The sequence below is a fragment of the Stenotrophomonas sp. 93052_Sma genome, from assembly GCF_056481145.1.
The window spans coordinates 1,089,669-1,201,652 of sequence record NZ_CM151134.1 but is presented as its reverse complement, the minus strand read 5'-3'; the positions used below and the strand labels follow the sequence as shown (position 1 = coordinate 1,201,652).

At 66.2% G+C, this 111,984-nt stretch carries 92 protein-coding genes, 1 tRNA gene and 19 pseudogenes (2 of these 112 running past the window's edge); 62 read left to right on the top strand and 50 right to left on the bottom strand.

The window, feature by feature from the left end; translation table 11 throughout:
* Nucleotides 1-381, bottom strand: the 5' portion of a protein-coding gene (locus tag ACZK2V_RS05630; RefSeq protein ID WP_012479369.1) for an SET domain-containing protein. 87 nt of this gene lie to the left of the window's left edge; 381 of the gene's 468 nt are visible here — the first part of the coding sequence; it begins with the start codon at nucleotides 379-381; the stop codon falls past the left edge of the window.
* 209 nt (nucleotides 382-590) lie between these two features.
* Between ACZK2V_RS05630 and ACZK2V_RS05625 the strand changes: the two are divergent.
* The 5 genes and pseudogenes from ACZK2V_RS05625 (at nucleotide 591) to ACZK2V_RS05605 (ending at nucleotide 5,887) form a co-directional block, all read left to right on the top strand.
* A pseudogene (locus tag ACZK2V_RS05625) lies at nucleotides 591-1,044 on the top strand (SUF system Fe-S cluster assembly regulator).
* 17 nt (nucleotides 1,045-1,061) lie between these two features.
* Nucleotides 1,062-2,535: pseudogene (sufB, locus tag ACZK2V_RS05620) on the top strand (Fe-S cluster assembly protein SufB).
* A gap of 74 nt (nucleotides 2,536-2,609) precedes the next feature.
* Nucleotides 2,610-3,372 (top strand): annotated as a pseudogene (sufC, locus tag ACZK2V_RS05615) (Fe-S cluster assembly ATPase SufC).
* Complete coding sequence (sufD, locus tag ACZK2V_RS05610) at nucleotides 3,372-4,634, top strand: Fe-S cluster assembly protein SufD (protein ID WP_071228085.1); 1,263 nt, start codon at nucleotides 3,372-3,374, stop codon at nucleotides 4,632-4,634. The pseudogene sufC and the gene sufD overlap by 1 nt, the downstream one beginning before the upstream one ends.
* Complete coding sequence (locus tag ACZK2V_RS05605) at nucleotides 4,631-5,887, top strand: cysteine desulfurase (RefSeq protein ID WP_486322981.1); 1,257 nt, start codon at nucleotides 4,631-4,633, stop codon at nucleotides 5,885-5,887. The genes sufD and ACZK2V_RS05605 overlap by 4 nt, the downstream gene beginning before the upstream one ends.
* A gap of 549 nt (nucleotides 5,888-6,436) precedes the next feature.
* On the opposite strand, the gene ACZK2V_RS05600 is transcribed toward ACZK2V_RS05605, so the two are convergent.
* The 8 genes from ACZK2V_RS05600 to ACZK2V_RS05565 all read right to left on the bottom strand — a co-directional run bounded on the left by ACZK2V_RS05600 (nucleotide 6,437) and on the right by ACZK2V_RS05565 (nucleotide 18,065).
* Complete coding sequence (locus ACZK2V_RS05600) at nucleotides 6,437-6,874, bottom strand: hypothetical protein (RefSeq protein WP_081352288.1); 438 nt, start codon at nucleotides 6,872-6,874, stop codon at nucleotides 6,437-6,439.
* Nucleotides 6,875-6,987: 113 nt separating this feature from the next.
* A complete protein-coding gene (locus tag ACZK2V_RS05595; protein ID WP_049462176.1) occupies nucleotides 6,988-7,251 on the bottom strand; it encodes a hypothetical protein in 264 nt (87 codons plus the stop codon).
* 246 nt (nucleotides 7,252-7,497) lie between these two features.
* Entirely contained in the window at nucleotides 7,498-8,004 is a 507-nt protein-coding gene (locus ACZK2V_RS05590; RefSeq protein ID WP_486322980.1) for a hypothetical protein, read from the bottom strand.
* A gap of 1,405 nt (nucleotides 8,005-9,409) precedes the next feature.
* The gene (locus ACZK2V_RS05585; protein ID WP_143048183.1) at nucleotides 9,410-9,733 is read right to left on the bottom strand and encodes a hypothetical protein; all 324 of its coding nucleotides are present in this window, start codon (nucleotides 9,731-9,733) and stop codon (nucleotides 9,410-9,412) included.
* A gap of 146 nt (nucleotides 9,734-9,879) precedes the next feature.
* Nucleotides 9,880-10,689, bottom strand: coding sequence for an RHS repeat domain-containing protein (locus ACZK2V_RS05580; protein WP_081352287.1), 810 nt, complete (start codon nucleotides 10,687-10,689; stop codon nucleotides 9,880-9,882).
* Between the two features lie 648 nt (nucleotides 10,690-11,337).
* Nucleotides 11,338-11,799, bottom strand: a complete 462-nt coding sequence (locus ACZK2V_RS05575; RefSeq protein WP_143048182.1) for a hypothetical protein — start codon at nucleotides 11,797-11,799, stop codon at nucleotides 11,338-11,340.
* Between the two features lie 5 nt (nucleotides 11,800-11,804).
* Complete coding sequence (locus ACZK2V_RS05570) at nucleotides 11,805-12,743, bottom strand: RHS repeat-associated core domain-containing protein (protein WP_080355180.1); 939 nt, start codon at nucleotides 12,741-12,743, stop codon at nucleotides 11,805-11,807.
* Nucleotides 12,744-12,746: 3 nt separating this feature from the next.
* Nucleotides 12,747-18,065, bottom strand: a complete 5,319-nt coding sequence (locus tag ACZK2V_RS05565; RefSeq protein ID WP_486322979.1) for a wall-associated protein — start codon at nucleotides 18,063-18,065, stop codon at nucleotides 12,747-12,749.
* Between the two features lie 241 nt (nucleotides 18,066-18,306).
* Between ACZK2V_RS05565 and ACZK2V_RS05560 the strand changes: the two genes are divergently transcribed.
* The 11 genes from ACZK2V_RS05560 to ACZK2V_RS05510 all read left to right on the top strand — a co-directional run bounded on the left by ACZK2V_RS05560 (nucleotide 18,307) and on the right by ACZK2V_RS05510 (nucleotide 30,939).
* Nucleotides 18,307-18,846, top strand: coding sequence for a GNAT family N-acetyltransferase (locus ACZK2V_RS05560; protein ID WP_049398806.1), 540 nt, complete (start codon nucleotides 18,307-18,309; stop codon nucleotides 18,844-18,846).
* Entirely contained in the window at nucleotides 18,843-19,175 is a 333-nt protein-coding gene (locus ACZK2V_RS05555; protein ID WP_100437470.1) for a non-heme iron oxygenase ferredoxin subunit, read from the top strand. The genes ACZK2V_RS05560 and ACZK2V_RS05555 overlap by 4 nt, the downstream gene beginning before the upstream one ends.
* Nucleotides 19,176-19,882: 707 nt before the next feature.
* Nucleotides 19,883-22,207, top strand: coding sequence for a catecholate siderophore receptor Fiu (locus tag ACZK2V_RS05550; RefSeq protein WP_486322978.1), 2,325 nt, complete (start codon nucleotides 19,883-19,885; stop codon nucleotides 22,205-22,207).
* Between the two features lie 47 nt (nucleotides 22,208-22,254).
* Nucleotides 22,255-22,932, top strand: coding sequence for a Fe2+-dependent dioxygenase (locus ACZK2V_RS05545; RefSeq protein WP_049463140.1), 678 nt, complete (start codon nucleotides 22,255-22,257; stop codon nucleotides 22,930-22,932).
* Nucleotides 22,933-23,096: 164 nt separating this feature from the next.
* A complete protein-coding gene (locus ACZK2V_RS05540; RefSeq protein ID WP_049398800.1) occupies nucleotides 23,097-23,498 on the top strand; it encodes a hypothetical protein in 402 nt (133 codons plus the stop codon).
* 146 nt (nucleotides 23,499-23,644) lie between these two features.
* Nucleotides 23,645-26,071: a TonB-dependent receptor domain-containing protein gene (locus ACZK2V_RS05535; protein WP_486322977.1), complete on the top strand. Its 2,427-nt coding sequence runs from the start codon at nucleotides 23,645-23,647 to the stop codon at nucleotides 26,069-26,071.
* Nucleotides 26,072-26,247: 176 nt separating this feature from the next.
* Nucleotides 26,248-26,886, top strand: a complete 639-nt coding sequence (locus ACZK2V_RS05530) for a PepSY-associated TM helix domain-containing protein (protein WP_049463137.1) — start codon at nucleotides 26,248-26,250, stop codon at nucleotides 26,884-26,886.
* A 26-nt stretch (nucleotides 26,887-26,912) separates the two neighbouring features.
* On the top strand, nucleotides 26,913-27,431 hold the full coding sequence (locus tag ACZK2V_RS05525; protein WP_005408420.1) for a DUF2271 domain-containing protein: 519 nt from the start codon (nucleotides 26,913-26,915) through the stop codon (nucleotides 27,429-27,431).
* A gap of 76 nt (nucleotides 27,432-27,507) precedes the next feature.
* The gene (locus ACZK2V_RS05520; RefSeq protein ID WP_486322976.1) at nucleotides 27,508-28,311 is read left to right on the top strand and encodes a DUF4198 domain-containing protein; all 804 of its coding nucleotides are present in this window, start codon (nucleotides 27,508-27,510) and stop codon (nucleotides 28,309-28,311) included.
* A gap of 55 nt (nucleotides 28,312-28,366) precedes the next feature.
* Nucleotides 28,367-29,338, top strand: coding sequence for an FAD:protein FMN transferase (locus ACZK2V_RS05515; protein WP_107433685.1), 972 nt, complete (start codon nucleotides 28,367-28,369; stop codon nucleotides 29,336-29,338).
* Nucleotides 29,335-30,939: a sulfite reductase subunit alpha gene (locus ACZK2V_RS05510; RefSeq protein ID WP_486322975.1), complete on the top strand. Its 1,605-nt coding sequence runs from the start codon at nucleotides 29,335-29,337 to the stop codon at nucleotides 30,937-30,939. Before ACZK2V_RS05515 ends, ACZK2V_RS05510 begins: the two co-directional genes overlap by 4 nt.
* A 314-nt stretch (nucleotides 30,940-31,253) precedes the next feature.
* Here the strand turns inward: ACZK2V_RS05510 and ACZK2V_RS05505 are convergent, their stop codons facing one another.
* The 4 genes and pseudogenes from ACZK2V_RS05505 to ACZK2V_RS05490 all read right to left on the bottom strand — a co-directional run bounded on the left by ACZK2V_RS05505 (nucleotide 31,254) and on the right by ACZK2V_RS05490 (nucleotide 34,400).
* Entirely contained in the window at nucleotides 31,254-31,862 is a 609-nt protein-coding gene (locus ACZK2V_RS05505) for a HutD/Ves family protein (RefSeq protein WP_049398795.1), read from the bottom strand.
* A gap of 34 nt (nucleotides 31,863-31,896) precedes the next feature.
* A pseudogene (locus ACZK2V_RS05500) lies at nucleotides 31,897-32,620 on the bottom strand (murein L,D-transpeptidase catalytic domain family protein).
* Between the two features lie 17 nt (nucleotides 32,621-32,637).
* Nucleotides 32,638-33,721, bottom strand: a pseudogene (locus ACZK2V_RS05495) (L,D-transpeptidase).
* Nucleotides 33,722-34,073: 352 nt separating this feature from the next.
* Nucleotides 34,074-34,400, bottom strand: a complete 327-nt coding sequence (locus ACZK2V_RS05490; RefSeq protein ID WP_012510302.1) for a ComEA family DNA-binding protein — start codon at nucleotides 34,398-34,400, stop codon at nucleotides 34,074-34,076.
* A 199-nt stretch (nucleotides 34,401-34,599) separates the two neighbouring features.
* Between ACZK2V_RS05490 and ACZK2V_RS05485 the strand changes: the two genes are divergently transcribed.
* The 4 genes and pseudogenes from ACZK2V_RS05485 to murU all read left to right on the top strand — a co-directional run bounded on the left by ACZK2V_RS05485 (nucleotide 34,600) and on the right by murU (nucleotide 38,229).
* Nucleotides 34,600-36,093, top strand: coding sequence for a M20 family metallopeptidase (locus ACZK2V_RS05485; protein ID WP_010483606.1), 1,494 nt, complete (start codon nucleotides 34,600-34,602; stop codon nucleotides 36,091-36,093).
* Between the two features lie 70 nt (nucleotides 36,094-36,163).
* Nucleotides 36,164-36,433: a GlsB/YeaQ/YmgE family stress response membrane protein gene (locus ACZK2V_RS05480; RefSeq protein WP_049398791.1), complete on the top strand. Its 270-nt coding sequence runs from the start codon at nucleotides 36,164-36,166 to the stop codon at nucleotides 36,431-36,433.
* 64 nt (nucleotides 36,434-36,497) lie between these two features.
* A pseudogene (locus ACZK2V_RS05475) lies at nucleotides 36,498-37,522 on the top strand (aminoglycoside phosphotransferase family protein).
* A complete protein-coding gene (gene murU, locus ACZK2V_RS05470) occupies nucleotides 37,519-38,229 on the top strand; it encodes an N-acetylmuramate alpha-1-phosphate uridylyltransferase MurU (protein ID WP_107433679.1) in 711 nt (236 codons plus the stop codon). The pseudogene ACZK2V_RS05475 and the gene murU overlap by 4 nt, the downstream one beginning before the upstream one ends.
* 529 nt (nucleotides 38,230-38,758) lie before the next feature.
* On the opposite strand, the pseudogene hda reads toward murU, so the two are convergent.
* From hda to ACZK2V_RS05455, 3 genes and pseudogenes are all read right to left on the bottom strand, one after another.
* Nucleotides 38,759-39,462: pseudogene (gene hda, locus ACZK2V_RS05465) on the bottom strand (DnaA regulatory inactivator Hda).
* A complete protein-coding gene (locus ACZK2V_RS05460; protein ID WP_458075459.1) occupies nucleotides 39,462-40,631 on the bottom strand; it encodes an AI-2E family transporter in 1,170 nt (389 codons plus the stop codon). Before ACZK2V_RS05460 ends, hda begins: the two are co-directional and overlap by 1 nt.
* Nucleotides 40,628-41,767: a DUF2066 domain-containing protein gene (locus ACZK2V_RS05455; RefSeq protein ID WP_032130361.1), complete on the bottom strand. Its 1,140-nt coding sequence runs from the start codon at nucleotides 41,765-41,767 to the stop codon at nucleotides 40,628-40,630. Before ACZK2V_RS05455 ends, ACZK2V_RS05460 begins: the two co-directional genes overlap by 4 nt.
* Nucleotides 41,768-41,866: 99 nt before the next feature.
* Between ACZK2V_RS05455 and purM the strand changes: the two genes are divergently transcribed.
* The 7 genes from purM (at nucleotide 41,867) to ACZK2V_RS05420 (ending at nucleotide 46,808) form a co-directional block, all read left to right on the top strand.
* Nucleotides 41,867-42,925 (top strand): phosphoribosylformylglycinamidine cyclo-ligase, encoded by a 1,059-nt coding sequence (gene purM / locus ACZK2V_RS05450; protein WP_458075460.1) that lies wholly within the window; start codon nucleotides 41,867-41,869, stop codon nucleotides 42,923-42,925.
* Between the two features lie 22 nt (nucleotides 42,926-42,947).
* Nucleotides 42,948-43,451: a hypothetical protein gene (locus ACZK2V_RS05445; protein WP_458075461.1), complete on the top strand. Its 504-nt coding sequence runs from the start codon at nucleotides 42,948-42,950 to the stop codon at nucleotides 43,449-43,451.
* Nucleotides 43,448-43,870, top strand: coding sequence for a hypothetical protein (locus tag ACZK2V_RS05440; RefSeq protein ID WP_458075462.1), 423 nt, complete (start codon nucleotides 43,448-43,450; stop codon nucleotides 43,868-43,870). The genes ACZK2V_RS05445 and ACZK2V_RS05440 overlap by 4 nt, the downstream gene beginning before the upstream one ends.
* Nucleotides 43,871-43,911: 41 nt before the next feature.
* Nucleotides 43,912-44,574 carry a DUF2238 domain-containing protein gene (locus ACZK2V_RS05435; protein ID WP_049398166.1) on the top strand — a complete coding sequence of 221 codons (663 nt, stop codon included), beginning with the start codon at nucleotides 43,912-43,914 and terminating at the stop codon, nucleotides 44,572-44,574.
* A complete protein-coding gene (gene purN / locus ACZK2V_RS05430; RefSeq protein WP_458075463.1) occupies nucleotides 44,571-45,230 on the top strand; it encodes a phosphoribosylglycinamide formyltransferase in 660 nt (219 codons plus the stop codon). Before ACZK2V_RS05435 ends, purN begins: the two co-directional genes overlap by 4 nt.
* Before the next feature lie 67 nt (nucleotides 45,231-45,297).
* A complete protein-coding gene (locus ACZK2V_RS05425) occupies nucleotides 45,298-46,122 on the top strand; it encodes a DUF3108 domain-containing protein (protein ID WP_486322974.1) in 825 nt (274 codons plus the stop codon).
* Nucleotides 46,123-46,124: 2 nt separating this feature from the next.
* Nucleotides 46,125-46,808 (top strand): DUF3108 domain-containing protein, encoded by a 684-nt coding sequence (locus ACZK2V_RS05420; RefSeq protein ID WP_010483632.1) that lies wholly within the window; start codon nucleotides 46,125-46,127, stop codon nucleotides 46,806-46,808.
* Nucleotides 46,809-46,930: 122 nt separating this feature from the next.
* Here ACZK2V_RS05420 and ACZK2V_RS05415 read toward each other — a convergent pair whose 3' ends face one another.
* The 3 genes from ACZK2V_RS05415 to ACZK2V_RS05405 are packed head-to-tail and all read right to left on the bottom strand — an operon-like array spanning nucleotide 46,931 to nucleotide 48,780.
* A complete protein-coding gene (locus ACZK2V_RS05415) occupies nucleotides 46,931-47,260 on the bottom strand; it encodes a hypothetical protein (RefSeq protein WP_032130368.1) in 330 nt (109 codons plus the stop codon).
* Complete coding sequence (gene murA, locus ACZK2V_RS05410) at nucleotides 47,257-48,528, bottom strand: UDP-N-acetylglucosamine 1-carboxyvinyltransferase (RefSeq protein ID WP_071228066.1); 1,272 nt, start codon at nucleotides 48,526-48,528, stop codon at nucleotides 47,257-47,259. The genes ACZK2V_RS05415 and murA overlap by 4 nt, the downstream gene beginning before the upstream one ends.
* Nucleotides 48,529-48,549: 21 nt before the next feature.
* A complete protein-coding gene (locus ACZK2V_RS05405) occupies nucleotides 48,550-48,780 on the bottom strand; it encodes a BolA family protein (RefSeq protein WP_005408396.1) in 231 nt (76 codons plus the stop codon).
* 54 nt (nucleotides 48,781-48,834) lie between these two features.
* Here ACZK2V_RS05405 and ACZK2V_RS05400 point away from each other — a divergent pair, with 54 nt between their 5' ends.
* The 17 genes and pseudogenes from ACZK2V_RS05400 (at nucleotide 48,835) to ACZK2V_RS05320 (ending at nucleotide 62,890) form a co-directional block, all read left to right on the top strand.
* A complete protein-coding gene (locus ACZK2V_RS05400) occupies nucleotides 48,835-49,836 on the top strand; it encodes a KpsF/GutQ family sugar-phosphate isomerase (RefSeq protein ID WP_100437453.1) in 1,002 nt (333 codons plus the stop codon).
* Between the two features lie 66 nt (nucleotides 49,837-49,902).
* Entirely contained in the window at nucleotides 49,903-50,451 is a 549-nt protein-coding gene (locus ACZK2V_RS05395; RefSeq protein ID WP_459002653.1) for a KdsC family phosphatase, read from the top strand.
* Nucleotides 50,448-51,023, top strand: a complete 576-nt coding sequence (gene lptC, locus ACZK2V_RS05390; protein WP_071228064.1) for an LPS export ABC transporter periplasmic protein LptC — start codon at nucleotides 50,448-50,450, stop codon at nucleotides 51,021-51,023. The genes ACZK2V_RS05395 and lptC overlap by 4 nt, the downstream gene beginning before the upstream one ends.
* Nucleotides 51,024-51,127: 104 nt before the next feature.
* A pseudogene (lptA, locus tag ACZK2V_RS05385) lies at nucleotides 51,128-51,677 on the top strand (lipopolysaccharide transport periplasmic protein LptA).
* Nucleotides 51,677-52,396 carry an LPS export ABC transporter ATP-binding protein gene (gene lptB / locus ACZK2V_RS05380; protein WP_049400688.1) on the top strand — a complete coding sequence of 240 codons (720 nt, stop codon included), beginning with the start codon at nucleotides 51,677-51,679 and terminating at the stop codon, nucleotides 52,394-52,396. The pseudogene lptA and the gene lptB overlap by 1 nt, the downstream one beginning before the upstream one ends.
* Nucleotides 52,397-52,436: 40 nt before the next feature.
* Nucleotides 52,437-53,864: an RNA polymerase factor sigma-54 gene (locus ACZK2V_RS05375; RefSeq protein ID WP_486322973.1), complete on the top strand. Its 1,428-nt coding sequence runs from the start codon at nucleotides 52,437-52,439 to the stop codon at nucleotides 53,862-53,864.
* Nucleotides 53,865-53,922: 58 nt separating this feature from the next.
* Complete coding sequence (gene hpf, locus ACZK2V_RS05370) at nucleotides 53,923-54,240, top strand: ribosome hibernation-promoting factor, HPF/YfiA family (protein ID WP_004147311.1); 318 nt, start codon at nucleotides 53,923-53,925, stop codon at nucleotides 54,238-54,240.
* A 21-nt stretch (nucleotides 54,241-54,261) separates the two neighbouring features.
* On the top strand, nucleotides 54,262-54,714 hold the full coding sequence (locus ACZK2V_RS05365; protein ID WP_032130191.1) for a PTS sugar transporter subunit IIA: 453 nt from the start codon (nucleotides 54,262-54,264) through the stop codon (nucleotides 54,712-54,714).
* Nucleotides 54,711-55,661 carry an HPr(Ser) kinase/phosphatase gene (gene hprK / locus ACZK2V_RS05360; protein ID WP_005408388.1) on the top strand — a complete coding sequence of 317 codons (951 nt, stop codon included), beginning with the start codon at nucleotides 54,711-54,713 and terminating at the stop codon, nucleotides 55,659-55,661. The genes ACZK2V_RS05365 and hprK overlap by 4 nt, the downstream gene beginning before the upstream one ends.
* Nucleotides 55,662-55,688: 27 nt before the next feature.
* Complete coding sequence (gene rapZ / locus ACZK2V_RS05355; RefSeq protein WP_032130190.1) at nucleotides 55,689-56,573, top strand: RNase adapter RapZ; 885 nt, start codon at nucleotides 55,689-55,691, stop codon at nucleotides 56,571-56,573.
* 391 nt (nucleotides 56,574-56,964) lie between these two features.
* On the top strand, nucleotides 56,965-57,357 hold the full coding sequence (locus ACZK2V_RS05350) for a PTS sugar transporter subunit IIA (protein ID WP_049462131.1): 393 nt from the start codon (nucleotides 56,965-56,967) through the stop codon (nucleotides 57,355-57,357).
* Nucleotides 57,350-57,619 (top strand): HPr family phosphocarrier protein, encoded by a 270-nt coding sequence (locus ACZK2V_RS05345; RefSeq protein ID WP_486322972.1) that lies wholly within the window; start codon nucleotides 57,350-57,352, stop codon nucleotides 57,617-57,619. The genes ACZK2V_RS05350 and ACZK2V_RS05345 overlap by 8 nt, the downstream gene beginning before the upstream one ends.
* Before the next feature lie 87 nt (nucleotides 57,620-57,706).
* Nucleotides 57,707-59,385 (top strand): annotated as a pseudogene (ptsP, locus tag ACZK2V_RS05340) (phosphoenolpyruvate--protein phosphotransferase).
* Nucleotides 59,386-59,579: 194 nt separating this feature from the next.
* Nucleotides 59,580-60,941 carry a magnesium transporter gene (gene mgtE / locus ACZK2V_RS05335; RefSeq protein ID WP_010483662.1) on the top strand — a complete coding sequence of 454 codons (1,362 nt, stop codon included), beginning with the start codon at nucleotides 59,580-59,582 and terminating at the stop codon, nucleotides 60,939-60,941.
* A 59-nt stretch (nucleotides 60,942-61,000) separates the two neighbouring features.
* A complete protein-coding gene (locus ACZK2V_RS05330) occupies nucleotides 61,001-61,267 on the top strand; it encodes a hypothetical protein (RefSeq protein WP_010483664.1) in 267 nt (88 codons plus the stop codon).
* Nucleotides 61,268-61,337: 70 nt separating this feature from the next.
* A complete protein-coding gene (locus ACZK2V_RS05325) occupies nucleotides 61,338-62,156 on the top strand; it encodes a carboxylesterase family protein (protein WP_107431674.1) in 819 nt (272 codons plus the stop codon).
* Between the two features lie 242 nt (nucleotides 62,157-62,398).
* Nucleotides 62,399-62,890: an REP-associated tyrosine transposase gene (locus ACZK2V_RS05320; RefSeq protein ID WP_486322971.1), complete on the top strand. Its 492-nt coding sequence runs from the start codon at nucleotides 62,399-62,401 to the stop codon at nucleotides 62,888-62,890.
* A 125-nt stretch (nucleotides 62,891-63,015) separates the two neighbouring features.
* Here ACZK2V_RS05320 and ACZK2V_RS05315 read toward each other — a convergent pair whose 3' ends face one another.
* From ACZK2V_RS05315 to ACZK2V_RS05305, 3 genes and pseudogenes are all read right to left on the bottom strand, one after another.
* Nucleotides 63,016-63,966: an aspartate carbamoyltransferase catalytic subunit gene (locus tag ACZK2V_RS05315; protein ID WP_459002665.1), complete on the bottom strand. Its 951-nt coding sequence runs from the start codon at nucleotides 63,964-63,966 to the stop codon at nucleotides 63,016-63,018.
* A 105-nt stretch (nucleotides 63,967-64,071) separates the two neighbouring features.
* Nucleotides 64,072-64,474, bottom strand: a pseudogene (gene ruvX / locus ACZK2V_RS05310) (Holliday junction resolvase RuvX); the annotation flags it as partial.
* On the bottom strand, nucleotides 64,467-65,033 hold the full coding sequence (locus tag ACZK2V_RS05305) for a YqgE/AlgH family protein (protein ID WP_005408377.1): 567 nt from the start codon (nucleotides 65,031-65,033) through the stop codon (nucleotides 64,467-64,469). The pseudogene ruvX and the gene ACZK2V_RS05305, both read right to left, overlap by 8 nt.
* Before the next feature lie 91 nt (nucleotides 65,034-65,124).
* Between ACZK2V_RS05305 and ACZK2V_RS05300 the strand changes: the two are divergent.
* Together ACZK2V_RS05300 and ACZK2V_RS05295 are read left to right on the top strand one after the other, a co-directional pair.
* Nucleotides 65,125-66,910: pseudogene (locus ACZK2V_RS05300) on the top strand (DUF4153 domain-containing protein).
* Nucleotides 66,907-67,449: a DNA-3-methyladenine glycosylase I gene (locus ACZK2V_RS05295; protein ID WP_486322970.1), complete on the top strand. Its 543-nt coding sequence runs from the start codon at nucleotides 66,907-66,909 to the stop codon at nucleotides 67,447-67,449. The pseudogene ACZK2V_RS05300 and the gene ACZK2V_RS05295 overlap by 4 nt, the downstream one beginning before the upstream one ends.
* A 73-nt stretch (nucleotides 67,450-67,522) precedes the next feature.
* Here the strand turns inward: ACZK2V_RS05295 and ACZK2V_RS05290 are convergent, their stop codons facing one another.
* The 3 genes from ACZK2V_RS05290 to ACZK2V_RS05280 all read right to left on the bottom strand — a co-directional run bounded on the left by ACZK2V_RS05290 (nucleotide 67,523) and on the right by ACZK2V_RS05280 (nucleotide 69,080).
* The gene (locus tag ACZK2V_RS05290) at nucleotides 67,523-68,230 is read right to left on the bottom strand and encodes a YitT family protein (protein ID WP_012510275.1); all 708 of its coding nucleotides are present in this window, start codon (nucleotides 68,228-68,230) and stop codon (nucleotides 67,523-67,525) included.
* Nucleotides 68,231-68,369: 139 nt separating this feature from the next.
* A complete protein-coding gene (locus tag ACZK2V_RS05285; protein WP_486322969.1) occupies nucleotides 68,370-68,771 on the bottom strand; it encodes a GNAT family N-acetyltransferase in 402 nt (133 codons plus the stop codon).
* A 96-nt stretch (nucleotides 68,772-68,867) separates the two neighbouring features.
* Complete coding sequence (locus ACZK2V_RS05280; RefSeq protein WP_049462135.1) at nucleotides 68,868-69,080, bottom strand: DUF4287 domain-containing protein; 213 nt, start codon at nucleotides 69,078-69,080, stop codon at nucleotides 68,868-68,870.
* 301 nt (nucleotides 69,081-69,381) lie between these two features.
* On the opposite strand from ACZK2V_RS05280, the gene ACZK2V_RS05275 reads away from it, so the two are divergent.
* Nucleotides 69,382-70,281 (top strand): LysR family transcriptional regulator, encoded by a 900-nt coding sequence (locus tag ACZK2V_RS05275; RefSeq protein WP_486322968.1) that lies wholly within the window; start codon nucleotides 69,382-69,384, stop codon nucleotides 70,279-70,281.
* Nucleotides 70,282-70,353: 72 nt separating this feature from the next.
* On the opposite strand, the gene ACZK2V_RS05270 is transcribed toward ACZK2V_RS05275, so the two are convergent.
* The 3 genes from ACZK2V_RS05270 to ACZK2V_RS05260 form a co-directional block, all read right to left on the bottom strand.
* Entirely contained in the window at nucleotides 70,354-71,337 is a 984-nt protein-coding gene (locus ACZK2V_RS05270) for an aldo/keto reductase (protein ID WP_197616496.1), read from the bottom strand.
* 180 nt (nucleotides 71,338-71,517) lie between these two features.
* Complete coding sequence (locus ACZK2V_RS05265; RefSeq protein ID WP_486322967.1) at nucleotides 71,518-72,681, bottom strand: PilT/PilU family type 4a pilus ATPase; 1,164 nt, start codon at nucleotides 72,679-72,681, stop codon at nucleotides 71,518-71,520.
* Nucleotides 72,682-72,760: 79 nt separating this feature from the next.
* Nucleotides 72,761-73,798, bottom strand: coding sequence for a type IV pilus twitching motility protein PilT (locus ACZK2V_RS05260; protein ID WP_006422551.1), 1,038 nt, complete (start codon nucleotides 73,796-73,798; stop codon nucleotides 72,761-72,763).
* Between the two features lie 87 nt (nucleotides 73,799-73,885).
* On the opposite strand from ACZK2V_RS05260, the gene ACZK2V_RS05255 reads away from it, so the two are divergent.
* A complete protein-coding gene (locus ACZK2V_RS05255) occupies nucleotides 73,886-74,563 on the top strand; it encodes a YggS family pyridoxal phosphate-dependent enzyme (RefSeq protein ID WP_486322966.1) in 678 nt (225 codons plus the stop codon).
* A gap of 18 nt (nucleotides 74,564-74,581) precedes the next feature.
* Nucleotides 74,582-75,403 (top strand): pyrroline-5-carboxylate reductase, encoded by an 822-nt coding sequence (proC, locus tag ACZK2V_RS05250; RefSeq protein ID WP_279913663.1) that lies wholly within the window; start codon nucleotides 74,582-74,584, stop codon nucleotides 75,401-75,403.
* A gap of 59 nt (nucleotides 75,404-75,462) precedes the next feature.
* On the opposite strand, the gene ACZK2V_RS05245 is transcribed toward proC, so the two are convergent.
* Nucleotides 75,463-76,338, bottom strand: a complete 876-nt coding sequence (locus ACZK2V_RS05245) for a LysR family transcriptional regulator (protein ID WP_486322965.1) — start codon at nucleotides 76,336-76,338, stop codon at nucleotides 75,463-75,465.
* A 100-nt stretch (nucleotides 76,339-76,438) separates the two neighbouring features.
* Between ACZK2V_RS05245 and ACZK2V_RS05240 the strand changes: the two genes are divergently transcribed.
* Complete coding sequence (locus ACZK2V_RS05240) at nucleotides 76,439-77,041, top strand: short chain dehydrogenase (RefSeq protein ID WP_486322964.1); 603 nt, start codon at nucleotides 76,439-76,441, stop codon at nucleotides 77,039-77,041.
* Nucleotides 77,042-77,113: 72 nt separating this feature from the next.
* Here ACZK2V_RS05240 and soxR read toward each other — a convergent pair.
* A pseudogene (soxR, locus tag ACZK2V_RS05235) lies at nucleotides 77,114-77,546 on the bottom strand (redox-sensitive transcriptional activator SoxR).
* Nucleotides 77,547-77,575: 29 nt separating this feature from the next.
* Between soxR and ACZK2V_RS05230 the strand changes: the two are divergent.
* Complete coding sequence (locus ACZK2V_RS05230) at nucleotides 77,576-78,997, top strand: MFS transporter (RefSeq protein WP_486322963.1); 1,422 nt, start codon at nucleotides 77,576-77,578, stop codon at nucleotides 78,995-78,997.
* Between the two features lie 38 nt (nucleotides 78,998-79,035).
* Here the strand turns inward: ACZK2V_RS05230 and ACZK2V_RS05225 are convergent, their stop codons facing one another.
* On the bottom strand, nucleotides 79,036-81,057 hold the full coding sequence (locus tag ACZK2V_RS05225) for an esterase/lipase family protein (RefSeq protein ID WP_486322962.1): 2,022 nt from the start codon (nucleotides 81,055-81,057) through the stop codon (nucleotides 79,036-79,038).
* Nucleotides 81,057-82,031 (bottom strand): Lnb N-terminal periplasmic domain-containing protein, encoded by a 975-nt coding sequence (locus ACZK2V_RS05220; RefSeq protein ID WP_049463619.1) that lies wholly within the window; start codon nucleotides 82,029-82,031, stop codon nucleotides 81,057-81,059. The genes ACZK2V_RS05225 and ACZK2V_RS05220 overlap by 1 nt, the downstream gene beginning before the upstream one ends.
* Nucleotides 82,032-82,202: 171 nt before the next feature.
* On the opposite strand from ACZK2V_RS05220, the gene ACZK2V_RS05215 reads away from it, so the two are divergent.
* Nucleotides 82,203-82,607 (top strand): GFA family protein, encoded by a 405-nt coding sequence (locus ACZK2V_RS05215; protein ID WP_049421554.1) that lies wholly within the window; start codon nucleotides 82,203-82,205, stop codon nucleotides 82,605-82,607.
* Between the two features lie 270 nt (nucleotides 82,608-82,877).
* On the opposite strand, the gene ACZK2V_RS05210 is transcribed toward ACZK2V_RS05215, so the two are convergent.
* The 3 genes from ACZK2V_RS05210 to ACZK2V_RS05200 are packed head-to-tail and all read right to left on the bottom strand — an operon-like array spanning nucleotide 82,878 to nucleotide 87,160.
* The gene (locus tag ACZK2V_RS05210; protein ID WP_486322961.1) at nucleotides 82,878-85,979 is read right to left on the bottom strand and encodes an efflux RND transporter permease subunit; all 3,102 of its coding nucleotides are present in this window, start codon (nucleotides 85,977-85,979) and stop codon (nucleotides 82,878-82,880) included.
* A 4-nt stretch (nucleotides 85,980-85,983) separates the two neighbouring features.
* Nucleotides 85,984-86,751, bottom strand: coding sequence for an efflux RND transporter periplasmic adaptor subunit (locus ACZK2V_RS05205; protein ID WP_486322960.1), 768 nt, complete (start codon nucleotides 86,749-86,751; stop codon nucleotides 85,984-85,986).
* Entirely contained in the window at nucleotides 86,642-87,160 is a 519-nt protein-coding gene (locus ACZK2V_RS05200) for a hypothetical protein (RefSeq protein ID WP_486322959.1), read from the bottom strand. The genes ACZK2V_RS05205 and ACZK2V_RS05200 overlap by 110 nt, the downstream gene beginning before the upstream one ends.
* A gap of 152 nt (nucleotides 87,161-87,312) precedes the next feature.
* On the opposite strand from ACZK2V_RS05200, the gene ACZK2V_RS05195 reads away from it, so the two are divergent.
* The 3 genes and pseudogenes from ACZK2V_RS05195 to ACZK2V_RS05185 all read left to right on the top strand — a co-directional run bounded on the left by ACZK2V_RS05195 (nucleotide 87,313) and on the right by ACZK2V_RS05185 (nucleotide 91,547).
* The gene (locus tag ACZK2V_RS05195) at nucleotides 87,313-87,996 is read left to right on the top strand and encodes a response regulator transcription factor (protein WP_100437437.1); all 684 of its coding nucleotides are present in this window, start codon (nucleotides 87,313-87,315) and stop codon (nucleotides 87,994-87,996) included.
* Nucleotides 87,974-89,359 carry a sensor histidine kinase gene (locus ACZK2V_RS05190; RefSeq protein WP_486322958.1) on the top strand — a complete coding sequence of 462 codons (1,386 nt, stop codon included), beginning with the start codon at nucleotides 87,974-87,976 and terminating at the stop codon, nucleotides 89,357-89,359. The genes ACZK2V_RS05195 and ACZK2V_RS05190 overlap by 23 nt, the downstream gene beginning before the upstream one ends.
* Before the next feature lie 99 nt (nucleotides 89,360-89,458).
* A pseudogene (locus tag ACZK2V_RS05185) lies at nucleotides 89,459-91,547 on the top strand (TonB-dependent siderophore receptor).
* On the opposite strand, the pseudogene ACZK2V_RS05180 reads toward ACZK2V_RS05185, so the two are convergent.
* Nucleotides 91,531-93,042 (bottom strand): annotated as a pseudogene (locus ACZK2V_RS05180) (MFS transporter). The pseudogenes ACZK2V_RS05185 and ACZK2V_RS05180 overlap by 17 nt on opposite strands.
* Before the next feature lie 107 nt (nucleotides 93,043-93,149).
* On the opposite strand from ACZK2V_RS05180, the pseudogene ACZK2V_RS05175 reads away from it, so the two are divergent.
* Nucleotides 93,150-94,047: pseudogene (locus ACZK2V_RS05175) on the top strand (LysR family transcriptional regulator).
* A gap of 13 nt (nucleotides 94,048-94,060) precedes the next feature.
* Here the strand turns inward: ACZK2V_RS05175 and ACZK2V_RS05170 are convergent.
* The 3 genes and pseudogenes from ACZK2V_RS05170 to ACZK2V_RS05160 all read right to left on the bottom strand — a co-directional run bounded on the left by ACZK2V_RS05170 (nucleotide 94,061) and on the right by ACZK2V_RS05160 (nucleotide 96,879).
* A pseudogene (locus tag ACZK2V_RS05170) lies at nucleotides 94,061-94,938 on the bottom strand (LysR family transcriptional regulator).
* 38 nt (nucleotides 94,939-94,976) lie between these two features.
* Nucleotides 94,977-95,876, bottom strand: coding sequence for an SDR family NAD(P)-dependent oxidoreductase (locus tag ACZK2V_RS05165; protein ID WP_486322957.1), 900 nt, complete (start codon nucleotides 95,874-95,876; stop codon nucleotides 94,977-94,979).
* Between the two features lie 115 nt (nucleotides 95,877-95,991).
* A complete protein-coding gene (locus tag ACZK2V_RS05160) occupies nucleotides 95,992-96,879 on the bottom strand; it encodes a DMT family transporter (RefSeq protein WP_486322956.1) in 888 nt (295 codons plus the stop codon).
* Nucleotides 96,880-97,012: 133 nt separating this feature from the next.
* Here ACZK2V_RS05160 and ACZK2V_RS05155 point away from each other — a divergent pair, with 133 nt between their 5' ends.
* Entirely contained in the window at nucleotides 97,013-98,398 is a 1,386-nt protein-coding gene (locus ACZK2V_RS05155; RefSeq protein WP_486322955.1) for an aminotransferase-like domain-containing protein, read from the top strand.
* On the opposite strand, the gene ACZK2V_RS05150 is transcribed toward ACZK2V_RS05155, so the two are convergent.
* A complete protein-coding gene (locus ACZK2V_RS05150; protein ID WP_486322954.1) occupies nucleotides 98,320-99,288 on the bottom strand; it encodes a LysR substrate-binding domain-containing protein in 969 nt (322 codons plus the stop codon). The two genes, ACZK2V_RS05155 and ACZK2V_RS05150, sit on opposite strands and share 79 nt — an antisense overlap.
* 100 nt (nucleotides 99,289-99,388) lie before the next feature.
* Between ACZK2V_RS05150 and ACZK2V_RS05145 the strand changes: the two genes are divergently transcribed.
* The gene (locus ACZK2V_RS05145) at nucleotides 99,389-100,087 is read left to right on the top strand and encodes a glutathione S-transferase family protein (RefSeq protein WP_459002696.1); all 699 of its coding nucleotides are present in this window, start codon (nucleotides 99,389-99,391) and stop codon (nucleotides 100,085-100,087) included.
* Nucleotides 100,088-100,174: 87 nt separating this feature from the next.
* Nucleotides 100,175-100,807, top strand: coding sequence for a class I SAM-dependent methyltransferase (locus ACZK2V_RS05140; RefSeq protein WP_486322953.1), 633 nt, complete (start codon nucleotides 100,175-100,177; stop codon nucleotides 100,805-100,807).
* A gap of 45 nt (nucleotides 100,808-100,852) precedes the next feature.
* Here ACZK2V_RS05140 and smqnr read toward each other — a convergent pair whose 3' ends face one another.
* Nucleotides 100,853-101,500, bottom strand: coding sequence for a SmQnr family pentapeptide repeat protein (gene smqnr / locus ACZK2V_RS05135; RefSeq protein WP_486322952.1), 648 nt, complete (start codon nucleotides 101,498-101,500; stop codon nucleotides 100,853-100,855).
* A gap of 159 nt (nucleotides 101,501-101,659) precedes the next feature.
* On the opposite strand from smqnr, the gene ACZK2V_RS05130 reads away from it, so the two are divergent.
* Together ACZK2V_RS05130 and ACZK2V_RS05125 are read left to right on the top strand one after the other, a co-directional pair.
* Nucleotides 101,660-102,436 (top strand): DeoR/GlpR family DNA-binding transcription regulator, encoded by a 777-nt coding sequence (locus ACZK2V_RS05130; protein WP_486322951.1) that lies wholly within the window; start codon nucleotides 101,660-101,662, stop codon nucleotides 102,434-102,436.
* A gap of 11 nt (nucleotides 102,437-102,447) precedes the next feature.
* On the top strand, nucleotides 102,448-103,581 hold the full coding sequence (locus ACZK2V_RS05125; protein WP_107431415.1) for an MFS transporter: 1,134 nt from the start codon (nucleotides 102,448-102,450) through the stop codon (nucleotides 103,579-103,581).
* A 9-nt stretch (nucleotides 103,582-103,590) separates the two neighbouring features.
* Here the strand turns inward: ACZK2V_RS05125 and ACZK2V_RS05120 are convergent.
* The 4 genes and pseudogenes from ACZK2V_RS05120 to ACZK2V_RS05105 form a co-directional block, all read right to left on the bottom strand.
* Nucleotides 103,591-105,095, bottom strand: a pseudogene (locus ACZK2V_RS05120) (PepSY domain-containing protein).
* Nucleotides 105,096-105,106: 11 nt separating this feature from the next.
* A pseudogene (locus ACZK2V_RS05115) lies at nucleotides 105,107-107,243 on the bottom strand (TonB-dependent receptor).
* A gap of 130 nt (nucleotides 107,244-107,373) precedes the next feature.
* A pseudogene (locus tag ACZK2V_RS05110) lies at nucleotides 107,374-107,768 on the bottom strand (DUF2946 family protein).
* A gap of 216 nt (nucleotides 107,769-107,984) precedes the next feature.
* The gene (locus ACZK2V_RS05105; RefSeq protein ID WP_049400651.1) at nucleotides 107,985-108,365 is read right to left on the bottom strand and encodes a tautomerase family protein; all 381 of its coding nucleotides are present in this window, start codon (nucleotides 108,363-108,365) and stop codon (nucleotides 107,985-107,987) included.
* A 288-nt stretch (nucleotides 108,366-108,653) separates the two neighbouring features.
* Here ACZK2V_RS05105 and ACZK2V_RS05100 point away from each other — a divergent pair, with 288 nt between their 5' ends.
* On the top strand, nucleotides 108,654-109,217 hold the full coding sequence (locus tag ACZK2V_RS05100; protein WP_049463479.1) for a hypothetical protein: 564 nt from the start codon (nucleotides 108,654-108,656) through the stop codon (nucleotides 109,215-109,217).
* Between the two features lie 84 nt (nucleotides 109,218-109,301).
* On the opposite strand, the gene ACZK2V_RS05095 is transcribed toward ACZK2V_RS05100, so the two are convergent.
* The 5 genes from ACZK2V_RS05095 to mltG form a co-directional block, all read right to left on the bottom strand.
* Nucleotides 109,302-109,376: transfer RNA gene (locus ACZK2V_RS05095), tRNA-Val, on the bottom strand.
* A 132-nt stretch (nucleotides 109,377-109,508) separates the two neighbouring features.
* A complete protein-coding gene (locus ACZK2V_RS05090) occupies nucleotides 109,509-109,862 on the bottom strand; it encodes a PilZ domain-containing protein (protein WP_005412452.1) in 354 nt (117 codons plus the stop codon).
* Entirely contained in the window at nucleotides 109,859-110,815 is a 957-nt protein-coding gene (locus ACZK2V_RS05085) for a DNA polymerase III subunit delta' (RefSeq protein ID WP_107431412.1), read from the bottom strand. The genes ACZK2V_RS05090 and ACZK2V_RS05085 overlap by 4 nt, the downstream gene beginning before the upstream one ends.
* Entirely contained in the window at nucleotides 110,812-111,477 is a 666-nt protein-coding gene (tmk, locus tag ACZK2V_RS05080; RefSeq protein ID WP_099605028.1) for a dTMP kinase, read from the bottom strand. Before tmk ends, ACZK2V_RS05085 begins: the two co-directional genes overlap by 4 nt.
* Nucleotides 111,474-111,984 carry the final stretch of an endolytic transglycosylase MltG gene (mltG, locus tag ACZK2V_RS05075; RefSeq protein WP_107431411.1) on the bottom strand. The gene runs 551 nt beyond the window's last position, so 511 of the gene's 1,062 nt are visible here — the last part of the coding sequence; its start codon lies beyond the right edge, outside the window; it ends in the stop codon at nucleotides 111,474-111,476. The genes tmk and mltG overlap by 4 nt, the downstream gene beginning before the upstream one ends.

Genomic DNA, 111,984 nt, shown 5'->3' with positions numbered 1-111,984 from the left:
CTCAGCCAGGGTGATGCCGTAGTTGTAGGTCAACTCTTCGCCGGCCTTGATGTCACGCAGCGCCTCGATGAACACCTTGTCGCCGCGGCTGTCGCCGTCCTCGTCTTCCTCGATCACCGCCTCGCAGTTCGGGTCGCAGCTGTGGTTGATCCAGCGCGCGTCATTGCCCTTGTAGTTGGCATCGATCACCCAGTCGTCGTTGAGGGTGAACAGGAAGGTATGACCACTTTCGACGTCGCCGCTGTCATCGGCATCAACGTCGCCGTGGCTGCGCAGCAGGCCCTTGTACTGGATCACGCGCTCGCCCTGCTTGATCGGGGCCACGGCGAACACGCCGTTGCCATGGATGGCGGACTTGCGGGCTTGGATCTTCTTCGGCATCGGCACGGGCTGTTTGCAGCGAATGGAACAGGGATTCTCGCGCATTCCGGGTGATTGCGAAAATCACCCCGTTGGCGCAGCATTGCGCCCTGGCAACGGCCCCGGTGTGTCCTCCCGACCCGGCCCCAGCGCCGGCTGAATGCCCGGGTTGGATGGCGGCGAATAAAAGCGTACAATTTCAGTCCGCTTTAAGAACCACTCGCATCCCCATGTTGCGCGTCACCAAACTCACCGATTACGCCACCGTCGTGCTGACCGTGCTCGCCGCCCGTCCGGGCGAGGTGCTCAGTGCCACCGAGCTGGCCGAATTCACCGGTCTGGAGCCGCCCACCGTCAGCAAGGTGCTCAAGCCGCTGGCCCAGGCCGGCCTGGTTGAAGGCCTGCGCGGCGTGCGTGGCGGCTACCGCCTGACCCGCCCGGCCATCGAGATCTCGCTGTTCGAAGTGGTCGAAGCGATGGAAGGGCCACTGGCCCTGACCGAATGCAGCCACGACCACCACCAGTGCGGCATGGCGCCCAAGTGCGGCGCGCAGCAGCTGGCGGCTGATCAACGACGTGGTTTCCGAGGCCCTGCGCGATGTCACCCTTGCGCAGATCCTGCCCCCTCTCCCCCTTGCCGATGACGAACAGCGCCGCACCATCGCTGTCGACGTCGTCTCCTGATCCGTAGGCAGCCCCCCATGGCCACCGAAACCATCGAAAACGTCGCCCACGACGACACCCCCAACCGCGAGATCCACGAGCAGCTCGGCCGCAAGTATTCGGCCGGCTTCATCACCGAGATCGAATCGGACTCCCTGCCGCCGGGCCTGGACGAGGACACCATCCGCGCCCTGTCGGCCAAGAAGGAAGAGCCGGAGTGGATGACGCAGTGGCGCCTGGACGCCTACCGCCACTTCCTGACCATGCCGATGCCGGACTGGGCCAAGCTGGAGATCGCGCCGATCGACCTGCAGGCGCTCAGCTACTACTCCGCGCCGAAGGGCCCGAAGTACGCCTCGCTGGATGACGTGCCGAAGGAACTTCTGGACACCTACGACAAGCTGGGCGTGCCGCTGCACGAGCGTGCCAAGCTGGCCGGCGTGGCGGTGGACGCGGTGTTCGACTCGGTGTCCGTCGGCACCACGTTCCGCAAGGAACTGGCCGAGAAGGGCATCATCTTCTGCTCGATGTCCGAGGCCATCAAGGAACACCCGGAACTGGTCCGCCAGTACCTGGGCACCGTGGTGCCGGTGGGCGACAACTACTTCGCCGCGCTCAACTCGGCGGTGTTCTCCGATGGCAGCTTCGTGTTCATTCCCAAAGGCGTTCGCTGCCCGATGGAACTGAGCACCTACTTCCGCATCAATGCCGGCCACACCGGCCAGTTCGAGCGCACCCTGATCGTGTGCGAGGACAAGGCCTACGTGTCCTACCTGGAAGGCTGCACCGCGCCGATGCGCGACGAGAACCAGCTGCACGCTGCGGTGGTCGAGCTGGTCGCGCTGGAAGACGCGGAGATCAAGTACTCCACCGTGCAGAACTGGTACCCGGGCGACGAGAACGGCGTCGGCGGCATCTACAACTTCGTCACCAAGCGTGCCGAATGCCGTGGTGCGCGCAGCAAGGTCACCTGGACCCAGGTCGAGACCGGCTCGGCGATCACCTGGAAGTACCCGTCCTGCGTGCTGCTGGGCGACGACTCGGTCGGTGAGTTCCACTCCGTGGCGCTGACCCATCACCGCCAGCAGGCCGACACCGGCACCAAGATGATCCACGTCGGCAAGCGCACCAAGAGCAAGATCGTCAGCAAGGGCATCAGCGCCGGCCGCGGCCAGAACACCTACCGCGGCCTGGTGCGTGTGGACCGCAATGCCGATGGCGCGCAACTACACCCAGTGTGATTCGCTGCTGATCGGCAAGCAGTGCGGCGCGCACACCTTCCCCTACATCGAGGTGAAGAACCCGGGCGCCACCGTCGAGCACGAGGCCACCACCTCGAAGATTTCCGACGACCAGCTGTTCTACTGCCGCGCCCGTGGCATCAGCCAGGAAGACGCGGTGTCGATGATCGTCGACGGCTTCTGCAAGCAGGTGTTCCGCGAACTGCCGATGGAGTTCGCGGTGGAAGCCAAGAAGCTGCTGGAAGTCTCGCTGGAAGGTTCGGTGGGCTGACCGCCCGCCCCTGCCCCTCGCAAACGCATTCTCTTTACCGGCGGGCCGCGGCCCGCCCCACGGAAACCCCCACCATGCTGAAGATCGAAAACCTCCACGCCCGCATCGGCGACAAGGAAATCCTCAAGGGCCTGTCGCTGGACGTCCAGCCCGGCCAGGTGCACGCCATCATGGGCCCGAACGGCGCCGGCAAGTCCACCCTGGGCAATGTCCTGGCCGGCCGCGACGGCTACGAAGTGACCGAAGGCAGCGTGCAGTTCGACGGCGTCGACCTGCTGGAGCAGGACCCGGAAGCGCGCCGCTGCCGGCCTGTTCCTGGCGTTCCAGTACCCGGTGGAAATCCCGGGCGTGAACAACACCTACTTCCTGCGCGCGGCACTGAACGCCCAGCGCAAGGCGCGCGGTGAGGAAGAACTCGATTCCATGCAGTTCCTCAAGCTGGTGCGCCAGAAGCTGGCCGTGCTGCACCTGAAGGACGAACTGCTGCACCGTGGCGTCAACGAAGGCTTCTCCGGTGGCGAGAAGAAGCGCAACGAGATCTTCCAGCTGGCCGTGCTGGAACCGAAGCTGGCGATCCTGGACGAGACCGACTCGGGCCTGGACATCGACGCGCTGAAGAGCGTGGCCGATGGTGTCAACGCACTGCGCGCCGCCGACCGTTCGTTCCTGGTCATCACCCACTACCAGCGCCTGCTGGACTACATCAAGCCGGACGTGGTGCACGTGCTGGCCGATGGCCGCATCGTCAAGAGTGGCGGCCCGGAGCTGGCACTGGAACTGGAAGCGCACGGCTATGATTTCCTGAAGGACCGGGTCGTGCCCGAGGCGGCGGTCTGATGAGCGCCCTGCTTGATTCGATGGCCCAGGCCTTCTGCGGCAGCGATGCGCGCCGCGAAGTGCTGGATGCGGCCCTGCGCGACGGCCTGCCGGCCGCCCGCAACGAAGCCTGGAAGTACACCTCGCTGCGCCAGCTGGAACGCCGTGCGTTCGCTGCGGCACCGCTGCAGGGCCCGGCGCTGGACGCCACGCTGCTGGACGACATCCCGGCGCCGCGCCTGGTGTTCGTCAATGGTCGCCTGGATGCCGCGCTGAGCGACGTGCAGGCCCTGCCGTCCGGCGTGCAGCTGCAGCCGCTGTCGGCCGCACTGGCCTCCGGCGAAGACGCCGTGCGTTTCCTTGGCCGCCGCTACGAACGCAGCGAGGAGATCTTCGCCCGCCTGAATGCCGCGCTGGCCGATGAAGGCGTGGTGTTGCGCGTGGATGAAGGCGTGCAGGTCGAAACGCCGCTGCAGCTGGTATTCGCCAGCGTCGCCGGCGACACCGACCTGGCCTGGCACCACCGTCACCTGATCGAACTGCGTGCCGGCGCCAGCCTGGGCGTGGTCGAGCATCGCTTCAGCGTGGGTGACTCCGCCCACCTGGACAACACCGTGCTGCATGCCCACGTCGCCCGTGATGCCGTGCTCAAGCACGCCCGCGTGCAGGCCGGCAGCGGGCGCCAGACCAGCTTCCTGCGCACCGACGCGGTGCTGGCCCGCGACGCGCAGTACCACCGCGTCGACCTGGAACTGGGCGCCGCGCTCAGCCGCCATGAACTGAACGTGCGCCTGGAAGGCGACAATGCCCAGCTGACCGCCAACGGCGTGCTGCTTGGCAATGGCCGCCGCCACGTCGAAACCCGCCTGGGCATCGACCACATCGCACGCGATACCGCCTGCGAACTGCTGTGGCGCGGCGTCGCCGCCAACCGCAGCCGCGTGGTGTTCCATGGTGGCATCCAGATCCGCGAAGGCGCCGATGGCACCGACGCGAACCTGTCCAACAAGAACCTGCTGCTGTCGGCCGATGCCGAGATCGACACCCAGCCGACACTGGTGATCGACGCCGATGAAGTGAAGGCCGCGCACGGCGCGACCGTCGGCCAGCTCGATGCCAATGCGCTGTTCTACCTGCGCTCGCGCGGCCTGCCGCAGGCACAGGCGCAGGCACTGCTGAGCGCCGCGTTCTGCCACGAGCCGCTGAAGATCCTGCCCGACGCACTGCGTGCGCAGCTGGCACGTCGCCTGGACAAGGCCCTCGCCGAGGCGGGTGTGGCATGAACCTGTCCACGCCGCGCCCGATCGAAGAACGCACCGGCGCCCCCGACTGGGACCGCGTCCGCCTCGACTTCCCGCTGCTGATGCGTGAAGTGCACGGCAAGCCGCTGGTCTATTTCGACAACGCCAACACCGGCCAGAAGCCAGTGCAGGTGATCGGCGCGGTGGACGAGTTCTACCGCCGCTACAACGCCAACGTCAGCCGCGCGGTGCATGCACTGGGCAGCGAAGCCACCGATGCCTACGAAGGCGCACGCAACAAGCTGGCGCGCTTCCTCAACGTGCGCCCCAGCGACCTGGTGCTGTGCAGTGGCACCACCTTCGCCATCAACCTGGTGGCCTACTCGTGGGCGCTGCCACGGCTGAAGGCCGGTGACGTGATCCTGATCACGCGCATGGAGCACCACGCCAACATCGTGCCGTGGCAGCTGGTCGCGCAGCGTACCGGCGCCAGCATCCGCGTGGCCGAGATCACGCCTGACGGCGCACTCGATCTGGATGCGCTGCGCGCGGCAATGACCCCGGAGGTCAAGCTGCTGGCGGTCACCCACGTCTCGAACGTGCTGGGCACGGTCAACCCGGTGCGCGAGATCTGCCGCGAAGCGCGCAAGCGCGGCATCATCACCGTGGTCGATGGCTCGCAGGCGGTACCGCACCGCAAGGTCGATGTCGCCGCGATCGGCTGCGATTTCTACGCCATTACCGGCCACAAGATGTGCGGCCCGACCGGCACCGGTGCGCTGTGGGCCCGTCGCGAGCACTTGGACGCGATGCCGCCGTTCCTCGGCGGCGGCGAGATGATCAAGGAAGTCAGCTTCGACGGCACCGTGTTCAACGATGCCCCGCACAAGTTCGAAGCCGGCACCCCGAACATCGCCGGTTTCATCGGCCTGGGCGTGGCTGCCGACTACTTGCAGCAGCTTGGCCAGGAGAACGTGGAAGCACGCGAAGCCGAACTGCTGGCGCACTTCACCGAAGAGCTGCGCCGCGTTGACGGCCTGCGCATCATCGGCGAAGCGCCGGAGAAGGCCGTGGTGGTCTCGTTCCTGATCGACGGCGCGCATGCCCACGATCTGGCCACCCTTCTGGATCTGGAAGGCGTGGCCGTGCGCTCTGGCCAGCACTGCGCGCATCCGCTGCTGCAGTACTTCGGCGTCGCCGCCACCTGCCGTGCCTCGCTGGCGTTCTACAACACGCACGCCGAGATCGAGCGCTTCATGACCGCGCTGACCAAGGTGCGCAAGCTGCTGGGCTGAGGATTCGCAAGAATCGGGGAAGTATGAGAACGCCGCAGGAAACTGCGGCGTTTTTTTATTGCGCGCTGGACGCAAGCAAGCAGAGGCGTGACCGGGAAACACCGAGTGATGCCAGGAACGGGCAATCTCACCGTAATGCCGATCCATCCACCATCAACGGCCTTGAGGCGCCGCCCCCTACATGCCGACAAGCATGGATACCCCGGAGGCAATCAGGAAGACGTACATCACCACGACGCCCCTCAACACCCACCGTTCCCCCTGATGGAGCGTCTGCCCTTTGGAAGTAAGGGCAAGCACTGCAATACCGCGCAAGCACCTAAGCCACCAATCAACCTTGATGATTCCGACTGCAGCGAGTACTTCCGGCCGTTCACGCTCGATTTTAAGCAACATCCTGTGAGCCGCAAATGCGTTTATCCACATGGCACCTAGAATGATGGAAGCCCAAATGGGGAAGCTTTCAACAAACCCTGGCACTCAGCTCCTCCTTTTGAGGCTACTCCAGCACATAGCACCTGCACACCCAATCTTCTACGCAGCAATCAGCTATGGAGTCGATGCGCTCAATGGCGCAAGAAGACCCTTGACGTACCCACCGAGGCCAACTACGTCCTCAGCTGTGCCAAGCAGGTCCCGTCGCATCATCTTCTGGACATGCTCTACACCACCAAGTCGCGCGACAACATTCGCAAGGAAAGTGACATCTCCCGCAAACAACGTCACGTCCTGATCCAGCTTTACAACCCAGCGACCATCATGCGAATACAAATAATGATCACGCATGAAGTTCCCATCTTCGAGCCAGTAGGAGCGCAGGCCATCCAGACCTCGCTCAATTTCCACGGGGCTTCCCCCGTCGAAGCACTCTGAACATCGAACCGCGCACATCGCGATATCTGCAAAGTTCTCCGAAAGTACTTTCAGCCACGCCACCCAAACATCATTCGGAGCAAAATCCTCATACAGGTTGCGATCAAACGCCATCCCCGCCCAGTCTTCCCGGAGAAGAGGGAGATCCGGAGGGGTAGCATCCGAGAGGGATGCCGCAATGAAGTCTGGCAAGCAACATTTATTGCTCATGGCTTCTCTGACTGCACTCAAGCCCACTCATCAATACTCTGCCTAACGGCCAACACCTGTGCTTCGGCATAGCGGGGATCGCGAATACGGATATCGGCGTCATCAAGATAGTGCCATATCACGTGAGGAACCCCGATTTCATACGAAATTGACCGAAGCACGTCCTTGATAAATTCCGCCCTCTGGTACCAGCCAGACGCCTGTTCCACGGAAGCAGGCTCGGATTCCAACAGTCTCCGCAGACAGGCTAAAACGAGATTCTTTTCATCGATAGCGCTCAATGCGAAACCTCATATTCATCAACCAAGAGGAAATTCCCCCAAAGTCTATCGACGTGATCGATCAGTTCGCAATGGAAGCCGTGGCGTTGTCCTTCCCGTGGTTGCGCATGCTGCCCCACTGCACGTCGACCTTAAACATCATCTGCAGAGGTATGTAGTGACCTGTCGGCACCCGCCTCGGACACCAGCAGAAGAATCCCTGTTATCACGAACCGCTTCATGGGAGCCGCGATTGATACTTGAAACTCACTTCAGATCTTCGAGATCAACGGACACGTCTCCGAAAGTCGCTCTTGGAATCGGACCTGGGACCCTCAACGACTGAACGTCAAGCGGGGCATGCATTTCGCCGAGAAGAAGATCATCCGTCGACCCGTCCGTCTTCCTAAGCCTGAACTCTCCAGTCACTGATACCCACGAATAGGCATACCGATTAAACACGTCACGCTGGAGATCTATTGGGCCCTTGATGCGAACTTGGGTCTCCTCAGTCACTCCAGCTTCGAACAGCTCCTTGCTGGAGTTCAATACAAAGAGCCCCCGACTAACTCCGAGATAGCCCTCCACGCGTATCGATTTCCCATCGAATAGACCGGGGGTCGAAGCCAGCGCCCGGAAGCTGACTCGGCAAGCGGAGCTGCCCTCGACCCCACAGGTCTTTCCAGACGGTGCGCCCCCACCTTCTTGATACCTGCAACCAGCCCCATAGAAAATAAAAACAATAACCATGAAAAACCGGAACTTAAATTTCATGCCCATACCTCCGCGTCGCCATCCAGCGCCATGGATACCCGCTCACTTTCTTCGCTCCACACCCACAAACCCAAGCCCCCCCCCCCCTGTCAGCCGAAAAATTCACTGAATCACTGATAGCCAAGCTCATCAACAAAAGCCCTGCACTTGGAATCCCAATCGACATGAAATGACTTCAGCTCATCGGACTGCAGTTTCCCATTGTCCGAACGATTCATTACTGCATATCCGCGCCGCCCTCTCACTGCCCCTCAGTAGCGGTGCCGTATACATCCCATCCGACCGCCGCGACGCCTTATACGGGCCACGCGCACCAATACCGCGAGTGCCGTCCGAATCAGTGGGGAGCCAGCCCTTTTTCCAGCCGACAGCTCACCCTCGACCTCTCGGCAATAGTCATCACGCACTCATTCACAGGAAGCCCACAGGTGTCCGCCGACCTGACGACACCTTGATGATCGGCCAAGACGAAATATACCCTCTCCCTTTCGCTTCCAGCCTGATCAAATGATTTCCTGACATCAATTAAATGTACCCTACATATTTGCGCTTCTGGCACGCTCCCGGAAGAACTAAAAACTGACTCGAGCGCAAGTGCGTAGTTATTAGCCGCTGCGTTTCCCGGCTCATGATTTATGACCACACCCAAACCTTCATCTCTTCCGCCACAGGCTGTAAGCCCTAACAAGCAAAGCGCCGCTACAATAATATCGACCAGCCGCCCAAAGCGATCAAGCACTTGGGGATTTTTCACTGAAATACCTCCCAAAACTTAGCGCATCCGCAATCTACATCCTTTCACAGAACCCGATCATTCGCTTCAAAATGACCGAGGCACACTGGTCTTCGTCAATACCGCAAGTCCCCGCAGTCAAGAACTTCCCGCCGCCATCAGTCAATACATAGAAGATCCTTCTATTTCTCTGACCCTCCCGAGAGAGTTCGAGCTGCGATACCACCAACTCTGCATTCACTTCCCGCGCCCCATCCACAGGGCGCGAATGTATTACCTCATCCATATCAGCATGAATCTTCTGAGATGAGGAGCTGTCGTGGTCTTGGTTGGCCACCCGAAGAAGACAACCGCGGTTCTGCACACAGGAGGCAAGAAGCGGCATCGATAAGGCAGCAGATAGAAAAACTATGATCCTCATCGAAACCTGCCCATCCAATGACCTCGAGTTCAAACCAGAATACGCTCCACACCACCCGTTCCTATCATTGAATCCGAACGAATTATTATGGACATTCGCGCAATTGCAACCTCTAATTGGAAATCCCCACCCCGCAAGGTGGAATCCCGACCCGTTCATGCCGCAACCTCTGAAGATCCATCTCCATCAATTCGCGCGTAGTCTCCGGCGGATCAAGACGCAAGCCTTCCTCGAGGATTTGCATTGCGCGCCTACAGCCCCCCCGCCTTGCTCAAGGGAGAGGAACAGTGCCAATCGCTGCATTGAACTAACGTCAATTCGTGCGACTCCTCAAGCCAGTAGCGATACCGCTCCATGTCGCCACGCGTCGAGTAGTGCCATTCGAGCTTTAGACGGGCCTCTGCACTCCCGTTTTCAGCCATCGAAGTCTGACGTTCCAACTCCTCCTCGGAAAGGGCCAGACTTGGCGCCTCATCATATTTCTCATTTCGGGAAAGCCGCTCTTCCTGGGGCTCCCCGTTACCGCAGCCAACAAGCAGCAAAGACAAAGCAACAGAATTCGAAAGAATTTTCATTGCTTCACCTTCACCATTTCTACTCTACGAATTCTGGACCCCAATTCAGGCTCAGCAAACTGATAGGATATTGAACCATCAGCTTTGATCGTAATCGAACGAATGGCGGGACCTGCCGGCCCCGTCCCGCCAGGCGAGAACCTCTGTCATACACCTGCACCTCCGGTTCCGTTCTCACCCATACTGACACGGAGCGTCATATCATCTCCAGGCTTGTAGTTTTTTGGATAGCGAGCGAATCCGTTGGGAGCATATACGGACGACTTATTCAGGTTCGCCCATCCCTGAGAAAAAGCCTTTGCCTGACCGATTTCCGTCCCCAAGTGGCAACCTGCCATGAATATTTCCTGGCCCTGTTTTAGCCCAAACTGGGTCCGAGCCATATCCCAGGAGCTGACTGTGGAGTAGTTTTCCATGCGCCCCCCTCGCTGGTCCTGAATGACCATGTTATTGGCGTGCCCTGCGACCGTGAACTTGCCCGGAATGTTGAGCGCATCTCCTCCTGCTCTCAGCCCGTTCGGATCAGCTTCACCGAACACGTTCATGTCTGCCCTGCCGTCCGGATCCTTGAACTTATACAGATTGGCAGAAGCATAGCGATAGCGATTGAATGAAGCCCCTTCCGAACTAGCTGCAACTGGATCAGCCCCCAGAAATGCGACAGTTTGGAAGTCATAATATCGCTGCTGCATGTAACTCAGCCCGGCCCCCGATTCCGTCACATGCCCCGTATATCCCGGCCCATCCTTCAACGGCCGATTCACCACCGCCCCATACGGCTCATGGATTGTACGCTCGATGACGTTTCCGCTGGCATCGGTGATCGCCACCGGTGAACCCAATGCATCAGTGTGGATGTACTCGACCACTTCCTGGGCGGTCGCTGGCGCCATACAGGCCACCAGCACCACTATCGCAAGCACCACTCGAATCAACAACAAAGAGAGTCCATTCATGGCTTAGTCCCAGCTCGGTACACTCTGGGTGACAGGATGGTTGCTCCACCACGGCAAGCAATCTTCTGCATTGCAGGCACGCGCGCGATACTCATGCGCGCAATAGGTCCCGCCACTCGACTGCACGTAGGTCTTGCCGCGAAAAAATGCCGATGACGCAGTCTCCCGTTGCGACTGGCGCTTCAGCAGCCTGCAAGATAGCTACGCTTAAGAAGAGGCCCCATTCGGTGGACGTATCGCGTCTGCACAAGGCTGCTACGAACTCTTCCCGCGTAGCAAGCCAACGAAAAGAGGTATGTAGCCCACCGTGAACGCCGCCAGAAGTATGAGCGCCCATTCAATGAATGAAATCCATGTATGCCCGTACACCAGACGCAACAATCCATAGCTTACGATCGTGAAAACAGCAGTTTTCGCGTAATACACGGCGACGCCCTTCAAGATCAATTTGATCTTCATATTGGACCGACCAGGATTTCGTAGGCAACTCAGAGCCATAATCAATGGTAACGAGAGGGGTGTCTATGGTGAGCAAGCAGTACAGTCTCCTCAACCTGAGCTGTCATTGCCTCTCAGGTTGCCGGCCAGCGGCCCGCACTGCCCGGGAGTTCTTCAGAGCATCCCTAAACAACGACGTTAGTCACACCTTCAAGAGAACGGATTGGAGATGGCCGCATAAATCGCCTCAGGCGGCCCATCAAATCCGAACGCCTCTCTATGCATCATCTCCTCAATATAACGATGCTTTTCTATGTCCCCGGGATATGGGCTTGCCACCCCAAGAAAGTCACGACCACCAACAGCTATAACAAAGCGCTCATGAACATCCCAATAACACAATGAGCCCGACGAATCATGGCGCAGCACAACTTCAAAACCCGCGGCACGACTATCAATCTCATAGATATCGTAGGCATCAGCAATGAGAACATCCTCAATCTGCCTGCCATTATCAGATATCCTCGACAGCAGCGGCCGATCACTCCCAGAGACCTTGGAAAATGCGAGCCACATAAAATAGCAATCTACAATTGACAACGACCACGGGTATACAGCATTACCCCGCCCCTTCACATACCTCATGAATAGCGTGGAATCATCACCAAACATGCCACCTACTCCTCTTTAAATCTAACTTTAATAACCTCTTTAATCTTGGTTCCGGTTCGTTCAGCGCTGAGCCGAACTGAAGTCTCGCCCGAACCATCCCTTGTAATTCTTGCACTCATCTGAACCACTGAGCCGTCGCCCAGTTTCCCTAACTGCCCCCCATCCCGCGCCTCAGACTGACCGCGAGTCAATATATTGAACATTTTTTTTGCGCCAGCGGCGCCACCATGCCCCTCGTACTGGTTGGTTCTTCTGCCAGCACGCCCCCCGGTGGGACCCAACTGATCTGCAACCGAGTCAATGTACTTCCGTGCTTGGGAAAAATCCTTCCCGGCCATTATGGCGCCACGCATTGCCGCAGCCAACGCTGAAACGAATCCTCCACCCTCTATCGCTGCACCACCGGTTGTGCCCGCGACCGCCGATCCTCCAACAATTCTCAGCATCAGACGGCCATCTCGCCCGACTTGCTGTTGTGCCTGATCAAGGGTCAGGCAGCTGGAAGTGTCGTGGCAAGAACGTGGATCCGACACTTGACGCCCATCTGGGTCAGTAAAGCGGTAGGGATTGCCATCTCCGTACCTGTAGCGACTGAACTGTCCAATCGGGCTCTGATATGCAGCGACCGGATCGACAGACAGAAAGCCTGCCAACGCAGGATCATAGTACCGCTGCTGCATGTAACTCAGCCCGGTCCCCGAGTCCGTCACATGCCCCGTATATCCCGGCCCATCCTTCAACGGCCGATTCACCACCGCCCCATACGGCTCATACACCGTACGCTCGATGACGTTTCCGCTGGCATCGGTGATCGCCACCGGTGAACCCAGTGCATCAGTGTGGATGTACTCGACCACTTCCTGGGCGACTGCCGGAGCCACGCAGGCCGCCAGCACCACCACCGCGAGTACCGCCCGAATCAACAGCGAAGAGAGTCCATTCATGGCTTAGTCCCAGCTCAGTACACCTTGGGTGACCGGCCGTTCGGCCGACCATGGGGAGCAACCGCCTGCATTACAGGCACGCACGCGATACTCATGCGCGCAGTAGGTCCCGCCATTCGACTGCACGTAGGTCTTGGGGCCCGTGTAAAGACGCTTGCCACCGCCACCGCTTTCAAGCTGATACTCGGTTGCGTCTGCCACCAGACTCCATCCTGCAGAGCACTGGACCTGATAGGGCGGCCTGCGGGTCGTCAACCACTCTGCTAGATAGAGACTCGTCGCCCCCGGCGGCAGCACCACCGCGACAGTCACGACTCCCGAGTACGGACTGCACCCCGCGAAATTGCACGCCCTCACGCGATAGGCGTAGCTGCCTTTACCACGGCTGGCACCAAAGCTGTTCCCGTCGCCGTTATGCACCACCGTCCAGCCACCACCGTTGGCGCTCTCCTCCAGCACGAAGCTCTCGCTGTTGGCCGGCACCGACCAGCTCAGGCTGTACTGCGGCACGTTCACCAGGCCCGGCGCACTGATCACCGGCTCGATCGTCGGCGGCCCGATCACCGCTACCGTCGACGTGGCCGACCACGGCCCGCAGCCTGCGCCATTGCAGGCGGCAACCCGATAACCATAGCTGCCCACACCACGCACAGCGGTGGCATAGGAACCCGCGTTGCCGTCGAACAGCGTGACCCATCCGCCACCATTGCTACTCTCCTGCAAGGTGTAACGCGTGGCACCAGCCACCCCGTTCCAGCCAATACCAATACTGCCCGGCGCAGCGCGTGCCGGCGCAGAGAGTCCGGGCGCAGTGGCAGGCGGATATACGACCGTCACCGCAGCCGTGGCGCTGTATCCCGTGCACCCTACCGGGTTACATGCGCGAACCCGGTAGTTGTAGCTTCCCGCTGCCTTGCCACTGAAGGCCTTGGACTGACCGATGGCGTTGTGCACCTGGGCCCAAGCGCCACCATTGGCGCTTTCCTCCAGCTCATAGCGCTCGGCACCGGAAGCCGCAGACCAAGCTACGTTGTAGCTGCCGTTGAAGGCTGTGGCAGGCACGTTCAGGGTCGGCACGGTGGATGGCGCCAATGCCACGGCCACTGACGCGACATTGCTCCATCCGCCACACACCGCACGACAGCCGCGCACGCGGAACTGATAGGTCCCCGTGACCAGGCCTGTGCTGGTGAACGATTGCGCCGCGCCATCGAAGACCGTGCTCCAGGTGCCCGCAAGGGCACGCTGCAACTCATAGCGGTTGGCACCGCCGGCCGGGCTCCAGGTCAGGTTCACGCTGCCCTGGGTGATGTAGCCCGGCGCACTCAGCGCGGGAACGCTGGGTGCCGCTTCGCCATGCACCTGGGAAACCAAACTGCCTGACAGGTAGAGATAGTCGGTCTGCTTGCCGGTACGTTCGTTGCGCTGGAATCGCAGCACGCCGCCGTTGTCGTAGAACGAGTAGATTGCCCCCTTGCCACTGGCGCTGGCCTTCACCCGGCGACCGTGGGCGTCGTACTCGTAGCTCTCTGCTGTTCCGGCCGCGCGCAGCCGGTTGCCGTAGTCAAACGCGAAAGCCTGACCATTGCGCACCGAAAGATTGCCCTGCACGTCATAGCCAAGACCGGTCACGGTTGCGCCGGTTCCGGTTTCAATCACGTTGACCAGTCGATTGGTCGGATCGAAGTAGTGCGTACGATCGCGGCTGCCGACCTTGGCACGGCGCAGGTTGTCCAACGCGTCATACTCATACAAGGCGTTGCCGAAGCCCGGCGCAGTGACCGTCCGCAACCGGTCCAGGCCGTCATAGGTCATGTCCCGGTTGCCGGGCGCCCCGGGCAGACCATCGGAAATGGCCATCACGTTGCCACCAGCATCGTAGTCATAGCTGTCATCCAGCACTGCGGCCGCTGCAGTGGCATCGCGGCTGCGGTCGGGCAGCCCGCGGGCATTCTGGGTCAACGTGTGCACGATTCCGTTGCCATATACGAAGCGGGCCAACGCGCCGTTGGCAAAGTAACTGGCCTCCTTCGCATAGCCGCCGACCGCCGTCGCCCGACCCAGTGCGTCCGGCGTATAGCTGACGACACGCCCACCCGGATAGGTATTGCTGGCCAGTGTGCCGTTGGCATCGTAGCCATAGGCCAGGCTCAGGCTTCCCAGATCCGGATGCTGCAGGGTTTCGCCGCTGAGCAGGCGGCGGCGGTTGTACTGGTAGCGGTTGACGACCATCGGCCGGGCCGGATCGTTCTGCGTGCTGATCTCGGCCGGCAGACCATCAGGCGCGTAGGACCAGTTCTGATTTCCGCGCCCATCCGGGAAGATCAGGGACGACAAGCGGTTGGCGGCGTCGTAACTACGCTTCACCGCACGTCCGCTGGCCAGGGCTTCACTTCGGTTGCAGTCGGTGGTGCTGGTCAAACCCGTGCCGGCCGCCGACCACAGCACGTTGCCTGCCGCGTCGTAGTCCTGCACGGTCGCACCGGTTTCCGGCTCGATGGTCTTGCACAGCTGCTGGTAGCCGTCATAGACGTAGCGGCGGGTGAGCGACTGGCTGCCGTCTGCATTGCGGCGGGTGATCGCCAGCGGCTTGCCCAGCGTGTCGCGCTGGATCTCGGTCACCACGCCTTCCGGGTGCTGCAGCGTCAGCGGCATCTCGTAGCTGGGCTGGTCGTAGGCAAGGTGACGGGTCGTCGTGGCCTGGCCGCGGGGGTTGGTCACCTTCACCGACAGGTTGCCCACGTACTCGGTGCGGGTAACCAGTGCCCCCAACTCGGACGATTGACTGACCACGGTGGGGCGGCCCAACGCGTCGTACTGCGTCGTGGTGCCAGTCAGGGTGGCATTGATATCGGAGAGCTGCCGCGTGGGATACGAGGCAAACACGGTCTTGCCGCTGGTGTCGTAGCGGGTCACCACGGCACTGTCCAGCACATTGTTGGCGTTTTCGGTCACCAGCACCGGGCGGAACATCGCATCCAGGTAGGTATCCGTGCGCCGTCCGCCCTGCGTGCGGGAGTGCTTCCACGCACCGGCGGGCACCCCCAGCTGCGCGCCACCCAGCCGCTGCAGGTCCATGGTTACGCCATTCCAGTTAACGCTGTCGCCGCCAGGGAACTGCTGGCTGCGCAGCCTGCCCATGCTGTCGTAGCTGAAGCTGGTGATTGCGCCGGTTTCGTCGGTCAGCGAGGTGATCCAACCGTTGTCGTCCACAGCAACCGTGCGCACCGCACCATTGGGCGCTTCGGGCGTGGCCGGCAGGCGGAGCTGCTGCGGAACACCACGCTTCCATCCCGACAGATGGCTTGTATTTCCGCGGCCATCGGCCACCGATGCAACCGTGCCGTCGGCTGCGTAGGTCACCTGCTGGGCCAAGCGGCCAAATGCGTAGGCGCGCAGAGGCAATGCTTTGGCCGTATCGAATTCGGTGCGGGACTGTTCGATGCCATTGAGCACACTGCGCGCCGCCTGGCCGTTCACCCATAGCGTGGGATTGTCGTAGTAGCTGGTGCTGCTGGTGCGACTCTGGCCAGCGGAATTCGCTTCGACGACGGTGACTTCGCGCGCAAATGCATCAAAGGCCTGCACGGTGCGGGTGAACTGCACGCCATCCTGTTCCACAACAGTGGATTGAACGGGGCGGTTGTAATGGGCCTTGAGATCGCTCGCACCGTACTTGAAGTCCTTGCCAGCCTCTTTCGGGAAGGGCGCCGCATCCAGCTGGGCATCCGGATAGTAATTGTTGCGGTCAACGCGCACGACCGAGCCACCCGCACGCGTTGTCGTGGACAGCAACAGGCCGTCGTTGTAGGCAACTTCCTTGCCGAACTCGTAGACGCGAACGACACCATCGGGCAACGTCTCGGTAGTGATCTTCGGCTCCGCCTGGCCTACCGGGATTACTGGACCGCCCAGGTCCTGAGCGTAGGCACCATTGAGATTGGTGTATTGATAGGTCCACTGTGCAGTAGGCATCCCCGGACCGCTGATGGTCTTGGCCACCAGCGACATTGCGTCACGGTAGACCGGCGTGTAGTTCCAGCCATCGGCAAACAGGTGATTGTCACCAGAGGTCTGGCAATCCAGCTTCACATTCTTGCGCCCATGGCGGAACGGACGGAACAGGAACGTTCCCAACGCACCCGACGGATGCTGGATACTCAGGGTGATCTCGCTGGCCACGATCTTGTTGACGCGCGAGCATGTGGCCGGGTAGTCCATGTACTCCCAGATGCCCTGCCCGATGTAGTCGGCGTACTTGTGGGTGACTGACAGCGGCGGCAGGTTGTAGACCCATTGGGTTCCGTCCGGCAGCGTCACTGTCCGCAGGATATCGGCCTCCGTGTACCCGTAAATCCAGGTGCGCCCTGCAGCGGTTGCGGATGCGATCAGTCCTTTCGCGTTGTAGGCCAGGCTGATCTCGCGGCCATCGTTGGCAACCATGCGCAACAGCCGGTCGCCGCTCCACTCGTAGCGCACCCAGTTGCCGAAGCGATCCACAACCTGCGATGGGTACAGGAACACAAGCTTTCGATTCAGCAGTGCATTGCTTTCAGGTCCGTAGGGTTGCAGCGTTGCACCGTTGTGGGGCTTGGCGACCATCCAGTCGAAGTAGTACTTGGTGCCGTCGGGAGCATGGCCAAGGAAGCCTTGTCCCGGCTGTCCACTCTTCAGGGCGGTCAGGCAACTGAACGTCCAGCCGCCCTTGGTATTCCAAGGCGCCGGTTCGCCAAACTGTGGCTGCGGCTGACGCGCATCACCGCTGCCTCCCAGGACCGGCTCACCGCCACCACCTGGCAGGGAGAGGCGCACGCCATCCCAGAAAGTATTGGGATAGAAATTTACGGTTTGGGTGCGGCGACGGTTCCAGACCTCCAGTGACGGAGGCGCCGCCACCGTACTGCAGCGCGCAGCGGGCGCCCAATAGCCGACAGCAGCGGTCTCCGGCAGATCGCCATAGACGCCGGACATGGACGGGATATCCAGATCCCAATCCGAGAATGGGCTCTCACTACTGCGATCGCCATCGCGATAGCTGCGGCCCAAGGTCATCGTCAGGCTGCCATTGCCCGGAATCGAAACATCCGTGGCCTTGAAGCTGATCGAACCGTCATAGAGGTTGACCTGCTCGCCGAAGATCTCGCCCTTCAGCGGTTCGACAATGTCCCCGTACTTCAGCCGCTTGTCGTACTCCTGGCGCCAGGTGGGAACGATCTGGGCTGAAACGCCGACCGGTGCCAGCACACACAGGGCAATGACACCGAGAAACAGACCCTTGGCAGCCGTTGCGGCGAGCGGATGAGAAATGAGGCCAGACTGCATGAAGATCCTCCCTGGATCGACGTCCCTGTGTGCCCCACCTGCGCCGAACGGCAGTTGGCCTTCGACCAGGCGGCACCCACTCCGGCAGACAGCCACGCGTTGCTTCACGGTGGGCGGGTGCTGACCATGGATATGAACGAATAATGAAGACGGCGTCAACCCTGCGTATTGGCCACACTCGGCAAAGTCGACCCAAGCGGCAGCCTCCCGCGCCCTTCCCCGCTCCACCTAGAATGTCCCCATGAGCACCCTGACCTTCCGCGCCGCCACGTCGGCCGACATCCCCGCCCTCATTGCCCTCGTCACCTCGGCCTACCGCGGCGACGCCAGCCGCGTCGGCTGGACCACCGAAGCCGACCTGCTGGACGGCGCCCGCATCGATGCCGAAGGCATCCAGGCCGACCTGGACCGCCCGCGCTCCACCATCCTGCTGGCCGAACGCGACGGCCAACTGGTAGCCTGCGCCCACGTCGCCGATGTCGACGGCAAGGGCTACTTCGGCATGTTCTCGGTCGACCCGGCCCAGCAGGGTGGCGGCGTCGGCAAGCAGCTGATGGACGCCGCCGAAGCGCACGCCGCACGCGAATGGAAGGTGCCGGTGATGCAGATGACGGTGATCGACGTGCGCGACGAGCTGATCGCCTTCTACGAGCGCCGCGGCTATCTGCGCACCGGCATCAAGAAGCCGTTCCCGTACGGCGACGAGCGTTTCGGCATTCCCAAGCGCGACGACCTGCGCTTCGAGATCCTGGAAAAGCCGCTGGCCGGAGCCGCCGCGTGAGCGATACCTGGACCTTCGTCTGTGCCGGCACCGAGCTGCTGCCGGGTGAAATGAAGAGCGTGTTCGACGAGGTAACCGGCACGCCGATCGTGGTGTTCAACCTCGACGGTGAGTTGTACGCGCTGGAAGACCAGTGCACGCATGAAGAGTTCGAGCTGTCCTCGGGCGAGTTCAACACCACCGAGGGCAGTGTGGAGTGCGTGCTGCACGGCGCACGCTTCGACGTGCGTGACGGCCGCGCCCTGTGCGCCCCGGCCTACAGCCCTGTGCCCAAGTTTCCGGTGAAGCGCGAGCACGACGCCGTCTGGACCCGCGACGACCGGGATTGAGGCGGCGCTCGGCCCAGAGAGCCCCCCAGAGGGCGCCCCGCGGGAGAGCATCCACCCATGGGGTGGATCTACCGAAAGGCCATTAGAGCCTCCCCAGGGCGTCCCCGGGCCATCTCGGTGGCCCGGAACGACCCGTACATGCGAATCATTATCGTTGATGTTATTCTACGTAACATCTTCGTAACGACTCCGCCCCCGCGCCATGGCTTCGCCCGCGCCCACCGCCACGCTGTGCCAGCTTGCCCGTCAAGGGTGGCCGCTGCTCGTAGCCGTGCTGCTGACGCTGGTGTTGGGCTGGTCTGCGTTGCATGAAGGCAGGCACACGGCGACCGCCGATGCGCCGACTCTGTATGCTCATGATGTGTCGCCCGCGTCCCCGCCACACGTGCTGCCGCACGAACAGGCGATGCACCCCGCTGAATCCGAACCCGATGGCAGTCGCGGTGACAAACCTCGTGTCCTGCGGCGACTCTGCCTGCAGCACCCTGACAATGCACCTGCAGACGCTCCGGCGCCGGTGACACCGACCCCTCCGGTGCTCGCACCGGGCCGGCGCCAGCCCCCATCCCACGCACCGCCCGCGCTGCTGGCCTGACGCTCTGCTGCGCCATGCGCAGCCGCATCCGCACGCCCCCCCCTCGTTCTACGTACTGCTGCCGCGCGGCCCGCGCCGGCCGCCTCTCCCTGTTCCCCTTCTGCAGACGCCCATGAACCCGATCAAGAGCCGCAAGCACGCTTCGCCGCTTCGTACCCTGCCGCTGGCCACCGCCAGTCTTGCCGCCGGCCTCGGCCTGGCCACCCTGCCCACGCTGGCCCACGCTGAAGCCACCGACAACGCCCGCACGCTGGACAAGATCGACGTGCACGCCACCCGGGGCTACAAAGCCGACAAGGTGGCCTCGCCGAAGTTCACCCAGCGCCTGCAGGACACGCCGCAAACCATCCAAGTGATTACCAGCGACCTGTTCAACCAGCAGGGTGCCACCACGCTGACCGAGGCGCTGCGCAACAGCCCGGGCGTGGGCACCTTCTATGCCGGCGAGAACGGCAACACGACCACCGGCGATGCGCTGTTCATGCGCGGCTTCGACACCTCCAACAGCTTGTATGTGGACGGTGTGCGCGACCTGGGCTCGATCTCGCGCGATGTGTTCAACATCGAACAGGTGGAAGTGACCAAGGGGCCGGCCGGCACCGACAATGGCCGTTCGGCGCCGACCGGCGCGATCAACCTTGTCAGCAAGCAGGCCAACCTGCAGGACGCGACGTCGGCCAGCATTTCGCTGGGCAGCGACCAGCAGCGCCGCGCCACCGCCGACTGGAACCAGTCGCTGGGCACCACCAGCGCGCTGCGCATCAACGGCATGTGGCAGGACAGCGACCAGCCCGGCCGCGACCACGTGCAGAACAAGCGCTGGGGCATCGCACCGTCGCTGGCCTTCGGTCTGGGTACCGCCACCCGCTACTACCTCAACCTGCTGTATGTGAAGCAGGACAACGTGCCAGATGGTGGCGTGCCCACCCTGGGCCTGCCGGGCTGGACGCCGCAGCCGACGCTGGAAGCGCTGGCCGGGCACCCGGTCGATCCGGAGAACTTCTACGGCACCCGCGCCGACCACGATGACGTGACCGCGAAGATGGCCACGTTCCGTTTCGAGCACGACTTCAACGACAGCGTGCGCCTGACCAACACCGCCCGCTGGGGTCGCACCGAACAGGATTACCTGCTCACCGCCTTCATGGGCACCGGCGTGCGCGGCGCAGGCGGCCGCCCGACCGGCAACATCACCTATGCCAACCCGGCCGACCTTTCCAGCTACGCCATCGCGCGCAGCCTGCCGACCTTCAAGGACCAGCGCAACACGATCCTCACCGATCAGCTGAACCTGCGCGCCGACTTCGCCACCGGCGCGGTCGGGCACGCATTGAGCGCTGGCCTGGAATTCACCCGTGAAGAACTGGACAGCTACGGCCAGGCCGCCGCTGCCGGTACCAGCTGGCCCGCTGCGAACCTGTACAACCCGGACTGGAACGTCAGCGGCCTGAACTGGGCGCACAACGGCGCCGATGCGCATGGCAAGACCACCACCTCCTCGGTGTACCTGTTCGATACCCTGTCCTTCGGCGAAAGCTTCCTGTTGACCGCTGGCGTGCGTGCAGACCACTACAAGACCGAGTACGCCAGCGCGTCGGTGTGTGGTGGCCGCGGCGGCCCGGCGTGTGGCAGCAATCCTGCCGGCACGGTGCTGCGCAACCCGACGCTGGACGCGTCCGATACGCTGCTGAACTGGAAGCTCGGCGCCCTCTACAAGGTCGGCGATACCGTCAGCGTCTACGCCAACTATGCCATCTCGCAGCAACCCCCGGGTGGCGCCAACTTCCAGCTGAGCAGCTCGGCCAACAGTGCCGACAATCCCAAGCTGGACCCGCAGAAGGCCAAGACCTTCGAAGTGGGCAGCAAGTGGGCGTTCCTGGATGACGCCCTGGCAGTGAACCTTGCATTGTTCCAGACGGACGTGGACAACGAGATCAACACCACCGTGCTCGACGATGCCGGCAACCCGACCCAGACCGGCAGCAAGCGGGTCAAGGGCGTGGAGCTCTCCGCAGTCGGCCGCCTGACCGACAACTGGTCGGTCAGCGCCGGATACAGCCACCTGGACACCGACGTAAGGGAAGGCGCGAAGGTGGCCGCCGATGGCACCACCAACCTGACCTATACCCCGGACGACACGTTCACCGGCTGGACCAGCTACACCCTGCCCTACGGCATCACCGTGGGCGGCGGCGTACGCTATGCCGCCGGCATGCACCGCGGCACCGACGGCGCGGTGGGCACCCCGTCGTTCACCAAGTCCTACGTGGTGTATGACGCGGTCGTGTCCTGGGCGATCAATGAGACGATCTCGCTGCGCTTGAACGGCTACAACCTGTTCGACAAGCAGTACGTGGCCAGCATCAACAAGAGCGGCTACCGTTACACCCCGGGTGCCCCGCGCACCTTCCTGCTCAGCGCGGACATCCGCTTCTGATGCAGCACGCGGGGGAGCCCACTCCCCGCGCCCCCAAAGGAACCGCCATGCTGCTGCACATTCCCGACGTGCTTTCACCCCAGGACGTGGCGCAGGCACGCAGGCGACTCGACGCTGCAGACTGGACCGACGGTCGCGAGACCGTCGGTGCACAGGGCGCGATGGTCAAGCACAATCTGCAGCTACCCGATGCATCTCCCCTGAAAGCGGAGCTGGGCAGGGACCTACTGGCCGCGCTGAGCCGCAGCCCCTTGTTCTTTGCTGCCGCGCTGCCCCTGAAGATCCTGCCGCCGCGCTTCAACCGCTACAGCGGTGGCGGCACCTATGGCTTCCATGTCGATGGCGCGGTGATGAACCTGGCCAACGGCGAACAGCTGCGCTCGGACATCTCCTGCACCCTGTTCCTGTCCGATCCGGACGAATACGAAGGCGGCGAGCTGATCATCAGCGATACCTACGGCGAGCACGAGGTAAAGCTGCCGGCCGGCGACCTGATCGTGTATCCGTCCAGCAGCCTGCACCAGGTGCGGCCGGTCACCCGCGGTGCGCGCGTGGCCTCGTTCTTCTGGGTACAGAGCATGATCCGCGACGATGTGCAGCGCCGCCTGCTGTGGGAAATGGATGGCTCGATCGAGCGCCTGCGGCAGACCGGCGGTGACGCCGAGGCGGTGCTGCAGCTGACCGGCGTGTACCACAACCTGCTGCGACGCTGGAGCGAAGTCTGAGCCCCATCCGGCCGACCCGCGACAATTTGGCAATCATTCTCATTTGCAACAGCTAACAGCTCTCATTACAATCACGCCCCGTTGATGCCGGCCGCTGCCGGCAGACCCTTGGGGACCCCTGCTTGCTGCGCCCGCTTCGCCCTCGCCCACTCATCCATCGCAAGATGGGCACCGCCATGCGCGGCCAGCGTCCTGCGCTGGCCAGTCTGCTGGCGTGGGTTGCGATGCTGGCTTTGCTGCTGGGCACCCTGCCGCTGCTGCCACACGGCCAGGCCGGAATGGCCGTGCAGATGCCGCTGGAAGAGCGCGGTGGCGAAGCGTCCCCGCAGGAAGAAGCACCGGCCAAACTGCGCCGCTGTGCTGCCGCCCCGGTGAAATCGGCCGAGAAGGCACGCCCGCCGTTGCTGCTGGCCAGCCAATGGCTGCGCACCGAGCTTGAACTCGTACCCACCACGCCGGCCATGCCCGGCGTGCGCCCGGACTGGCCGCTGGCCGCTCCGGACACGCCCTGGGCCGACGCGCCCGGGCGCCGCCAGCAACGCGGCCAGGCGCCGCCGCTCGCCTGAATCACGGCCCCGCGTGACCGCCTGCGCGGTCGTGCCCGCACGCCGCTGCCTGCTTCATCCCTGCCGCCCCTGACCGGGCCTCCCCGTGCATGCCGCGCCGTTCGCGCCTGGCATTGCACCACCCTGCATCCTTCGAGGTTACTGCCATGGCCCAGCGCCATCGTGTCCGTTCGTCCCTGTCCCGTACCCTGCTGACCAGCGCCGTGCTGGCGGCCATGACCGCCCCTGCCTTCGCCCACGGTGACGCTTCCGGCGCGCCACAGACACTGGACAAGGTGGTGGTCACCGCCTCCGGCTTTGAGCAGAAAATTACTGACGCGCCGGCCAGCATTTCAGTCATCACCCAGGAAGAGCTGTCCAAGCGCCCATACATGACCCTGTTGGATGCAGTCCGCGATCTGGAAGGCGTGGACGTTGGCGAGACCCGCGACAAGACGGGCCAAGGCACCATTTCCATGCGCGGCATGGGCTCGGACTACACGCTGATCCTGATCAATGGCCGCCGCCAGAACAATCACGGCGACATCTACCCGAACAACTTCGGCGGCAACCAGTTCAACCACATCCCACCGCTGGACGCGATCGAGCGCATCGAAGTCATCCGCGGCCCGGCTTCCACACTGTACGGCGCCGACGCCATGGGTGGCGTCATCAACATCATTACCAAGCGATCGCTGGACCGCTGGAGTGGCTCGGCCACCCTTGCAGGCACCTTCGAGACCGATGACGATTTCGGTGACGACCGCACTGCAGACCTGTATGTGACCGGCCCAATCGTTCCCGGTGTACTGAACCTCAGCGCACGCGCCAGTTGGTATGACCGCGATGCTTCCAATCCCGTCTACTCGCCGGCGATCGACCCCAACGGCACCCCCCATGCGCGCACGCTGGGCTTTGGCGGCGGTGGTAAAACAGTCGACAACACGAATAAAGCAGGTGGTCTGAGCCTTGAATGGAACATCAACGAAGATCAACGCCTGACGCTTGACTACGACACTTCGCGCCAGGAATACGACAACTCGATCAAGATCAATGATGCCGGTGTCGAGGAGTACCCGGTTGGTACGGTAGACAACATCAACAGCATCTGGCGCACGGCCAATTTCTGCCGCAACGGCAGCGGTGCCAATGCCAACGCGTGCCGGACCAGTGGTGGTACGTGGGCACGCCGGGCCGACCCGCGCGTGGGCTATGGACCGACCCAGGAATTCACCCGCGATGCATGGGCGTTGACCCACGAGGGCAAGTGGGGCTTTGGTAACAGCCTGGTGTCCCTCTCGCACGTATCAACCAACAACGATGGCCGGACGATGCCATTCACTGTCGCGGAACGCGAGTTGCTGCTGCAGATGATCGACGGCACCGGTGCCTATAGCGGCCGCTCAACGGCTGAACGCCGCGCGCTGGCTGAATCGACCTTCCTGCCACGGCCTCGACGCACGCTCGAAAGCGCCCAGTACACCTTCGATGCAAAGTTGGACATTCCCTTCCAGGCCGCAGGCCAGCATGTCGCTGTTGTCGGTGCGCAGGTCATCCGTGGTGAACTGACCGACGGCGTGTTCGGCACCGAGCGCGGAATGCCCGGCCAGAAGCAGGAGCACAACATGTACTCGCTGTTCGCTGAGGACACCTGGACCGTCATCGCGCCGCTGGGAATCACCTATGGCCTGCGCTACGACGACCACGAGGTATTCGGCGACCACTTGAGCCCGCGCCTGTACGGTGTGTACACCGTCAATGAACAGTGGACGGTGAAGGGTGGTGTCAGCACGGGCTTCAAGACACCCAAGACCACTCAGCTGTACGACGGCGTCACCGGCTTCGGCGCGCAAGGCACGCTACCGATGTTCGGCAATCCGAACCTGAAGCCCGAAACCAGCACCAGCACCGAACTGGCGGTCTACTGGCAGCATCCAGACGGGCACAACTTCAATGCCACGGTGTTCCACAACCGCTTCGACGACAAGATCGCCTCACAACCCTGCGGCGGCCGCTTCGCTCTGGCCTGCACCTCAACGGGCGACTACGCCGAGCTGGGCTACGCCAACAGCAGCAAAACGGTGAACATCGATGAAGTGATCATTCAGGGCGCCGAAGTAGCTGGTCGATGGAACATCGGCGAGCGTTTCGGCCTGCGTGCGAACTACACCTACACGGACAGTGAGCAGAAGAGCGGCGCGGAGAAGGGCCTCCCGCTGGGCAACAGCGCGCGGCACATGGCCAATGCGACCTTCGACTGGCAGGTCAGCGAGCGCTTCAATATGTTTCTGACTGCAGAGGCGCGCTCCAAGCGCTTCCGTGGGCTCAACGCCACTACGCGCGAGAAGCTCTACTACAAGGACTACACCACTCTGCATCTGGGTGCTTCGTTCGAAGCGACGCAGTGGCTGACGGTCAATGCACGTATCAACAACCTGCTGGACCGCGATTTCACCACCTACCAAGCCAGCTTCACCGACCTGGACGGCAGTGGGGTATATGGCGATTCGAGCAATGAAGTGCTGTTCGAAGACGACTACAACAACAAGGACAAGGCCCGCAGCGTCTGGGTGAGCCTGAACTTCAAGTTCTGATCGTTAGCGCTCCATCCACGCATGGCGTGGATCTACTGATCTGCGGGATTGCCGGCCAGTCGGTAGTGCCGGCCGCTGGCCGGCAATTCCCCCCCAGGGATACAGAACGACACGCAATTGCGAGCTATTCTCATCAATGATGTAATGGGCAGTCCCCGTCCGCCTCGAACCGTGCCGTGAGCCGTCCTGCCTCTTCCACCGTGCAGCAGCAACAGAACCGTGGCTTCTGGCTGCGGACGCTGCACCAGTGGCACTGGATCAGCTCGGCGGTCTGCCTGATCGGCATGCTGCTGTTTGCGGTGACCGGCCTGACCCTCAACCATGCCGCGAAGATCGAGGCCAAGCCCGAGGTGCAGAACCAGCATCTGGAACTGCCGGCCGCGCTGCTGGGCCAGCTGGGCACGCGCGAGGATGGCAACGCGCCGATCCCGCGCCCGGCACGGCAATGGCTGGACACGCAGCTGGGCATCGCCATCGGCGGGCGCCCGGCCGAGTGGTCGGCCGAAGAGATCTACCTGTCGCTGCCGCGCCCCGGTGGTGACGCCTGGCTGAGCATCGATCGCGAGACGGGTGCGGTGGAGTACGAATCGACGTCGCGCGGCGTGGTGTCCTACCTCAACGACCTGCACAAGGGCCGCAACGCGGGCCCGGCGTGGGGCTGGTTCCTGGATCTGTTCGCCGTGGCCTGCCTGGTGTTCTGCATCACCGGCCTGTTCCTGCTTCACCTGCATGCACGGCAGCGGCGCATGACCTGGCCGCTGGTCGGCCTCGGCCTGATGATCCCGCTGCTGATCGCCCTGCTGCTGATCCACTGACTTTCCTTCGTTTCCGGAGCCGCCCCATGCGCGTCACCCTGACCATCGCCCTCAGCGGCCTGCTGGCCACCTCGCCGGCCTATGCCACCACCCTCGACATCAACGTCGAAGTGCCCAAGCTCAACGTGGCCGAGTACCACCGCCCGTACGTGGCGGTGTGGCTGGAAGGCGCCGACCAGAAGGTCGCGGCCAACCTGTCGGTCTGGTACCAGCAGACCAGCAACAGCGAAGGCCACGGCACCAAGTGGCTGCCGGACCTGCGCCAGTGGTGGCGCAAGAGCGGCCGCACCCTGCAGGTGCCGGTGGACGGCGTGACCGGCCCGACCCGCCCGGCCGGCAAGCACGCGCTGTCGTTCAACGACAGGCAGCCGGCGCTGAAGCAGCTGGCTCCGGGCAACTACACCCTGGTGGTGGAAGCGGTGCGCGAAGTCGGCGGCCGCGAGCTGCTGAAGATCCCCTTCACCTGGCCGGCCACCGCCGCACAGAACGGCAAGGCGCAGGGCGCCACCGAACTGGGCCAGGTCACCCTCGCCGTCAAACCCTGAAAAGGGGACGGAGGGGATTAAGTCGTAATTCCCCTCCTCTCGCCGCACCACCCTGCATCCACCTGGAGTCTTCCGCATGAAGCGCACGCTTGTCCTCGCCGCCGCTCTGGCCGCTGCCCTTCCCTTCTCCGCCCTGGCCCACAAGGCCTGGCTGCTGCCCTCGCAGACCGTGATCGCCGGCAATGCGCCGTGGATCACCGTCGACGGTGCGGTCTCCAACGACCTGTTCTATTTCAACCACGTGCCGCTGCGCTTGGAGTCGGTGGTGATCACCGCGCCGGACGGCAGCACCGTGCAGCCGCAGAACGCGTCCACCGGCAAGTACCGCAGCGTGTTCGATGTCGAGCTGAAGCAGCCGGGCACCTACCGCATCGCGTCGGTCAATGACGGCCTGTTCGCCACCTATGAGAAGAACGGCGAGCGCAAGCGCTGGCGCGGCAGCGTCGCCACCTTCGGCGAACTGCCCAAGGACGCGAAGAAGCTGGAAGTGAGCCAGTCGGTCGGCCGCGTGGAGACCTTCGTCACCAACGGCGCCCCGAACGACACCGCGCTGAAGCCGACCAACCGTGGCATCGAGCTGGTCGCCGTCGGCCACCCGAACGATCTGTTCGCCGGCGAGGAAGCCACCTTCCGCGTGCTGGTCGACGGCAAGCCGACCGCCGGCCTGAAGTTCGAGATCGTGCGTGGCGCCACCCGCTACCGCAACGCGCAGGACGAGCTGAAGGTCACCAGCGATGCCAAGGGTGAGATCAAGGTGACCTGGCCGGAAGCCGGCATGTACTGGCTGGAGACCGGCACCGAAGACAACAAGACCTCGGTGAAGCAGGCCGCCAAGCGCCGCCTGAGCTACGTCGCCACGCTGGAAGTACTGCCGCAGTAATGACGTGGACCGCGATGCCGGGCACGCCCCGGCATCGCGCCTGCAGCACACCACCATGACCGATTCCCTGCTCGACATCGCCCGCCTCGGTGGCACCACCATGGGCACCACCTGGAGCGTGTCGCTGGTCGCGTCGCGCCAGCGCGACCTGCACCCGCTGCATGCTGGCATCCAGGCGCGGCTGGACGAGGTGGTCGCGCAGATGAGCACCTGGGAGCGTGGTTCGGATCTGAGTCGCTACAACCGCGCCGACGCCGGCCAATGGTGCGTGCTGCCAGCCGAAACCCGTCACGTTCTGGCCTGCGCACAGGCCATCGCTTCCGCCAGTGGCGGCGCCTTCGATCCCACCATCGGTCCGCTGGTTGCACTGTGGGGCTTCGGGGCACATGCCGGCGAACGCCGCCAGCCCGACGACGCTACCCTGCAGGCCACGCGTGATCGCTGCGGTTGGCAGCGCCTGCAGTGGCAGGACGATGCGCTGCTGCAACCGGGTGGACTGGAACTGGATCTCTCTGCGATCGCCAAGGGCTTCGGCGTCGATCACGTGGCCGCCTGGTTGCGTGGACAAGGCATCACTGCCGCGCTGATCGAAGTCGGCGGCGAACTGGCCGGCTACGGCCGCAAACCGGACGGCCAGCCGTGGCGCGTGCTGGTGGAATCCGCACCCGAAGAAGACGTGCACACCGATACCCCGCCACGGGTGCTGGCGCTGGACGGCAAGGCGGTGGCCACCTCCGGTGATCGCTGGCACCAGTACCAGGCCGATGGCGAGGCCTACAGTCACAGCCTGGACCCGCGCTCGGGCAGACCGGTGCGGCAGGTTGCAGCGGCGGTCACGGTGGTAACCGACGACGCCATGCACGCCGATGCATGGGCCACCGCACTGACCGTACTCGGTCGCGAACAGGGCATGGCACTGGCCGAGCGCGAAGGACTGGCTGCGCGCTACCTGCAGCGTGCGGCAGACGGCCCCCGCGAATTCCTCAGCAGCGCCTTCCAGCGCCTGCTCGACGAGCAGGACGCATGAGCGCACGTCCATCGCGCGCCTGGCTCGGCAACGCACTGGTTCTGCTCCTGCTGGCAGCGATCGGCTGGGCACTGCTTCGCCTGCATCTCGGCGAAGCGTGGTGGCGGGGCGCACCACCGGCGCGGCAGTCGCAGATCGCGGTGCTCGCCACGGTGCTGTATGCGCTGGCCTGCGCGGCCCTGTGGTGGCGTGGGCGCCCGCGCGACGACGCCGCAACCGGAGACACCGCGCCCATCCTGCTGGTCTGGTCCAGCCAGACCGGCTTCGCCCGCGAACTGGCCGAACGCAGCGCCGAGGCCCTGCGCGGTGCCAGCGTGCCAGTGCGCGTGCGCGGACTGCATGAGGTGGATGCAGCACTGCTGGCTTCCAGCCAGCGCGCGTTGTTCATTGCCAGCACCACCGGCGAAGGCGATCCACCCGACCACGCCCTGCCGTTCCTGCGCGGAGTGATGGCCACGCCGCCCTCGCTGCAGCACCTGCACTACGGGGTGCTCGCGCTGGGCGACCGCAGCTATGGCCACTTCTGCGGATTCGGTCACCAGCTGGACCAGTGGCTGCGCCAGCACGGCGCGCATCCGCTGTTCGATGCGATCGAGGTCGACAACGCCGATCCGGCAGCACTGCGTCATTGGCAACAGTTGCTGGGACAACTCGGCGGTAACGCCAGCGAACTGCCCGACTGGAGTCCGGCCGAGTACCAGCCGTGGACGCTGCTGCAACGCGAGCATCTGAACCCGGGCAGCCCCGGTGGTCCGGTGTACTGGTTGCGCCTGCAGCCCCCGGCCGATGCAGTTGCGCAGTGGCAGGCCGGTGACATCGCCGAGATCGGCCCACAGCACGCATCGCACACCGTGCGTGCCTGGCTGGATGCACAACGCTTCGACGCGGACACCGTGCTGGATGACGGGCAGACGTTGCTGGCACGCGTCGCGCGCTCGCACCTGCCCTCATTGGTTCCCCCGGGTGATCTGCCTGCCTTGCTGGCGACCCTGCAACCGCTGCCGCATCGCGAGTACTCGATCGCCTCGGTCATGGCCGACGGTGCGGTTGAGCTGCTGCTGCGCCGCCAGCTGCGCGCTGACGGTACACCCGGCATCGGCAGCGGCTGGCTGTGCGACCACGCTGCCATCGGCGAACCGGTACAGCTGCGTCTGCGCCGCAACGACAATTTCCATGGCGCGCCCGCCGATGTGCCGCTGCTGCTGATCGGCAACGGCACCGGCATCGCCGGCCTGCGCGCGCATCTGCACGAACGCGTACGCAGTGGCGCACGCCGCACCTGGCTGCTGTTCGGTGAGCGCACCGCCGCGCATGACTTCCACTTCGGTGAAGAACTGCAGGCGATGCTGGCCGACGGCACGCTGGTGCGGTTGGATGCAGTGTTCAGCCGCGATGGCGGTGCGCACCGCTATGTGCAGGACCGGCTGCTGGCCGAAGCGGCAACGCTACGCCAGTGGGTGGATGAAGGCGCCACGATCCTGGTCTGCGGCAGCCTGCAGGGCATGGCCCCGGCGGTGGATGCAGTGATCGAGCAGGTGCTGGGTACCGCGGGCAAGGAAGCGCTGTTGCTGGCCGGTCGTTACCGGCGCGATGTGTATTGAGGCCACCGCATCCTGGTGGGTGCGAACCGATTCCTGGTGGGTGCGAACCGCTTTCTGGTGGGTGCGAACCTTGGTTCGCACCATGACGCGGTGTCGGTGGCCGCATCCACGCATGGCGTGGATCTACTGAACAGATTCGGCTGGCGCGAACCGCATTCTGGTGGGTGCGAACCTTGGTTCGCACCGTGACGCGGTATCGGTGGCCCCATCCACGCATGGCGTGGATCTACTGAACGGTGTGTCCAGACATGGTGGCAACCGCATTTGCAGTAGATCCACGCCATACGTGGATAGTGCCAACCGGCGCCCAGGAATCATCCCGCCGCCGCACTGATCCGGATCGCCAGCAACTCGCCACCGCCCTGCAATGCATGACGCTGCCGTTCACCGGCCGCCAACCACGCAGTGTCTCCCGCCTGCAACGCCGGCAGGCCACTATCTGCACCAAACTCCGCCTGACCGGCCAGCAGATGCAGCGCCCAGGCCACGCCCGGCTCGCAGAAGAAGAACATCGTGCCCACCAGCGGCCGGTGCAGCAGCTCGGCCTGCAGCAGCTCGCGCTTCCACATCAGGTTGAAGTCGTGGGTGGTGCCATCGACCAGTTCGCCGTGCAGCGCTTCCTCACCGGCGAAACGCACGCGCCCGTGCGGCGGCAGGACCTCGGCCACACGGCCATCCTCGAAACGCAGGCGCACGCCATTGCCCTGCAGCAGCACCAGTTCGCGCTCCACGCCGGGGAAGGCGGAGAACGCGGCATCCTGCTCGATCTCGGCCACCGACAGGCGTAGCGCCCAGTCATCACCCTGCGCCGGCAGTCGCAGGATCTCGCGGGTCCAGCCCAGGCCGTTGCGCCAGCGTTCGCGGCGATAGTCCAGGCGGGAGATCACCTGGCTCGGAGTGTGCAACAGGGAGTCGATGTTCATCGGCGCATTGCATCATGCCGCGCGCCGTCATGCATCACCGCGTGGCGAGCGTGCCCTGGCCACCACACTCACCGCCCAGCAGCTGCGAGTGCTTCAGCCAGTCCTGGTCGGGGTAGTAGGCGAACACCATCGTGCCGCCACGCAATGCGTCGATCAGCGGCTTGGCCACCGACAGGCGTACCGCAGGGCAGCCCAGGCTGCGGCCGAGCCGTCCCTGCAGCTGCGCGGTCGCCGGGTTCACGTAGGGGGCGCCGTGAATGACGATGGCGCGTTCGCGCGCGGTCGTTGAAGCCCGGTTCCAGCCCGGCCAGGCGCAGCGAGTACCCATTGCCGCCCATGTAGGTCTCCTGCGCGGTGAACGCGCCAAGACTGGACATGAAGCTGCCATCGCGGTTGGAGAAGTGCTCGGTGCGGTTCTCACCGCTGTTGCGGCCATGCGCCACCCATTCCTCGAACAGCAGGCGCTGGTGGGCCAGGTCGAACACCCACAGGCGCGGCTCGGTGGACGGCCGAGAATAGTCGATCACGCTGAGGCGATCACCATTGATGCCCAGCTCGGGCCGCTGCAGCGCGCAGCGCATGGCGTGCGCCGCCAGCTGCAATACGTGGCGGTCGGCCTTGGGCGCACTGCGCGACAGCAAGGCAGCCAGATCATCGGCACTGGTGGCAAGGGCGGGCGTCTGTGCCAGCGCCGGAGCACTGGCCGAGGTCGCCAGCAGGCCGAACGCGGCCAGCCGGCACAGGCGGGATGCAGTCATGGGCACAACGAAGGGACTCAGTTGCTCTTGAGGGTGGACCCTGGCGGCTCGGATTCCAAGACCGGCTGCATTCCGGATTCAGCCGGGCTTGGGCGGACCGCCGGCAGCGAGGTCACCAGCAGGGTCGTGCCCGGCACCAGCACCTGGTACAGCTGGCGGGCGAAATCGGCCGGCAGCGCCATCGGCAGCGAGGGCGTGGCCAGCAGGTCCGGGGTGGCCTGGGCACGGTCCTGGCCCAGCAGCGGATAGGCCGTCCACTGGTGCAGGCGCTGGTTCACGTCCAACGGGCTGGGCGTATCGCTGTAGCCCTGCCCCATCACGAACAGCGTGGTGCCCTGGAATGCCGGCAGGGCGTCGGCCTTCAGCGGCGACTCGCCGATCATCACGCCATCGCGCAGCACGTACAGGCGCTGGTCGTGCAGGCTGACCAGGATGCCGACCTGCCCGGCCGGCGCTGCGGCGTCATCCCACCAGGCCTGCGCCGGGGCCCCATCCCCGGTCTCCGGAAGGGCCTGGCCGCGCGTTGACCGGTGCCAGCACCGACGGATAGGCCAGCGTCATCGGCGAGCTCTTGGCATCGGCCACGACCACGGTGTCGCCACGCTGGGTTTCACTGAACAGCTTCTGCGCGAAGGCCTGCGGCAGCCGCACGCAGCCATGCGAGGCCGGATGACCAGGCAGGCTGCCGCCATGCAGGGCGATGCCGTCCCAGGTCAGCCGCTGCATGTAGGGCATCGGCGCGCTGTTGTAGAGGTTGGACTTGTGGTCCTTGTCCTTCTGCAGGATGGTGAACACGCCGGTCGGCGTCTCATGCCCAGCCTTGCCCGAGCTGATCGTGGTCAGGCCGATGGCAATGCCGTTGCGGTACACGTACGCGCGCTGCTCATCGAGGCTGACCACCAGCACGATCGGGCCGGTCGGTGAAATTTCCGGATGCCACAGGTATTCGCCCGGCTTGAGGTCGGTCGGTCCGCGCACTTCGGCGGTGCTGGCTGCGGCAGCGGCAGGCTTGGCGGCCGGCGTCGGCGCAGCGGCATGGCCCAGCAGCGGCAGGGCCAGTGCAAGGGCGAGCATCAGGGTAGTGGGGCGGTGCAGAAGCATCCAGCGGGGGTCCTTTCCATGCGGTGCGGCCACCGTACACCATCGACCCGTGGTGGCCGCGGCAAAACCAAGTGCCGGAAATGAAACTGCCCGGCGACACAGCCATGTGTCGTACCGGGCAATCGTTACGTCCTTGTCGGCCTGCTGCCGCCCCCTCGCATCCTGCGCTGTGGGGGTAGCGTTGCATCCTGCACGCGGCCGCGTCTGTCCTGTTTGTATCTCAGCCCCTTCCACAGGTCTGTGATGCCACCATCCTGGTGATTGGTGCCGCGTCCTGCGGCGGTCGGTGGTCACGGCCTTCCTGTCCGTGTCCGGTGAACCAGCCTCCTGCCGGTTCCGACGATTCCTGCTGTCAGCGCCTGGGTACGGTTCGCACCGGTACCGATCCGGGTACCGGATCCGCCGGCAACAACCTGTTGCCTACGGTGATCCGCTGTCGATTCCGTTCGACGATTGCTTTCCCTATCCCCTTCACCTGCGTCAGGTCCTCGACGCGATGAAACGGGCCGTGTCTGCGCCGGTGCTCGACGATCGCCTCGGCCTTGGCGGCTCCGACCATCGTCAATCCCTGCTGCAGCGCCTGGGCATCGGCGCGGTTGATGTCGATCGGTTCGGCGGCATGCGCCCCAGCGATCCACACGACCAGCACCAGTGCCCTCAACACGACACTCCAAGGCACGACGTGTATCTCCTTGTGATTCTGGCCGTCCCGACCGGCAATCCCGTCGGTAGGAACAGTGTCCGTCACCACATGCACACAGCCTATCGGTTTCCTGGATTTCTAAAAGCCAGCCAAATACCCGACGTGATGTAGGAAAAACCCTACCCGCGGCACAGGCGTAGAATGGCCGGATCAGCCCATGCAACCGGAGTTTCAGATGGACAGCGCCAAGCTCGGCCAATTCGTCAATGACAAGTGGGACAGCGAGATCGTCCCGCAGTTGGTCGACTACATCCGCATTCCCAACAAGTCGCCGATGTTCGACGCCAATTGGGTGCAGAACGGCTACATGGAACAGGCGGTCACCCTGATGGAGAACTGGGCCAAGGCCCAGCAGCTGCCCGGCCTGAAGGTTGAAGTGGTGCGCCTGGAAGGCCGTACCCCGCTGATCTTCCTGGAAATTCCGGCTACCGGCGCCGAAACCGGCGACGACACCATCCTGCTCTACGGCCACCTCGACAAGCAGCCGGAAATGACCGGCTGGGACGACGACCTCGGCCCGTGGACCCCGGTCCTGCGCGGCGACAAGCTGTATGGCCGCGGCGGTGCGGACGACGGCTACGCCATCTTCGGCTCGCTGGCCGCGGTGCTGGCACTACAGGCCCAGGGCCTGCCGCACGCCCGCTGCGTGGTGCTGATCGAAGCCTGTGAAGAGTCGGGCAGCTATGACCTGCCGGCCTACGTCGACCACCTCGCCGACCGCATCGGCAAGCCGTCGCTGGTGGTCTGTCTGGATTCGGGCTGCGCCAACTACGACCAGCTGTGGTGCACCACCTCGCTGCGCGGCCTGACCGGCGGCAACTTCACCGTGAAGGTGCTCAACGAAGGCGTGCACTCCGGCGATGCCTCCGGCGTGGTGCCGTCCAGCTTCCGCCTGCTGCGCCAGCTGCTGTCGCGCATCGAGGACCAGGACACCGGCCGCATCCTGATCGACGGCATGAACGTTGAGATCCCGGCCGAGCGCCAGGAACAGGCCAAGCGCGCCGCCGAAGTGGTCGATACCGAGATCTTCGAGAAGTTCCCGATGGTCGACGGCCTGCGTCCGATGAACGAGGACCTGACCGAGCTGGTGCTCAACCGCACCTGGCGCCCGGCACTGTCGGTCACCGGCGTCGGTGGCATGCCGGCGCTGGAATCGGCCGGCAACGTGCTGCGCCCGCAGACCTCGGTGAAGCTGTCGCTGCGCCTGCCGCCGACCGCCGATGGCAAGACCTGCGGTGAGCTGCTGAAGGAAGCGCTGCTGCGCGACCCGCCGAACGGTGCGCAGGTCACTCTGGATCTGGAAAAGGCATCCACCGGCTGGAACGCCCCGGCCATGGCGCCGTGGCTGACCCAGGCCATCGACGACGCCAGCCAGGCCTTCTTCGGCAAGCCGGCGATGTACATGGGCGAAGGTGGCTCGATTCCGTTCATGGGCATGCTGGGTGAGAAGTTCCCGGGCGCCCAGTTCATGATCACCGGCGTGCTCGGTCCGCACTCCAATGCACACGGCCCGAACGAGTTCCTGCACATTCCGATGGGCAAGAAGGTCACCGCCTGCGTGTCCAAGGTGATCAGCGAGCACTACGCCGCCAGCCTGCGCGGCGAGACCAGCGGTTCGCCGGTGGCTGCCGACAGTGGCACCCGCCACGGCGACCACGGCTGCTGCTGAATCCGGCACACCGTGACGGACGCAGCCTGGCCTTGCTAGGCTGCGTCCACCCTTGGTGGAAATCGCGCGCATGAATGGTCTGTTCGGCAGCAGCAGCTGGCTCTACATCATCCTGGTCGGCTTCTTCGTCGGCCTGCTCGGGCGATTCTTCATGCCCGGCAACAACCGCATGGGCTGCCTGCTGACCATCGTGCTGGGCATCATCGGCGCACTGCTGGCCGGGTGGTTCGGCCAGTACATGGGCTGGTACGCCCCCGGTGAGCCGGCCGGCTTCCTCGGTGCGGTGCTGGGCGCGGTGGCCGTGCTGGCCGTCCTGCGTCTGTTCAGCGGTCGCCGCTGATCCCGCACCCTCTTCCCTTCCTGTTCCCGACGTAGGCGCGCCCGGCGCGCCCGGATATGCCTGCATGACCGAACCCGCCTCCGATCCCCAGCGCAGCGCGCAGCGCCTGCAGTGGGCCCGTACCCAGCTCGATGATTCCAGTGCGGTGGTCGAACGCGCCTCGGTCGATGCCGGCATGCGCAGCTACTGGCGCACCACCAGCACGCGCGGCAGCCACATCGTGATGGATGCCCCGCCGGGGCTGGAAGATCCGCGCCCATGGCTGCGCATGCGCGGCCTGCTGGATGACAACGGCCTGCGTGTGCCCGCGCTGCTGGCGCAGGATCTGGATGCCGGCTTCCTGCTGCTGGAAGATCTCGGCGGCCCGACCCTGGCGAAGATCCTCGACGAGCGCAACGCCGATGAATGGTTCGGCCGCTCGATCGAACAGCTGCTGCGCCTGCAGGCGATCCCGGTGCCGGCCGACTTCGGCCAGTTCGGCGAAGCACTGCTGCAGCGCGATGCCGGCCTGTTCGACGAATGGTTCCTGCAGCGCCACCTGAACCTGGAACTGGACTGCGGCGAGATTGAAGGGCTGCAGCTGGTGCACCGCCGCTTGATGGACAACGCGCTGGGCCAGGCCCAGCTGATGACCCATCGCGACTACATGCCGCGCAATCTGATGCCGGTCGAGAATGGTCCGGCAGTGCTGGATTTCCAGGACCTGGTGCGCGGCCCGATCGCCTACGATGCGATGAGCCTGTTCAAGGACGCGTTCCTGAGCTGGCCGCTGCAGCGTGTGGACGAGTGGCTGGCGCAGTATCACGAGGCGCCCGCAACGCCGGCCTGCCGGTGCCCGACCGCGCCACCTTCCTGCGCGATGCCGACTGGATGGGCATCCAGCGCCACGTGAAGATCCTTGGCCTGTTCTGCCGCCTGCGCTACCGCGACAACAAGGGTCACTACCTCGACGACGCGCCGCGCTTCATCACCTATCTGGACGAAGTGCTGCCGCGCTACCGTGAGCTGGCACCGCTGCAGCAGCTGCTGGAACACCGCATCAAGCCGGCGCTGACCGACCTGGCCGCACCGATGCGCGTGGCCCGATGAAGGCGCTGGTCTTTGCTGCCGGCCTCGGCGAGCGCATGCGCCCGCTGACACTGCACACGCCCAAGCCGCTGCTGGACGTGGCTGGCAAGCCGTTGATCGTCTGGCACCTGGAACGCCTCGCGGCGCTGGGCATACGCGAGGTGGTGGTCAACACCGCATGGCTGGCCGAGCAGTTTCCGGCGACACTGGGCGATGGCAGCCAATGGGGCCTGCGCCTGCATTTCCTGTACGAAGGAGCGACCCCGCTGGAAACCGGCGGCGGCATCCTCAATGCCCTGCCGGTGCTGGGCGACGCCCCGTTCCTGGTGGTGAACGGCGACATCTGGACCGATTTCGATTTCGCCACGCTGCCGCGCGAGCCGCAGGGCCAGGCGCATCTGGTGCTGGTCGACAATCCTGCGCAGCACCCCCACGGTGACTACCGGCTCGACGCGCAGGGCGTGTTGCATCACGACCGCGAAGGCCCGTGCCTGACCTATGCCGGCATCGGCGTGTATCGCCCTTCCATCGTGGCCGACTGGCGCACGGTGATCGGCGATGCGCCGGGTAGCGAGCGTGTTCCGCCGAAGTTCTCGGTGGTGCCGCTGCAGAAGCACTTCATGGCGCAGGGATTGATGACGGGGCAGCACCATCGCGGGCGCTGGACCGATGTCGGGACCGTGGATCGCCTGCGCGCGCTGGATGTTGAGTTGGCCGCGAACGGCTGAGCCCCTCGTGGCTGGATGCCTAATCAGTAGAGTCGAGCTTGCTCGACTGCAAAGCCGTGCTTGGCCGGGCGGGATGGGTACGCGGGGGACGCCGTGAATCCATCCATGGAGGCTTGTCCGCGGCATCCATGCCGCAGACACCCCCGCGTACCCATCCCGCCCGGCCTCTGACAGTTTCCGTGCGCGTCCAGCCACGGAAAAGAAAAAAGAAAAGCAAAAGCGGGTCGCGTCGCTATGCTCGCTCTGGTGTCGACCAAGGTCGACACCCACCAACAGCAGTGCAGTACGCAGTCCCGGCAGATCGCGGGAACCTGTCGAAGGCGGGGTGGCTCAGGTTGCGGGGGCGTGAGCGCCATGGATGGCGCGACCGAGGCTACATGGACGTACTTGCGCCGTCCCCCGCAACCTGAGCCACCCCGCCTCCCCTCAGGAAGCCAGCTTCTGCTGTTGCTTCAGCTCTTGCTGTTGCCGGCCAGCGGCCGGCACTACGGCGGGTGCAGGGCGCAGCCCTGCAAAGCAAACCCCACCCTCAGTAACGCGGCCGGCCTTCTTCCAGCACCTGGCGCAGGAACGGCACGGTGATCCGCCGCTTCGCCGCCAGCGACTCCCGGTCCAGCCAGTCCAGCAGCGTGATCAATCCACCCAGCTCGCGCCCGGTATGCGACAGCAGCCACTCGATCGAGGCCTCGTCGATCGCCAGCCCACGCCGCAGCGCGCTCACGCAGCACCGCTGCCCGTCCTTCCTCATCCAGCGGCTGCAGCAGCACACGCACGCACTGACCCAGCCGCGAACGCAGATCGGGCAGTACCAGGCCCAGTTCTTCCGGCGCCTTCTGCGCCGTGTACAGCACGGTCACGCCCGCAGCGCGCGCGGTTGTGGAAATCGAACAGCGCGATCTCGTCCTCGCGGTTGCCAGCCACCTCGTCCAGGCCGTCCAGCGCCACCAGCTCGCGCGCCTCCAGCCCATCCAACGCCGCGCGTACGCGGCCGGCGGCGCTGGCCAGCGGTACGTAGGTCGGCAGTCGCCCGGCCTGCTCGGCGCTGGAGCACATCGCCAGTGCCTGGTGGGTCTTGCCCGTGCCCGCCGCACCTTCCAGATAAACCCAATCGTGGCTGGCACCCACCGCGATCGCGCGCAGCTGCGCCAGCGCGCCGTCCGGCGCGCCGATGAAGGTCTCCAGGCGCTGGTCCCGCGGGTAATGCAGGGCCAGCGGCAGTTGCGGCACACCCATCACTTCAGGTCGGGGCCCTTGTCGTTCGGAACGATGATATGGGGCGCATCGACCACGCCGTCAAGCACGATCGCCGGCTTCTCACCCACGTACAGCTCGCTCTGGCGATAACGCTGGTGCGCGTAGCGCAGCAGCACGTTGGTCACCGCTGCCACCGGCAGCGCCAGCAGCATGCCGAGGAAGCCGAACAGCTGGCCGCCGGCCATCACCGCGAAGATCACTGCCACCGGGTGCAGGCCGATCTTGTCGCCGACAATCCGCGGGGTCAGCACGTAGCTTTCCAGCAGCTGGCCCACGGTGAACACCACGCCGACCAGGATCAGCAGCTTCAGGTCGAAGCCCTGTGCCTGCACCAGTGCGGCGACCACCGCCATCAGGATGCCGGTGGTCGCGCCCAGGTAGGGAATGAAGCTGATCAGGCCGGCAATCAGGCCGATCAGCAGACCCAGCTTGAGGCCGACCAGCGACAGGCCGCCGGCATAGATCACACCCAGCGCCAGCATCACCAGGAACTGACCGCGGATGAAGGCGCCCAGCACCTCGTTGGACTCACGCGCCAATGCGCTGATGGTGCCGATCTGGTTGCGCGGAATCACCGACGCCACGCGCTCGACCAGCTTGTCCCAGTCACGCAGGAAGTAGAACGCCAGGATCGGCAGCAGCAGGATGTTGACCACCCAGGTCACCATCGCAAAGCCCGAACGCGAGACGTAGCCCATGAACGTGGTGGCAAAGCCGCCGGCCTGCTGCCAGTGGCTGCGCACCCATTCGATCAGGCGGTCCGGGTCCAGCCACTGCATCACTTCCAGGCCGGTCTTCTGCTCGAACCAGGGAATGCCCTTTTCCATCAGCCACGCCTGTGCCTGCGGCGCGACCGCAATCAGGGTGGTGATCTGGCGCTCGATCATCGGCACCAGCACCAGCAGCAGCGCCACGATCACCAGCACCATCGCCGCGAACACCAGCACCACGCCGGTCATGCGCGAACGGCCGGTGGCCTCGATGCGGTCCACCAGCGGATCGCCCAGCCAGGCCAGCGCCAGCGCCAGCACGAACGGGGTCAGGATCGGCGCCAGCAACCACACCACCCAGCCGATCAGGCCGGCGAACAGGATGTACTTCAGGCGGCGCAGGAACTGCGCGATTTCCGCTTCCGGGGTCAGGTTCATCGCAGGCGGTACTCGTTGCTGACCGGCGCAGCGACCGGGGCACCGGTGGTGTCGTCGATCGGCGTCGGCAGGGCCGGCAGCGGTGCGCTCGGCACCAGCACGCCGTTGTCGCCCAGCATGCGGTTGAAGCCGGCCAGGCCGGTGGTCATCTCCAGGCTCAGCTCCAGCTGGCCGGCCGAAGCGTGCAGCGGGGTGACGTTGCGCACCACCGGCACCTCACGCAGGCCGGCAGCCAGGCGCAGGTAGTCGTCGGCACTGTTGATGCCGGTGACCACCACCCGATAGGTGCCGGCCTGGCCGACGGCCGCGCCGGCCTTGGCATAGCGCTTGACCAGCGCATCGGCGGCACCATCGGCACCGGCGGCCATCGCGCGCATGGCGTTGGCGTCCTTGCTGGTCCACTTGTTCAGCTCACGGCCGTTGTCGACGAACACCCAGTCCGCCTGCCAGCCGCCATTGGCGCGGTACAGCTTGCCGATCAGCTGCATCGGCGGCGAGTAGCGCGAAGAGGCACGGGCCACGGCGGCACTGTCCTGGCGCCAGATGGCACCGGCCAGCGCCTGTTCGGCGGCACCACCGCTGGGCAGGCCCAGCTTGTAGCCGCGTTCAATGGCGCGGTTCAGCAACGGGCGGGCGGCGTTGGCCTGCTGCACGCTGACCAGGCGCGGACCGCTGCCGTCATCGACGGCCAGCCACAGCACCGGCTTCGGTCGGGGCTGCGGCCACAGCGGCAGGCCCAGCGCCGACACCAGCGAATCGACATCGTCCTCGCGGAAGCGGGCCACCAGCAGGGTGCGGAAGCTGGGGGCGCCACTGGCGCTCACGCTCTGGTCCTGCTTGTAGTCGTAGCTGGCCACGTAATCCTTGGCATTGCGCAGCGCCTGCGCCACGCCAGGGCGCGACATCACGCTGCGATCGCCGGACAACTTGCCCAGTACAACGCTCAAGGCGCGGGCCAGGGCGCCGTTGCGGTCGGCTTCGGCCTGGCTGTTGACGGGCACTTCGGCCTCGTACGCGCCAGTGGCGGTGGCAACATCACCCTCGGTGCGCAGGCCGCTCTGGGCCATCGTGGCCACCGGCAGGCTCAGCGCAAGGAGCAGGGTCAGAATCAGGCTGCGGCGCATCAGGACATCCATTGGCTCGACGTATCCGGGGGAATTGTTGCCCGAATACGGCCTTTGCGCCAATGCGGCCTGTTAAAATCGCCCGTTCAACCCCTGCCAGCGCCGACGCCCGTGACCAACACCCCGTCTTCCGCCCCCTCCCCCCTCACCTACCGTGACGCGGGTGTCGACATCGACGCCGGCAACGAACTGGTCGAGCGGATCAAGCCCCTGGTCAAGCGCAGCTTCCGCCCGGAAGTGATGGGCGGCCTGGGCGGCTTCGGCGCCCTGTTCGACCTGTCCAACAAGTACCGCGAGCCGGTGCTGGTGTCGGGTACCGACGGCGTGGGCACCAAGTTGAAGCTGGCCCACCAGCTGAACCGCCACGATACGATCGGCATCGACCTGGTCGCCATGTGCGTGAACGACGTGCTGGTGCAGGGTGCCGAGCCGCTGTTCTTCCTGGACTACTTCGCCACCGGCAAGCTGGACATCGACACCGCCGCAGCGGTCGTGGGCGGCATCGCCAACGGCTGCACCGAGGCCGGCTGCGCGCTGATCGGCGGCGAAACCGCTGAAATGCCCGACATGTATGCCCCGGGCGAGTACGACCTGGCCGGCTTCACCGTCGCCGCGGTCGAGAAGAGCGAGCTGAAGGATGGCGCCAGCGTGGCTGCCGGCGACGTGCTGATCGGCATCGCTTCGTCCGGCCCGCATTCCAACGGCTACTCGCTGGTGCGCCGCATCTACGACCGCGCCGGCCGCCCGGCCGAGCTGGAGCTGGAAGGCGGCGTGAAGCTGGTCGATGCGCTGATGGCGCCGACCCGCCTGTACGTGAAGCCGATCCTGTCGCTGCTGAAGTCGCACGGCGCGGCCATCCACGGCATGGCCCACATCACCGGTGGCGGCCTGACCGAGAACATCATCCGCGTGGTGCCCGAAGGCCTCGGCCTGGACATCCAGGCCTCGTCCTGGACCCTGGCGCCGGTGTTCCAGTGGCTGCAGAAGGAAGGCGCGGTCGCCGACAGCGAGATGTGGCGCACCTTCAACTGCGGTATCGGCTTCGTGCTGATCGTGGCGCCGGACCAGGTGGCCGCGGTATCCGATGCGGTCAAGGCGCAGGGCCTGGAGCACTGGACCATCGGCCAGGTGGTCACCGCCGAAGGCGCCGAGCGCGTCCACATCGCCTGATCCCGACAACCCAGGAGCCCGCATGGACGCAACGCCCCCCTTGTCGCCCGCCCCCTTGTCGCCCGCCCCCGTGCCGCCGCCGCTGGCGACGGTACCGGTGTTCAACGCGCAGGATGCCGACCACCTGCGCATGCTGGCCATCGCGCACTACGTGGTCGGCGGCCTGATCGTGCTGTTCTCGCTGATCTTCATCATCCACATCGTGCTGGGCATCACCGCGCTCACCGGCAACCTGCCGATGAATTCCGGCGGCCAGCCGTCGTCGCCGGCCGAACAGCGCCTGTTCGGCTGGATGTTCACCCTCATCGGTTGCGTCGCCGTATTCGGTGGCGTCACCCTGGGCGCGTTCGTCGCCTATGCCGGACGCTGCCTGGCCCAGAGACGCCGCTACCTGCTGTGCCTGATCGCGGCCGGCCTGGCCTGCCTGTTCACCCCCGTCGGCACGGTGCTGGGGGTGTTCAGCCTGATCACCCTGCTGCGCCCGCAGGTGAAGGCCGCCTTCGACCTTCCCACCACGCCCGCATGACCGCCTCCGGCAATCCGCCGCCGCTGCCGCATCAGACCCTGGCGCAGCTGCAGCTGACCAGCCATCTGCAGACGCTGAAAGTGCTGTTCTACGCGTTGGCCGGCTTCCATTGGTTCGCCACAGTGGCGTTCCTTGGCCTCAGCGGATGGGTGGCCCACGCGCGCGGACTGGACGATGCCTGGATGCTGACCACGGTCTATGCGTCCATCGCCGTGCTGGCGGCCGTGCTGGGGTTCGTGCAGTTGTATACCGCGCGCCAGCTGTCACATCGCACCGGGCTGGCCTGGTGCCGGTGCGCGGCGTGGCTGGGCGTACTGGCCGGCCCGCTGGGCATGGCCTTGGCCGCCTATGCCTGGGTGTTCCTGTCCAAACCTGACATGGCCGCGCTGTTCGACCGCGGCGACCACCTCAGTGTCTGAACCTGCCGGCAGACGCCCCGTCCTTTCCTGATCGATTTCCCATGTCCGCGCCTGCCCTCCCCACGTCCGCTTCGCCCACCACCCACCGTTTCTCGGGCCCCAAGAAGCTGGCCTTTGCCGCCGTGCTGGCGGTGTTCGCAATCAGCTGGGTCCACCCGCTGTGGCCTACCGAACAGGCCCTGCACAGCACCCTGACCGTGATCGGGCTGGCCGCGCTGCTGTGGGTCGACCGTCGCGGCGGCTGGCTGGGCAACGGTGCCTTCATCGCGATCTGCGGCTTCATCGCCCTGCACTGCGTGGCCGCGCGCTGGCTGTATTCCAACGTGCCCTACGACGCATGGGCGCAGACGCTGAGCGGCTGGTCGCCGAATGCGGCCTTCGGCTGGCAGCGCAACCATTTCGATCGCCTCATCCACTTCCTGTTCGGCGTCTGCTTCACTCCTGCGCTGCTGCAGCTTGCCCGTCATGCGTGGCCGGCGCTGCGCCTGGGCCAAGCCTTCACCCTGGCGGTGATGACGGTGATGTGTGCCAGCCTGGTCTACGAATGGTTCGAGTGGGCCATCGCGCTGGCGCTGTCACCGGATGCTGCCGAGGCCTACAACGGGCAGCAGGGCGATATGTGGGACGCGCACGCCGACATGCTGATGGCCACCCTCGGCAGCCTGCTGATCTGGCCGCTGATCCGCCGGAGCGCTCAGCAGTGACCGCGACCACCCGCATTGCCGTGCTCGCCTCCGGCCGCGGCAGCAACCTGCAGGCCATCCTCGATGCCATTGCCGACGGCCGACTGCCCGCCGAGGTGGTCGGCGTGTTTTCCGACCGCCCCGCCGCAGAGGCCCTGCAGCGCGTCGCACCGAACCTGCGCTGGGCGCATGCACCGAAGTCCTTCAGCGACCGCGCCAGCTACGAGCAGGCGCTCGGCGATGCGCTGGCCGCATTACAACCGGACTGGATCGTCTGCGCCGGCTACATGCGCATCCTCGGCGCGGCCTTCGTACAGCGCTTCAATGGCCGGCTGGTCAACATCCATCCATCGCTGCTGCCGCTGCACAAGGGCCTGGACACCCACGCACGGGCGCTGCAGGCGGGCGACGCCGAGCACGGTGCCAGCGTGCATCTGGTCGTGCCCGAGCTGGATGCGGGCGCCGTGCTGGCGCAGGTGCGGGTGCCGGTGCTGCCCGGCGATGACGCCGACAGTCTGGCCGCGCGCGTGCTGGCGGTGGAGCATCCGCTGCTGATCGCCACCCTGCAGCTGTTGTGCGCCGGCCGCCTGGCTGAACGGGAGGGCCAGCCGCAACTGGACGGTCACCCCCTGTTTAGCCCGTTGGCCCTAGATTCCGCCGGGAACCTGAACCGGTAGTCCCCATGCACACGCCCCGCTGACTGCGGGGCTGGCATCCTGCCCCCTCCTGCGGTCCCTGTCCTCCATGAAGACCACGACCCTGCTGTCCACTCCATTGCTGTTGTCGCTTGCCGTGTTCCCCGGCGTGGGCTGGGGCCAGGCACAGGCGCCCGCCACCCCGCCGGCACCCGTGCCCGCAGCGCAGCCGCCAGCCGAGGCGCCGGCCGTACCGATGCCACCGGCACTGGCCTGGGAGCCACCGCCGCTGCAACCGTTCAGCGCCACCTACCAGGCCTTCTACAAGGGCAAGGAAGCGGGCGATGCCAGCATGCAGGTCACCCACACCGGCGGCAGCCAGTGGCGGGTGGACATGCAGGTGGTCGGCCGCCGCGGCTTTGCCAGCGTGCTGGGCCTGAACATCGAACAGAGCACGGTGTTCGAGGAGCGCAGCGGCGCGTATGCGCCGCTCAGCCAGAGCACGGTGCGCAAGGGCCTGTTCCTGGGCAAGAAGGCGGTCGGCACCTACAACTGGCAGGCCGGCACCGCGCAATGGACCGGTGACGTCAAGAAGGAACGCGCGCAACCTATCCCGCTGCAGGCAGGCGACCAGAGCGCGCTGCTGATCAACCTGGCGATCATGCGCGATGCGCGTCCAGGCGCCTCCATGCATTACCGCTACGTGGACATGGGCAAGGTCCGCGAACACGACTACCAGGCCGCGCCGCAGACCGAGAACGTCGAGGTCGGCGACCTGTCCTACAACGCACTGCGGGTCTACCGGACCAACGGTGGCAGAAACGAAACCATTCTCTGGATCGCCAACGGTGTCCCCACCCCGGTGCGCATCCTGCAACGCGAAGACGGCGAAGACCGCGTCGATCTGCGCCTGATCGAATACCAAGGAGTCTGAGCATGAATACCCTGACCCGCCCCCTCACCTGGATCGCAGCCGCTGCCCTGACCGTGGCCAGCCTGCCGGCCATGGCGCTGGAACCGTTCAAGGCCGATTACCTGGCCAGCTACATGGGCATGCAGGCCAACGGCACCATGACCCTGGCCAGCGAAGGCAGCAACAAGTGGCGCTACAGCCTGCAGGTGAAGAACCAGCTGGCCGACCTCAGCCAGAGCACGGTGTTCGAGGAAGTGCGTGGCCAGCTGCGCCCGCTCAGCAGCCAGGACCGTTCGGCGCTGCTGGTGAAGAAGCGCAACGTGCAGGCCAACTACAACTGGACCAGCAACCAGGCCACCTGGACCGGTGACATCAAGCCGGATCGCGCTGGCCCGATTGCGCTGAAAGCCGGTGACATGGACGCGCTGCTGATCAACCTGGCGATCGCCCGTGACCTGGCGGCGGGCAAGCCGCTGACCTATCGCATGGTCGACGAAGGCCGCATCAAGAACATGACGTACCGTGTGATCGGCAAGGAATCGATCACCGTGGGCGGCAAGAGCTACGAGGCCACCAAGGTCTCGCGCGCCGACGGCAACAAGGAGCTGATCGCCTGGATCGTGCCGGAATTCCCGGTGCCGGCGCGCATGCTGCAGCGTGAGAGCGGCCGCGATGCGCTGGACCTGACCATCAAGGCGATGAACTGACGCGCGAACCGGTAGTGCCGGCCACTGCCCGGCATTCTCGCGATGCTCCACGAGGTTGATGGGGTTGCCGGCCAGCGGCCGGCACTACCGAAAAGAAAACGCCCGCTTTCGCGGGCGTTTTCTTATTTCTTCGCTTCAGCCGGTTTCTGTTCCTCGGCCGGCTTGAACTCGGTCCGGCAGTCCACGCGGATCTGCTCACCGGTGCTGCGCCAGACGAAGGTGCGGCAATGACGGTTGCCGTCCTGGCTGTCGTTCACTGCGACCGCATAGAACGACTCGATGATTTCATCACGCGAGACCGTGCCATCGCCGTTCCAGTCCATGTCCTTCTGCTCGATGCCCTGGGTGATGGCGATGTTGGCGTACCAGGCATAGCCCAGCCACGCCAGCACGATCAGCACCAGGGCCAGCAGCGCCTTGCGACGCGGGCTGAACTTGCCGCGCAGGATCATGGCACGCGCCGGATGGTGGCACCGAGCGAAGACAGCTTCTCTTCGATGTTCTCGTAGCCACGATCAAGGTGGTAGATCCGGTCGATGGTGGTATCGCCGCTGGCCATCAGGCCGGCCAGGATCAGCGAGGCCGAGGCGCGCAGGTCGGTGGCCATCACCGGCGCGCCGCTCAGGTGCTCGTTGCCACGCACGATGGCGGTATGCCCTTCGACCTGGATATCCGCGCCCAGGCGCAGCAGTTCGTTGACGTGCATGAAACGGTTCTCGAAGATCGTTTCGTTGATCACGCCCACGCCGTCGGCCACGCAGTTGAGCGCCATGAACTGCGCCTGCATGTCGGTCGGGAATGCCGGGTAAGGCGCGGTGGTCAGGTTGACCGCCTTCGGCCGCTTGCCCTGCATGTCCAGGGTGATGGTGTCTTCGGTGGTCTCGATCTTCGCACCGGCTTCGACCAGCTTGGACAGCACCGCGTCCATGGTATTCGGGCGCGCACGGTTGACCGTGACCTTGCCACCGGTCATCGCTGCGGCCACCAGGAAGGTGCCGGTCTCGATGCGGTCGGGCAGCACTTCATGGCGGCCGCCGGACAGGCGCTCGACGCCTTCGATCACCAGGCGGGCAGTGCCCAGGCCTTCGATCTTCGCGCCCAGCGCGATCAGGCAGTGCGCCAGATCGGTCACTTCCGGTTCCATCGCGCAGTTGTCGAGGATGGTGGTGCCTTCGGCCAGCACCGCGCCCATCAGCACATTCTCGGTGCCGGTGACGCTGACCATGTCGAAGGTGAAGTGCCCCCCCTTCAGCCGCTTGGCGGTGGCCTTGATGAAGCCGTTCTCGACCACGATCTCGGCACCCAGCGCCTGCAGGCCCTTGATGTGCTGGTCGACCGGACGCGAACCGATCGCGCAGCCGCCCGGCAGCGATACTTCGGCCGCGCCGAAGCGGGCCAGCAGCGGGCCCAGCACCAGGATCGAGGCGCGCATGGTCTTGACCAGCTCGTACGGTGCCACGTGCTGGTTGACCGAACGCGGGTCGACCACGATCGCACTGCCGCGCGACAGCGTGCCCTGGTCGATGGTGACCTTGGCGCCCAGCTCGCCCAGCAGCTTCACCGTGGTGACCACGTCGTGCAGGTGCGGCACGTTGGTGATCTCCACCGGCGCATCGGCCAGCAGGGTCGCGCAGAGAATGGGGAGGACGGCGTTCTTGGCGCCGGAGATGCTCACTTCACCGTGCAGCGCAGCGCCGCCGGTCACAACGATCTTGGCCATGTATTCGGGATCTTCTGCGGTTCAGCCGGCTTCGGCCGGGGTCACGGTTTTCAGCGCCAGCGCGTGGATCGCGCCGCCCATCAGGTCGCCCAGCGTGGCATACACCATGCGGTGGCGAGCCAGCGGCATCTTGCCGGCGAAGGCCTCGCAGACCACGGTCGCTTCGAAATGCACGCCATCGTCGCCCTGCACGTCGGCGCGGGCGCCGGGCAGGCCGGTTTCGATCAGATTGCGGATGGTGTCGGCGTCCAACGGGCTTTCCTAATAAAATGTGCCTCCATTCTACTTCCGCTGCGTGGCGTCCGCATGGCCGAATCCCTGTTGCCCCCCCGTTCCGTCGACCCTGCCGGCCTGGTCGCCAGCGGCCGCCGCGTCTTCGAGATCGAGCGGCAGGCGCTGGACGCCGTGGCCGACCGCCTTGGCGAGGCGTTCCAGCAGGCCTGCCAGGCGATCCTGGGCAGCCGCGGCCGGGTGGTCGCCACCGGCATGGGCAAGTCCGGGCACATCGCCCGCAAGATCGCCGCCACCCTGGCGTCCACCGGTACGCCGGCGTTCTACGTGCACCCGGGTGAAGCCGGCCACGGCGACCTGGGCATGATCACCGAGGACGACGTGGTGCTGGCCCTGTCCTATTCGGGCGAGTCAGACGAGGTGCTGATGCTGCTGCCGGTGCTCAAGCGCCAGGGCAACGTGCTGATTTCCATGACCGGGCGCCCACAGTCCAGCCTAGCCACCGCCGCCGACATCCACCTGGACGTGAGCGTGCCGGCCGAGGCCTGTCCGCTGGCGCTGGCGCCGACCTCCAGCACCACCGCCTCGCTGGCGATGGGCGACGCGCTGGCGGTGGCCCTGCTCGATGCGCGCGGCTTCACCGCCGACGATTTCGCCCGTTCACACCCGGCCGGCAGCCTCGGCCGCCGCCTGCTGCTGCACATCACCGACGTGATGCACACCGGCGACGACCTGCCCAGCGTGGGCGCCGACGCCAGTCTCAGTGAAGCGCTGATGGAGATGAGCCGCAAACGGCTGGGCATGACCGCCGTGGTCGATGCCGGCGGCGTGCTGATCGGCCTGTTCACCGACGGCGACCTGCGCCGCGCGCTGGACAGCGCGCTGGACGTGCGCACCGCGAAGATCGCCGATGTGATGACGCGCAACCCACGCACCATCGGCGCCGACCAGCTGGCGGTGGAGGCGGCCCGGCTGATGGAGACCCACAAGATCACCGGCCTGATCGTGGTCGATGGCCAGGGCCGTGCGGTCGGCGCCCTGAACATTCATGACCTGTTGCGGGCCCGGGTGGTTTAACCGACAGTCCGTAGACCCCATTCAGTCTGTACTGCCCCACCCGAACCCACCGAGCCTGCCGCCCTGATGCCCTGGTCCCCCTTGCCCGCCTTCCCTGCCCACCTGCATGCCGCCGCGGCCCGTATCCGCCTGGCCTGCTTCGACGTGGACGGCACCCTCACCGACGGTCGGCTGTACTACGACAAGGACGGCAACGAGAGCAAGGCGTACTTCGTGCAGGATGGCCTGGGCCTGAAACTGCTGCAGCAGCACGGCATCCATCCCGTGCTGATCACCGCGCGCAACAGCCAGTCCGCGCTCAAGCGCGGCGCCGACCTCGGCATCGACACCCAGATCGCCGTAGGCGACAAGCTGGCCAGCGTGCAGGCGCTGTGCGCGCAGCATGGCATCGGCCTGGAACAGGTGGCCTTCATGGGCGATGACCTGCCGGACCTGGCGCCGCTGGGCGCGGTCGGCCTGGCGGTGGCACCGGCCAACGCCCATCCGTGGATCGCCGAGCGCGTGCACTGGCAGACCCGTGCCAATGGCGGGCGTGGCGCCGCGCGCGAGCTGTGCGACATCCTGCTGGCCGCGCAGGGGCATGTGGACGCCGTACTGGCGAGGTTCGGCGCATGAACCTGCCGACCGTGAACTGGCGCACCCTGCTCGGCATCGGCCTGCTGCTGGCCGCCCTGCTGAGCAGCTGGGCGGCGCTGCGCAACCGCGACAAGGGGCCAGCCAGTGGCGGCCAGGAAGTGGGCGTGGATTACATCCTGCACGACTTCCAGATCGTCGCCCTGGATGAGCAAGGCAAGGAATCGACCACGCTGCGCGCACCGTTGCTGGAACGCCAGCGCGGTGACCAGACCATCAACATCGCCACGCCGTTGTTCGAGATGCCGGACAAGGATGGCAGGCACTGGACCCTGCGTGCCGAAACCGGCTGGCTCAGCGCCAAGGGCGACGAGATGAAGCTGCGCGGCAACGTCGCCGGCGACAGCCCGGTCGGCCCGGGCACGGTGCCGACCACCTTCCGCACAGACCATCTGGACGTGTTCCCGAAGGAAAACCGCGCCCGCACCGACGCCCTGGTGACCATGACCCGCCCGGGCATGGAACAGTCCGGTGTCGGCTTCGAAGTGGATTCGAAGAACAACACGTATCATTTCCTCAGCCAGTCCAAGGGCCGCTACACGCCCAAACGCTGATTCCGCCGCCAGCCTGCGACGTCTCCGGACAGGCGCAAGGCCGGCAGCCCCACCCGCCCGCCCCCGGTCCACCCGGGAGGCCCCCACCGGTAGAACGGACCCCGATGAAGATTCCCTTTGCCGCCGTACTCGCGCTTGGTCTTCTTGTCCCCAGCGCCGCCTTCGCCAAGTCCACCGACCGCAACGAAGACATGCACATCGATTCCGGCGCCCAGTCGGGCACGCTCACCGGCGACGGCAAGACCGTGCTGTCGCAGGGCGTGATCATCACCCAGGGCACGCTGGACCTGCGCTCGTCCGAGGCCGAGATCTACCTCAAGGACGGCGAAGCGGTGCGTGTGGTGTTCACCGGCAAGCAGGCCAAGATGAAGCAGCAGCTCGATGATGGCACCTGGATGGACGCGCTGGCCGATCGCATCGACTACGACATCAAGACCGAGATCATCACCCTGACCGGCAACTATAAGGTCACCAGCGCGCGGCACCAATGCCGGCCAGCGCATGATCTACAACACCCGCACCGGCGAAATGAACTCCGGTGGTGACGGCAGCCGCGTGCGCACCGTCATCCCGCCGAAGAACAAGACCCCGGCCGCACCTGCGGCACAGCCCAAGGCCACCACGCCGGCACAGCCGGCCGGGAGCAGGAAGTAATGCTCGTTGCCAAGGGCCTGCGCAAGAAGTACAAGCAACGCGAAGTCGTCAAGGACTTCGGGCTGACCCTCGACGCCGGTGAAGTGGTCGGCCTGCTCGGCCCCAACGGCGCCGGCAAGACCACCTGCTTCTACATGATCGTCGGCCTGGTTGCCGCCGATGCTGGCAGCATCGTGCTCGACGGCAAGGACATCACCGGCGACCCGATGTATACCCGGGCCAAGCAGGGCGTGGGTTACCTGCCGCAGGAGCCGTCGGTGTTCCGCAAGCTGACCGTGGCCGACAACATCCGCCTGGTGCTGGAGCTGCGCGAGGGCCTGGATTCGGCTGGCCGCGAGCGTGAATTGAACAGCCTGCTCGACGAACTGCAGCTGGGCCACGTCGCCGACCAGCTCGGCGCCAGCCTGTCCGGTGGCGAACGTCGCCGCTGCGAGATCGCCCGTGCCCTGGCCGCGCAGCCGCGCCTGATCCTGCTCGACGAACCGTTCGCCGGCGTCGACCCGATTTCCGTCGGCGAGATCCAGCGCATCGTCACTCATCTCAAGCAGCGTGGCATCGGCGTGCTGATCACCGACCACAACGTGCGCGAGACCTTGGGAATCTGCGACCGCGCGTATATTCTCGCTGAGGGCAGCGTGCTGGCCCAGGGCTCGCCGGAAGCGATCCTGGACAATGCCGACGTGCGTCGCGTCTACCTCGGGGATTCCTTCAAGCTGTGACGGCAAGCGCCGGGTCCCTCTCCTTCCTTTCGGCACAGGCATGAAGACTCGGCTGCAGACATCGTTGGGACAGCAACTGGTGCTCACGCCCCAGTTGCAGCAGGCGATCAAGCTGCTGCAGATGTCCACCACCGAGCTGGAGCTGGAGATCGCCCAGGCGGTGGAAAGCAATCCGCTGCTGGACTGGGCCGACAGCAGTGACAGCAGCAGCGCCAGCAACGAAGGCAGCGATGGCAACGACGGTGACGCCCCGGCAGAACGTACCGATGCCGGTGACGACTGGGCACCGGCCGAACTGGACTGGAGCGCGGCCGGCAGCGGCGGCAGCTTCGACGATGACGACGACACCGGCAGCGCCGCCGAGCGCGTAGCCGAAACCGAAACACTGGCCGACCATCTGCTGTGGCAGCTGCATCTGTCGCATTTGTCCTCGCGTGATCGCAGTATCGGTGCCGCACTGATCGATGCGCTGGACGACGACGGTTACCTGCGCGAGCCGCTGGCCACCATCGCCGAAACCCTGTTGCCGGCGATCCACGCCGACGAGGACGAGATCCTCGCCGTGCTGCACCGCATCCAGCGTTTCGATCCGGTCGGTGTGGCTGCACGCACGCTGGGCGAATGCCTGCTGCTGCAGCTGGATGTGCTGGCCGGTGACACGCCCGGCCTGGTGCTGGCGCGACAGATTGCCGCAGGCCCGCTGGAACGGCTGCCGCGCAGCGGCGTCGCCGGGCTGGCCCATGAACTGAAACAGCCCTTGGACGAGGTCGAGACCGCAGTCACCCTGCTGCGCTCGCTGGACCCGCGCCCGGGCACGCAGATCGCACCGCTGTCGCAGGACACCTACGTGGTGCCGGATGTGGTGGTGTGGCGGCAGAACGGCGTATGGCGCGCAGCGCTGGCCGCGCATGCCGGGCCGAAGGTGGTGATCCACCGCGGCTACGAACAGCTGATCCGACGTTGTGGCGACGCCGATGCCGGCTACCTGCGTGCCCAGCTGCAGGAGGAAGCGCGCTGGCTGCTGAAAGGGCTGCAGCAGCGTGGCGAAACCCTGCTGCGGGTGGTACGCAGCCTGATCCTGCAGCAGGCCAGCTTCCTCGAATTCGGCGAGCAGGCGCTGCGTCCACTGACCCTGCGCGAGATCGCCACCGAGCTCGGCCTGCACGAATCCACGGTCTCGCGTGCGATCGCCCGCAAGCACGTGCGTACCCCGCGCGGCACCCTGCCGCTGCGCGCCTTCTTCGCCTCGGGCATCGATACCGAGGGCGGTGGCGAGGCGTCCAGCACGGCCATCCAGGCGATGATCCGGCGCCTGATCGACGACGAGAACCCGCGCAAGCCGCTTTCTGACGCCAAGCTGGCTGACCTGCTCAAATCGTCGGGAATTCCAGTAGCGCGACGCACCGTGGCGAAGTATCGTGAAGCCATGAACATTTCCGCCTCGCACGAAAGGGTCAGAATCGCTTGACGCGCCGCCGCGCCCGGCGGAGAGGTTCATTGGCACATCCGAACACAGGAGAAACCCGATGCGCATCGAAACGTTTGGCAAAGATGTCGAAGTCACCCCGGCCCTGCAGTCCTATGTAGAGGAGAAGCTGGCCCGGATCGGCAAACACTTCGACCAGCACTGCGAAGCGCGGGTGACCCTCAAGCTGCAGAAGACCGAACACCACGTCGACGCCAGCCTCAACATTCCCGGCCAGACCCTGCACGCCGAGGCCAATGCCCAGACCATGTATGCCGCGATCGACCTGCTTGCGGACAAGCTTGACCGTCTGGTGATCAAGCACAAGGAGAAAAAACAGCAGCACGCACCGCTGCCGGTGGGCGACAATGGTGGCTGATCGCCACCGCTCCCCGCAGACATGCCCCTGACTGATCTCCTGGCGGCCGTGCAGACCCAGCTCTGCACGGCCACCGACCGCGACAGCGTCCTGCAGGCCGCCGCCGGGTTGCTGGCCTGCCGCCAGGCCAACGCCGAACAGATCTATCTGAACCTGTGCCAGCGCGAAGCGCTGGGCAGCACCGCGATCGGTCACGGCATCGCCATTCCCCACGGCCGCGCGCCAACCCTGGACCGTCCCCGCGGCGCCCTGCTGCGGTTGGCCACCCCGGTCGACTTCGGTGGCGACGAGCCGGTGGACCTGGTGTTCGCCATGGCCGTCCCCGCCCACTACACCCACCAGCACCTGATGCTGCTGTCCGAGCTGGCCGAGCTGTTTTCGGCGCCCGACATCCGCCAGGCCCTGCGCGAAGCGGGCGATGCCCGGGCGCTGCGCGAGGCGCTGGACATGACCCCACCTGCGAGTGCCGCATGAATACCAGCATCACCGCCCGTGAACTGTTCGAACAGCAGCGCGAGCGGCTGGGGCTGCGCTGGGCTGCCGGCAAGTCCGGCGAGAAGCGCGAGCTGGAGGCCGGCAACACGGTCTCGCGGCGTCCATCGCTGGCTGGTTATCTCAATGCGATCTACCCCAACAAGGTGCAGATCCTGGGCACCGAGGAACTGTCCTGGCTGGATGCGCTGGAACCGCGCCAGCGCTGGGAGACCATCGAAAAGATCATGCAGTCGCACCCGCTGGCGCTGGTGCTGACCCGCAACCAGGCCTGCCCGGAAGACCTGCGCGCCGCTGCTGACGAATCCGGCACGCCGCTGTGGCTGTCGCCCAAGCGCGGCCACGAACTGCTCAACCATCTGTCCTACCACCTGGCGCGCACGCTGGCGCCGCGGGTGATCCTGCATGGCGTGTTCATGGAGATCTACTCCATCGGCGTGCTGATCACCGGTGAGGCCGGATCGGGCAAGAGCGAGCTGGCGCTGGAGCTGCTCAGCCGCGGCCACCGCCTGGTTGCCGACGATGCCCCCGAATTCACCCAGATCGCGCCCGACGTGCTCGATGGCACCTGCCCCGAACTGCTGCAGGACCTGCTGGAAGTGCGCGGCTTGGGCGTGCTGAACGTGCGCGAGATGTTCGGCGACACGGCTGTAAAGAAGAACAAGTACCTTCGGCTGATCGTCCACCTGACCAAGCCGATGACCGAACCCACCCCGCATGGCTACGAGCGCCTGACCGGCGACTCGGGCACCCGCCATGTGCTGGACCTGGATGTACCGCTGATCACCCTGCCGGTGATGCCCGGCCGCAACCTGGCCGTGCTGACCGAGGCCGCGACCCGCCTGCACATCCTGCGCACCAAGGGCATCGACCCGGCGGCCATGTTCATCGCCCGCCACAGCAACCTGCTGGAACGGCGAACACCCTGATTCCCCTGTCCTTCGAAGAGCCTGTCCATGAGCACCGTCACCCCCTCCGCCCCGACCCTGATCATCGTCAGCGGCCTGTCCGGCTCGGGTAAATCCGTCGCCCTGAAGACCTTCGAGGACCAGGACTACTACTGCTCGGACAACCTGCCGATCAATCTGCTGCCCGACTTCGTGCGCAGCCTGCTGGCCAACCACGACGGCAGCGCACCACGCCGCCTGGCCGTAGGCATCGACGTGCGCGGCCAGGCCGACCTGAGCCAGCTGGGCGACTGGCGGCAGCTGGCCACCGATGCCGGCGTGGAAGTGAAGGTGCTGTTCTTCGAGGCCAGCGACGAGGCCGTGCTCAAACGCTACGCCGACACCCGCCGCCGCCATCCACTGAGCCAGCTGGGCCTGTCGCTGCCCGAAGCGATCGCGCGTGAGCGTGAATTGACCGCACCGCTGCGCCGCGAGGCCGATGCGGTGATCGATACCAGCAATCTCAACGTGCATCAGCTGCGGCGGCGGATCATCACCGAGTTCACGATGGACCATGCCACCGGCCTGTCGCTGCTGTTCGAATCGTTCGCCTACAAGCGCGGCGTGCCGGCCGAGGCTGACTTCGTGTTCGATGCGCGGGTGCTGCCCAATCCACACTGGGACCCGGATCTGCGTGCGCTGAGTGGCCGCGAACCGGGTGTGCGCGACTACCTGGAAGCGCAGCCGGACGTGCAGCGCTACCTGACCCAGCTGATGGATTTCCTCGATACCTGGCTGCCGAAGCTGGGGGATGGCACCCGCAGCTATGTGACCGTGGCCTTCGGCTGCACCGGCGGCAAGCACCGTTCGGTGTTCCTGGCCGAGCGCCTGGCCCGGCATGCCCGCGAGATGGGCTGGGAAGACGTGGCGACCTACCACCGCGAACAGGATTGAGGGGGTCGGCCGGGCTGCGCCCGGCACCCGCAGAGGCCACGTCAACGGCAAGAGCGGGATTACGTGGGATGGCGGGGCGGTGTGGGTCTGCAGGACACGCTGTAAACCCGTCCATGGGGGCTCGATGGCGCCATCCATGGCGCCAACGGTCCTGCAGACCCACACCGCCCCGCCTCTGACAGATTCCGTGTGCTGTTGGTAGGTGTCGACCTTGGTCGACACTGCAGATCCACGCCATGCGTGGATGAGTCCCGGTCAGGCACCGAAAAACGGATGGGTCGGATCCTTTTCCAACGGAAATGGGCTCCGGCCCGAGCAACACTGAATACGGGACACAGTGCCCCTCATCTGCTGCTATCGCCAATTCACCTTGACCTGTTAACGTGCAGTAATGACCTGTGGCATTCTCCTCGTAACACATCCCGGGGTCGGGACCGCCCTGCTTGACGTGGCGACCCGGCTCCTGCGGCAATTGCCGCTGAAAACCGAAGCTTTCGAAGTACCGTTCGACGCAGACCTGGACGCCCTGCTCCCGCTCGCCTCAGCCGCTCTGCGGCGGGTCGACAATGGTGAAGGCGTGCTGATCCTGACCGACCTGTACGGCGCCAGCCCCGCCAACCTTGCCGGGCAGCTGGCCCGGCTGGGGACCCCGGTTCGCCGGGTGTCGGCGCTGAGCCTGCCGATGTTGCTGCGGGTGATGAATTATCCGGAACAGGGACTGGATCAACTGCCCGCCACAGCCGCGGCGGGTACCCGTAATGGAGCGATAGTCGACGATGCTTGAACGAGAACTCACCGTGAGCAACCGCCTGGGCCTGCACGCCCGGGCCACCGCCAAGCTGGTGCAGACCCTGGCGCCGTTCCGCTGCAACGTGACCATGGCCGCCAAGGGCCGTGAGATCAACGCCAAGAGCATCATGGGCGTGATGCTGCTGGCCGCCGGCCAGGGCACCCCGGTCATGGTGCGCATCAACGGCGAGGACGAAGCCGCCGCGATGGAAGCGGTGGTCGGCTTGTTCGAACGCCGCTTCGACGAGGACAGCTGAGCGTGCCGCGCGCGCGCCGGCCAGGTCCCTTCCGGCCAGCGGCCGGTACAGCTGCTGGCCGGGCACGGTGCTGCCCGTGGCGCGGCGATGGGCCGGGCGCGGGTGCGCCTGCCACATGCGCTGGAAGTGGCCGAGCAGCGCGTCGCCGCCCATCAGGTCGAGGCCGAGCTGGCCCGCCTGCACCGCGCGGTGGATGCCGCGCGCACCGAAATGCACGAACTGCGACAGCGCCTGCATGGCGCCCTGAACCAGGAAGTGGGCGAGTTCCTCGACCTGCATGCCCTGCTGCTGGACGACCCCGAGCTGTTGTTCGGGCTGGACGAACTGATCCGCAGCGGCCCCTACAGCGCCGGCTATGCGTTGCGCCTGCAGCGTGACCGCCTGGCCAAGGTCTTCGATGGCATGGACGATGCCTATCTGAAGAGCCGCATGGACGACCTCGACCATGTGATCGGCCGCATCCACGCCTTCCTGCAGCCCGAACGCCCGGAGGTGATGAAAGGCCTGGCCGGTGAAATCCTGGTCTGCGACAACATCGCGCCCTCCGAGCTTGCCCAGTTGCAGGCGCAGGGCGTGGTCGGCATCGTCACCGCCGCCGGCAGCGCGCTGTCGCACAGTGCGATCCTGGCGCGCAGCCTGCACCTGCCCTTGATCGTCAACGTGCCGCAGCTGCTCAGCCGCATCGCCGATGGCGACGTGCTGATCATCGATGGCGCCGACGGCAGCATCACCGCCAACCCGCAGGCCGACAACCTGCGCGACTACCGCGCGCCTGAAAGAACATGCGCGCGAGCAGCGCGAGCTCGGCCGCCTGCGCAGCAAACCCAGCCGTACCCGCGACCAGGTCGACATCGCCCTGCTGGCCAATGCCGAATCGCTGGAGGACGTCACCCAGGCGCATGCGCTGGGCGCGCAGGGGCTGGGCCTGTACCGCACCGAATTCCTGTTCCTGCAGCGCAACGAGCTGCCGGACGAAGAAGAACAGTTCCAGACCTACCGCGATGCCGCGTTGGGCATGAGCGGGCGACCGGTCACCATCCGCACGCTCGATCTGGGCGCGGACAAGGCCGACCGCACCGGCCTGACCCTGAGCAACGAAGAAAACCCGGCCCTGGGACTGCGCGGCGTACGCCTGTCGCTGGCACGGCCCAAGGTGGCCGACACCCAGCTGCGCGCGATCCTGCGCGCCTCGGCCTACGGCAAGCTGCGCGTACTGGTGCCGATGGTCAGCACCCGCGAGGAACTGCTGGCGGTGCGCCGACGCATGCTCAAGCTGACCGAGCAGCTGCGCAGCGAAGGCCACATGGTGTCCGACCATGTGCCGCTGGGGGCGATGATCGAGGTGCCCGCTGCGGCGTTGGCGCTGGAGAGCTTCATCGACCTGGTCGACTTCCTGTCGATCGGCACCAACGACCTGGTGCAGTACCTGCTGGCCGCTGACCGCAACAACGAGGCACTGGGCGAGCTGTATTCGCCGCTGCATCCGGCCGTGCTGCGGTTGCTGCAGATGGTGATCGAGACCGGCGCGCGGCATCGCATTCCGGTGGCGGTCTGCGGTGAGATGGCCGGTGATGCACGGATGACTCCGCTGCTGCTGGCGCTGGGCCTGAGCGAATTCAGCCTGCACCCCGGCACACTGCTGGAGGTGCGCCGCGCGATCCGCGAGGCCGACCTGGCCGCGCTGCGCGCGCGCACCGAAGCTGCTGGCCGCACGCGACCGTCGCGCGATCGAGCGCTGGCTGGCGCTGGTGGCGGATACGCCCTGAGCGCCAAGGGTAGTGCCGGCCGCTGGCCGGCAACCTCATGGCCTTCGATGGGGCCGCTTGCCGGCCAGCGGCCGGCACTACCACCGCCCGGCGGCTATGCGTTGAAACATCCCCTTGCGATAATGACGCGCTGAACACCCCTGTTGCCGCATCCTTGCCGGGATCGCGGCTTTTCTTATCCCGCGGGAGCTGCGATGGCTGAAGCTGTACGCCACGACAAGACTGCGCGCCAACTGCGGATGCTGTCCGACGCACTGGACAGCGGTCGGCTGGGCCCGGTGCGCCGCCTGGTCAACACCCTGGCCCCGGCCGAGATCGGCAACCTGCTCGAATCGCTGCCGCCGGGCAAGCGCGAGGTGGTCTGGGGCCTGGTCGATCCGGAAGATGACGGTGAGGTGCTGGTCCACGTCGGCGACGACGTGCGCGAGAGCCTGCTCGCCGACATGGACCCGGACGAGATCATCGCCGCGGTCGAAGACCTGGACATCGACGATCTGGCCGACCTGGTCGAAGACCTGCCGGACACGGTCATCGACGAAGTCCTCAAGTCGATGGACCGCGAGAACCGCGAGCGCCTGGAGCAGGTGCTGTCCTACCCCGAGGACAGCGCCGGCCGCCTGATGAACCCGGACGTGGTGACCGTGCGCGCCGACGTCAACGTTGACGTGGTGCTGCGCTACCTGCGCCTGCGTGGCGAACTGCCCGACCACACCGATCATCTGTTCGTGGTCAGCCGTCGCCATCAATACCTCGGCCGGGTGTCGCTGGCGGCACTGGTGACCCACGAGGACACCACCCCGATCAACCGCCTGATCGACGACGAGCAACCGGCGATCGATGTCGGCGAAAGCGACCAGGAGGTCGCCCGCCAGTTCTCCGACCATGACTGGATCTCCGCGCCGGTGGTGGACGACAACAACATCCTGGTCGGCCGCATCACCATCGATGACGTGGTCGACATCATCCGTGGACAGGCCGAGCACCAGGCGCTTGGCGCCGCCGGCCTGGACGAGGACGAGGATCTGTTCAGCCCGGTCTGGCGCGCCATGCGCCGCCGCCTGATGTGGCTGTCGGTCAATCTGTGCACGGCATTCCTGGCGTCCAGCGTGGTCGGCCACTTCGAGGGCACCATCGACAAGCTGGTGGCGCTGGCGGTGCTGATGCCGATCGTCGCCGGCCTCGGCGGCAATGCCGGCACCCAGGTGCTGGCGCTGATGGTGCGCGGCCTGGCGCTGGGCCAGGTGGGCGCCTCCAACGCGCGCACGCTGCTGTGGAAGGAAGTGCGGGTCGCCTTGTTGAACGGCGTGATGCTGGGCTCGGTACTGGGCCTGATCGTATTGGCCTGGTTCCATTCACCCGGACTGTCGGCGGTGATCGCCATCGCGCTGACCTGCAACCTGCTGTTCGCCGCGTTGGCCGGCGTGCTGGTGCCACTGACCCTGAAACGCTTCGGCTTCGACCCGGCGCTGGCCAGCGGCATCTTCCTGACCGCCGTGACCGACTCGATGGGCTTCTTCACCTTCCTCGGCCTGGCCACCCTGGTGCTGCTGCACTGACCGCATCAAGGATCGGGCCCCGCCAAGCGGGGCTCGGACCCCACTCAACGGGAACACCCATGGCAACAACGATAGAAAACTACTTCCAGCCCGGCTGGCGCGACCAGCAGCACACCTGCCCGGCCTGCGAATGGAAGGGCAGCTCGCGTGCCATGGAGATGGAGCTGGACGAGGACGCCACCGAGTACGACTGCCCGGTCTGCGAGAACCCACTGCTGGTGGTGCTGCACCCGGATATGGCGCAGGTGCAGGCTGCGGCCGCCGAAGGCAATGCCGAGGCACAGGAGCAGCTGGACATCATCGCCAGCTTCCCGCGCCCGCAGTGACGCGGCGCATGATGCCGGGCCGACGTTGGCGGACTACGATGCAGGCGTTCTCGCCGCTTCGGAAAACCCCATGGTCCGTTTGCTGTCGCGCTGGCTGCCATTGCTGGCCCTTCTGATGATGAGCGGTTGCACTTCGCTGCCGGACAGCGCGCGTGGCCGCTTCGAAGCACGTGCGGTGAAGGTGGACGGGCACACGGCTTACTACCAGGTGTTCATTCCCGCGGGCCTGCAGGCCCGCAGCCCTGGTGGGCAGACGCCCGCAACCTCCAACGTCCCGGTCATCCTGTTCCTGCACGGTTCGGGCGAGCGCGGCGCCGATGGTATCAAGCAGACCCACGCCGGGCTGGGGCCTTATCTGCGCGAGCATCCCGACTTCCCTGCCCTGGTGGTGTTTCCACAGGTACCGGGCCATGAGGAATGGAGCGGCCGCAACAACCGTGCGGCCGTTGCCGCGCTGGACGCGACGATCGCCGAATTCGGCGCCGACCCGGCACGGCAGTACCTGACCGGCATGTCGATGGGCGGCTACGGCAGCTGGAACATCGCCCTGGACGACCCGCGCCGCTTTGCCGCGATCGTCCCCGTGTGCGGCGCAGTACTTGCACCACGCGCAAAGCGTCCGACCCTGTTCGTCGAGCAGGTCGTCCAGGAAACCGATCCGTATGCCGTGATCGCGCAGCGCCTGCAGCACACGCCGGTCTGGATCTTCCACGGCGCGCTGGACGACGTGGTGCCTCCGGATGACGACCGCAGGCTGCACAGCGCATTCCAGAGCGCCGCTGCACGCGACGTGCGCTACACCGAGTACCCGGAAGGCAATCACAATGCCTGGGACGCTACCTACGCCGACCCGGCAATGTGGGCGTGGCTGTTCGCGCAGAAGCGCTGAACCGCAGTTTCTCGTAGCTGCCAACCTTGGTTGGCACTGACTGCTCTGGTAGTTGCCAACCTTGGTTGGCATTGACTGCTCCGGTAGTTGCCAACCTTGGTTGGCATTGACTGCTCCGGTAGTTGCCAACCTTGGTTGGCATTGACTGCTCTGGTAGTTGCCAACCTTGGTTGGCACTGGCCTACCTGAAACCAAGCCATTCCCCGATGTTCACTGGAAGCAGGCCCATCCATGCTTGCTCCATGCAGAACACACGTCTCCTGCTCGGTCGTCGCTCCAGCGTCGGCCTCAGCTATATCCTCACCACAGTCGTCCATGGCCGCGCACCGCTCTTCACCAACGCCGCAGTGGCCGCCTTGGCAGTGCGCGAATTCCAGCGACTTGATCAGGAAGGCTTCACCCGCTCGATTGCCTACGTGGTCATGCCCGACCACATTCACTGGCTGGTCGAACTGCGCGCCGGGTCACTGGAAACCGTCATGAAGCGTTTCAAGTCGCGCACAGCCCAGCAGGCAAACCGGCTGCTGGGGCGAGTCGGGCGCTTCTGGCAGGCCTGCTATCACGATCATGCGATCCGCTCGGACGAATCGTTGCACCGACATGCGATGTACCTGATGGGAAATCCGATCAGGGCCGGGCTGACGTCGCGGTTGGGGCAATATCCCCATGCATGGTGCGAATGGGAGCTTGGGGCATCATGTGATCTGCCCGATGACATGAGCTCCGGTGGATAGTGCCAACCAAGGTTGGCATCTACCAAAGCGGTGCGCGGACAAGCCGAGCGGTGAGTGTGCCAACCAAGGTTGGCACCCACCACACCAGCAGTGTCAACCAAGGTTGACACCCACCAGAGCGGCGGTCAGCCCAGCAGCGTTTCCAGCACGGCCATGCGCACGGCGACGCCGTTGGCGACCTGGCGCAGCACCCACGACTGCGGGCCGTCGGCCACCTCGTCGGTCACTTCCACGCCGCGGTTGATCGGGCCTGGATGCAGCACCGCGGCATCCTTGCCGGCGCGGGCCAGGCGTTCGTTGGTCAGGCCGTACTGCGCGTGGTACTGCTCCAGCGACGGCACCAGGCCTTCTTCCATGCGCTCGCGCTGCAGGCGCAGCATCATCAGCGCGTCGACGCCTTCCAGCATCGCGTCGAAATCATCACCGACCACGCAGCCCTTCAGGGTCTCGTCGTCCGGCAGCAGCGACTTCGGGCCGCACACGCGGATCTCGCCCACGCCCAGCGTGCGCAGCGCATGCAGGTCGGTGCGGGCCACGCGCGAGTGCTTCACGTCGCCGACGATCACCACTTTCATCTTCGAGAAATCCGGGCCCTTGGCCTGGCGCAGGGTCAGCATGTCCAGCAGGCCCTGGGTCGGGTGCGCGCTGCGCCCGTCACCGGCGTTGATCAGTGCAGTGCCCTCACCCGCTGCCTCGGCCAGTGCGGCCACGGCGCCATCATCGGGGTGGCGCACCACGAAGCCGCGCACGCCCATCGCCTCCAGGTTGCGCAGCGTGTCGCAGGCGGTTTCGCCCTTGCGCGTGGACGAGGTCGATGCATCGAAGTTCAGTACGTCGGCGCCCAGGCGCTGCGCGGCCAGCTGGAACGAGCTGCGGGTGCGCGTGGACGGTTCGAAGAACAGCGTGCACACCGCCGAACCGGCCAGCACGTGGCGCTTGTTGCCGACACGACCGACCGCGGCGTCGCGGATCTGCCCTGCCCGGTCAAGCAGCTGCAGCAGGGTGTCGCGCGGAAGGCCTTCGAGGGTCAGCAGGTGGCGCAGGCGGCCGGAGGCATCGAGTTGCTGGGCGGTCATGGCGGTGTCGGGCAGTCAGGGAATGGGGGTGGCGTCGTCCGGCGACGACAGCCAACGGTCGATGATCACCGCCGCGGCAACGGCATCGAGGGCGGCCGCATCACGGCGGCGCTTGCGCCCTTCGGCGCGCTCGACAGCGAAGCGGCGGGCGGCCTCGACCGAGCTGGAACGCTCGTCGATCATCACCACCGGCAGCTTGAAACGTTCCCGCAGCTGGCGGGCAAAGCCCTGCGCGCTTGCGGTTGGGCTGGTCCTGGCCGTCCAGGGTCAGCGGGTCGCCGACCACCAGGCCGTCGGGCTTCCATTCCTTGAGCAGGCGTTCGATCGCGGTCCAGTCCGGGCCGTTGCCGTGCACATCGACCACCGCCACCGCGCGCGCATGCGCAGCGAAGGCACTGCCGATGGCCACGCCGATACGCCGCGAGCCAACATCGAAACCCAGAACGGTGCCATCACGGCGGATGGCCGGGGCAGCAGAATCCGGCGCGGGCGCGATGGGCTCAGACATGGCCGCTGTAGTCGGTCAGCCGGAACAGGTCCACACCGATACGCGAGGCTGCACCCTGCCAGCGCTGCTCCAGCGGCAGCTGGAACACCAGCTCGGCGTCGGCCGGTACGGTCAGCCAGCTGTTCTCGGACAGCTCGCTTTCCAGCTGCCCTGCACCCCAACCGGCACAGCCGAGGGTGACCACGGCATTGGCCGGGCCTTCGCCGCGCGCCATCGCTTCGAGGATGTCGCGCGAGGTGGTCAGGTACAGGCCGTCGCCCACGGTCAGGCTGGAATCCCACGCCCGCGCGTCGTCATGGATGACGAAGCCGCGCTCGGGATGCACCGGGCCGCCGTTGAGCACCATGCGCGCCTGGAGGTCGCCATCACCGGTGGTGATGTCCATCTGCGCAAGCACTTCGCCCAGCGTGTACTCGGAAGGCTGGTTGACCAGCACGCCCATCGCCCCGTTCTCGTCGTGCTGGCAGATCAGCGCGACGCTGCGGGCAAAGGTCGCGTCGAGCAGCGACGGCAGCGCGACGAGCAGGTGATCGGCAAGGGAAGTCGGCGTAACAGGCATGGCCCCATTCTACCTGCTGGGGGCGGGATGGTCGCGCGATGGTGCCGAACCGCGATGGGCTAGGATGGTGCTTTGCCATGGAAGGTCATCGATGCAGTCTTCATCGCCCCTGACCCTGCCGGCACGCAGCGCCATCGTCCTGATCGCGCTGCTGCAGGGCCTGATGCTGTATGCCGCACAGGAGCTGTCCGATGCGTGGCCGTTCCGCGATATCGGCTGGCGCTACTGCTGGTATGCCTGGGTGCTGGCCATTCCCAGCGCGGTGGCGCTGAGCCTGGTCGAGCTGGGCCAGCGCCGCCTGTGGCTGCAGGCCGCGCTCGGCTCGGCGGTGGTGCTGGCGCTGGCCGCCTGGATCGGCTGGAACCTCAACGGCGAGACCGCACTGGAATCGGGCGCGCTGCAGTTCCCGCTGACCGTGGGCATGGCCGTAGCAGTGTTCGTGGCCCTGCCCTGGTGGCAGTTCCAGCTGCAACACGGGCATTGGCGCGCCAGCTATCCGGAGCTGTTCGAGCGCGCCTGGCAGAACGGCCTGACCCTGGCCCTGGCGGCGCTGTTCACCGGGCTGACCTGGCTGCTGCTGTGGCTGTGGGCGGCGCTGTTCCAGCTGCTCGACGTGACCATCTTCCGCGACCTGTTCCGGCAGGACGCGTTCATCGCGCTGGCCACCGGCAGCCTGGCCGGGTTCGGCGTGCTGATCGGGCGCACCCAGCACCGCGCGATCCAGATCACCCGCCAGGTGCTGTTCGCGATCTGCCGCGGGCTGCTGCCGCTGCTCTCGTTCATCGCCGTGCTGTTCGTGCTGAGCCTGCCGCTGACCGGGCTGGAGCCGCTGTGGAAGACCCGCTCGGCCGCCAGCCTGCTGCTGGTGCTGTCGCTGCTGCTGGTGTCATTCACCAATGCGGTCTACCAGCAAGGCGACGACACCGCGCCCTACCCCGTCGTGCTGCGCTGGCTGGTCGAGGCCAGTCTGCTGGCGCTGCCGATCTATGCGGTGCTGGCACTGTATGCACTGGGCCTGCGCGTGGTGCAGTACGGCTGGACCCTGGACCGCTTCTGGGCGGTGCTGATCGCGCTGGCCGTGGCCGGCTATGCCGTGGGCTACGCGCTGGCGGTGCTGCGCCGGCAGAGCCGCTGGTTGCAGATGCTGGAGCCGGTCAACCGATGGATGTGCTGGGCGGTGCTGGCACTGGCCTTGCTGGGCAACTCGCCGCTGCTGGACCCGGTGCGGCTGACCCTGTCCAGCCAGCTGGAGCGGCTGCGCGCGGACCCGCCGGCGATCACCAGCAGCGACGTCAACGTGCTGCGCTTCGATCTTGGGCGCCGTGGCGTGCAGGCGCTGCGCGAGCTGCAGCGTGATCCGGCCATCACCGCCGATGCCAACGCGCCACAGGTGATCGCTGCCGCGCTGGCACGTACCTCGCGCTGGGACGATGGACAGCGCCTGGACAAGGGTCTGCAGGACGTCGCCGCCCTGCAGCGCGCTGAAGCTGGCCAAGGGATCCAGCTCGCCGCCGGACGATTGGTGGCAGGCACTGGCCACACGTTCGATCAATGGCGAATCCTGCGCCCAGAGCGAGCGCGACTGCCTGATCGTGCATCGCGACCTGGACGGCGATGGCACCGGCGAAGTGCTGCTGTGCGAGCTGTACACCCACCGTGGCCCGGACTGCGTGCTGTACGCACGTGGCAGGGATGCCCACTGGCGCCGGGCCGGTTCGCTGTTCGGCACCGTCAGCGGCCAGGCCGAGGCGATCAACCAGGCCCTGCGTGATGGCGAACTCACTCTTGTGCCACCGCGTTGGCCGATGCTGTCCATCGGCGGGCGCCCCGCGCTGGCCATCGATCCAGAACCCGAATCCAACGAGTCTTCCCCATGAGCGGCTACTGCCTCATCGCCCCGGGCCATCCGGTGCACGACTACTACCACGCCAACGAGTACGGCTTTCCGCAGCGTGACGAGCGCGAGCTGTTCGAGCGGCTGGTGCTGGAAATCAACCAGGCCGGCCTGAGCTGGGAGACCATCCTGAAGAAGCGCGAGGGCTTCCGCGCGGCCTATGACGGCTTCGATGTGGATCGGGTTGCAGCCTACGCCGAGCAGGACATCGAACGGCTGCTGTCGGACGCAGGCATCATCCGCAACCGGCTGAAGGTGCTGGCGGCGATCCACAACGCACAGGTGATCCAGCAGCTGCGGGTCAGCCACGGCAGCTTCGCGGGCTGGCTGGACGCGCACCATCCGCGCAGCAAGGCCGACTGGGTGAAGCTGTTCAAGAAGACGTTCCGCTTCACCGGCGGCGAGATCACCGGCGAATTCCTGATGAGCCTGGGCTACCTGCCCGGTGCGCACGCCGAGGACTGCCCGGTGCATGCGCGGCTGCTGACGCTGTCGCCGCCGTGGTTGCAGGCCTCCCGGTAGCGCCGGCCGCTGGCCGGCAACCTCGGAACGCCTCAGGTGTTGCCGGCCAGCGGCCGGCACTACCGTCGAATCGTCACACGCCCATGTAACGGCCCGGGCGGTGGTTGAACATCAGCACCAGGCTGAGCACCACCGCGCCGATCGCCGAATACAGCACCTTCGACGGCGACAGCACGAAGAACGCGGCCACCATCAGGCAGGCGTCGTAGGACATCTGCACCTTGCCCGCGCTCCAGCCGCGGGTGCGCTGCAGGTACACCGCCAGGATACCGATGCCGCCGAGGCTGGCGCGGTGGCGGATGAAGAACAGGATGCCCAGGCCGGACAACGCACCGCCCACGATCGCCGAATACAACGGGTTGATGTGCGAGAAATCGATCCAGCGCGGCAGCAGGTCGGTCAGCACGCCACAGGCGGTGACCGCGGCGAAGGTCTTCAGGGTGAATTCCCAGCCCATGCGCCGCAGCGCCACCCAGTAGAACGGCAGATTGACCAGCACAAACACCAGGCCGAAGTTCCAGCCCATCGAGTAGTGCAGCAGGAAGGCCATGCCGGCCATGCCGCCGATCATCAGCCCACCCTTGGCGAAGATGGCCAGGCCCAGCGAGGCCACCATCGTAGCCAGCACCATGCCCTGCACGTCCTCGGCAATCGAGTGGCGAAGCGCTTTTTCGTCGGCGGTAGTGCCGGCGCTGTCGGGCGGTGGGGTCAGCGGACCGGCGGTGACCAGGTGGCCGTCAGCGTCGTCGCACGGCGCAGAGCCATGGGCGGGAAGGGACATACGGGTGGGGGAACAGCAGGTGGGGAGCGCTATTAGACACGATCTGCATGACAGTTGCAGATGAAATCGTTCAGCTGCGCTCGCCCATTCAGGTTATTCCGGAGGCGTCACCGGCAGCACGGCCAGCATGTCCTCGCAATCATCGTCCATGCCTGTCTCGACGAAACCGAAGCTGCCATAGAAGGCGCCCGCCACCGGATTGCGCGGGTTGTAGCAGATCTCGATCTCGGCCAGGCCGGGCGTGTCCCGGATCTGCGCCAGCGCCAGTTCCAGCGCGCCGCCCGATGCCACGCCCCTGCCAGCGCTGATCGACCATGAAGCGCCAGATCGAGATGCGCTGCGGCGTCTCCGGCACCCACATGAAGAACCCGACCAGCTCGCCATCGGCCTGGATGGCGCGGGTCTGGTAGCCGGGATGGAATGCTGCCTGCACCAGCGACCAGGTATTGCCGGCCACGAAGTCCTGCTGCGCCTCGCTGACGTCGAGATCGCATACCGCTTCGTAGTTGTCGACGGTGATCGCGTCCAGCGTGACCTGCATGAGGGCGTCCTGCCTCGGGATGAACGCCCAGTCTGCCTGACCCCGGAGGCCGTGTAGCCTGACCCCCACACGACCGTTCAGCGCCGGGTTGCCTGCTCAGCCCTTTCCGGCCAGATGGTGCGCCACCAGCGCGTTGGCGTGGCCATGGCCCAGCCCATGCTCGCTTTTCAGGAAGCTGACCAGTTCCATGTGTTTCAGGCCCTTCTTGCCCGCCAGCAGCCCGAACCAGTGCGCCACCGGCTGACCGTAGGTCTTCTCGATGGAGGGGAAGTACGAGGCCGGGCCTTTCGGCTTGGTGTCAGCGCTCATGTGCAGCTCCCGTTGAAGTCATTCATTCGACGAACCACAGTCCCTGAAATCGACATCCCCACACGCCTACACAGAATGGGGTCGGAGCCGTTCCAACAGCTCGCGGGAAATTGTCGAAGGCGGGGCGGCTCAGGTTGCGGGGGCGTGAGCGCCATGGATGGCGCGACCGAGGCTACATGGACGTACTTGCGCCGTCCCCCGCAACCTGAGCCCCCCGCCTCCCACGGGAAGCCAGCTTTTGACGTTGCCATTGACGTTGTTTCGGCGGGTGCCGGGCGCAGCCCGGCCGTATCATCCCGCCATGCCCCGTGAAAACCTCAACGACCTGCAGGCCTTCGTCCACGTTGCCCGCGAGGGCAGTTTCACCAGGGCCGCCGCCCAGCTAGGCGTTTCCCAGTCGGCGCTCAGCCATGCCATGCGCGGGCTGGAGGAGCGACTCGGCGTGCGCCTGCTGACCCGCACCACCCGCAGCGTGTCCACCACCGAGGCTGGCGCCCGCCTGCTCGATACCCTCGCCCCGCGCCTGGCCGAGATCGAGGACGAACTGGCCGCACTGGCCGAGTACCGCGAGCGACCGGCCGGCACCATCCGCATCAATGCGACCGGCCATGCCGCCGAGTACATCGCCTGGCCGCGGCTGGCGCCATTGCTGCAGCAGTATCCGGACCTGAAGGTGGAACTGGCTGCCGACTACGGGCTGGCCGACATCGTCGCCGAGCGCTACGACATCGGCATCCGCCTCGGCGAACGGCTGGCGCGCGACATGATTGCCGTGCCGGTCAGCCCGCCGCTGCGCATGCGCGTGGTCGGTGCGCCCAGCTACTTCCGCCAGCACGTGGTACCGCGGCATCCGAACGACCTGCCCGAGCACAACTGCGTGACCCTGCGGCTGCCCACGCATGGCGGGCTGATGCCGTGGGATTTCGGCCAGGACGGTAACGAACTGAGCGTGCGCGTGACCGGTCAGTGGACCTTCAACACCATGGGCATGACCCGCGCGGCTGCACTGGCCGGCAGCGGCCTGGCCTGGCTGCCGGAAGACCAGGTGCAGCCGATGCTGGACGATGGCCGCCTGCAATCGGTGCTGGACGACTGGTGCCCGCACTTCGATGGCTACTACGCGTATTACCCGTCGCGCCGCCACGTCACCGTGGCGATGCGGACGGTGCTTGATGCGCTGCGCGGGCCGATGGCTGGATGAGCTGAGGAGTGCGGACCAACGGTCCGCACCCACCCCGGTCCGCACCCGCCAGAGGCAGGGGGGGGCCGGCGGTCAGCCCTTGGCCTGCGCGGCGCGCTGCGCGTTGTAGCGCTCACCGACAATCGACACTTCATCCAGCGCCTGCGCGATGCGTTGCAGTTCCTCCGGCGCCAACTGCAGGTCGGCCGCGCCCAGGTTTTCTTCCAGCCGATGGATCTTGGTGGTGCCCGGAATCGGCACGATCCACGGTGCCTGCGCCAGCAGCCAGGCCAGCGCTACCTGCGCCGGCGTCGCGCCACGTGCGGCAGCGATCGTGCTGATGCGGTCAACCAGCGCCTGGTTGGCACGACGCGCCTCCACTTCAAAACGCGGCACGGTGTTGCGGAAGTCGTTGGCGTCGAAGGTGGTGTCGGCATTGATCGCGCCGGTCAGGAAACCACGGCCCAGCGGGCTGAACGGCACGAAGCCGATACCCAGTTCCTGCAACGTCGGCAGCAGCTCGCGCTCCGGCTCACGCCACCACAGCGAGTACTCGCTCTGCACGGCGGCCACTGGCTGCACCGCATGCGCACGGCGAACGGTCGCGGCGCTGGCCTCGGACAGGCCGAAGTGGCCGACCTTGCCCTCGGCGATCAGGTCGCGAACGGTGCCAGCGACATCTTCGATCGGCACGTTGGGGTCGACACGGTGCTGGTAGAACAGGTCGATATGGTCGGTGCGCAGGCGCTTGAGGCTGGCCTCCGCCACCGCGCGGATGTTCTCGGGACGGCTGTCCAGCCCGGTATCGACGCGCGCATCCTTGAAGCCGAACTTGGTGGCGATCACCAGCCTGTCGCGGTACGGCGCCAGCGCCTCGCCGAGCAGGTCTTCGTTGGTGTAGGGGCCATACACTTCGGCGGTGTCGAAGAAGGTCACGCCACGCTCGACGGCGGCCTGCAGCAGGGCGATGCCCTGGCTGCGCTCCACCGGTTGGCCGTAGCCATGGCTCAGGCCCATGCAGCCCAGGCCGAGGGCGGAAACCTTCAGGCCACTGCGGCCCAGTTCACGTGTCTGCATCGTCGTGCTCCAGAGGGGGAGCGCTGACGATACGCCTGCAGAGCCCACGGATTGAATGGGCAGCATTGCAGTTGGTCATGACTGGAATTCATCAATGCGCGGAGCCGCCCGCCCGTAGAGTCGAGCTTGCTCGACTCGACAAGAACAGTCGAGCAGGCTCGACTCTACGGAACACGCAGATCACCGGATCTCGGAAATCTCCACGCCATCCAGCCCCTGCGACAGGGTGCGGGCGTCGCCGCCCTGGCTGAGCTTGATGCGCAGGCGCACTTCGTTCTGCGAATCGGCGTAGCGCAGCGCGTCCTCGTAGCTGATCTCGCCGGCCTGGTACAGCTCGAACAGGCTCTGGTCGAAGGTCTTCATGCCCAGCTGGACCGAGTCCTTCATCACTTCCTTCAGCTTGTGGATCTCACCGTCGCGGATGTAGTCCTGCACCAGCGGCGTACCCAGCAGGATCTCCATCGCCACCTTGCGCGAGCGGCCATCGGGCGACGGCACCAGCTGCTGCGCGACCACGCCCTTGAGGTTCAGCGACAGGTCCATCAGCAACTGGTTGCGGCGGTCTTCCGGGAAGAAGTTGACGATGCGGTCCATCGCCTGGTTGGCGTTGTTGGCATGCAAGGTGCACAGCACCAGGTGGCCGGTTTCGGCGAACGCGATGGCGTGGTCCATGCCTTCGCGGGTACGCACCTCGCCGATCATGATCACGTCCGGTGCCTGGCGCAGGGTGTTCTTCAACGCGGCTTCCCAGCTGTCGGTATCGATGCCGACTTCGCGCTGGGTGATGATGCAGCCCTCGTGCTTGTGCACGAATTCGATCGGGTCTTCGATGGTGATGATGTGGCCAGTCGAGTTCTGGTTGCGGTAGCCGATCATCGCCGCCAGCGAGGTCGATTTACCGGTACCGGTGGCACCGACGAACAGGATGATGCCGCGCTTGGTCATCGCCAGCGTCTTGATGATCGGCGGCAGGCTCAGTTCTTCCACGGTCGGAATGCGCGTCTCGATGCGACGCAGCACCATGCCGACCTGGTTGCGCTGGTAGAAGCAGCTGACACGGAATCGGCCGACACCGGACAGGCCGATGGCGAAGTTGCATTCATGGGTCTTCTCGAATTCCTCGCGCTGCGCCGGGGTCATCACGTTGAGGACCAGGTCGCGGCTCTGCTGCGGCGTGAGCTGGGTCTGCGTGATCGGCGAGATCTTGCCGTTGACCTTCATCGCCGGCGGCATGCCGGCGGTGATGAACAGGTCCGAGGCGCGCTGGTGCGCCATCAGCTTGAGGAACGAAGTGAAATCGATGGTGGTCGCGGTGGTGTTCACGGCGGGCTCCCAATGGGGCATGTACCAGGAAACGGTCGGAGGCGGAAACGGCGCGGAAACGGCGGCGCACTGGCGCACGCCGTCCCGTTGCGGCCCCGCCTTACTCGAACAGGCGCTTGTCCTTGGCGTAGTCGCGGGCCTGGTTGCGGGTGATCAGGCTGCGCTTGACCAGGTCCTGCAGGTGCTGGTCCAGGGTCATCATGCCGTACTGCTGGCCGGTCTGGATGGCCGAATACATCTGCGCCACCTTGTCCTCGCGGATCAGGTTGCGGATGGCCGGGGTGCCGACCATGATTTCCCATGCAGCGGTACGACCGCCGCCGACCTTCTTCAGCAGCGCCTGCGAGATCACCGCACGCAGCGATTCGGACAGCATCGAACGCACCATCGGCTTTTCGCCGGCCGGGAACACGTCGATGATACGGTCGATGGTCTTGGCCGCCGAGCTGGTGTGCAGAGTGCCGAACACCAGGTGGCCGGTTTCCGCGGCGGTCAGTGCCAGGCGGATGGTTTCCAGGTCGCGCAGTTCGCCGACCAGGATGATGTCCGGGTCTTCACGCAGTGCCGAGCGCAGCGCTTCGTTGAAGCCATGCGTATCGCGGTGCACTTCGCGCTGGTTGATCAGGCACTTCTGCGAGGTGTGCACGAATTCGATCGGATCCTCGACGGTGAGGATGTGGCCGTATTCGTTTTTGTTGATGTAGTCGATCATCGCCGCCAGCGTGGTCGACTTGCCCGAACCGGTCGGACCGGTCACCAGGATCAGGCCCTGCGGCTGCTGGATCACTTCGCGGAACAGCGGCGGGCAGGCCAGGTCCTCAAGGGTGAGCACCTCGGACGGAATAGTACGGAACACCGCACCGGCACCGCGGTTCTGGTTGAACGCGTTGACACGGAAGCGCGCCAGCGACGGGATCTCGAAGGAGAAGTCCACTTCGAGGAATTCCTCGTAATCGCGGCGCTGCTTGTCGGACATGATGTCGTACACCAGCGCGTGGACCTGCTTGTGGTCCAGGGCTGGGATGTTGATCCGGCGCACGTCGCCGTCCACGCGGATCATCGGCGGCAGGCCTGCGGACAGGTGCAGGTCGGACGCTTTGTTCTTTACGGAAAACGCCAACAGCTCGGCGATATCCATGAGCGGCTACTCCCCAATAACGGCTTCGACTGGAAGGATCTTTCCCCGGGCGGCAGTATAGCCTCCTGATTCAACGGAACGCGTTACGTGGCCACTCCCCTGCCCCAGATCCTGAGCAACCTGCACGCCGCCGCCGAGGCCGCTGGCAGGCCCGACCCACGCCTGCTGGCGGTGTCCAAGACCCAGCCGGCCGAGGCCGTGGCGGCGCTTGCCGCACAGGGCCAGCACGCCTTCGGCGAGAACTACGTGCAGGAAGCACTGGCCAAGATGCAGGTGCTGCAGCACCTGGCCCTGGAATGGCACCTGATCGGCCACCTGCAGTCGAACAAGGCCGATGCCGTGGCCAGCCATTTCGACTGGGTGCAGAGCGTGGACCGTCCCAAGCTGGTGACCGCGCTGGCACGCCATCGCCCGGCCGCGCGTGGCCCGCTGAACGTACTGATCCAGGTCAACATCGACGATGAATCCAGCAAGCATGGCTGTGCACCGGAAGAAGTGGATGCACTGGCCGCCGCGATTGCCGCCGAACCCAGCCTGCGCCTGCGCGGTCTGATGGCGATTCCCGCACCGTGGCCCGAGGCCGAGCGCCGCCGGGATGCATTCGTGCGCATGCGCACACTTTTCCAGTCGCTGGCTGCCCAGCACGCGCAGATCGACACGCTGTCGATGGGCATGAGCAGCGACTACGCCGAAGCCATCGCCGAGGGTGCCACCCTGGTGCGCATCGGCACCGCCCTGTTCGGCGCCCGCCCGGGCCCGGCCTGATTTTCCAAGGAGACTTCCATGGCAGCTGATTCCATCACCTTCATCGGCGGCGGCAACATGGCCCGCAGCCTGATCGCCGGCCTGATCCGCCAGGGCGTGCCTGCCGCGCACATCCACGTGGCCGAACCGGTGGCCGCACTGCGCGAGTCACTGGCTGCCGACTTCGGCGTGCAGGTGCACGACAACGCCGCCGATGCCGCCGCGCACGGCCGCACCTGGCTGCTGGCGGTGAAGCCGCAGGTGCTGCGCGATGTGTGCCAGTCGCTGCAGGCGCTGGCGCAGGCGAACCGGCCACTGGTGGTGTCGATCGCCGCCGGCATCACCAGCGCGCAGCTGGAACGCTGGCTGGGTGGCAATCTGCCGGTGGTGCGCGCGATGCCGAACACCCCGGCCCTGCTCGGCGCCGGCGTGACCGGCCTGTACGCCACCGCGTCGGTGGATGCGCAGCAGCACGCACGCGCCGAACAGGTGCTGGCCAGTGCCGGGCGCACGGTGTGGATCGACAGCGAGTCGCTGATGGATTCGGTGACTGCCGTATCCGGCAGCGGGCCGGCCTATGTGTTCCTGCTGGCCGAAGCGATGGAAGCGGCAGGTATCGCCCAGGGCCTGCCGGCCGACGCTGCGCGTGCGCTGGTGGTGCAGACCCTGCTGGGAGCCTCGCGCATGCTTGATGAGGCCGGTGAAAGCCCAGCCGAGCTGCGCCGTCGCGTGACCTCGCCGAACGGCACCACCCAGGCCGCGATCGAGAGCTTCCAGGCCGGTGGTTTCGAGGCGCTGGTGGACACCGCGCTGCGCGCCGCGCAGGTACGTGGGCAGGAACTGTCTGCGGCGAATGATTGATCCCGATGTGTGCCGACCAACGGTCGGCACCTACCGTCATCCACGCGTGGCGTGGATGCTCACTGCCCCAATGTGGCCATGACGAAATCGACGAAGCACTGCAGGCGCGGACGCGGCCGTCGATCCGGCAGGTAGATCAGATGCATGGGCCGCGGTTTGGGCAGGTAGTCGCGCAGCAGCGGCTTCAACCGCCCGGCCGCGATTTCGCCGGCCAGCAGCGCGGTCGGCTGCAGCACCAGCCCTGCGCCGGCCACGGCGGCCTCGCGCAGTGCAACACCGTCGTTGCAGGTCAGCCGCGCCTCCCAGTCCACCTGTTCGCCGTTGGCCAACTGCCAGCCATGGCCGCCGCGCCAGGCCAGGTGGCTCAGGCAATCATGCCCCTGCAGATCCGCGGGCGTGCGCGGCGTGCCGCGCCGGCGCAGGTAGGACGGTGCCGCACACAGGCTCATTGCATACGGCGGCAGCGGCCGCGCCACCACCTCCTGCGATGGCAGCGACCCGACCCGGATCGCCACGTCGAAGCCATCCTCGATCAGGTCCACGCGGCGGTTGCTCAGGTCCAGTTCGATGTTCAGCAACGGCTGCTCACGCAATAGTCCGGACAGTACCGGCGCCAGCACGCAGCTGCCCCAGGTAGTCGGCGCGCTGACCCGCAGCAGCCCGCGGGGTTGTACCTGCAGGCCGGCCACGTCCGCCTCCGCCTGCTGCACCTGCTCCAGCACCTGCCGGCACCCGGCCAGATAGGCGCCGCCGGCTTCGGTCAGGCGCTGGCGGCGGGTGTTCCGCTGCAGCAGCGCGGTCCCCAGATGCGCCTCCAGCTGCTGGATGTACTTGCCCACCATCACCGCCGAGACCTGCAGCTGTTCGGCAGCGCCGGCGAAGCTGCCACGCTCGGCCACGGCAACGAAGGCCTGCATGCATCGAAGGGTATCCATTACTAATCCTGAGTTAGGAATCTGCAAAGCATACGCCGCTTACCTAACCCAGCCGTGAGAGCGCAGACTGCGCCCATTCCCTCTCCCGCAAGGAACCGCCATGAAGATCCTCCTCGTGGGTGCCAGCGGCACCCTCGGCCAGGCAGTCGCCCGCCAGCTCGGCCAGCAGCATCAGATTCTCGCCGCCGGCCGCCACAGCGGCGAGTTGCGTGTGGACCTGACCGATGACGCCAGCGTTGCCGAACTGTTCGCGCGTACCGGCCCGGTCGATGCGGTGATCTCCACCGCCGGCAAGCTGCACTTCGGCCCGCTGCAGGAGATGACGCCCGAGCAGTTCAACCTCGGCCTGCAGGACAAACTGCTGGGCCAGGTGCGGCTGGCCCTGGCCGCGCAGCACCATCTCAGCGCTGGCGGATCGATCACCCTGACCAGCGGCATCGTCAGCGCACAGCCGATCCGCGATGGCGTCAACGCCACCGCGGTGAATGCCGCGCTGGAAGGCTTCGTGCGCGCAGCCGCGCTGGAACTGCTGCCGCGTGGCCTACGCATCAACGTGGTCAGCCCGAACGTGCTGATCGAATCGATGGCGGCTTACGGCCCCTATTTCCCAGGCTTCGAAGCGGTGAGCGCGCAGCGCGCGGCGCTGGCCTTCCAGCGCGCGGTGGAAGGCATCCAGAGCGGCGAGACGATCACGGTCTGGTAAGAAAAAAGGGGACGGAGGGGATTAAGTCGTTAATGCACAAACGACATAATCCCCTCCGTCCCTTTTCGCGGGTCACTCCCAGCGCATCGGGCCGTCGCCGCGTTCGCCGAGGACGTCTTCGGGGTTGGCCAGGCGGCAGCGCTGCAGCGACAGGCAGCCGCAGCCGATGCAGCCGGTCAGTTCATCGCGCAGCAGTTCCAGCATGTGGATGCGCTCCTCCAGCTCGATGCGCCAGCGCGCGGACAGCTTGGCCCAGTCGGCCTTGGTCGGCGCGGCCCTCGGGCAGGCTTTCGAAGGCACGGCCGACAGCTTCCAGTGGCATGCCCACCCGTTGCGCGACGCGGATCACGGCCAACCGTCGCAGCACATCACGGCTGTAGCGCCGCTGGTTGCCCGAGGTGCGCAGGCTGCTGATCAGCCCCTTGCGCTCGTAGAAATGCAGCGCGGAAACCGCCACGCCACTGCGCTGGGAGACTTCGCCAACGCTGAGTTCCTGGGAAACCATTGCTTGACCTAAACTGCAGTTGAGGTGGCATGCTGCTATCTTCGCCGCCAGTTGACAAGCGCGGCCCGCATCTGACTCGTATGTCCCCCACTCTTTCGCCCGCCGACGCCCGTGCGCCGGCTGATACGTCGATCCTGTCTCCCCGCTATCGCGCCACCACCATCGGCATGGTGGCACTGGTGGCGCTGCATGCCTTCGAGGCCCTGGCGGTGGCCGCCGCCATGCCGACCGTGGCCGAGGCGCTGGATGGCCTGCGCCTGTTTGCGCTGGCCTTTGGCGGCACCCTGGCCACCAGTGTCATCGGCATGACCCTGGCCGGACGCTGGGCCGACCGCCATGGGCCAGCTCGGCCGCTGTGGTATGGCCTGGGCTGCTTCGTGCTGGGCCTGCTGCTGGCCGGCTTCGCCATGCGCATGGGCATGCTGGTGGCCGGGCGCCTGCTACAGGGCCTGGGCGCAGGCGCGATCTCGGTCTCGCTGTACGTGATGGTTGGCCGCAGCTATCCCGAACACCTGCGCCCGAAGGTATTCGCCGCGTTCTCCGCCGGCTGGGTGGTGCCGTCGATGATCGGCCCGGCACTGAGCGGCCTGATCGTGCAGCACCTCGGTTGGCGTTGGGTATTCCTGGCGGTGCCGCTACTGGCGGTCCCGGCCGCGCTGCTGCTGCGCCCTGCACTGGCACGCATGCAGCCCACTGATGCTGCCAGCAGCGACGATGGACGCGGCAACGTGGTGCGCTGGGCCAGCGGTGCTTCGTTGGCGGCGCTGCTGCTCTACTTCGGCGGCCAGCAGCAGGGCCTGCCTGCGCTGCTCTGCATCGGCGTGGCCATGCTGGCGCTGCTGTTCTGCGTGCACCGCCTGTTGCCAGCCGGCACGTTGCTGCTGCGCCGCGGGTTGCCCAGCGTGATCGCGCTGCGCGGCGTCGCGGCGGCCGCATTCTTCGCCTGTGAGGCCTACCTGCCACTGCTGTTGCAGCGCGAACGCGGGCTCTCGCCCAGCTGGGCCGGCGCGGTGCTCAGCCTCGGCGCGTTGGGCTGGTTCGCCGGTTCATGGCTGCAGGGCCACCAGCAGCGCGGCTGGTCACGCCAGCAGCTGCTGCGCGTTGGCACACCGCTGATGACGATCGGTATCGCCGCCACACTGGCCGTGCTGTTCAACGCAGTGCCGCTGCCGGTGGCCCTGGTCGGCTGGGCCATGACCGGCTTCGGCATGGGCATGATCTACGCCAGCCTGTCGGTGCTGACGCTTTCGCTGTCGGCGCCGCATGAGCAGGGCGCCAACACCTCGGCGCTGCAGCTGAGCGAAGCGTTGTCGGTGACCACCGCACTGGCGGTGTCCGGTGCTCTGTTCGCGTTGTTCGTGGAAACCGCACCACACACCGGCTACTTCCTGTGCCTGGCAATCACCTTCGGCCTGGCACTGCTGGCCACGGTGATCGCGCGGCGGGTGTAGCACCGCCGCATTGCGGGATTGCCGGCCAGCGGCCGGCACTACCGGGTACCCGTCCCCATGTCATCGATATCCCGGTGCAGGATGCGCCTCACCTCCAGCACCGCCTGCGGGGTTTCCTGCACGCTGTGGCCGGAGATGATCACCTTCTCCGACAGCGCGCCCGGCAGATGTGCGCTCCAGTACGGCACCAGCCCATCATCGGATTTCTCCACCGGCAGCTCGGGTTTGCGCTGGGCGATGATCGAGTGGTACTTCACGCCCGCTTCGATCGGCAGCTGTGCGGCGGCCTTCACGAACGGATCGCTGGCCTTGAGGTTGTCGATGCTGTTCGGGATCTTCGGCTTGGCGGTGCCATCGACCTGCTGCTCGGCCTGCGCCAGCGCCATGAACACGTCCTCGAACTTGCCGAGGATTGTCAGCGGCAGGCGTACCAAGCGACCGATCAGGCGACCGACCTTGTTGCCGGCAATGTCGGTGCCCTGGTGCGGCGCGGCGATGAAGATCGCACGCTCCACGTTCGGCTGTGCCTTGAAATGCAGCAGCGGACCCAGCTTGTTCTGCACCCGCTTCAGCCGTTCCCCCTTCAGGTCGTAGTTGGCCAGCAGGTCGTTCCACAGTACATCGCCGGAATCGCTCACCAGCAGGCGCGCCAGCACGCCGCCCATGCTGTGACCGATGTAGACCATGTCCTTCGACGCACGCGTGCTGCCGTTGGGATCGAAATGCTTCAGCGTGTCGTTGAATGCATTGGCGATCTCGTAGCGGTTCAGCGCGATCGGCGCATTGGTCGGGTAATAGACCTGCCACACCTGGAACTGCTGGCGCAGCTCGGGGTCACCCATGATCTCGTTGGCCAGGTTCACCCACGCTTCCGGGCTGCTGGCCAGGCCGTGCAGCATGAAGATGATGCGGCGGTTCGGGTCCCACGGCTGCATCAGGTAGATGTGCGGCTCGCCGATGCCCTCGCTCATACCGAACAGGGTACGCAGCGACTGCCGGGCGAAGCCACTCTGCGCCAGCCACAGGCCGTAGGCGGCAGTGAAGTTGCCGGCCAGCGGTACCTGCTCACCGTGCAGAGTGATGCGCTCGGTCGCTTCCGGCGAATAGGCATCCAGCTCGACCCGGCGCGTGCGCATCACGTCTTCCAGGCTGCTGCCCTCGAACCGCAGCAGTGCGGTGACGTTGATCGAGGACATCTCACTGAACTCGGGCACCGAATCGTCATGGCGGTGGCGGCGGCCACGACGCTCGTCGTCCTCGTCGTCCTGCGCGGTTTCAGCCTTCGGGCCGTCGGGCTCGATCACTGGCGCGACCAGTTTCGGCGGGTCCATCACCATCACCAGTTCGGCACCGAAGCCATCGCGGCGATAGGTGCTGCGCAGGCCAACGAAGCTGACCGTTCCCGCTGGCACCAGCTGCGCCGGAATGCTCTTCAGACCCAGCTGCTGGTAGTTGGAGGCCAGCGACCAGCTACCGACCGTGAGCGGCTTCGTATAGTCCTCGCCGGCCAGCGCAGCGGCGCGTGCGCGCACGAACAACACCACCGCCGCCTTCTCGGCCGCGTAGTTGTAGTAGTCGCGCACCTGCGTCTGCCGGTCCTCGAAGGCCCGGTCGGACGGTGAGCGGCCACTGTAGAACAGGTAGGCATAGGCATAGCGCGCGGCTTCCAGCCAGGCATCCAATGCCGCATCGCTCATCGGCGGGTCGCCTGCGGCGGTCTTCTTCGGCGTCATCGCCAATGCAGCCTTCACCCACAGTTCGGACAGCGCCGACAGCCGCTGCTCGACATTGAGGTCGTCGGTCATCAGCAACGTGCTGCGGCAGACCAGGAAGTCCTTCTCGCACTGCGATTCGTCCAGGCCCGCTGCGCTGAGCGTTTCACGCGCGGCGGGGCTGAGCTTGCCAGTGTTGAGCACATCCGCGCGCTTGTTGACCAGTGAATCACTGGATTTGACCTGCTTGACGGTGACCATCGCGCAGCCGCTGCTGCCCAGCAGCAGGAAGGCGGCGAACAACACCGGCAGCAGGCGCTGCCAGCGGGTCAGAAAAAGTTGGGTCATTACTGCGGGTCCTGCTCGGTGCCGGGCACGCCCTGGCGGATCACGGTGGAGAAATGCTCGCCATCACCCAGGTCCAATGCGCGCTGGGTGATGCGGCCCTTGTCGTGCAGCTCGGTGTACGGCACGCCCGGCGTGAGCGCGCCGACCTCCTGCGCGTACTCGGCCAGATAGCCGGACAGCAGCAGCCGATAGTCCAACGGCAGGCGCGGCGCGATGTGGCGGGCCAGGTCGAAGACGATGGTCGTGCAGTTGCTGGTCAGCGTGTTGTAGAAACCCGGCTTGGCATCCAGTTCACGCGCCTGTTCGATGTACGCAGCGAACAGTTCCTTCAGCTGCGCGCGGTCCATGCCATGCAGGCGGTACAGGTAGACATCTTCGCCACGCGCATTGGTGCGGGTGCGGATGATGTCGGTCTCCTCCGAAGCCACCAGGGTCATCTCGAACTTGCGGAAGAAGCCACCCAGCGCGGAGAACGACTCACCGCGCTCCTTGCGGATCTCCAGCGAGAACACCACGTGGCGTCCATCCTCGAAGCCGAACGAGATCAGCGTGTGGGCGATCGCCGGGCCCATCCAGTACGACAGCACCAGGTCGGCCGAGCGCAGCTGGTCCAGGTCGTATTCGCGGCGCACCCAGTGCGCGTCGTAGTCGGTTTCGCTGCGCCAGGTGAAGTCGCGCACGTTGTCCAGCACCACATGGCGCCCGTCGAAGGACACCACGTGCAGGCGCTGGGCCACGTCGTCGGCCCATACGCGGTCCTGGCGCGGGGTCAGCAGCAGCCACCACAGGCCGGCCAACGCCAGCGCCACACCGAAGGCCGTGCCGAGGCGGCGGGAGGCACGTCCCCGCGCGACCCGCCACGACGCCCACAGCGCCACCAGCAGCCACAGCACGGCCACGCCGGTGGCCAGCCAACCCGGCCCCGGCAGCTGGTAGGCCAGCAGCCCGCTCACCCACAGCGCCGCCAGCGCCATGGCACTCCCTGTCATCCAACGTCCTGCGGCGTTCACTGGCATCCTGTCGCGGTCTTGAAGCCGCATAGTTAGCCACAAGCGGGTTCACCGTGGCATCTACAGACCGTTCAGGCTGGGCAGCGCACCGTCGGCGGCGGCCTCTGCGGCCAGGTTCACTTCACAGGAGCAACGATGGGCATCACTTCCGTGGCCGGCGTTCCGGTCCAACCCCGGCACCGAGCCACCTGCCACTGCGGCACGGTCGAACTGCTGCTGGACCTGCCGGACGGTATTGTCGAACCCCGCCGCTGCGACTGCTCGATGTGCCGGCGCCGGGGGGCCATTGCCGCCAGCGTCAGCCGCGCGGGCCTGCAGGTAGTGCGCGGGCAGAACCACCTGCAGCGGTACCAGTTCAACACCCATGTGGCCGAGCACTATTTCTGTGGCGTGTGCGGCATCTACACCCATCACCGGCGCCGCTCCAACCCGGAACAGTACGGCTACAACGTGGCCTGCCTGGAAGGCATCGACCCGTTCGCGCTGGGTGTGATCCCGGTCAACGATGGGGTCAACCATCCCGCCGACCGCACCGGTTAGTGGCGCGTGCGCCGTGGCGGTGCGGCAACCTTCTGCCAGGGGGCCATGCCGCTGCGGCCTGCCCGCACCGGGCGCTTCAGCCAGGGCCGGCGGGGCGTCGCCTGCGGTTCGGTGGCGACCGGGGAAGGAACAGGTCTGCGGCCGGGCCAGAGATGATCGAGCAGCCACATGGCAGGTCTCCGTGGGGGACGGGGACGACCTACGCTAGCGACACCTGGGCAAAGAACGGGTGAGGGTGCTGCGGCAGCCAGATGACAGCCGCCCCCCCCCTCAGTCCTGCGGCCGTGACCGGCCCAGGCGGCGCACCAGCACGAAGAACAACGGCACCAGCACCACTGCCAGCACCGTGCCGGAGACCATGCCACCGATCACGCTCATGCCGATTTCACGGCGGCTGACCGCGCCCGCGCCGGTGGCCAACGCCAACGGGATCACACCGGCCACGAAGGCCAACGACGTCATCACGATCGGGCGCAGGCGCAGGCGTGCGCCCTGCAGGGCCGCTTCCACCGCTGAACTACCAACGCGATAGCGGGCTTCGGCGAACTCCACGATCAGGATCGCGTTCTTGGCCGACAGGCCGATGGTGGTCAGCAGCCCCACCTGGAAGTAGATGTCGTTGACGAACCCGGCCGCGGTGGTCGCCAGCACGGTACCAATCACGCCCAGGGGGATCACCAGGACCACCGCCACCGGCACCGTCCAGCTTTCATAGAGCGCCGCCAGGCACAGGAAGATGAAGGCAATGGAGGCGATGTACAGCCACAGCGTCTGGTTGCTGGCCAGCTGTTCCTGGTAGGACAGGCCACTCCACTGCAGGTCGAACCCGGGTTGATCGGCAACCAGTGCCTGCATGCGCCGCATCGCCTCGCCCGAGCTGCGCCCTTCAGCGGCGCTGCCCTGGATCTGCATTGCCGGCAGCCCGTTGAAACGCTGCTGCAGCTGCGGCCCGCGCGCCCAATGGCTGCTGGCGAAACTGGCGAACGACGCCATCTGGCCGTTGCCACCGCGCACATACCACTGGCCGATGTCGTCGGGCACGCTGCGGTAGGGCTGGTCGCCTTGCATGTAGACACGCTTGACCCGGCCGCGATCGAGGAAATCGTTGATGTAGCTGCCGCCCCACGCCGCCGACAGCGTGGAATTGATGTCGGCCTGGGCAAGGCCCAGTGCGCTGGCCTGGGCATGGTCGATGTCCAGCCGCAGCTCGGCCTTGTCGCCAAGACCGTTCAGGCGCACCGAGGTGAGCCCATCGTCTTCACCGGCCGCACGCACCACCTGTTCCTGCGCCGTCTGCAGGGCCACACGCCCGGCCGCACTGGTGTCCTGCAACCACAGTTCGAAGCCGCTGGACTGGCCCAATCCACGCACCGCCGGTGGTGCCAGTACATTGACCTTGGCATCCGGCAGGCTGCGGAAGTAGGCATTGGCACGCGTGATGATCGACGCGGCAGTGTTGTCGCCCGTGCGCTCATCCCAGGGTTTCAGTGCGAGGAAGCCCTGCCCGGCGTTCTGGCCGGTACCGGCATTGTTGCGGCCGACCACTACGAACACCACATCCAGGTTCTGCTTTTCGTGCTCCATGAAGTAGCGGCTGATCTGCTGGCCCAGCGCTTCGGTGCGTGCCATCGGCGTGCCTTCCGGCGTGGAGAACTGGAAGGTCACCTGGCCCTGGTCTTCCACCGGCAGGAAACCGGTCGGCATGCGCACGTACAGCACGACCATGGCGACCACCAGCAGCAGGTAGAACGCCATCCAGCGCCGCGGCCGGGAGACGACGCCACCGAGTTTTCCCTGGTAGGCCAGCTGGCTGCGCTCGACACCCCGGTTGAACGCCCGGAAGAAACGGCCCTGCGGCTTCTGCGCCGAAGACGGCTTGAGCAGGGTGGCGCACAGCGCCGGGGTCAGTGTCAGCGCCACCAGTGCCGACAGCGCCATGGCAGATGCAATCGTGATCGAGAACTGCCGGTAGATGATGCCCGTGGAACCACCGAACAGGGCCATCGGCAGGAACACCGCGCCCAGCACCACGGTGATGCCGATCAACGCGCCGGTGATCTCGCCCATCGATTTTTCGGTCGCTTCGCGCGGCGGCAGATACTCGTCGTGGATGATGCGCTCCACGTTCTCCACCACCACGATCGCATCGTCGACCAGCAGCCCGATCGCCAGCACCATCGCGAACAGGGTCAGTGTGTTGATGGTGAATCCGGCAACGGCCAGCACGCCGAACGTGCCCAGCAGCACCACAGGCACCGTGATCGCCGGAATCAGCGTGGCGCGCAGGTTCTGCAGGAACAGGAACATCACCACCACGACCAGCACGATGGCTTCGATGAGGGTATGGATGACCCCCTCGATCGAGACCCGCACGAACGGCGTGCTGTCACGCGGATAGGCCACCTGCAACCCCGGCGGGAAAGTCGGTCGCAGCCGTTCGATCTCCGCGCGGACCGCGTCGGCGGTGGCCAATGCGTTGGCGCCGGAGGCCAGGGTGACTGAGAAGCCGGCCGCCGGATAGCCATTGAGATAGCTGCTGGTCTGGTAGTTCTCCGCGCCGATCTCGACCCGTGCGACGTCGCCCAGCAACACCGCCGCGCCATTGGGCAGGGTGCGCAGGATGATCGCGCGGAACTGTTCGGGCGTCTGCAGGCGCGACTGCGCGGTGACCGTGGCGTTGAGGCTCTGCGTCGGGCTGGACGGCATCGCGCCCAGCTCACCCGCCGTCACCTGGGTGTTCTGCGCCTGGATCGCAGCGCGAACGTCCGAGGGCATCAGGTCATAGGCGCGCAGCTTGTGCGGGTCCAGCCACACGCGCATTGCGTAAGCCGAGCCGAACACGTTGATCTCGCCAACGCCGGGAATACGGCTGATTGGGTCCTGCACGTTGCTGACCAGGAAATCGGAGACGTCCACGCGCTCCATGCGCCGGCTGGTGTCGTACAGCGAGACCACCATCAGCGAATCGCCCTGCGACTTGGCCACCGTCACGCCCTGCTGCTGCACTTCCTGCGGCAGCCGGTTGATGGCCTGGTTGACGCTGTTCTGCACCTGCACCTGGGCGATATCCGGGTTGGCGCTCTGGTCGAAGGTGACCGTGATGCGCGCCTGCCCCGATGACGAACTGGTGGAGGAGAAATACAACAGGTGATCGATGCCTTTGATCTGCTGTTCGATCACCTGGGTGACGCTGTCTTCCACCGTCTGTGCCGAGGCACCGGTGTAGTTCGCGGTGATGTTGACCTGCGGCGGCGCGATGTCCGGGTACTGCTCCACCGGCAGCTGGTTCACCGCGATGGTGCCGAAGGCCATGATGCAGATCGCCAGGACCCAGGCGAATACCGGGCGATGGATGAAGAAGCGCGGCAGCATCTGCTCAGTCCTTCCCGGCCGGTGCAGGTGCAGGCTTCACCCGTACCGTCATGCCATCGGCCAGGCCCTGCGCGCCGGCTACCACTACCTGCTCCCCGGCGGCCAGGCCATCGAGCACCAGCCACTGATCGCCCACCGCACGCGCGGTGCGGAACAGGCGCAGCCGCGCCTTGCCGTCCTTGTCCACCAGCCACGCCTGTGCCTCGCCCTTGGGGCTGCGGTCGACCGCAGCCTGTGGCACCAGCAGCGCCTGCTGGCGGGTTCCCTGCCCCACCAGCGCGCGCACGTACATGCCTGGCAGCAGCTGCCCATCCGGGTTGGGGAAACGCGCCCGCAGAGTGATGCTGCCGGTCTCCTGCTGCACGTCCACGTCGGCGAATTCCAGCGTGCCGGGCAGCGGGTAGTCGGTGCCATCGGACAAGCGCAGCCGCACCGGTGCTGTGTCGGCCTGCACGCCACCGTCGGCGATGGCGCGGCGCAGTGCCAGGTACTCATTGCTGGACTGGGTGATGTCCACGTTCATCGGGTCCATCTGCTGCACCCGTGCCAGTGGATCGGCCTGGCCCGAGGTGACCAGCGCCCCCGGCGTGAACAGCGCGCGGCCGATGCGCCCGGCAATCGGCGAGGTCACCGTGGCGAACCCCAGCCGTGTGCTGGCCGTGTCACGCGCGGCCTGTGCGGCCTGCGCCGCGGCGGCAGCCTGCTGGTCGCTGGCGATCGCATCGTCCACGTCCTGCCGCGCGGCCAGCTGGTCCTTGCCCAACGCCTGCATGCGCTGCGCCCGCAGGCGCGGTCACCGCAGCGGCCTCGGCGGTCTTCAGGTTGGCCTGCGCCTCGTTCAGCGCAGCCTGGTACAGCGCGGGCTCGATCTGGAACAGTGGCTGCCCGGCCTTCACCCACTGGCCCTGCTCGAACAACCGCTTCACCAGCACGCCATCCACCTGCGGACGCACATCCGATTCCTGCGAGGCAACGCTGCGCCCAGGCAGTTCCTGCTGCAGTGCCAGCGGCTGGCTGCGCAGGGTCAGCACCGTCACCTCAGGCGTCGTCGCGCCGGGCTTGGGCGCGTCCTTGCCGCAGGCGCTGAGCAGGCCGGCCAGGGCGAGCGCCAGCAGCGGCAGGCCCGCGGTTCGCGGCAGCCGCCAGGCACGGTACGGACGGGAGGGGTTCGGAAGGATCATCGGCTGCAGGTTCCACGCGTGGGGGAGCGTTCGGCGCCGAATATAGAAGACGTGGCGGCACGATCCTGCTAAATGGCGCATGAAACATTTTTCATTTGCAGTCGCTGCCCACGATTGCGAGGATGCCCCTGTCCCACTCTGCACACTGGCCCATGCCGCGCGTACTCACCATCGAGGACGATCTTGTCACCGCCGAGGAGATCGCCACCGAACTGCGCAGCCACGGCTTCGACGTGGACCTGGCCAGCGACGGCAGCAACGGCCTGGCGCTGGCACGTGCAGGCGACTACGCGGTGATCACCCTGGACCGCATGCTGCCCGGCATCGACGGGCTGGCCCTGGTCACCGCCTTGCGCCGTGAAGGCATCACCACGCCGGTGCTGATGATCAGCGCACTGTCGGACGTGGATGAACGCGTGCGTGGCCTGCGCGCCGGTGGCGACGACTACCTGACCAAGCCCTTCGCCTCCGATGAGATGGCCGCACGCGTGGAAGTGCTGATCCGGCGCCAGGGCCAGGCCGCTGCCATCGACAACGTGCTGCGCGCCGGTGACCTGGAACTGGACCTGATGACCCGTTCGGCGCGACGCGGCGGGCATGAAATCGCGCTACTGCCGACCGAGTTCAAGCTGCTCGAATTCCTGGTCCGCAACGCCGGCCAGGTGGTCACCCGCAGCATGCTGTTCCAGGAAGTCTGGGGCTACCACTTCGATCCGGGCACCAACCTGATCGACGTGCATATCGGCCGCGTGCGCAAACGCATCGAACAACCCGGCCGACCGCAGCCGATCATGACCGTACGTGGAACCGGCTATGTCTTCGACGCGCAATCCTGACCACTGGCGCTCTTCCAGCAGCAGACTGCTGGGCCTGTACTGCATCCTGTTCGTGGCGTGGTCGAGCCTGCTGCTGGGCGTGATGTACTGGCGCATCTCGGATTACCTGAGTGACCTGACCGAATCAGGCCTGCAGCAGCGCGCCCACCTGTTCATGAGCTTCGACGGGCCGGCACTGGATGAAGCATTGCGCGACAGCCAGCGCTTCGATCTGCACCAGGTCTATACCTATGGGTTGTTCGACAAGGGCGGCATGCCGATGGCGGGCCCGCTGACAGCGATCCCCGAGGGGCTGCCGCTGGATGGCAACTCGCATGCGGTGGACGGTTGGACGCTGGCCGATGGCCGCCACGACAACGGCGGCAGTGCGCTCGGCGTGGTAACCCGCGATGGCCGCACGCTGGTATTCGTGCGCCAGAACGGCAAGCTCATGGCGGTCAACAGCATCATCCTTGATGCACTGCTGTGGGGCGTGTCGCTGACCGTCATTCCCGGCCTGGTGGGCTGGCATCTGCTGCGCCGGCGCCCGTTGAAACGGATCCAGCAGATCGAAGCGGCCACCAACCGCATCGTTGCCGGCGACCTCGGCCAGCGCCTGCCGGTGTCCAGCCGTCGCGACGAGATCGATCGGCTGTCGAGCATCGTCAACGCCATGCTGGAACGCATCGAACAGCTGATGACCGAGGTCAAAGGCGTGTGCGACAGCATCGCCCACGATCTGCGCACCCCGCTCACCCGACTGCGGGCGCATCTGTACCGCATGCGCGTCGGCCTGGACGACCAGAACCCACATGCCGATCCACTGGACAAGGCGCTGGCCGAGACTGACATGCTGATGGCGCGCTTCGCCGCGCTGCTGCGGGTGTCGGAACTGGAGAGCCACCAGCGACGTTCGGCCTTCGACGCGGTCGACGTCACCGAGCTGCTGCAGGAACTGCACCAGTTCTACCTGCCGCTGGCCGAAGAGAAGCAGCAATTGCTGGAGCTGCAGGTGGAGCCGAAGGTGGGCCCGCTGCGTGGCGACCGCGAGCTGCTGTTCGAAGCGCTGGCCAACCTGCTGTCCAATGCCCTGCAGTTCACCCCTGCACACGGCCGCATCCTGCTGCGTGCGGTCGATGATCACGGCGCCCCGAGGATCGATGTGATCGACAACGGGCCGGGCATTCCGCCACAGGACCGCACGCTGATCTACCAGCGCTTCTTCCGTGGCAGCAGCAGCGCCGGCCAGGGGCCTGGATTCGGCCTGGGCCTGTCGATCGTGGCCGCCATTGCCGGCCTGCACGGCTTCCGTGTCCGCGCCGGCAGCGCCCCCGGTGGCGGCGCCTGGATGAGCATCCGCGGCGCGACGGACGGCCTGCCCTGACGACGGGCCAGGGCGCCTCAATCGCACTTGGGAATCATTTGTATTTGAGGGCGGGCATCCGGATAATCCGCCGTCACCGCCCTTCCCGGATCACTCCCGATGCCCGCTCTGCCGTCGCGTCCGCTGCTGTACACGCTCGCCCTGCCCACCCTGCTGGCCTCGGCCATCGCCCAGGCCCAGGACACCCCGGCGGCGCGCACCCTGGACAGGGTAACGGTGGTGGCCGAGCGGGCCAGCACCGCGACCAAGACCGACACCGCCCTGACCGAGACGCCGCAGGCGATCAGCGTGGTCACCCAGCAGCTGTTCACCGATCGCGGCGCGCACAACCTGCAGGAAGTGCTGCGCTACAGCGCCGGCGTCACCGCCGATGCGTGGGGGCTGGATACCCGCAACGATGCGACCTCGGTGCGCGGGCTGGACCCGGCGCAGTACCAGGATGGCCTGCGCCGCAGCTACGGTTTCAGCCCCCTCGCCCGCCCGGAAATCTATGGCCTGGAGCGGGTGGAAGTGCTGCGCGGCCCGTCCTCGGTGCTGTATGGTGCCGGCGCCACCGGCGGCATCATCAATGCAATGAGCAAGCGCCCGACCTTCGGCGCCCTCAACGGCGAGGTCGGCGTGCAGCTCGGCAGTTTCGACCGCAGGCAGCTGCAGGGTGACATCGGCGGCGCATTGAACGATGCCGGTACGCTTGCCGGCCGCTTCGTCGGGCTGCTGCGTGAATCGAACATGCAGACCGATGTATTGAAGGATGACCGCGTCTATCTGGCACCGTCGATCAGCTGGCGCGGTGAACGCAGCACCTTGACCCTGCTGGCCAGCTATCAGCATGACAAGACCGGCTCCAGCCAGCAGTTCCTGCCGCTGGCCGCGACCCTGCTTGCCCCGCCCGGACGCCGCCTCGACCCGTCCACCTTCATCGGCGATCCCGACTTCGACCGCATCGACTCGCGCGTCTACAGCCTGACCGCGCTGTTCGACCACAGCTTCAACGACACGCTCAGCCTGCGCTCGGCAGTGCGTTACATCGATGGCAGGACCACTCTGCAGCAGATGTACGTGGACAGCTACAGCAATCCGGAAGATCCCTTCATCGACGCCGAGCGCCGCGTGGTCAACCGCACGGCCTATGGCACCCGCCCCGACGTGCAGATCTTCAGCGCCGACAATGCGCTGCAGTTCGACTTCGCCACCGGTGCCTTCCAGCATCTGCTGCTGGCCGGCGTGGACTACAGCCAATACAAGGAGCAGCTGCAGCGGCTGGACGCCACCGGCACGCCGATCGACATCTACACCCCGGTATCGGTCGCACCGATCGTGCGTGGCTGGGATCGTCAGCCGGACCAGACCTCCACCCAGCTGGGTGTCTATGTGCAGGACCAGATCCGCTGGGCCGACCGTGTCTCGCTGGTGCTGGGCGCGCCGCGACCATGCACGCTCGAAGACCGAAGGCCAGCCCAGCCAGACCGACAATGCCACCACCTACCGCGCCGGGCTGATCGGCGAACTGGGTGCGGGCGTTTCGCCCTACCTGAGCTACAGCGAATCGTTCCTGCCGGTATCCGGCCAGGATCTGTTCGGCAGCGCCTTCAAGCCGATGCGCGGGCGCCAGTCCGAGGCCGGCATCAAGTGGCAACCGGCGCGCAACCTGCTGCTGACGCTGGCGGCGTACCGCATCACCGAAACCAACCGGCAGACCAACGACCCGGACAACGTATTGAACGTGGTGCAGACCGGGCAGATCCGCTCCAAGGGCGTGGAGCTGGAAGGGCAGTTCCAGTTCGCCAACGACCTCACAATCACCGCTGCCGTTGCGCGCAACGAGGCTGAGGTCAGCCGCAGCAACTTCGCACTGGAAGTGGGCCAGCGCCTCAACGACACCCCGCAGGACCTGGCCTCGGCCTGGGTTTCGAAGGGCTTCCAACTGGACGATGCCGCACGCCTGCGCCTGGGCCTGGGCGTGCGCCATGTCGGCAACACGGTGTCGCTGGGCAATGGCGGGCGCATCGTCACGCCCAGCTACACGCTGGCCGATGCATTGCTGGAAGTGCAGGTGACCGACTGGACGATGGCGTTGAACATCACCAACCTCACCGGCAAGCGCTACTACGCGCCGTGCCGCACCTTTGGCGACTGCTTCGCCGGCTACCCGCGCGTGGTGACCGGCACCATCAGCTATCGGTTCTGATCACGGCCAACGCTGGCCGCTGCAGCAGCAGGTGCAACAGCACCGCGCATGCGGCGGTCAGCAGCGCCAGGACACGCAGCAGTATCGCCAGCGCCTCGGCACTGGCCTGCTGCAGCTGTGCGCCGCTCATCGCCGGAAGCAGTGCCTGCGCCTGTGCATGCGCACCCGTTGCCAGATAGGCACCGGCGCGCCAGCGATGCGGGCGATGCTCCCTGCAGCTGGTGGCCGATCAGCAGCGCAAGCAAGGCCGTGACTGCGGCCAATGCGATGCCTTCACCGGCCACCCGCACGGTTCCGAAGATGCCGGCGGCCATGCCCGCACGCTGCACCGGCACCACGCTGACCGACAGCCCATCCATCAGGCCCCACGGCAAGGCCGTTCCAGCGCCGATCAGCATCAGCAACGGCACCCACTGCGACGGCGACGGATGCGATGCGTGGCGCGACAAAAGGTACAACCCAGAGGCACAGACCAGCAGGCCCAGCGTACACAGCCGCGTACTTCCAACGCGTTCCGCCCAGCGCGGCCAGCATCGGCAGCACCAGCATCGGCGCAGACAGGGCAAGCATCTGCAGCCCGACCAATGTCGTGCTCTGTGCATGCACGCCCAGCAGCTGCAGAGGCAGCACCACCAGCAGCACCACGTAGCCGAAGCAGGTTGCGACCGGCAGCAGCTGGACACCGAGGAACGCCGGTTGCGAGAACAGCGAGAGGTCCAGCAACGGTGAGCGGTGCACCCGTTCGATGCAGACGAATACCCCGCCCAGCATCAGCGCCGCCAACAGCGCCAGTTGCACGCGCATGGCATGCAGGCCGAATTCACCCAGCCACAGCAGGGCCAGGGTCAACGCCGCCAGCATCAGGCTGAAACCCAGCATGCCGCCGACATCCAGCCGCCCGCGTTCGCCATGGCTTTCGGACAACGCGCGCGCCCACGGCGACCGCCGCCAGCGTCAGTACACCGCCCGCGGCGAACACACTGCGCCATCCCAATGCCTGCAACAGCAGACCCGCGAGCAGCGGCCCCAGCGCCAGCCCCGCACCGAATGTGGTGCCCAGCAGGGCGAACACACGGGCACGCACCGGGCCCTGCCAGGCATGCGCCAGCGCAGCGGTGCCGGACGCCAACGCCGCTGCAGCGGCAACGCCCTGCAGCCCGCGCGCCAGATCCAGCCACAGCAGCGTGGGCGCGAGGCAGACGACGACCGTGGCTACGGTGAAGCCTGCCGTGCCCAGCAGGAACAACCGTCGTCGGCCATAGCGGTCGGCCAGGCCACCGGCAGCAAGCAGCAGGCTGCCGAAGGTGAGCATGAACGCGTTGGTCACCCACGCCAGCGCGGTCGGCGACGCCGCCGCGGAACGGGCCAGCGCCGGCACCGCGACCGCACCGGCCGAGAAGGACAACGGCAGCGCCAGTGCAGCCAGGCAGACGGCAAGCAGCGCCCACCGCTGCTGCGTGTGGGAAGGTACGGAGAGCATCGAAACCGGGGCCATGTGGGCCTCCATCCATCAGGGGCATTGATGATGGACAGGCCGCTATTCCAGAAAAACAGGCTCGATGGACGTTGATTGCGGCCTAATGTTCCGTAATCATGCCCCGCATGGATTCCATCTCTGCCCTGCTGGCCTTCGTCCGTACCGCCGAAGCAGGCAGCATCGTCGGCGCCGCTCGCGTCCTCGGCCTGTCCGCGTCGGCCGTGGGCAAGCGCATCGCCCGCCTTGAACAGGAACTCGGCACGCGCCTGTTCCAGCGCACCACCCGCCGCGTGCACCTCACCGACGAAGGCGAACTGCTGCTGCAGCGCTGCCGGCGTGCGTTGGATGAACTTTCCGAAGCGCAGGCAGACCTGGCGCAGCGACAGCACGCCCCCAGCGGGCTGCTGCGCATCGGCCTGCCCACCATCGGCTACCGCTTCCTGCTGCCGGTGCTGCCCGGCTTCCAGCAACGCTACCCGCAGGTGCAGCTGGAACTGGACTTCAACGATCGCATCGTCGACGTGGTCAGCGAAGGCCTCGACGCGGTGATACGCAGCGGTGAACTGGCCGATTCCAGCCTGACCGCGCGGCGACTGGGTGGCTTTCGTTTCATCCTCTGTGCGGCGCCCGGCTATCTTCAGGCGCACGGCACGCCCGGTGATGTGAGCGAGCTGCGCCTGCATACCGCGCTGCGCTTCCGTTACCCCACCACCGGAAAGCTGCACCCGTGGCAGCTGCCGGGTATCGAAGGCGATGCCGGCGCGCCTTCCCACGGCGATGACCTGCAACAACATGGAGGCCGTACTGGCCGCTGCGATCGGTTGCATGGGCCTGGCCTGGATGCCTGACTTCCTCGCAGCCGACGCGCTGGCCGATGGCCGCCTGCAGCGGGTACTGCCAGCACTGCCCACGCACCAGGGGCAGTTCTCGTTGCTATGGCCCGGTGGGCGCCATCCCAGTGCACGCCTTCGGGTGTTCATCGACTATGCCGTTGCGCATCTGTTCCAGGGCGACAAGGCGTAGCAGGTCCACAGAATCAGTTGGTGCCCGCCGTCTGCAGGAAATTGCGCAGCACCGGCGACGGCTGTTCCGGCCGCATGCAGAACGGCAGGTCGAAACGCGCTGCTTCGTCCTCCAGCACGCGATAGACGATCTCCTGCGGGCGGAAGCTGGCCATGCTGGCCGGGACGATCGCCACGCCGGCATCCACCGCCACCAGCGACAGGACCGCATGCATGCCCTGCGCTTCCTGCACGACGCGCGGGGTGAATCCCGCCGCAGTGCACAGGCCCAGCACCTGCGCGTGGAAGCCGATGCCCTCGCCCGCCGGCCATGAAACGAACGGTTCTTCAGCCAGCATCGCCACACTGACCTCCGGCGCGTCGGCCAGCGCATGAGCGCGGGCAGCGCAATCGCCAGGCGGTCATGGTCGAAGTCGTGCAGTACCAGCTCGGCGGCGGGAATCGGTGGAATCAACACGCCAACGTCGATGCGCTGCTCACGCAGCCACAACTGCTGCTGGCGCGACGTGGCTTCCTGCAGGTGCAACTGCACCTGCGGGTACTGCTGGCGGAAGCGGCGGATCAAACCTGGCAGGCGGCCATACAGCGCACTGCCGACATAGCCTACGCGCAGGCTGCCGGACTGCCCCGCTGCAGCTTCGCGCGTGCGCTGCAACCCCTGCTCGGCCTGCTGCAGCGTTGCCCGCGCCTCCACCAGCAAGGTCTGCCCGGCCACGGTCAGGCCCAGCGTGCGGTTGCCGCGCACGATCAGTTCACTTCCGAGCTCGTCTTCCAGCCGTCGTATCGCCGCGGTCAGCGGCGGCTGCGACATGTGCAGGCGGGCGGCGGCGCGGTGGAAATGCAGTTCTTCGGCCACGGCCACATACTGGCGAAGCAGGCGCAGGTCGATCATCTCGAAGCAGGCAGTGGGAACCCGCCTAGGGTACGCCCTCAGCCGCGCACGTCGACGCTGGCGCGGGCGATGGCCGGCCACTGCAGCGCCACCGACTCGATGCTGTCGGCACTGACCGCGCGCAGATCCCTTGGGTACGCCACATGCTCGGCCTCCTGCAGGCGCAGTGCGTGGAACTGGCCATTGCTTGCGCGCAGCACCCAGCCGCCGTCCTGGCAGCGCGTGGATGCCAGATAGGCCACACCTTGCGCAACAGCTTCCGGATGCAGCTCATCGGGCTCACCCTCGATGCCCCACATGCGCGTCTTTGCCACCGGCGAAACCGCATTGACCACGATGCCATGCTCGGCACCTTCCAGTGCCAGCACATTGACCAGACCGAGCGCGGCCAGTTTGGCCATCGCGTACGCAGACAGCCCGCGCTGTGCGTACTGCGGATACAGCGCGCGATCGGACGTGGTGATGACGATGCGCCCACCGCCCGCCGCGCGCATTGCCGGCCACGCCGCCTGCGCCAGCCACAACGGCGTCTTCGCGGCCAGGCACAGCATCTGCTCCAGCGCATCGTCCTCGATCGCTTCCAGCGTCTGGTACTCGACCCAGCCGGCGTTGTGGATCAGGAAATCGATGCGGCCATGCGCCTGCAGCAGTTCCTGCACCAGCGCATGGCAACCGCCACGATGGTCGATGGGACCGCTTGCGGCCTGCACCGGCAAACCCTGCCGCTGCAGCGCTTCGACGCTGCGCAGGATGCGCTGTGGATCGGCGCCGCGGCCGTCGGTACCGGCGCCGACGTCATGCATCAGCACCTGTGCACCGCGCTCGGCCAGCAGGCGGCTGTAGGCCAAGCCCAGTCCACCGGCGGCACCCGTCACCAGGCCCACCTGGCCTTCAAAGGAAATTCGGGAAATCGGCTGCATCTGCACAGCTTCGGCCATGCACCCAGGTTGCGGCCAATACCATTGACCACAGCGCACGATACGCCCGCGCTATCACTGGAAAAGGGGACGAAGGGGATTAAGTCGTTTCAGGCACAGTAGGACCGATTACGACTTAATCCCCTCCGTCCCCTTTTTCGTTCAGCGGCTGAAGCGGCGCGCCGGCCACGCAGATCACCGCGACCACGGTCACCAGCACCATGCTGAGGCTGACCGCTTCGTGCAGCAGCAGCGCGGCCAGGGCCAGGCCGAAGAAGGGCTGCAGCAGCTGCAGTTGGCCGACGGCGGCGATACCGCCCTGCGCCAGACCGCGATACCAGAACAGGAAGCCGATCAGCATGCTGAACACCGCCACGTAGCCCAGTGCCCACCACGCCGAGGCACCGACCGCAGTGAACGAGGCCGGACGCATCAGCACTGTCAGCGGCAGCATCACCGGCAAGGCCAGCAGCAGCGCCCAGCTGATCACCTGCCAGCCACCCAGATGGCGGGCGAGCCGACCGCCCTCGGCATAGCCCAGCCCGCACACCACGATCGCCGCCAGCATCAGCAGGTCGGCCTGCAACGACGCCTCGATGCCGTTGCGCACCGCATAGCCGACCACGCAGGCACTGCCCAGCAACGAGAACAGCCAGAAGGCAGGACGCGGCCGCTCGCCGCCGCGCAGCACGCCGAATACCGCAGTGCTCAACGGCAGCAGGCCGAGGAACACGATGGTGTGCGCTGATGACGCATGGCGCAGCGCGAGCGCCGTCAGCAGCGGAAAGCCGACCACAACGCCGAGGCTGACCACCACCAGCCCCGGCAGGTCGCCGCGTCGCGGCCACGGCTGGCGCAGCAGCAGCAACAGACCCAGGCCGAGCACAGCGGCGATGGTGGCGCGTGCGGCGGTGACGAACCCGGCATCCAGTTCAAGCACCGCCAAGCGGGTGGCCGGCAACGATCCCGCGAAAATCACTACACCAATGAAGCCATTGATCCAACCACTCGCCGACCGTTCCACGCCTGTACTCCTGAAGATGCCGGACGATGCCCGGCTGGACCTGTATGGAAGCATCCAGCGCGGAACGACCCCAGCTACAATCCAGTACAGTCGCAAGTAACTGTACTGCCCACACTTCCACTACGGTTCCGCCATGCCACGTTCGCTCACCCGCATCGAATCGGTCATCCAGACCGTCCGCACCCGCATCGGTGCGCGGGTGGATGGCCCCGGCTCGCGCCTGCCTTCGGTACGTGCGCAGGCGGCGGCGATGGGGGTGTCGGTCTCGACCGTGGTCGAGGCCTACGAGCGCCTGGCCGCCGAAGGCCTGATCAGTGCGCGCGCAGGATCCGGCTTCTACGTCAGTGGGCCGACCGCACCGCTGGCGCTGGCTGAAATGGAGCCGCGGCTGGACCGCGCGGTGGATCCGCTGTGGGTGTCGCGGCAGTCGCTGGAAACCCCGCCGGGCCACCTCAAGCCGGGCTGCGGCTGGATGCCCAGTGATTGGCTGTATCACGATGGCGTGCGCCGCGGCCTGCGTCGGCTGGCGCGTGCCGATGCCCTACAGCTGGTCGACTACGCCGGCCCGCTCGGGCTGCCCGCACTGCGCCAGCTGCTGCAACGACGCAGCGCCGCGCTGGGCATTGATGCACCGATGGAGCAGATCCTGCTGACCGAATCCGGTACGCACGCGGTCGATCTGCTCTGCCGTTTCCTGCTCAAGCCCGGCGACTGCGTGCTGGTGGATGACCCGAGCTACTTCAACTACCACGCGTTGCTGAAGGCGCACCAGGTGCAGGCCATCGGCGTGCCGTACACGCACAGCGGCCCGGACCTGGAGGCGTTCGCGCAGGCAATTCAGGCGCATACGCCGCGGCTGTACATCACCAACTCAGGCCTGCACAACCCGACCGGCGCGGTGCTTTCCGCCAGCACCGCGCACCGCCTGCTGGGCCTGGCCGAACGCAATGAACTGATCATCATCGAGGACGACATCTTCGCCGACTTCGAACTGCAGCCTGCACCGCGGCTGGCCGCGCTCGATGGGCTGTCGCGGGTGATCCACGTCGGCAGTTTCTCCAAGACGCTGTCGGCGGCTTCGCGCTGTGGCTACGTCGCCGCTCGCCCTGAGTGGATCGAGGCGCTGACCGATCTGAAGCTGGCCACCAGCTTCGGCGGCGGCCATCTGGCGATGCAGTTGATGCACATCGCGCTGACCGACAGTGGCTACCGCCGCCACATGCAATCGGTGCGTTCGCGCCTGGCCGATGCGCGCCGGCACACGCTGCGCAAGCTGCAGACGCTGGGCATCAGGCCGTGGCTGCAGCCGGAAGCCGGGCTGTTCCTGTGGTGCCAGCTGCCCGATGGCCGCGATGCCGCCGCACTGGCCCGGCAATGCCTGCGCGAGGGCATCGTGCTGGCACCGGGCAACGCGTTCAGTCAGTCGCAGCGCGCGGCTGACTATGTACGTTTCAACGTTTCGCAGTGCCAGGACCCGAGGATCTGGCAGGTACTGGCGCGCGCTGCGTTGAGCTGGTAATGCGCGACCAGCGCATCCACCACCACGCGCACGCCCGGCAACTGGCCGCGACGATGCGGCAGCAGCACGCTGGTGGTCACTTCGCCGGCATGCCACGCCGGCAGCACCTGCTGCAGGCGGCCAGCGGCAAGGGCCTCGGTACACAGGCTCTGTGGCAACACGGTGATGCCAAGACCGGCTTCGGCCGCCGCGATCAGCAGCTGCGATTCATTGCCGACCAGCGCCACCTGCGGCTCCACCTGCACGGTGCGGGCGTCGGGGCCGTGCAGCGTCCAGCGCGTTGCATGACGCGCGGTCAGCAGGCCGGCATGCGCACGTAGCTGCTCGGGCGTATCCACTGCCGGCGCGGCTGCCAGATAGCCAGGGGACGCCACCAGCACGATGCGCTCGCTGCCGAGCATTCGCTGCACCAACCCGGAATCCGGCAGCGGACCGAAGTGACTGCGCAGAGCGATGTCGATGCCCTCCTGAGCCAGATCGATGAAACGATCACTCACTTCAACTTCGATGCGCAGCCGTGGATAGCGGCGGGCCAGTGCAGGCAGGCACGCGGCGAGCTCGCCCTGCACCACCGGAATCGAAGCGCTGATGCGTACGGTGCCGCTGGGTTCGGCCTGGCGGTCGCGGACGATGGCCTCGGCCGCCTCGACCTCAGACAACGCTGCGCGTGCGCGCTCGAAGAACTCCTGGCCGACCTCGGTCAATGCGAAGCGGCGCGAACTGCGTTGCAGCAGCCGCACCTGGAGCTGTTCTTCCAGCAGCGCCACGCGCTTGCTCAACGTCGAGCGCGGTAGGCCCAGATGGCGCCCGCCTGCGGCGAAACCGCCCTGCTCCACCGCAGTCACGAACAGGGCCAGATCGTTGAGGTTGAGCATGCGCAACGTCCACATATGTAGACTTCAGGATGCCATTCGGACGGCTTCCGGAGCAATGTCCACGCGGGCACGCTTTCCTCACCCGCCGCATCGCGGCTCGAACCGGAAACCTGCCATGACCCCGATCCTCTTCTACGGCGTGCCCTCGGGCTGCTCGTTCGGCTCCATCATCGCGCTGGAGTGGCTGCGCCAGCCGTATCACCTATGCCGCATCGAGATGCCCGGCCAGGTGCAGGGCGAAGACTACCGCCGCCTCAATCCACTGGGCGAAACCCCGACCCTGCGAACCACACAGGGCGAACTGCTCAGCGAGAGCCTGGCCATCCTCAACCACCTGGCCGCGAAGGGCATCGCACAGGGTCTGGGCTTCGCACAGGGCACCTCCAGCTTCGATCGCCTCAACCATCGGCTGGCCTATCTCAACACCAGTTTCTTCGGTGCCTACGCGCCGCTCTGGCACGCACTGGAGCATGCGGAAGGCGATGAAGGCGAGGCGCTGCGTGCCTATGGCACGACCAAGGTGCGCCACGCCCACCAGGCGCTGGAGCAGATGATCGGCACGGGCCCGTGGCTGCTGGGCGAACAGCGCAGCTTTGCCGACGCCTACTTCGCAGGCATCGCGCGCTGGAACGACTATCACCAGGTGGTCGATCGACGCGAGTTCCCAAGGGTGCAGCAGCTGTTCGAGCGCCTGCAGGAAGACGCCGGCGTGCAGTTCGCCCACGCCATCGAAGCGCAGCAGCCGGCAACCAGCGGCGGTGGATTCCTCGGCGAGGTGCGGATGGAAGACGTGCTTGAGGCCGCAGCGGCCTGAGCCCTGTCCTGCCCGTGCGGCAGCGGCGCGCAATGCCTCTTGCGCGCCGCGCTACAGTGGTATGTCCCCCGCTGCAGGAATCCGCGCATGTCCACGTTCTCCGATCCGCAGGCGGTGGCCCGCTATGCCGAAGCACCGCTGCGCCAGGTGCCGGGCTTCCTCGCCCTGCAGCAGATGAGTCGCCTGCTGCTGGCCGAACGTATCCCCGTACAGGGGCGCGTGCTGGTGCTGGGCGCCGGTGGCGGGCTGGAGTTGAAGGCCTTTGCCGAGGCGCAACCGGGCTGGCAGCTGCTGGGCGTGGACCCGGCCGCACCGATGCTGGCCCTGGCCGAACAGACACTGGGTCCGTTGAATGCACGCGTTGAGCTGCTGGAAGGCTACATCGACGATGCCCCGGACGTACGCTTCGATGGTGCCAGCTGCCTGCTGACCCTGCACTTCCTCGACGCCACGCAACGCCTGCATACGCTGCGCGAGCTGCACAAGCGACTGCGCCAGGGCGCCCCTCTGATCGTCGCCCACCACAGCGTGCCGCAGGATCCGGCCGGCAAGCTGCGCTGGCTGCAGCGCTACGCCGCGTTCGCCGAAGCCTCTGGCGTTCCGCGCGCGGATGCACAGCGCGCGATCGAGGCCATTGCCGAACGGCTGCCGCTGCTTGCCCCCGAACAGGAAGTGGCACTTCTGCAGGAGGCCGGCTTCGACGGCGTGGAGCTGTTCTAGGCAGGCTTCAGCTTCAAGGGTTGGGTCGCCTACGCCGGGTGATGCCTACGGAACCACCGTAATGCCGATGCGCTGCATCAGCAGCGCCACCTGCTGCACATCCAGCGTGGCACCACGCAGGTTGGTGCTGCGCAGGTCCAGCTCGCCCAGCTCGGAGTTGGTCAGGTCGCAGTCGGTGAAGTTGGCGCTGTTCCAGTCGATGCCCTCGAACTGGCCGCCGGACAGGTCCGAGCCTGCGAAGCTGGCGCCGCTCACATTCGCGCCGTCCCAGCGGTTTTCCCACAGTTCGCACTTCTCCAACGTCACCCGCGAGAAATTGGCGTAGCGCAGGTTCGACTTCTTGATGAACGCGCTGCAGAACCAGCTGCGCGTGGTGATCTGATTCATGAAGCTGGCGTTGCTGAAGTCCGCGCCCTGCGCACGGCACTCACTGATCTCCAGGCCCAGCGCCTTGATGAAACTGAAGTGGCACATGCTGATGTCGCAACTACGGAAGCTGGCTTCCTTCAATGTGGCGCCGTTGAAGCGGCAACCGGCGCGGTTTTCAGCGTCGTAGAAGCTGCAGTTGATGAACTCGGTGGCGGTCAGGTCCGCGCCGGAGAAATCGCATTCGTGGAACTGCTGGTCGACCACTTTCTGGCCGGTGTACTGGTCCGCGCCGATGCGCAGCTTGCGGTGAACGGTGGGGGACATCGTGGATTCCATGCCAGGTGCCCCGCCATGATGCCGGGCCGCGAGGGCGATCCATAGACGCTGGCGCGGTCGGGTTCACCGGCAGTCCAGCCGATCTGTGGCCACGCCCGCCCAATGCACGTTGTTGCACGTTAATGCACGAACGTGCAGACTTGCGTCATGAGCTCCGATCCCAGCCCCCTCCCCGCCCAGCGCACCCTGCAGATCCTCGAGGAACTGCGCCAGCAGGGCCGCGTGGTCGCCGCCGAACTGGCGCGCCGCTATGCCGTCTCCGAAGATTCGATCCGCCGTGATCTGCGCGAGCTGGCCGCCCAAGGCCTGTGCCAGCGTGTCTACGGCGGCGCCGTGCTGCCGCCCCCCAAGGAACGCCCGCTACGCGAGCGCCTGACCCGCGACCGTGGCGACAAGGCCGAACTGGCCGCCCGCGTCTGCGCGCTGCTGCAACCGGGCCAGGTGGTACTGCTCGATGCCGGCTCGACCAATCTGGCGATCGCCCAGCAGCTGCCGACCGCTCTCGGCCTGACGGTGATCACCAATGCTCCGCAGATCGCCACCGCCGCCAGCATGCTCGAAGGCACTTCGGTGCAGCTGATCGGCGGCCGCCTGGCCAGTGGTGGCGGCGCGGTCGGCGCTGAAGCGTTGGCGCAGGTGCAGCGCCTGCGCGCCGACGTATACCTGCCCGGCACCTGCGCGGTGGACGGCGACACCGGCGTCTGGGCAATGGATGCGGAAGAAGCCACGCTCAAGCGCGCGATGGTGGCCTGCAGCAGCCGCGTCATCGTCGCCGCCACCACTGAAAAGCTCGGTGCCCGCGGTAACTGGCAGATCGCCAGCCTGGACGAGATCGACGACCTGGTGCTGACCACCACCGCGCCCGCCGCACTGGCGGCGCGCTTCCGCGCCGCAGGCATCGCGGTACACCCCACTCCGCCCTGACCGTACCGCCCATGTCCCTTGCCAACCGCGCGCGTGCCGAACAGCACGCGACCCGCGCTGCGTTCTTCATTCCCGGCTTCGCCACTGCGTTGTGGGCCACCCTGGTGCCATTCGCCAAAGCACGCACCGAGATCAACGACGCTACGCTGGGCCTGGTGCTGCTCTGCCTCGGTGCCGGTTCGCTGCTGGCCATGCCGCTGTCCGGTGTACTGGCCGCACGCCTGGGCTGCCGGCGGGTGATGGTGGCCAGCAGCCTGCTGATCTGCCTGACCGTGCCCGGCCTGGCGCTGGCCGGTTCGGCCTGGTCACTGGGGCTGGTGCTGTTCGTGTTCGGCGCCGCCGTGGGCGCGATGGACTGCACGATGAACGTGCAGGCCGTCATCGTCGAGCGCGAAGCGCGGCGCGTGATGATGTCCGGCTTCCATGCCTTCTTCAGCATCGGCGGCTTCCTCGGCGCGGCCACCATGACCGTGCTGTTGTCCGCACAGCTGCCGCCACTGGCATCGGTGCTGATCGGCGTCGGCGCCATGCTGCTGGTGATGCTGCTGTCGGCGGCGTACTGGCACAGCGAACGCATGCCGCACGACGCACCGATGCTGGCCCTGCCGCACGGCATCGTGCTGTTCATCGGCGTGCTGGCGTTCGTCGCCTTCCTCGGCGAAGGCGCGATGCTGGACTGGAGCGCGGTCTTCCTCAGCGATGTGCGTCGCGTCGATGCCAGCCTCGCCGGTATCGGCTATGTAACCTTCACCCTGACCATGACCGTGGCGCGCTTGTTCGGCGACGCACTGGTGGAGCGCGTAGGCCGTGAGCGCGCGATCGTGTTCGGCGCGCTGCTCGCCGCCGCGGGAGTGCTGGTGCTGACCCTGGTCACGCCGTGGCAGGCGTCGCTGATCGGCTATGTGCTGGTCGGCCTCGGCTGCGCCAACATCGCACCCGCGCTGTTCTCACTGGCTGGCCACCAGACCCGCATGCCGGGTGCGCTGGCGATCACCGCGGTATCCACGCTGGGCTTCGCCGGCATCCTTGCTGGCCCAGCACTGATCGGTTTTGCTGCCAACCACTTCGGCCTGATCGCTGCGTTCATCGGCGTGGCCACGGCCTTGTTGCTGGTGGCCGTGTCCACACGTTGGCTGCGGATGTAGCCCAGGGCCTCAGCGCCGCCTGTGCCGCAGCTTCATCCGCAATCGCCGATAGCCGATCACCGTCGCCGTGGCACAAAGCGCGGTGCCAGCAGCGCTCAGCAGCAGCAACACCGCCAGCCGGGCACCTTCCTGGCGCAGCATCGCCGGCAGGTCCCAGCTGTGCAGGAAGTAGAACAGCCAGCGCCCCACGCGCTCGCGATGCCCCATCGTCAGCAACGGATCACCCGTGGCCAGATCGAGATAGACGCGCGTCGCCTCGGCATCGCCGAAGTCCACCACTGCCACCGGGAAGCGGCGTACCGCTGCACCATTCATGGCCTCGGGCGCACGCGGATAGAAGTAGGCATCCGCGGCCTGCTGCACCACGAAGACCTGCATCGGCGCAGCGGACAGCGCACGCACCTTCTGCTGCAGCCACGCGGCCGGCAGCAACCGCGCAACCTGCAGATGCCCATCGTTGCCGGACACGATGCGGGTATCGCCTTTCCCATCCAGCAGCACCGCGAACAGCTCGCCTCCGATGCGGCGCCACTGGATCTCGACCGGTTGGAAGCGCTCAGCACCGGCCACCGCCAGAAGCTTCACCGGCTCACCCAACGCGCCATCCACCGTTACCGCGCTGCCACGATAGCGTTCAACATCGATCGCCTCGCGCGTGCTGCTGAAGACCCCCAATGGATTCATCGACATCAGCCCGCTGAAGATCCAGGTGAAAACGAAGGCCGCAGCCATCAGTCCGATCAGATGGTGCCAGCGCATCCACGGTTCGACGTACGGCGTCTTCGCACCGGAGCGGTAGCGCCCGCGGAAACGCCAGCGCCACACACCCACCACGATGCCGCTGACCGCCGCCACCGTGCACAGCGCGGACAGCACGATCACCACCCACGTCCAGACCGGATCCACCGACTGCATGCGCAGGAAATACAGCCAGTGCAGCCAGGCCCCCACATAGTTCCAGCGCTGCTGCACATGCGGTGCGTCCAGCACCACTTCACCGGTGCGCGAGGACACATACAGGTCACCGGGCTGTACGCCCCCCACCTCCACCCGATACAGCGGCCGGTGCGCGTCCAGCGCGCGAAATGCGTCCAGCGGTCCTCCTCCACGCGCATTGCACCGACAAAGGCCGGGCCGCCGGCAAACTGTGCCGCTGACGCTTCGGCGCGCTGTGCCGACACTGGCAGCAGCGCCTGGCCGGTGTACGCCGACCAGGCGCCCACGTTGCTGCCATTGCGCACCACATACGCAGGCTCGCCACGCAGCGTGGTCAGCGCCACGGCCTCCGGCTCGGCCTGCACGGCTGCAGGCAGCACCGACAGCCCGCGCAGATCGCGGGCCTCCGGCAGCACCGGCAATGCCGCCAGACGTTCACCGGGCGTCAGCTTCGGGTAGCCAATGAACAACATCACCATGCCGCTGACGAACCACAACAGCATCAGCAGGCATCCGCCGATGCCGAGCCAACGGTGCACCAGGTAGGTCCAGCGCTTGGCAGTGGATCGCAGCGACATGGTGCGCGTCCTCAGAAGCGATGGTCGACGGTGAACTCGACGCGGCGATCCGCGCCCAGCAGCCACTGCGTGCTGGTGTAGTACGCGGTGGCGTAGTACGCCTTGTCGAACACGTTGAACAATCGCGCTGACAATCGCGTGCGCGGTGCTGCCTGCCAGGTCAGCGCCAGATCAGTGGTGCTGTAGCTGGGCAACTCCAGCGTGTTGGCATTGTCTGCGTAGCGCTTGCCGACATAGCGAACGCCACCCGCCGCGCTCCAGTCCGGCGCGAACTGCCAGCTCAGCCACACATTGGCCAGGCGTTCGGCCACGTTCGGCGGCACGTTGCCATCGCGCGAGACCAGCATCGGCGGCGACCCTGTGGTCTCCAGGAAGTCCTCGAACTCGGCCTTCAGCACCGTGGCGTTGGCATCCAACGTCCAGTGCGGCGCGACGTTCCAGTTCAACGATGCCTCGATACCACGCGAGGTCTGCGCGCCCACCTGCACGCGGCGGTCCGGCACCAGCGGATCGCGGCTGAGCAGCCCGGTCTTGCGGATGCGATACGCCGCCAGCGTCCACTCGCCGCCATCGAAGGCCTGCTTCAGGCCCACCTCGATCTGCCGCCCCTTGGCCAGGTCGAAGGCACCGTTGGCCGGGCTGATCATCAGCAGGCCACTGACCGGGTCCGCCGCCTGCGAGTACTGCGCATACAGGCTCAGCGTCGGCTGCAGCGCGAACACCGTACCTGCACGCCAGCCGGTGCTGCTGTAGGTCTTCGAGAACGCGTTCTGGCCGCTGATCAGATCGGTACGGTCGATGCGCGCGGTCGTGGCGCAGCCCTCCCAGCACCGACCAGCGCTCGCTCAGCGCCAACCGGTCTTCCGCGAACAGCGCGTACTGCTCGGCACGGTTGCGGTAGCGCGGCAGGTTCGGCGCGTCGCTGACGAACTGGCCCGGCACCGGTTCGAACGGATCGACCGGGCCCGAACTGCCAGCATAGGTGTTGTTCGTGTGCTTGAAGTGCGCACGGTTGGCATCCAGGCCCACCGCGAAGCTGTTCTGCAGGCCACCCGCGGTTCCCTGCACACGCAGCGTCGAGGTCAGCCCGGTCTGGTCCTGGTTGTGAGTGATCTCGGTGTTGCCCGATCGATCGATCAAGCCGGTAGGGCGGTTGTAGACATAGGCCTCGGCATTGCGCCAATCGCGTTGGCTGTCGATCTGGTAGAGGCGCGTGCGCCATTCCACGTTCGCGGTCGGCGTCCACAGCGCATCGAGCTGGGTCCAGCGGTCACGGTAGCGGATCTCGCTGTCATCCACGTTGTAGTTGCGGTGGCGCAGCGCCTCCAGCTGGCGGCCCTCGACCAGCGGCGTGCCGAAGTAGCGCATCGGTTGCTGGTAGCCCTGCGCATGGGTGAGGGTCAGCTGCAGGTCGCCGCGCGGCTGCCACAGCAGCGCGCCGGAGAACGTCGCATCGTTGTTGCGCCCACGGTCCACCCAACCGCCGCTGTAGTTGCCACTCACGTCCAGCCGGTAGGCCAGCACGGGGGTCAGCGCGCCACCACTGCCGAAGCCCAGCCGCGCGGTGTCCTCGCTGCCCACAGTCACGCTGATCTCGTTTTCGATGGCACCGCGCGAGGGCTTCTTCGGCACGATGTTGATCACGCCGCCGATCGCACCGTCGCCATGGATGACCGACGCCGGCCCGCGCAGCACTTCGATGCGCTCGATCGACCAGGTATCGAACGGGAAGGTGATACCCACGCCGCCGTACTGGCGCAGCCCATCGTACAGGCGCATCACCGAGGCGCCATCGGTGAAGCCGCGGCTGGACAGCGCGCTCAGGCCGTTGCCGGGGTGCGGCATCGCACTGATCGCACCTGCCCGGCTGATCGCATCGTTGAGGTTGCTGTCGCCACGCTGCTCCAGTTGTTCGCGCGAAATCACCGTCAGGCTGGCCGGTGTCTGCAGCACGCTCAGGCCCAGCGCGGAACCGGCGTTGGCGGTGGACGACAGCTCACCGCTGCGGGTATCGACCACCCGCACGGTGTCCAGCGTGGTCGGTGGTGCCGCATCGGCGGCAAGTACGGGGGCGGTGTGCAGGAGCAACGCGCACAGGACAGGCAGCGTCGCCCGGCGCAGGTGCGCGGAGTTGGGGTTCGTTTTCATTTTTTTCACGGCATGCAAGGCCACCCCGCAATGGCAGGGCAGCAATCAGAAGGGGACAAACACGCGCGTGCGGGCACCGGCCGTGGCCGGCAACCTCATGGAAAAATGTTCAATGCAACGCGCGTGCGGCTCAGGCAGCCATCAGTGCCGGCGGCCCACGCGCTCCCAATGTGCCGCTGATCCGTTGCGGCAACGACCGCACCGCACCGCGCAGCGCGCGCACACCGGTGCCATCGGCGCCAACAGCAGCACTGCCGCCACCAGCAGCGTGATCAGCCGTGCAGCGATCAGGCAGTAATCGCAGTCCACGCCCATCTCATGATCGGCGTGTGGATCGGCAGGTGGCTTCTTTGCGGCCTCGCCGTGCGGCATCGCCATCGCGTGATGGTCGTGGTGCCCTTCCATCGCGTGCTGCGCATGCTCTGCGTGCATCGCGTGGTCCATCGCCGCCACGGGCACTGCAGCAGCCACGTGATCGTGCGCCAGCCAGCGGCTCACCAGCGGGGCAAGCAGCACCAGCAGCATGGCAAGCCATGCCAGGGCCTGGAACCGGCGGTGGAGAGCAGAACGGCGCACGCCGCCATTCTACGGGGCCATGACCAACCTTGGACCCCGTTCAGGGTTTGCCCCCTGCGACACGGTGACGCAGGGCTGTGCTGCCGGCCACAGCGATGGGCACGCCCTCCCTGCGCACGCCCACCACGCTGTGGATCCACGCCATGCGTGGATGCGCTTCGCGCATCAACTCACGTACTGCGCCTGCCCGTTCCCGAACGACCAGTTTTCCCGCTTCACTTCCACCAGGTTGATGAACACATCCTCGCGGCGGATACCCACCGCCGCGTGCAGGCCCTCGGCGATGCCGGCGTACAGCGCCTTCTTCTGCTCCAGCGTGCGCCCTTCGTTCCAGGTGATCTGGATGCAGATGAAATCGTCGGTGCGGTCCACGCCCAGGTAGCCGGGGTCATAGATCAACGTGCCCGGCTCATGTTGCTGGAAGATCTGGAAGCGATCGTTCTCCGGCACGCCCACCGCGCGCATGGCCTGGTAGATGGTTTCGCCGACGCGTTGCAGGTAGTCGGCGGATTTACCTTTGCGAAGATCGATACGGGCGAGCGGCATGGTGGCACTCCAGAGTGGATGGGCACGGCAACGGGCCGAGACTACGCCTGCCCGGGGCGGTGGGACAGCGCAGGAATGGAACCCTCTGCTTCCATTCGTGGCACGGGCCCGCCCACGTGCGTAACGAAGGCGACCCGGACGAACAGTTGGGCGCCTTCCACACCGACGGGCTGATCGTGGCCGCGCGACAGCTGGTACGCGAGGCACATCATTGCCTCTCCGGCGACGACGCCTGACCGGCCCGGATATGCGCCCGCTACAATCGAGCAGGGAGCGCAGGAGGCCGCAATGGACGCCGAACACCTGGAGTACTTCAAGGCCGCACTGGAAGGCCGCGCAAGCGTGGGCTGGAACGTCTGGTTCACCGCCAACCAGCAGGCGCTGGCACAACACCTGAGCCGTCCTGCACTGCTGCGCTTGAAGTTCAGCAAACTGGATGAAGCCGAACGCCTGCTGGCCGAGGCCGGCATCGTGCCCTGCAGCACAGCGGGCAAGCGCTACGAAATGTACTGCGCGCAGTTCTCGGCGGACGTGGTGGACGCGAACGGTCGCCCGCTACCGGCCATCTGGCGCGCGGCGCACGGCGGTGCCATCGGCCTGCTTGCCGATGGTGAGCAGGAGGCCGGCCAGGCGAAGCTGCTCGCGGAGTTCCGCCGCGTCCGCAAGCGCGGACTGCAGCAGGCCCATGAATGGTTGGCCGATCTGTGCTTTGAAGGCGAGATGGAACTGAGCGGCGGCAATGCCGATGTGGGCCGTAGCCTGCTGGCGGTGGTGGTGCGGGCCGGCAGCGGTCACGACCTGCTGGATGCAACCGCGATGATCGCGCGCGAGCTGCTGGAGGACCTCGGCTGAAACGGTGATCGCTTCGGCGGGCACTACGGAATCACAGGCAACAAAAAAGCCCCCATTGCTGGAGGCTTCTTTCGTTCTGCAACATGGTGGGCGGTACAGGGATCGAACCTGTGACCCTTGCCGTGTGAAGGCAATGCTCTACCGCTGAGCTAACCGCCCGGTGTGTTGCTGAGCCGCTCATTATAGGGGCTTTTCAGAGGCCGTCAACCGTTTTTCACATTCGTGTTCACGGGTGTTTTCGAGGGCGGCAGTCGAGCATGGCTCGACTCTACAGAACAGCCCGGCGCAGCCTTACATCGTGTGCGTCGGCTTGTCCGAGCCGGTCAGGCCGGCCAGCAGGGTCTCGATCTTGTGGCGCACGCCCTCGCCTTCGGCACCGTCGGCCAGCTGCACGCCGATGCCGGCGGTGCGGTTGCCCTGCGCGCCGGCCGGGGTCACCCAGATCACCTTGCCGGCCACCGGCAGGCGCTCGCTGGAATCGGGCAGGGTCAGCAGCAGGAACACTTCGTCACCCAGGAAGTAGCGCTTGGGCGTGGGCACGAAGATGCCGCCGTTCTTCACGAATGGCATGTACGCGCTGTACAGCGCGGCTTTGTCCTTCACGGCCAGGGACAGGATGCCCTGGCGGGCGTTGCTGGCACTCATCGATTTCCCCTTGCGGCAGGCCGCTCGTTCACCTTGTTCCAGGCCAGCAGCAACTCGACCACCGCAAGGTCTGCACGCACCGTGGTGCGCAGCAGGTCGCGGGTGCGGTTGGCCGCATCGAACCAGGCTGCAAGCTTGTGCAATCGCTCCGGCGTGGTCAAGGCATCGGTGCTGGCCTGGGCCAGCGCCAGGTCGGCGGCGAAGCGCAGGCGCAGCGCCGCGTTGTCATCACCGCACCACTTCTGCGCCAGCTCCACCGCGCCGGTCTTGCCGGCGGCCAGCTGTTCCAGCTCGCGGCCCACTTCGCGGCGCAGGCTCAGGCCATCTTCGCGCAGCCAGTTGTCGGCCTGGCCGGGGTGGCCGCGCGCCGCGTCCAGCGCTTCGCGTGCCGATGCTTCGCTGTGGCCCTGCTGCTGCAGCCAGGCCAGCGCTTCGTGCTGCGGCGGCAACTTGAATTCCAGGCGCTGGCACCGGCTGCGGATGGTCTGCGGCAGGCGTGCCGGGTCGCTGCTGATCAACCACAGATAGCGGCCGGGCTGCGGCTCTTCCAGCGTCTTCAGCAGCGCGTTGGCCGCCGAGCGGTTGATCGCATCGGCCGGGTCGACGATCACCACCTGCGCCACGCCGTACTGCGGGGTCAGCGCCAACTTGTCGGTGATCTCGCGCACCTGCTCGATGACGATCTCGGTGCGCAGCTTGTCGCCGCTCTTGTTCGGAATGAAGCTGACCAGCTGCAGGTCCGGGTGCGTGCCCGCCGCGATCAGCTGGCGCGTGCGCGTGGCATGGGCAGCATCGCCTCGTGCCAGCACGTGGTCGGCCAGGGCCAGCGCCACCTCATGCTTGCCCAGCCCGGCCGGGCCGCAGATCAGCAGGCCATGGCCGAGCCGATCGGCATCCAGCGCCGCCACGGTCTGGTCGAATGCGCGCTGCTGCCACGGCGAGAACGTGCTCATGCGCCCTCCCCGTCCTGCAGCCAACGCTCGACGCACGCGACCACATCGGCGGCCACGCGCGCCTGCTCCTGGCCCGCATCAATCAATGCGAAGCGCTGCGGATCCTGCTGCGCGCGGCTGCGGAACACTTCGCGCACGCGCTGGAAGAAATCATCCTGTTCGCTCTCGATGCGGTCCGGCCACAGGTCGCGGCCATTGGCGCGTGCGCGGCCTACTGCCACGTCCACGTCCAGCAGCAGGGTCAGGCCCGGCAGCAGGCCCACCGCGCGTCGTTCCAGATCGGCAATCCACTGCGGGTCGAGGCCACGGCCACCGCCCTGGTAGGCATAGCTGGAATCGGTGAAGCGATCGCTCAGCACATAGGCGCCGCGCTGCAGTGCCGGCTGTATCACCTGGCGCACATGCTGCGCACGTGCAGCGAACACCAGCAGCAGCTCGGCTTCGGCGCTGAGCGGTTCGGCGGCGATCTCGGCATCGGGCTTCAGCACCAGGCCACGGATGCGCTCGGCCAGCGGCGTACCGCCCGGCTCCCGGGTCAGCACCACCTCGTGGCCGTGGCTGCGCAGGCAGTCACGGATGGCATTGATGGCGGTGGTCTTGCCTGCGCCCTCGCCGCCTTCCAGGCTGACGAAACGCGGGTGGCGAAGCAGCGCGGGACTCATTGCGCCGGGGTCTCCTTGGTACGTTGCTGGCGCAGCTGCTGCAGGTAGCGGGCCACTGCGGCGTTGTGCTGGTCCAGGCTGGGCGAGAACACGTGCGCGCCGCTGCCATCGCCCACGGCGACGAAGTACAGCGCGTCGCCCGGTGCCGGCTGTGCGGCCGCCATCAGCGCATCGCGGCTGGGCATGGCGATCGGGGTCGGGGTCAGGCCGGCGCGGGTATAGGTGTTGTAGGGCGTATCGGTGGTCAGGTCGCGGCGGCGGATGTTGCCGTCATACGCAGCACCGATGCCGTAGATCACGGTCGGGTCGGTCTGCAGGCGCATGCCGATCTTCAGGCGGCGCATGAACACGCCGGCGATCTGCGGGCGCTCGCTGGCCAGCGCGGTTTCCTTCTCGATGATCGAGGCCATCGTCAGCAGTTCGTAGGGCGTGTTGATCGGCAGGTCCGGCGCACGGCTTTCCCAGGCTTCATCCAGTGCGTCCTGCATTGCAGCGTGAGCACGCTTG

What these genes read in the sequence shown, in the direction of transcription:
- sufD (WP_071228085.1), top strand. Translation starts at nt 3,372, where the DNA reads ATGAGCGCCCTGCTTGATTCGATGGCCCAGGCCTTCTGCGGCAGCGAT.
- ACZK2V_RS05605 (WP_486322981.1), top strand. Translation starts at nt 4,631, where the DNA reads ATGAACCTGTCCACGCCGCGCCCGATCGAAGAACGCACCGGCGCCCCC.
- ACZK2V_RS05600 (WP_081352288.1), bottom strand. Translation starts at nt 6,874, where the DNA reads ATGGCGTTTGATCGCAACCTGTATGAGGATTTTGCTCCGAATGATGTT.
- ACZK2V_RS05590 (WP_486322980.1), bottom strand. Translation starts at nt 8,004, where the DNA reads ATGAAATTTAAGTTCCGGTTTTTCATGGTTATTGTTTTTATTTTCTAT.
- ACZK2V_RS05585 (WP_143048183.1), bottom strand. Translation starts at nt 9,733, where the DNA reads ATGAAAATTCTTTCGAATTCTGTTGCTTTGTCTTTGCTGCTTGTTGGC.
- ACZK2V_RS05580 (WP_081352287.1), bottom strand. Translation starts at nt 10,689, where the DNA reads ATGAATGGACTCTCTTTGTTGTTGATTCGAGTGGTGCTTGCGATAGTG.
- ACZK2V_RS05575 (WP_143048182.1), bottom strand. Translation starts at nt 11,799, where the DNA reads ATGTTTGGTGATGATTCCACGCTATTCATGAGGTATGTGAAGGGGCGG.
- ACZK2V_RS05570 (WP_080355180.1), bottom strand. Translation starts at nt 12,743, where the DNA reads ATGAATGGACTCTCTTCGCTGTTGATTCGGGCGGTACTCGCGGTGGTG.
- ACZK2V_RS05565 (WP_486322979.1), bottom strand. Translation starts at nt 18,065, where the DNA reads ATGCAGTCTGGCCTCATTTCTCATCCGCTCGCCGCAACGGCTGCCAAG.
- ACZK2V_RS05560 (WP_049398806.1), top strand. Translation starts at nt 18,307, where the DNA reads ATGAGCACCCTGACCTTCCGCGCCGCCACGTCGGCCGACATCCCCGCC.
- ACZK2V_RS05550 (WP_486322978.1), top strand. Translation starts at nt 19,883, where the DNA reads ATGAACCCGATCAAGAGCCGCAAGCACGCTTCGCCGCTTCGTACCCTG.
- ACZK2V_RS05545 (WP_049463140.1), top strand. Translation starts at nt 22,255, where the DNA reads ATGCTGCTGCACATTCCCGACGTGCTTTCACCCCAGGACGTGGCGCAG.
- ACZK2V_RS05540 (WP_049398800.1), top strand. Translation starts at nt 23,097, where the DNA reads ATGGGCACCGCCATGCGCGGCCAGCGTCCTGCGCTGGCCAGTCTGCTG.
- ACZK2V_RS05535 (WP_486322977.1), top strand. Translation starts at nt 23,645, where the DNA reads ATGGCCCAGCGCCATCGTGTCCGTTCGTCCCTGTCCCGTACCCTGCTG.
- ACZK2V_RS05525 (WP_005408420.1), top strand. Translation starts at nt 26,913, where the DNA reads ATGCGCGTCACCCTGACCATCGCCCTCAGCGGCCTGCTGGCCACCTCG.
- ACZK2V_RS05520 (WP_486322976.1), top strand. Translation starts at nt 27,508, where the DNA reads ATGAAGCGCACGCTTGTCCTCGCCGCCGCTCTGGCCGCTGCCCTTCCC.
- ACZK2V_RS05515 (WP_107433685.1), top strand. Translation starts at nt 28,367, where the DNA reads ATGACCGATTCCCTGCTCGACATCGCCCGCCTCGGTGGCACCACCATG.
- ACZK2V_RS05510 (WP_486322975.1), top strand. Translation starts at nt 29,335, where the DNA reads ATGAGCGCACGTCCATCGCGCGCCTGGCTCGGCAACGCACTGGTTCTG.
- ACZK2V_RS05505 (WP_049398795.1), bottom strand. Translation starts at nt 31,862, where the DNA reads ATGAACATCGACTCCCTGTTGCACACTCCGAGCCAGGTGATCTCCCGC.
- ACZK2V_RS05485 (WP_010483606.1), top strand. Translation starts at nt 34,600, where the DNA reads ATGGACAGCGCCAAGCTCGGCCAATTCGTCAATGACAAGTGGGACAGC.
- ACZK2V_RS05480 (WP_049398791.1), top strand. Translation starts at nt 36,164, where the DNA reads ATGAATGGTCTGTTCGGCAGCAGCAGCTGGCTCTACATCATCCTGGTC.
- murU (WP_107433679.1), top strand. Translation starts at nt 37,519, where the DNA reads ATGAAGGCGCTGGTCTTTGCTGCCGGCCTCGGCGAGCGCATGCGCCCG.
- ACZK2V_RS05460 (WP_458075459.1), bottom strand. Translation starts at nt 40,631, where the DNA reads ATGAACCTGACCCCGGAAGCGGAAATCGCGCAGTTCCTGCGCCGCCTG.
- ACZK2V_RS05455 (WP_032130361.1), bottom strand. Translation starts at nt 41,767, where the DNA reads ATGGATGTCCTGATGCGCCGCAGCCTGATTCTGACCCTGCTCCTTGCG.
- ACZK2V_RS05445 (WP_458075461.1), top strand. Translation starts at nt 42,948, where the DNA reads ATGGACGCAACGCCCCCCTTGTCGCCCGCCCCCTTGTCGCCCGCCCCC.
- ACZK2V_RS05440 (WP_458075462.1), top strand. Translation starts at nt 43,448, where the DNA reads ATGACCGCCTCCGGCAATCCGCCGCCGCTGCCGCATCAGACCCTGGCG.
- ACZK2V_RS05435 (WP_049398166.1), top strand. Translation starts at nt 43,912, where the DNA reads ATGTCCGCGCCTGCCCTCCCCACGTCCGCTTCGCCCACCACCCACCGT.
- ACZK2V_RS05425 (WP_486322974.1), top strand. Translation starts at nt 45,298, where the DNA reads ATGAAGACCACGACCCTGCTGTCCACTCCATTGCTGTTGTCGCTTGCC.
- ACZK2V_RS05420 (WP_010483632.1), top strand. Translation starts at nt 46,125, where the DNA reads ATGAATACCCTGACCCGCCCCCTCACCTGGATCGCAGCCGCTGCCCTG.
- ACZK2V_RS05415 (WP_032130368.1), bottom strand. Translation starts at nt 47,260, where the DNA reads ATGATCCTGCGCGGCAAGTTCAGCCCGCGTCGCAAGGCGCTGCTGGCC.
- murA (WP_071228066.1), bottom strand. Translation starts at nt 48,528, where the DNA reads ATGGCCAAGATCGTTGTGACCGGCGGCGCTGCGCTGCACGGTGAAGTG.
- ACZK2V_RS05400 (WP_100437453.1), top strand. Translation starts at nt 48,835, where the DNA reads ATGGCCGAATCCCTGTTGCCCCCCCGTTCCGTCGACCCTGCCGGCCTG.
- ACZK2V_RS05395 (WP_459002653.1), top strand. Translation starts at nt 49,903, where the DNA reads ATGCCCTGGTCCCCCTTGCCCGCCTTCCCTGCCCACCTGCATGCCGCC.
- lptC (WP_071228064.1), top strand. Translation starts at nt 50,448, where the DNA reads ATGAACCTGCCGACCGTGAACTGGCGCACCCTGCTCGGCATCGGCCTG.
- lptB (WP_049400688.1), top strand. Translation starts at nt 51,677, where the DNA reads ATGCTCGTTGCCAAGGGCCTGCGCAAGAAGTACAAGCAACGCGAAGTC.
- ACZK2V_RS05375 (WP_486322973.1), top strand. Translation starts at nt 52,437, where the DNA reads ATGAAGACTCGGCTGCAGACATCGTTGGGACAGCAACTGGTGCTCACG.
- hpf (WP_004147311.1), top strand. Translation starts at nt 53,923, where the DNA reads ATGCGCATCGAAACGTTTGGCAAAGATGTCGAAGTCACCCCGGCCCTG.
- ACZK2V_RS05365 (WP_032130191.1), top strand. Translation starts at nt 54,262, where the DNA reads ATGCCCCTGACTGATCTCCTGGCGGCCGTGCAGACCCAGCTCTGCACG.
- hprK (WP_005408388.1), top strand. Translation starts at nt 54,711, where the DNA reads ATGAATACCAGCATCACCGCCCGTGAACTGTTCGAACAGCAGCGCGAG.
- rapZ (WP_032130190.1), top strand. Translation starts at nt 55,689, where the DNA reads ATGAGCACCGTCACCCCCTCCGCCCCGACCCTGATCATCGTCAGCGGC.
- ACZK2V_RS05350 (WP_049462131.1), top strand. Translation starts at nt 56,965, where the DNA reads ATGACCTGTGGCATTCTCCTCGTAACACATCCCGGGGTCGGGACCGCC.
- ACZK2V_RS05345 (WP_486322972.1), top strand. Translation starts at nt 57,350, where the DNA reads ATGCTTGAACGAGAACTCACCGTGAGCAACCGCCTGGGCCTGCACGCC.
- mgtE (WP_010483662.1), top strand. Translation starts at nt 59,580, where the DNA reads ATGGCTGAAGCTGTACGCCACGACAAGACTGCGCGCCAACTGCGGATG.
- ACZK2V_RS05330 (WP_010483664.1), top strand. Translation starts at nt 61,001, where the DNA reads ATGGCAACAACGATAGAAAACTACTTCCAGCCCGGCTGGCGCGACCAG.
- ACZK2V_RS05325 (WP_107431674.1), top strand. Translation starts at nt 61,338, where the DNA reads ATGGTCCGTTTGCTGTCGCGCTGGCTGCCATTGCTGGCCCTTCTGATG.
- ACZK2V_RS05320 (WP_486322971.1), top strand. Translation starts at nt 62,399, where the DNA reads ATGCAGAACACACGTCTCCTGCTCGGTCGTCGCTCCAGCGTCGGCCTC.
- ACZK2V_RS05315 (WP_459002665.1), bottom strand. Translation starts at nt 63,966, where the DNA reads ATGACCGCCCAGCAACTCGATGCCTCCGGCCGCCTGCGCCACCTGCTG.
- ACZK2V_RS05305 (WP_005408377.1), bottom strand. Translation starts at nt 65,033, where the DNA reads ATGCCTGTTACGCCGACTTCCCTTGCCGATCACCTGCTCGTCGCGCTG.
- ACZK2V_RS05295 (WP_486322970.1), top strand. Translation starts at nt 66,907, where the DNA reads ATGAGCGGCTACTGCCTCATCGCCCCGGGCCATCCGGTGCACGACTAC.
- ACZK2V_RS05290 (WP_012510275.1), bottom strand. Translation starts at nt 68,230, where the DNA reads ATGTCCCTTCCCGCCCATGGCTCTGCGCCGTGCGACGACGCTGACGGC.
- ACZK2V_RS05285 (WP_486322969.1), bottom strand. Translation starts at nt 68,771, where the DNA reads ATGCAGGTCACGCTGGACGCGATCACCGTCGACAACTACGAAGCGGTA.
- ACZK2V_RS05280 (WP_049462135.1), bottom strand. Translation starts at nt 69,080, where the DNA reads ATGAGCGCTGACACCAAGCCGAAAGGCCCGGCCTCGTACTTCCCCTCC.
- ACZK2V_RS05275 (WP_486322968.1), top strand. Translation starts at nt 69,382, where the DNA reads ATGCCCCGTGAAAACCTCAACGACCTGCAGGCCTTCGTCCACGTTGCC.
- ACZK2V_RS05270 (WP_197616496.1), bottom strand. Translation starts at nt 71,337, where the DNA reads ATGCAGACACGTGAACTGGGCCGCAGTGGCCTGAAGGTTTCCGCCCTC.
- ACZK2V_RS05265 (WP_486322967.1), bottom strand. Translation starts at nt 72,681, where the DNA reads ATGCCCCATTGGGAGCCCGCCGTGAACACCACCGCGACCACCATCGAT.
- ACZK2V_RS05260 (WP_006422551.1), bottom strand. Translation starts at nt 73,798, where the DNA reads ATGGATATCGCCGAGCTGTTGGCGTTTTCCGTAAAGAACAAAGCGTCC.
- proC (WP_279913663.1), top strand. Translation starts at nt 74,582, where the DNA reads ATGGCAGCTGATTCCATCACCTTCATCGGCGGCGGCAACATGGCCCGC.
- ACZK2V_RS05245 (WP_486322965.1), bottom strand. Translation starts at nt 76,338, where the DNA reads ATGGATACCCTTCGATGCATGCAGGCCTTCGTTGCCGTGGCCGAGCGT.
- ACZK2V_RS05240 (WP_486322964.1), top strand. Translation starts at nt 76,439, where the DNA reads ATGAAGATCCTCCTCGTGGGTGCCAGCGGCACCCTCGGCCAGGCAGTC.
- ACZK2V_RS05230 (WP_486322963.1), top strand. Translation starts at nt 77,576, where the DNA reads ATGCTGCTATCTTCGCCGCCAGTTGACAAGCGCGGCCCGCATCTGACT.
- ACZK2V_RS05225 (WP_486322962.1), bottom strand. Translation starts at nt 81,057, where the DNA reads ATGACCCAACTTTTTCTGACCCGCTGGCAGCGCCTGCTGCCGGTGTTG.
- ACZK2V_RS05220 (WP_049463619.1), bottom strand. Translation starts at nt 82,031, where the DNA reads ATGGCGCTGGCGGCGCTGTGGGTGAGCGGGCTGCTGGCCTACCAGCTG.
- ACZK2V_RS05215 (WP_049421554.1), top strand. Translation starts at nt 82,203, where the DNA reads ATGGGCATCACTTCCGTGGCCGGCGTTCCGGTCCAACCCCGGCACCGA.
- ACZK2V_RS05210 (WP_486322961.1), bottom strand. Translation starts at nt 85,979, where the DNA reads ATGCTGCCGCGCTTCTTCATCCATCGCCCGGTATTCGCCTGGGTCCTG.
- ACZK2V_RS05205 (WP_486322960.1), bottom strand. Translation starts at nt 86,751, where the DNA reads ATGCAGGCGTTGGGCAAGGACCAGCTGGCCGCGCGGCAGGACGTGGAC.
- ACZK2V_RS05200 (WP_486322959.1), bottom strand. Translation starts at nt 87,160, where the DNA reads ATGATCCTTCCGAACCCCTCCCGTCCGTACCGTGCCTGGCGGCTGCCG.
- ACZK2V_RS05195 (WP_100437437.1), top strand. Translation starts at nt 87,313, where the DNA reads ATGCCGCGCGTACTCACCATCGAGGACGATCTTGTCACCGCCGAGGAG.
- ACZK2V_RS05190 (WP_486322958.1), top strand. Translation starts at nt 87,974, where the DNA reads ATGTCTTCGACGCGCAATCCTGACCACTGGCGCTCTTCCAGCAGCAGA.
- ACZK2V_RS05165 (WP_486322957.1), bottom strand. Translation starts at nt 95,876, where the DNA reads ATGGCCGAAGCTGTGCAGATGCAGCCGATTTCCCGAATTTCCTTTGAA.
- ACZK2V_RS05155 (WP_486322955.1), top strand. Translation starts at nt 97,013, where the DNA reads ATGCCACGTTCGCTCACCCGCATCGAATCGGTCATCCAGACCGTCCGC.
- ACZK2V_RS05150 (WP_486322954.1), bottom strand. Translation starts at nt 99,288, where the DNA reads ATGTGGACGTTGCGCATGCTCAACCTCAACGATCTGGCCCTGTTCGTG.
- ACZK2V_RS05145 (WP_459002696.1), top strand. Translation starts at nt 99,389, where the DNA reads ATGACCCCGATCCTCTTCTACGGCGTGCCCTCGGGCTGCTCGTTCGGC.
- ACZK2V_RS05140 (WP_486322953.1), top strand. Translation starts at nt 100,175, where the DNA reads ATGTCCACGTTCTCCGATCCGCAGGCGGTGGCCCGCTATGCCGAAGCA.
- smqnr (WP_486322952.1), bottom strand. Translation starts at nt 101,500, where the DNA reads ATGTCCCCCACCGTTCACCGCAAGCTGCGCATCGGCGCGGACCAGTAC.
- ACZK2V_RS05130 (WP_486322951.1), top strand. Translation starts at nt 101,660, where the DNA reads ATGAGCTCCGATCCCAGCCCCCTCCCCGCCCAGCGCACCCTGCAGATC.
- ACZK2V_RS05125 (WP_107431415.1), top strand. Translation starts at nt 102,448, where the DNA reads ATGTCCCTTGCCAACCGCGCGCGTGCCGAACAGCACGCGACCCGCGCT.
- ACZK2V_RS05105 (WP_049400651.1), bottom strand. Translation starts at nt 108,365, where the DNA reads ATGCCGCTCGCCCGTATCGATCTTCGCAAAGGTAAATCCGCCGACTAC.
- ACZK2V_RS05100 (WP_049463479.1), top strand. Translation starts at nt 108,654, where the DNA reads ATGGACGCCGAACACCTGGAGTACTTCAAGGCCGCACTGGAAGGCCGC.
- ACZK2V_RS05090 (WP_005412452.1), bottom strand. Translation starts at nt 109,862, where the DNA reads ATGAGTGCCAGCAACGCCCGCCAGGGCATCCTGTCCCTGGCCGTGAAG.
- ACZK2V_RS05085 (WP_107431412.1), bottom strand. Translation starts at nt 110,815, where the DNA reads ATGAGCACGTTCTCGCCGTGGCAGCAGCGCGCATTCGACCAGACCGTG.
- tmk (WP_099605028.1), bottom strand. Translation starts at nt 111,477, where the DNA reads ATGAGTCCCGCGCTGCTTCGCCACCCGCGTTTCGTCAGCCTGGAAGGC.